Annotated in this window: 101 protein-coding genes; 59 read left to right on the top strand and 42 right to left on the bottom strand. The window is 74.3% G+C overall.

Annotation, left to right across the window (positions count from 1 at the left end; translation table 11 throughout):
• The coding region (locus K304_RS0116770; RefSeq protein ID WP_027764709.1) for a peptidoglycan recognition protein family protein at positions 1-1,880 on the top strand (1,880 nt) is incomplete at its 5' end.
• On the opposite strand, the gene K304_RS0116765 is transcribed toward K304_RS0116770, so the two are convergent.
• Positions 1,870-2,367, bottom strand: coding sequence for a hypothetical protein (locus K304_RS0116765; protein WP_027764708.1), 498 nt, complete (start codon positions 2,365-2,367; stop codon positions 1,870-1,872). The genes K304_RS0116770 and K304_RS0116765 overlap by 11 nt on opposite strands.
• 165 nt (positions 2,368-2,532) lie before the next feature.
• Here K304_RS0116765 and paaK point away from each other — a divergent pair, with 165 nt between their 5' ends.
• Positions 2,533-3,831: a phenylacetate--CoA ligase PaaK gene (gene paaK / locus K304_RS0116760; RefSeq protein WP_027764707.1), complete on the top strand. Its 1,299-nt coding sequence runs from the start codon at positions 2,533-2,535 to the stop codon at positions 3,829-3,831.
• Between the two features lie 69 nt (positions 3,832-3,900).
• On the opposite strand, the gene K304_RS0116755 is transcribed toward paaK, so the two are convergent.
• Positions 3,901-5,469: a phytoene desaturase family protein gene (locus tag K304_RS0116755; protein ID WP_027764706.1), complete on the bottom strand. Its 1,569-nt coding sequence runs from the start codon at positions 5,467-5,469 to the stop codon at positions 3,901-3,903.
• A gap of 172 nt (positions 5,470-5,641) precedes the next feature.
• On the opposite strand from K304_RS0116755, the gene dhaK reads away from it, so the two are divergent.
• From dhaK to K304_RS0116740, 3 genes are all read left to right on the top strand, one after another.
• Positions 5,642-6,634, top strand: coding sequence for a dihydroxyacetone kinase subunit DhaK (gene dhaK / locus K304_RS0116750; RefSeq protein ID WP_027764705.1), 993 nt, complete (start codon positions 5,642-5,644; stop codon positions 6,632-6,634).
• A 115-nt stretch (positions 6,635-6,749) separates the two neighbouring features.
• Positions 6,750-7,355 carry a dihydroxyacetone kinase subunit DhaL gene (gene dhaL / locus K304_RS0116745; protein WP_051308535.1) on the top strand — a complete coding sequence of 202 codons (606 nt, stop codon included), beginning with the start codon at positions 6,750-6,752 and terminating at the stop codon, positions 7,353-7,355.
• Entirely contained in the window at positions 7,348-7,761 is a 414-nt protein-coding gene (locus K304_RS0116740; protein ID WP_027764703.1) for a PTS sugar transporter subunit IIA domain-containing protein, read from the top strand. Before dhaL ends, K304_RS0116740 begins: the two co-directional genes overlap by 8 nt.
• A 30-nt stretch (positions 7,762-7,791) precedes the next feature.
• Here the strand turns inward: K304_RS0116740 and K304_RS0116735 are convergent, their stop codons facing one another.
• Both K304_RS0116735 and K304_RS0116730 read right to left on the bottom strand, forming a co-directional pair.
• Entirely contained in the window at positions 7,792-8,307 is a 516-nt protein-coding gene (locus K304_RS0116735) for an NUDIX hydrolase (protein ID WP_027764702.1), read from the bottom strand.
• A gap of 98 nt (positions 8,308-8,405) precedes the next feature.
• Positions 8,406-9,209: an aspartate/glutamate racemase family protein gene (locus K304_RS0116730; RefSeq protein ID WP_027764701.1), complete on the bottom strand. Its 804-nt coding sequence runs from the start codon at positions 9,207-9,209 to the stop codon at positions 8,406-8,408.
• Between the two features lie 71 nt (positions 9,210-9,280).
• On the opposite strand from K304_RS0116730, the gene K304_RS0116725 reads away from it, so the two are divergent.
• The 3 genes from K304_RS0116725 to K304_RS0116715 all read left to right on the top strand — a co-directional run bounded on the left by K304_RS0116725 (position 9,281) and on the right by K304_RS0116715 (position 13,610).
• A complete protein-coding gene (locus K304_RS0116725; protein WP_027764700.1) occupies positions 9,281-10,447 on the top strand; it encodes a glycosyltransferase in 1,167 nt (388 codons plus the stop codon).
• A gap of 201 nt (positions 10,448-10,648) precedes the next feature.
• Entirely contained in the window at positions 10,649-11,122 is a 474-nt protein-coding gene (locus tag K304_RS0116720; protein WP_027764699.1) for a DUF6643 family protein, read from the top strand.
• A 109-nt stretch (positions 11,123-11,231) separates the two neighbouring features.
• Positions 11,232-13,610, top strand: coding sequence for a phosphoketolase family protein (locus K304_RS0116715; RefSeq protein WP_027764698.1), 2,379 nt, complete (start codon positions 11,232-11,234; stop codon positions 13,608-13,610).
• Positions 13,611-13,686: 76 nt separating this feature from the next.
• Here K304_RS0116715 and K304_RS0116710 read toward each other — a convergent pair whose 3' ends face one another.
• Positions 13,687-15,090: a family 2B encapsulin nanocompartment shell protein gene (locus K304_RS0116710; protein ID WP_027764697.1), complete on the bottom strand. Its 1,404-nt coding sequence runs from the start codon at positions 15,088-15,090 to the stop codon at positions 13,687-13,689.
• 79 nt (positions 15,091-15,169) lie between these two features.
• Entirely contained in the window at positions 15,170-16,582 is a 1,413-nt protein-coding gene (locus K304_RS0116705) for a family 2B encapsulin nanocompartment shell protein (RefSeq protein WP_027764696.1), read from the bottom strand.
• Between the two features lie 345 nt (positions 16,583-16,927).
• On the opposite strand from K304_RS0116705, the gene K304_RS0116700 reads away from it, so the two are divergent.
• Positions 16,928-17,530: an Rv1733c family protein gene (locus K304_RS0116700; protein WP_027764695.1), complete on the top strand. Its 603-nt coding sequence runs from the start codon at positions 16,928-16,930 to the stop codon at positions 17,528-17,530.
• A gap of 95 nt (positions 17,531-17,625) precedes the next feature.
• Positions 17,626-20,106 (top strand): right-handed parallel beta-helix repeat-containing protein, encoded by a 2,481-nt coding sequence (locus K304_RS0116695; RefSeq protein WP_027764694.1) that lies wholly within the window; start codon positions 17,626-17,628, stop codon positions 20,104-20,106.
• Here K304_RS0116695 and K304_RS29430 read toward each other — a convergent pair.
• A complete protein-coding gene (locus tag K304_RS29430; RefSeq protein ID WP_078529230.1) occupies positions 20,070-22,589 on the bottom strand; it encodes a hypothetical protein in 2,520 nt (839 codons plus the stop codon). The two genes, K304_RS0116695 and K304_RS29430, sit on opposite strands and share 37 nt — an antisense overlap.
• A 174-nt stretch (positions 22,590-22,763) precedes the next feature.
• Here K304_RS29430 and K304_RS0116685 point away from each other — a divergent pair, with 174 nt between their 5' ends.
• Positions 22,764-23,597 carry a DeoR/GlpR family DNA-binding transcription regulator gene (locus K304_RS0116685; protein WP_027764693.1) on the top strand — a complete coding sequence of 278 codons (834 nt, stop codon included), beginning with the start codon at positions 22,764-22,766 and terminating at the stop codon, positions 23,595-23,597.
• 48 nt (positions 23,598-23,645) lie between these two features.
• Here K304_RS0116685 and K304_RS0116680 read toward each other — a convergent pair whose 3' ends face one another.
• Positions 23,646-24,764, bottom strand: coding sequence for a PLP-dependent cysteine synthase family protein (locus tag K304_RS0116680; RefSeq protein WP_027764692.1), 1,119 nt, complete (start codon positions 24,762-24,764; stop codon positions 23,646-23,648).
• Between the two features lie 105 nt (positions 24,765-24,869).
• Here K304_RS0116680 and K304_RS0116675 point away from each other — a divergent pair, with 105 nt between their 5' ends.
• On the top strand, positions 24,870-25,187 hold the full coding sequence (locus K304_RS0116675; protein ID WP_027764691.1) for a hypothetical protein: 318 nt from the start codon (positions 24,870-24,872) through the stop codon (positions 25,185-25,187).
• A gap of 148 nt (positions 25,188-25,335) precedes the next feature.
• Positions 25,336-25,899 (top strand): ATP-binding protein, encoded by a 564-nt coding sequence (locus K304_RS0116670; RefSeq protein ID WP_037790765.1) that lies wholly within the window; start codon positions 25,336-25,338, stop codon positions 25,897-25,899.
• A gap of 33 nt (positions 25,900-25,932) precedes the next feature.
• Here the strand turns inward: K304_RS0116670 and K304_RS0116665 are convergent, their stop codons facing one another.
• From K304_RS0116665 to K304_RS0116650, 4 genes are all read right to left on the bottom strand, one after another.
• On the bottom strand, positions 25,933-26,226 hold the full coding sequence (locus K304_RS0116665) for a membrane protein (protein WP_027764689.1): 294 nt from the start codon (positions 26,224-26,226) through the stop codon (positions 25,933-25,935).
• Positions 26,227-26,428: 202 nt separating this feature from the next.
• Entirely contained in the window at positions 26,429-26,836 is a 408-nt protein-coding gene (locus K304_RS0116660) for a PPOX class F420-dependent oxidoreductase (protein ID WP_027764688.1), read from the bottom strand.
• Positions 26,837-26,845: 9 nt separating this feature from the next.
• A complete protein-coding gene (locus tag K304_RS0116655; protein ID WP_027764687.1) occupies positions 26,846-27,373 on the bottom strand; it encodes a GNAT family N-acetyltransferase in 528 nt (175 codons plus the stop codon).
• Between the two features lie 44 nt (positions 27,374-27,417).
• A complete protein-coding gene (locus K304_RS0116650; RefSeq protein ID WP_027764686.1) occupies positions 27,418-28,656 on the bottom strand; it encodes an ROK family protein in 1,239 nt (412 codons plus the stop codon).
• 71 nt (positions 28,657-28,727) lie between these two features.
• Between K304_RS0116650 and K304_RS29425 the strand changes: the two genes are divergently transcribed.
• The 4 genes from K304_RS29425 (at position 28,728) to K304_RS0116630 (ending at position 31,675) form a co-directional block, all read left to right on the top strand.
• The gene (locus K304_RS29425; RefSeq protein WP_486591697.1) at positions 28,728-29,942 is read left to right on the top strand and encodes an MFS transporter; all 1,215 of its coding nucleotides are present in this window, start codon (positions 28,728-28,730) and stop codon (positions 29,940-29,942) included.
• Positions 29,943-30,028: 86 nt separating this feature from the next.
• Positions 30,029-30,772, top strand: a complete 744-nt coding sequence (locus K304_RS0116640; RefSeq protein WP_027764685.1) for a maleylpyruvate isomerase family mycothiol-dependent enzyme — start codon at positions 30,029-30,031, stop codon at positions 30,770-30,772.
• 55 nt (positions 30,773-30,827) lie between these two features.
• The gene (locus K304_RS0116635; protein ID WP_027764684.1) at positions 30,828-31,295 is read left to right on the top strand and encodes a DUF4442 domain-containing protein; all 468 of its coding nucleotides are present in this window, start codon (positions 30,828-30,830) and stop codon (positions 31,293-31,295) included.
• Positions 31,296-31,357: 62 nt separating this feature from the next.
• Complete coding sequence (locus K304_RS0116630) at positions 31,358-31,675, top strand: DUF6332 family protein (RefSeq protein ID WP_027764683.1); 318 nt, start codon at positions 31,358-31,360, stop codon at positions 31,673-31,675.
• Here K304_RS0116630 and K304_RS0116625 read toward each other — a convergent pair.
• The 3 genes from K304_RS0116625 to K304_RS0116615 all read right to left on the bottom strand — a co-directional run bounded on the left by K304_RS0116625 (position 31,636) and on the right by K304_RS0116615 (position 34,938).
• Positions 31,636-32,301 (bottom strand): response regulator transcription factor, encoded by a 666-nt coding sequence (locus K304_RS0116625; RefSeq protein ID WP_027764682.1) that lies wholly within the window; start codon positions 32,299-32,301, stop codon positions 31,636-31,638. The two genes, K304_RS0116630 and K304_RS0116625, sit on opposite strands and share 40 nt — an antisense overlap.
• On the bottom strand, positions 32,298-33,548 hold the full coding sequence (locus tag K304_RS29420) for a sensor histidine kinase (protein WP_051308534.1): 1,251 nt from the start codon (positions 33,546-33,548) through the stop codon (positions 32,298-32,300). Before K304_RS29420 ends, K304_RS0116625 begins: the two co-directional genes overlap by 4 nt.
• Positions 33,549-33,660: 112 nt before the next feature.
• Entirely contained in the window at positions 33,661-34,938 is a 1,278-nt protein-coding gene (locus K304_RS0116615) for a geranylgeranyl reductase family protein (RefSeq protein WP_027764681.1), read from the bottom strand.
• A gap of 163 nt (positions 34,939-35,101) precedes the next feature.
• Between K304_RS0116615 and K304_RS0116610 the strand changes: the two genes are divergently transcribed.
• Positions 35,102-36,466, top strand: coding sequence for a dipeptidase (locus K304_RS0116610; protein ID WP_027764680.1), 1,365 nt, complete (start codon positions 35,102-35,104; stop codon positions 36,464-36,466).
• 80 nt (positions 36,467-36,546) lie between these two features.
• Here the strand turns inward: K304_RS0116610 and K304_RS0116605 are convergent, their stop codons facing one another.
• From K304_RS0116605 to K304_RS0116595, 3 genes are all read right to left on the bottom strand, one after another.
• Positions 36,547-37,269 carry a class F sortase gene (locus K304_RS0116605; RefSeq protein ID WP_078529228.1) on the bottom strand — a complete coding sequence of 241 codons (723 nt, stop codon included), beginning with the start codon at positions 37,267-37,269 and terminating at the stop codon, positions 36,547-36,549.
• Between the two features lie 176 nt (positions 37,270-37,445).
• The gene (locus K304_RS0116600) at positions 37,446-38,468 is read right to left on the bottom strand and encodes an NUDIX domain-containing protein (RefSeq protein WP_027764678.1); all 1,023 of its coding nucleotides are present in this window, start codon (positions 38,466-38,468) and stop codon (positions 37,446-37,448) included.
• A gap of 145 nt (positions 38,469-38,613) precedes the next feature.
• Positions 38,614-39,555, bottom strand: a complete 942-nt coding sequence (locus K304_RS0116595; RefSeq protein WP_027764677.1) for an ROK family protein — start codon at positions 39,553-39,555, stop codon at positions 38,614-38,616.
• Between the two features lie 233 nt (positions 39,556-39,788).
• Here K304_RS0116595 and K304_RS0116590 point away from each other — a divergent pair, with 233 nt between their 5' ends.
• Entirely contained in the window at positions 39,789-40,778 is a 990-nt protein-coding gene (locus tag K304_RS0116590; protein WP_051308533.1) for a LacI family DNA-binding transcriptional regulator, read from the top strand.
• A gap of 51 nt (positions 40,779-40,829) precedes the next feature.
• Here the strand turns inward: K304_RS0116590 and K304_RS0116585 are convergent, their stop codons facing one another.
• From K304_RS0116585 to K304_RS0116570, 4 genes are all read right to left on the bottom strand, one after another.
• Entirely contained in the window at positions 40,830-42,119 is a 1,290-nt protein-coding gene (locus K304_RS0116585) for a DUF6986 family protein (protein WP_027764675.1), read from the bottom strand.
• 210 nt (positions 42,120-42,329) lie between these two features.
• Positions 42,330-43,292 (bottom strand): electron transfer flavoprotein subunit alpha/FixB family protein, encoded by a 963-nt coding sequence (locus K304_RS0116580; RefSeq protein WP_027764674.1) that lies wholly within the window; start codon positions 43,290-43,292, stop codon positions 42,330-42,332.
• Positions 43,293-43,358: 66 nt separating this feature from the next.
• Complete coding sequence (locus tag K304_RS0116575) at positions 43,359-44,144, bottom strand: electron transfer flavoprotein subunit beta/FixA family protein (protein ID WP_078529224.1); 786 nt, start codon at positions 44,142-44,144, stop codon at positions 43,359-43,361.
• A gap of 256 nt (positions 44,145-44,400) precedes the next feature.
• The gene (locus tag K304_RS0116570) at positions 44,401-44,718 is read right to left on the bottom strand and encodes a thioredoxin family protein (RefSeq protein ID WP_027764672.1); all 318 of its coding nucleotides are present in this window, start codon (positions 44,716-44,718) and stop codon (positions 44,401-44,403) included.
• Between the two features lie 178 nt (positions 44,719-44,896).
• Here K304_RS0116570 and K304_RS0116565 point away from each other — a divergent pair, with 178 nt between their 5' ends.
• Positions 44,897-45,616 carry a lysophospholipid acyltransferase family protein gene (locus K304_RS0116565; protein WP_027764671.1) on the top strand — a complete coding sequence of 240 codons (720 nt, stop codon included), beginning with the start codon at positions 44,897-44,899 and terminating at the stop codon, positions 45,614-45,616.
• A 33-nt stretch (positions 45,617-45,649) separates the two neighbouring features.
• Here the strand turns inward: K304_RS0116565 and mycP are convergent, their stop codons facing one another.
• From mycP to K304_RS0116535, 6 genes are all read right to left on the bottom strand, one after another.
• Positions 45,650-46,987 (bottom strand): type VII secretion-associated serine protease mycosin, encoded by a 1,338-nt coding sequence (gene mycP / locus K304_RS0116560; protein WP_027764670.1) that lies wholly within the window; start codon positions 46,985-46,987, stop codon positions 45,650-45,652.
• 60 nt (positions 46,988-47,047) lie between these two features.
• Complete coding sequence (locus tag K304_RS0116555; RefSeq protein ID WP_027764669.1) at positions 47,048-48,439, bottom strand: hypothetical protein; 1,392 nt, start codon at positions 48,437-48,439, stop codon at positions 47,048-47,050.
• A 40-nt stretch (positions 48,440-48,479) separates the two neighbouring features.
• Positions 48,480-48,800, bottom strand: a complete 321-nt coding sequence (locus tag K304_RS0116550; RefSeq protein WP_027764668.1) for a hypothetical protein — start codon at positions 48,798-48,800, stop codon at positions 48,480-48,482.
• Between the two features lie 153 nt (positions 48,801-48,953).
• Positions 48,954-50,039, bottom strand: a complete 1,086-nt coding sequence (locus K304_RS0116545) for a threonine aldolase family protein (RefSeq protein WP_027764667.1) — start codon at positions 50,037-50,039, stop codon at positions 48,954-48,956.
• Positions 50,036-50,815: an SDR family NAD(P)-dependent oxidoreductase gene (locus tag K304_RS0116540; protein ID WP_027764666.1), complete on the bottom strand. Its 780-nt coding sequence runs from the start codon at positions 50,813-50,815 to the stop codon at positions 50,036-50,038. Before K304_RS0116540 ends, K304_RS0116545 begins: the two co-directional genes overlap by 4 nt.
• Positions 50,816-50,889: 74 nt before the next feature.
• Positions 50,890-52,284, bottom strand: coding sequence for a DUF6421 family protein (locus tag K304_RS0116535; RefSeq protein WP_027764665.1), 1,395 nt, complete (start codon positions 52,282-52,284; stop codon positions 50,890-50,892).
• 231 nt (positions 52,285-52,515) lie between these two features.
• On the opposite strand from K304_RS0116535, the gene K304_RS29415 reads away from it, so the two are divergent.
• Positions 52,516-53,229 carry a glycerophosphodiester phosphodiesterase family protein gene (locus K304_RS29415; protein WP_051308526.1) on the top strand — a complete coding sequence of 238 codons (714 nt, stop codon included), beginning with the start codon at positions 52,516-52,518 and terminating at the stop codon, positions 53,227-53,229.
• Positions 53,230-53,299: 70 nt separating this feature from the next.
• Here the strand turns inward: K304_RS29415 and K304_RS0116525 are convergent, their stop codons facing one another.
• Entirely contained in the window at positions 53,300-53,845 is a 546-nt protein-coding gene (locus K304_RS0116525) for a GNAT family N-acetyltransferase (protein WP_027764664.1), read from the bottom strand.
• A 39-nt stretch (positions 53,846-53,884) separates the two neighbouring features.
• Here K304_RS0116525 and K304_RS0116520 point away from each other — a divergent pair, with 39 nt between their 5' ends.
• From K304_RS0116520 to K304_RS0116475, 10 genes are all read left to right on the top strand, one after another.
• Complete coding sequence (locus K304_RS0116520) at positions 53,885-54,277, top strand: VOC family protein (RefSeq protein ID WP_027764663.1); 393 nt, start codon at positions 53,885-53,887, stop codon at positions 54,275-54,277.
• Positions 54,278-54,447: 170 nt separating this feature from the next.
• Positions 54,448-55,050 (top strand): DUF5134 domain-containing protein, encoded by a 603-nt coding sequence (locus K304_RS0116515; RefSeq protein ID WP_027764662.1) that lies wholly within the window; start codon positions 54,448-54,450, stop codon positions 55,048-55,050.
• A gap of 135 nt (positions 55,051-55,185) precedes the next feature.
• Positions 55,186-56,124, top strand: coding sequence for a M56 family metallopeptidase (locus K304_RS0116510; RefSeq protein ID WP_027764661.1), 939 nt, complete (start codon positions 55,186-55,188; stop codon positions 56,122-56,124).
• A gap of 128 nt (positions 56,125-56,252) precedes the next feature.
• Positions 56,253-56,957 carry a phosphatase PAP2 family protein gene (locus K304_RS29410; protein WP_051308525.1) on the top strand — a complete coding sequence of 235 codons (705 nt, stop codon included), beginning with the start codon at positions 56,253-56,255 and terminating at the stop codon, positions 56,955-56,957.
• Positions 56,954-57,655, top strand: coding sequence for an HAD family hydrolase (locus tag K304_RS0116500; protein WP_027764660.1), 702 nt, complete (start codon positions 56,954-56,956; stop codon positions 57,653-57,655). Before K304_RS29410 ends, K304_RS0116500 begins: the two co-directional genes overlap by 4 nt.
• Before the next feature lie 172 nt (positions 57,656-57,827).
• Entirely contained in the window at positions 57,828-58,496 is a 669-nt protein-coding gene (locus K304_RS0116495) for a TetR/AcrR family transcriptional regulator (protein ID WP_027764659.1), read from the top strand.
• A 177-nt stretch (positions 58,497-58,673) separates the two neighbouring features.
• Positions 58,674-59,783, top strand: a complete 1,110-nt coding sequence (locus K304_RS0116490) for a sialidase family protein (protein ID WP_027764658.1) — start codon at positions 58,674-58,676, stop codon at positions 59,781-59,783.
• 67 nt (positions 59,784-59,850) lie between these two features.
• Entirely contained in the window at positions 59,851-60,528 is a 678-nt protein-coding gene (locus tag K304_RS0116485) for a uracil-DNA glycosylase (RefSeq protein WP_027764657.1), read from the top strand.
• Positions 60,525-61,586 (top strand): BadF/BadG/BcrA/BcrD ATPase family protein, encoded by a 1,062-nt coding sequence (locus tag K304_RS0116480; RefSeq protein ID WP_027764656.1) that lies wholly within the window; start codon positions 60,525-60,527, stop codon positions 61,584-61,586. The genes K304_RS0116485 and K304_RS0116480 overlap by 4 nt, the downstream gene beginning before the upstream one ends.
• 108 nt (positions 61,587-61,694) lie before the next feature.
• Complete coding sequence (locus tag K304_RS0116475) at positions 61,695-62,651, top strand: hypothetical protein (RefSeq protein WP_199779625.1); 957 nt, start codon at positions 61,695-61,697, stop codon at positions 62,649-62,651.
• 520 nt (positions 62,652-63,171) lie between these two features.
• On the opposite strand, the gene K304_RS0116470 is transcribed toward K304_RS0116475, so the two are convergent.
• The 4 genes from K304_RS0116470 to K304_RS0116455 form a co-directional block, all read right to left on the bottom strand.
• Positions 63,172-64,251: a lactonase family protein gene (locus tag K304_RS0116470; protein WP_051308524.1), complete on the bottom strand. Its 1,080-nt coding sequence runs from the start codon at positions 64,249-64,251 to the stop codon at positions 63,172-63,174.
• A 118-nt stretch (positions 64,252-64,369) separates the two neighbouring features.
• A complete protein-coding gene (locus K304_RS0116465; RefSeq protein WP_051308531.1) occupies positions 64,370-65,857 on the bottom strand; it encodes an FUSC family protein in 1,488 nt (495 codons plus the stop codon).
• A gap of 322 nt (positions 65,858-66,179) precedes the next feature.
• The gene (locus tag K304_RS29405) at positions 66,180-67,781 is read right to left on the bottom strand and encodes a phosphatase PAP2 family protein (RefSeq protein WP_078529222.1); all 1,602 of its coding nucleotides are present in this window, start codon (positions 67,779-67,781) and stop codon (positions 66,180-66,182) included.
• A 156-nt stretch (positions 67,782-67,937) separates the two neighbouring features.
• Complete coding sequence (locus K304_RS0116455; protein WP_027764652.1) at positions 67,938-68,423, bottom strand: DUF2269 family protein; 486 nt, start codon at positions 68,421-68,423, stop codon at positions 67,938-67,940.
• Between the two features lie 94 nt (positions 68,424-68,517).
• Between K304_RS0116455 and K304_RS0116450 the strand changes: the two genes are divergently transcribed.
• On the top strand, positions 68,518-68,859 hold the full coding sequence (locus tag K304_RS0116450) for a helix-turn-helix transcriptional regulator (RefSeq protein ID WP_027764651.1): 342 nt from the start codon (positions 68,518-68,520) through the stop codon (positions 68,857-68,859).
• Positions 68,856-69,539, top strand: a complete 684-nt coding sequence (locus K304_RS0116445; RefSeq protein ID WP_027764650.1) for a permease prefix domain 1-containing protein — start codon at positions 68,856-68,858, stop codon at positions 69,537-69,539. Before K304_RS0116450 ends, K304_RS0116445 begins: the two co-directional genes overlap by 4 nt.
• Before the next feature lie 39 nt (positions 69,540-69,578).
• On the opposite strand, the gene K304_RS0116440 is transcribed toward K304_RS0116445, so the two are convergent.
• Positions 69,579-70,004 carry a secondary thiamine-phosphate synthase enzyme YjbQ gene (locus K304_RS0116440; RefSeq protein ID WP_027764649.1) on the bottom strand — a complete coding sequence of 142 codons (426 nt, stop codon included), beginning with the start codon at positions 70,002-70,004 and terminating at the stop codon, positions 69,579-69,581.
• A 468-nt stretch (positions 70,005-70,472) separates the two neighbouring features.
• Between K304_RS0116440 and K304_RS0116430 the strand changes: the two genes are divergently transcribed.
• The 3 genes from K304_RS0116430 to K304_RS0116420 all read left to right on the top strand — a co-directional run bounded on the left by K304_RS0116430 (position 70,473) and on the right by K304_RS0116420 (position 73,342).
• A complete protein-coding gene (locus K304_RS0116430; protein ID WP_027764648.1) occupies positions 70,473-71,759 on the top strand; it encodes a DUF1343 domain-containing protein in 1,287 nt (428 codons plus the stop codon).
• A gap of 121 nt (positions 71,760-71,880) precedes the next feature.
• Positions 71,881-72,171, top strand: coding sequence for a YiaA/YiaB family inner membrane protein (locus tag K304_RS0116425; protein ID WP_027764647.1), 291 nt, complete (start codon positions 71,881-71,883; stop codon positions 72,169-72,171).
• Between the two features lie 139 nt (positions 72,172-72,310).
• Positions 72,311-73,342, top strand: coding sequence for a questin oxidase family protein (locus tag K304_RS0116420; protein WP_027764646.1), 1,032 nt, complete (start codon positions 72,311-72,313; stop codon positions 73,340-73,342).
• Positions 73,343-73,381: 39 nt separating this feature from the next.
• On the opposite strand, the gene K304_RS0116415 is transcribed toward K304_RS0116420, so the two are convergent.
• Entirely contained in the window at positions 73,382-73,900 is a 519-nt protein-coding gene (locus K304_RS0116415) for an O-acetyl-ADP-ribose deacetylase (protein WP_027764645.1), read from the bottom strand.
• Positions 73,901-73,993: 93 nt separating this feature from the next.
• On the opposite strand from K304_RS0116415, the gene K304_RS0116410 reads away from it, so the two are divergent.
• On the top strand, positions 73,994-75,070 hold the full coding sequence (locus K304_RS0116410) for a DUF2332 domain-containing protein (protein ID WP_027764644.1): 1,077 nt from the start codon (positions 73,994-73,996) through the stop codon (positions 75,068-75,070).
• A gap of 43 nt (positions 75,071-75,113) precedes the next feature.
• Entirely contained in the window at positions 75,114-75,485 is a 372-nt protein-coding gene (locus K304_RS0116405) for a VOC family protein (protein ID WP_027764643.1), read from the top strand.
• A 48-nt stretch (positions 75,486-75,533) separates the two neighbouring features.
• Here K304_RS0116405 and K304_RS29400 read toward each other — a convergent pair whose 3' ends face one another.
• Complete coding sequence (locus tag K304_RS29400) at positions 75,534-77,423, bottom strand: ABC transporter ATP-binding protein (RefSeq protein WP_078529220.1); 1,890 nt, start codon at positions 77,421-77,423, stop codon at positions 75,534-75,536.
• Between the two features lie 154 nt (positions 77,424-77,577).
• The gene (locus tag K304_RS0116395) at positions 77,578-78,411 is read right to left on the bottom strand and encodes a L,D-transpeptidase family protein (protein WP_486591696.1); all 834 of its coding nucleotides are present in this window, start codon (positions 78,409-78,411) and stop codon (positions 77,578-77,580) included.
• Positions 78,412-78,552: 141 nt separating this feature from the next.
• Between K304_RS0116395 and K304_RS29395 the strand changes: the two genes are divergently transcribed.
• Both K304_RS29395 and K304_RS0116385 read left to right on the top strand, forming a co-directional pair.
• Positions 78,553-80,436 (top strand): ABC transporter ATP-binding protein, encoded by a 1,884-nt coding sequence (locus K304_RS29395; protein ID WP_051308523.1) that lies wholly within the window; start codon positions 78,553-78,555, stop codon positions 80,434-80,436.
• Positions 80,433-82,214 carry an ABC transporter ATP-binding protein gene (locus tag K304_RS0116385; protein ID WP_027764641.1) on the top strand — a complete coding sequence of 594 codons (1,782 nt, stop codon included), beginning with the start codon at positions 80,433-80,435 and terminating at the stop codon, positions 82,212-82,214. Before K304_RS29395 ends, K304_RS0116385 begins: the two co-directional genes overlap by 4 nt.
• Positions 82,215-82,288: 74 nt before the next feature.
• Here K304_RS0116385 and K304_RS0116380 read toward each other — a convergent pair whose 3' ends face one another.
• Positions 82,289-83,080: a metal-dependent hydrolase gene (locus tag K304_RS0116380; protein WP_027764640.1), complete on the bottom strand. Its 792-nt coding sequence runs from the start codon at positions 83,078-83,080 to the stop codon at positions 82,289-82,291.
• Positions 83,081-83,230: 150 nt separating this feature from the next.
• Between K304_RS0116380 and K304_RS0116375 the strand changes: the two genes are divergently transcribed.
• The gene (locus K304_RS0116375) at positions 83,231-85,759 is read left to right on the top strand and encodes a DEAD/DEAH box helicase (protein WP_027764639.1); all 2,529 of its coding nucleotides are present in this window, start codon (positions 83,231-83,233) and stop codon (positions 85,757-85,759) included.
• A 78-nt stretch (positions 85,760-85,837) separates the two neighbouring features.
• Here K304_RS0116375 and K304_RS0116370 read toward each other — a convergent pair whose 3' ends face one another.
• Complete coding sequence (locus K304_RS0116370) at positions 85,838-86,230, bottom strand: roadblock/LC7 domain-containing protein (RefSeq protein ID WP_027764638.1); 393 nt, start codon at positions 86,228-86,230, stop codon at positions 85,838-85,840.
• Between the two features lie 112 nt (positions 86,231-86,342).
• Between K304_RS0116370 and K304_RS0116365 the strand changes: the two genes are divergently transcribed.
• Both K304_RS0116365 and K304_RS0116360 read left to right on the top strand, forming a co-directional pair.
• Entirely contained in the window at positions 86,343-86,984 is a 642-nt protein-coding gene (locus K304_RS0116365) for a methyltransferase domain-containing protein (RefSeq protein WP_051308522.1), read from the top strand.
• A gap of 153 nt (positions 86,985-87,137) precedes the next feature.
• On the top strand, positions 87,138-87,980 hold the full coding sequence (locus K304_RS0116360) for a hypothetical protein (RefSeq protein WP_486591695.1): 843 nt from the start codon (positions 87,138-87,140) through the stop codon (positions 87,978-87,980).
• 69 nt (positions 87,981-88,049) lie between these two features.
• Here the strand turns inward: K304_RS0116360 and K304_RS0116355 are convergent, their stop codons facing one another.
• Positions 88,050-88,232 (bottom strand): hypothetical protein, encoded by a 183-nt coding sequence (locus tag K304_RS0116355; RefSeq protein WP_027764635.1) that lies wholly within the window; start codon positions 88,230-88,232, stop codon positions 88,050-88,052.
• Between the two features lie 325 nt (positions 88,233-88,557).
• Positions 88,558-89,352 carry an SGNH/GDSL hydrolase family protein gene (locus tag K304_RS0116350; protein WP_027764634.1) on the bottom strand — a complete coding sequence of 265 codons (795 nt, stop codon included), beginning with the start codon at positions 89,350-89,352 and terminating at the stop codon, positions 88,558-88,560.
• Between the two features lie 163 nt (positions 89,353-89,515).
• Between K304_RS0116350 and K304_RS0116345 the strand changes: the two genes are divergently transcribed.
• The 5 genes from K304_RS0116345 to K304_RS0116325 all read left to right on the top strand — a co-directional run bounded on the left by K304_RS0116345 (position 89,516) and on the right by K304_RS0116325 (position 95,797).
• Complete coding sequence (locus K304_RS0116345; protein ID WP_027764633.1) at positions 89,516-92,413, top strand: glycoside hydrolase family 2 TIM barrel-domain containing protein; 2,898 nt, start codon at positions 89,516-89,518, stop codon at positions 92,411-92,413.
• 276 nt (positions 92,414-92,689) lie between these two features.
• On the top strand, positions 92,690-93,157 hold the full coding sequence (locus K304_RS0116340) for an ATP-binding protein (RefSeq protein WP_078529218.1): 468 nt from the start codon (positions 92,690-92,692) through the stop codon (positions 93,155-93,157).
• A 221-nt stretch (positions 93,158-93,378) separates the two neighbouring features.
• Entirely contained in the window at positions 93,379-94,200 is an 822-nt protein-coding gene (locus K304_RS0116335) for a basic amino acid ABC transporter substrate-binding protein (RefSeq protein ID WP_486591694.1), read from the top strand.
• A complete protein-coding gene (locus K304_RS0116330) occupies positions 94,197-94,988 on the top strand; it encodes an ABC transporter permease subunit (protein ID WP_037790730.1) in 792 nt (263 codons plus the stop codon). Before K304_RS0116335 ends, K304_RS0116330 begins: the two co-directional genes overlap by 4 nt.
• A 5-nt stretch (positions 94,989-94,993) precedes the next feature.
• The gene (locus K304_RS0116325; RefSeq protein WP_027764629.1) at positions 94,994-95,797 is read left to right on the top strand and encodes an amino acid ABC transporter ATP-binding protein; all 804 of its coding nucleotides are present in this window, start codon (positions 94,994-94,996) and stop codon (positions 95,795-95,797) included.
• A 116-nt stretch (positions 95,798-95,913) separates the two neighbouring features.
• Here the strand turns inward: K304_RS0116325 and xylA are convergent, their stop codons facing one another.
• Entirely contained in the window at positions 95,914-97,089 is a 1,176-nt protein-coding gene (gene xylA, locus K304_RS0116320; protein WP_027764628.1) for a xylose isomerase, read from the bottom strand.
• Positions 97,090-97,211: 122 nt separating this feature from the next.
• On the opposite strand from xylA, the gene xylB reads away from it, so the two are divergent.
• The 11 genes from xylB to cysD all read left to right on the top strand — a co-directional run.
• Entirely contained in the window at positions 97,212-98,657 is a 1,446-nt protein-coding gene (gene xylB / locus K304_RS0116315; RefSeq protein ID WP_027764627.1) for a xylulokinase, read from the top strand.
• A 33-nt stretch (positions 98,658-98,690) separates the two neighbouring features.
• Positions 98,691-99,887: an ROK family transcriptional regulator gene (locus K304_RS0116310; RefSeq protein WP_027764626.1), complete on the top strand. Its 1,197-nt coding sequence runs from the start codon at positions 98,691-98,693 to the stop codon at positions 99,885-99,887.
• 153 nt (positions 99,888-100,040) lie between these two features.
• Entirely contained in the window at positions 100,041-101,516 is a 1,476-nt protein-coding gene (locus K304_RS0116305) for an acyl-CoA synthetase (protein ID WP_027764625.1), read from the top strand.
• Positions 101,509-102,876 carry a carboxyl transferase domain-containing protein gene (locus tag K304_RS0116300; RefSeq protein WP_027764624.1) on the top strand — a complete coding sequence of 456 codons (1,368 nt, stop codon included), beginning with the start codon at positions 101,509-101,511 and terminating at the stop codon, positions 102,874-102,876. The genes K304_RS0116305 and K304_RS0116300 overlap by 8 nt, the downstream gene beginning before the upstream one ends.
• Positions 102,877-103,105: 229 nt before the next feature.
• A complete protein-coding gene (locus K304_RS0116295) occupies positions 103,106-104,374 on the top strand; it encodes an extracellular solute-binding protein (RefSeq protein ID WP_037790728.1) in 1,269 nt (422 codons plus the stop codon).
• A gap of 41 nt (positions 104,375-104,415) precedes the next feature.
• Positions 104,416-105,846 carry a lipase maturation factor family protein gene (locus K304_RS0116290; protein ID WP_027764622.1) on the top strand — a complete coding sequence of 477 codons (1,431 nt, stop codon included), beginning with the start codon at positions 104,416-104,418 and terminating at the stop codon, positions 105,844-105,846.
• 163 nt (positions 105,847-106,009) lie between these two features.
• Positions 106,010-106,921 carry a sulfotransferase family protein gene (locus K304_RS0116285; RefSeq protein WP_027764621.1) on the top strand — a complete coding sequence of 304 codons (912 nt, stop codon included), beginning with the start codon at positions 106,010-106,012 and terminating at the stop codon, positions 106,919-106,921.
• Positions 106,918-107,394, top strand: coding sequence for a hypothetical protein (locus tag K304_RS33660; RefSeq protein WP_199779624.1), 477 nt, complete (start codon positions 106,918-106,920; stop codon positions 107,392-107,394). Before K304_RS0116285 ends, K304_RS33660 begins: the two co-directional genes overlap by 4 nt.
• Positions 107,391-108,572 carry a glycosyltransferase family 4 protein gene (locus K304_RS0116275; RefSeq protein WP_027764620.1) on the top strand — a complete coding sequence of 394 codons (1,182 nt, stop codon included), beginning with the start codon at positions 107,391-107,393 and terminating at the stop codon, positions 108,570-108,572. Before K304_RS33660 ends, K304_RS0116275 begins: the two co-directional genes overlap by 4 nt.
• A 46-nt stretch (positions 108,573-108,618) precedes the next feature.
• Positions 108,619-109,173, top strand: a complete 555-nt coding sequence (gene cysC / locus K304_RS0116270) for an adenylyl-sulfate kinase (RefSeq protein WP_027764619.1) — start codon at positions 108,619-108,621, stop codon at positions 109,171-109,173.
• The coding region (cysD, locus tag K304_RS0116265; RefSeq protein WP_037790726.1) for a sulfate adenylyltransferase subunit CysD at positions 109,170-110,093 on the top strand (924 nt) is incomplete at its 3' end. The genes cysC and cysD, both read left to right, overlap by 4 nt.

Here is a 110,093-nt window from a genome sequence, read left to right as displayed (position 1 = left end):
GCTCCCTCCAGGGGGCGTTCCAGCGGGCGGCGGAGCGGTACGAGGTGCCGCGGAGTGTGCTGCTGGGGGTGTCGTACCTGCAGTCGCGGTGGGACGGGCATGCGGGTGCGGCGAGTGTGTCGGGCGGGTACGGGCCGATGCATCTGACGGATCTGCGGACGGCGTTGGCGGAGTCCGGGGAGCATCATCACGGGGGTGCGGAGGATCCGCGGGGTGACGCGGCGCGTCCGCTGGACGTGGCGGCGCTGTCCCGGACCGCTCGGGCGGGTGAGGGCCGGGAGGCCGGGCGGGTGCCGGAGCGGCTGCGGACGCTGCCGGAGGCGGCGGAGCTGACGGGTATCGCGGCGGAGCGGCTGCGGGAGGATCCGGCGGCGAACATCGCGGGTGGTGCGGCGCTGCTGGCGCAGGCGCAGCGGGAGCTGGGACTCCCGGCGAGCGAGGACCCCGCGGACTGGTTCGGCGCGGTCGCCGCCTACTCCGGCGCGGACGACGCGACCACGGCCGCCGCGTTCGCCGAGGAGGTGTTCTCCGTGCTGCGCCGAGGGGCGCGGAGGGTCACCGACGCGGGGCAGCCGGTGGAGCTCGAGCCCTCCCCGGCCCTGCGCCCGGGTCGCGGACGGGCGTCCGGGCCCGGCGTGCGCGCGGGTATCCCGGACGGCCCGGTGGAATGCCCGGCGAAGCTGTCCTGCACTTGGCAGCCGGCGGCCTACGAACGATGGGAGAAGAAGGACGGCTCCACGGACTACGGCAACCACGACCGCGCACGGCGCCCGGCCGTCGGCGCCATCGACTACCTCGTGGTGCACGACGTCGAGGGGTACTTCAACGGCGCCACCAGTCTGATCGAGAACCCCGACTACGTCTCCTGGCACTACACCCTGCGGTCCTCCGACGGGCACGTGGCGCAGCACCTCAGGACCCGGGACGTCGGCTGGCACGCGGGCAACTGGTACGTCAACGCCAGGTCGGTGGGCCTGGAGCACGAGGGCTTCCTGACGAAGCCGGACGCCTGGTACACCGAGGCGATGTACCGCTCCTCCGCCCGCCTGGTGCGGTACCTGGCGAAGAAGTACGACATCCCGCTGGACCGTCAGCACGTCCTCGGCCACGACAACGTGCCGGGCACCACCCCGTCCGCCGTCCCCGGCATGCACACCGACCCCGGCCCGTACTGGGACTGGGCGCACTACTTCCGCCTGCTCGGCGCCCCGTTCGGCCCCGGAGGCTCTTGGCGCGGCGCGCAGATGGTGACGATCCTGCCCGACTACGACGCGCACCGGCCGGTCTACACCCGCTGCGACGACTCCGGCGACCCGTGCGCCCCGCACGGCTCCGCCGCCGTTCGCCTGCACACCGCCCCCGACCCGGACGCCCCGCTGGTGAAGGACATCGGCCTGCGCCCGGACGGCGACCCGTCGACCACCGGCGTCAACGACACCGGCGCCCGGGCCACCACGGGCCAGCAGTACGCCCTCGCCGGCCGCGACGGCGACTGGACCGCGATCTGGTACCTCGGCCAGAAAGCCTGGTTCCACAACCCCGCCGACCGGCCGACGGCGGTCCCGGCCCGCGGCAGGGTCGTCACCCCGAAGGACGGTGAGGACCCGATCCCGGTCTACGGCCGCGCCTATCCGGAGGCGGGCGCCTACCCGGAGGACGTGCCCGTGCAGGACATCGAGCGGCTGCCGTACGAACTGCAGGCCGGACAGCGGTACGTGGCCGGCCTGCGGACCCGCGGCAGCTTCCTGTGGGCGCAGAGCTACGACCCGTCGGGCGGAAAGGCGGTGCTGGTGCGCGGGGAGCGGCGCTACGTGCAGATCCAGTTCGGGCACCGGGTCGCGTTCGTCGACGCCCGGGACGTGCGCGTGACTACGGTCTGAAGATCTCCGGCGGCAGCGGCTTGAGCAGCGCGTACAGGTCGCTGGTGATGGGCCGGTCCCAGGAGGCGATGGTGACCAGCACGCCGTCGCTGCGGTCGAACTGCACGCAGGAGATGCGCTCCTCGGTGCACTTCACGCGCCGGACGATCAGCAGGTTGTCCTCGTGCATCACCGGATCGTCCTCGACGGCGGTGACCTCGACCTGCTCCTCGTTCTCCAGGGCGGCGAGCAACTGGGCCACCTCCAGCGGGACCTGCCCCTCCCCCAGGTCGCGGAACGGCGATCCCTCGGGGAGGTTGCCGATGATCATCGCGGGGCCCCGGCCGCCGAAGAGGTCGTAGCGCAGGAAGACGCCCTGGCAGGTACCGTCCGGCGCGGGCAGCAGTCCGGCGCCCAGGTTTCCGGGCCAGTCGGACGGGTCCATGGCCAGGACGTCGAAGTCGGGCCCGGCGGGGACGGGAGCGCTGCGGCGGCGGAGGAAGGACATGCCCGCCATGGTACGTCGCGGCCACCGGGGGCCACGGTGCGGTCGGGCGGGCGCCGGACCGGCCGGAGGCGGGCTCCGGAGTCCGCCTCCGGCAACCCCTTGACGGACCTCGGCGCCTCCTGGTTGTTTGAACGGGATCAAGCTACCGAATGATCGGTTGGGGCGATGCACATGCAGGTCACCGAGGCCGTCGACGCCGCGCGCAGGCTGTCCGGGGAGGAGCTGCGCGCGCTGCAGCTGGAGCGGCTGCGCGCCACGCTCCACCACGCGTACGAGAACGTGGACCACTACCGCCGGGCCTTCGACGCGGCGGGAGTGCGGCCCGAGGACTGCCGGGGCCTGGAGGACCTGGCACGCTTCCCGTTCACCGTGAAGGACGACCTGCGCGAGCAGTACCCGTTCGGGATGTTCGCGGTGCCGCGGGAACGGCTGCGCCGTGTGCACGCCTCCAGTGGCACCACGGGTCAGCCGACGGTCGTCGGCTACACCGAGCGCGACATCGAGGTCTGGTCGGACCTGGTGGCCCGGAGCATCCACGCCGCGGGCGGCCGGCCCGGGCACCTCGTCCATGTCGCCTACGGCTACGGCCTGTTCACGGGCGGGCTCGGCGCGCACTACGGCGCGGAGCGGCTCGGCTGCACGGTCGTGCCCGCCTCGGGCGGGATGACGGCCCGGCAGGTGCGGCTGATCCAGGACTTCCGTCCGGAGATCATCATGGTCACCCCGTCCTACATGCTCACCCTGCTGGACGAGTTCGAGCGGCAGGGCGTCGACCCGCGGGCCTCCTCGCTGCGGACCGGGATCTTCGGTGCCGAGCCGTGGACGGAGGAGATGCGCCGGGAGATCGAGGAACGCGCCGGCATCGACGCCGTGGACATCTACGGCCTGTCGGAGGTCATGGGCCCGGGCGTCTCGCAGGAGTGCGTGGAGACCAAGGACGGCCTGCACGTGTGGGAGGACCACTTCCTGCCGGAGATCGTCGACCCGGTCACCGGGGAGCCGGTGCCGGAGGGCGGGACGGGCGAACTCGTCTTCACCTCGCTCACCAAGGAGGCGATGCCGGTGATCCGCTACCGGACCCGGGATCTGACCCGGCTGCTTCCGGGGACGGCGTGGCCGGCGTTCCGGCGCATGGAGAAGGTCACCGGACGGTGCGACGACATGATCATCCTGCGCGGGGTGAACCTCTTTCCCGCGCAGATCGAGGAGATCGTGCTGCGTACACCCGGTGTGGCGCCGCATTTCCAGCTGCGGCTGACCCGCGAGGGCCGGATGGACCGGCTGACGGTGCGGGCCGAGGCGCGGCCGGCCGCGACACCGCAGCAGCGCACCGAGGCGGTGGAGACGATCGCGCGCGAGGTGAAGGACGGCATCGGCGTCTCGGTGGGGGTGGAGATCACCGAACCGGAGGCGCTGGAACGCTCGGTCGGCAAGATCAGGCGCATCGTCGACGAGCGGGAGTGACGCCTGTGTCCCGGGAGCCCGGGGCTCCCGGGACACCACCCGCCGCGCGGGGGCGCCCGCGTCGGAAGCTCAGCCGGACTTCCGGCCCTCCGCCTCGAGGACGGCCATCGCCGCGTTGTGCCCCGGCACCCCGCTGACGCCACCGCCGCGCACCGCGCCCGATCCGCACAGCAGGACGCCCGCGTGCCCGGTCTCCACGCCCCACCGCCCGGCGTCGGGGTCCCGGTAGGGGAAGGCCAGGTCGCCGTGGAAGATGTGGCCGCCGGGCAGCCGCAGTTCACGTTCGAGGTCGACCGGCGTCTTGGCCTCGATGCAGGGCCGCCCCTCGGCGTCCACGGCCAGGCAGTCGGCCAGCGGCTCGTCCAGGTGGGCGTCGAGCTGGGCGATCGTGGCCTTCAGCACCTCCGCGCGCCGGGCGTCGTTGTCGCCGGTGAACAGCTCCCCGGGCATGAGCAGCCCGAACAGGGTGAGCGTCTGGTATCCCTGCTCGACCAGCTCCGGGCCCAGGATCGAGGGGTCGGTGAGCGAGTGGCAGTAGATCTCGGACGGGGGCGCCGACGGCACCCGGCCGTCCGCGGCCTGCCGGTGCGCGTCGGCGAGCGCCTGGTACCCCTCGGCGATGTGGAAGGTGCCGGCGAACGCCTCCCGCGGGTCCACGGCGGTGTCCCGCAGCCGGGGCAGCCGGCGCAGCAGCATGTTGACCTTGAGCTGCGACCCGGAGGCGCGCTCGGCGGGCTCCTCGCCCAGCATCGCGGCCAGGGCCTCGGGGGACGCGCCCACCAGCACGTGCCGGGCGGCCACCATGCCCTCGGTGCCGCCGGTGCTGTAGTGGACCTCGGCGCCCGCGCCGTCCGGCGCGATGCGGTGCACGTGGTGCCCGGTGAGCAGTTCGGCGCCGGCCGAGCGGGCGGCGTCGGCGAGTGCACCGGTGACCGCGCCCATGCCGCCGACGGGAACGTCCCAGTCGCCGGTGCCGCCGCCGATGACGTGGTAGAGGAAGCACCGGTTCTGGGCCAGCGACGGGTCGTGGGCGTGCGAGAACGTGCCGATCAGGGCGTCGGTGAGTACCACGCCGCGCACCAGGTCGTCGCGGAAGCGCCGCTCGATCTCCTCGCCCAGCGGACGTGCGAACAGCGCCTCCCAGGCCGCGTCGTCGGCCACGGCCGCACGCAGTTCCTCCCGGGTGGGCAGCGGACCGGTGAGGGTGGGGAAGACCCGCTCGGCGACGCGGGCGGTCATGGCGTAGAAGTCCTGCCACTCCTCGAACTCCCGGTCCGAGCCCGTCAGGCGGGCGAAGGAGTCACGGGTGCGGGCCTCGTCGTCCGTGACCAGCAGGCCGCCGGCCGCACCGCCGATGACGGAGGGCGTGTAGGAGGACACGGCGCGTTTGCGCAGCGGCAGGCGCAGCCCGAGATCGTCGGCGATCTGCCGGGGCAGCAGGCTGACCAGGTAGGAGTAGGCGGACAGACGGGCGTCGACGCCGGCGAACGGGGTGGTGGAGACGGCGGCGCCGCCGGTGTGGTCGGAGCGTTCCAGCAGGGCCACGGAGAGACCGGCGCGGGCGAGATACGCGGCGGAGACCAGGCCGTTGTGGCCGCCGCCGACGATCACGGCGTCGTAGGAGGGCTTGTCTGGCATGCCCCCCTGTCTACACGGCCCTCCCCCGCTCCGACCAGGGGCGGGGCTCCGGAGGAGCGGCGACGAGTGCGGGGAGGCGGTCTAGGGATTCCCCGAGTGTCGCGCCGTTCCCCACCCGGTGCGAGCCTGGTTGAGTGAGGTGTTCGGTGTCGGTGCCAGCCGGGAGGACTCCATGCGACAGCTGATCAATGTGCCGGAGACGGTGGTCGAGGAAGCGCTGCGCGGTGTGGCCGCCGCGCATCCGGACCTCACCGTGGACGTCGAGAACCGGATCGTGCTCCGCGGGGACGCGCCGGTGGCCGGGAAGGTCGGGCTGATCTCCGGCGGCGGCTCCGGCCACGAGCCGCTCCACGGCGGGTTCGTCGGGTTCGGGATGCTCGACGCGGCGTGTCCGGGCGAGGTCTTCACCTCGCCGGTGCCGGACCAGATGGTGCGCGCCGCGGCAGCCGTGGACAGCGGGGCGGGCGTGCTGTTCATCGTGAAGAACTACACCGGCGACGTGCTGAACTTCCAGATGGCCGCGGAGATGGCCGAGGACGAGGGCGTGCAGGTCGCCAGCGTGCTGGTGGCGGACGACGTGGCGGTGGAGGACAGCACGCACACGGCGGGCCGGCGCGGCACCGGAGCCACGCTGTTCGTGGAGAAGATCGCCGGGGCGGCGGCCCAGGCCGGGGAGCCGCTGGAGCGGGTGGAGGCCCTGGCCCGCCGGGTTTCGGAGTCCTCCCGCAGCTTCGGGGTGGCGCTCAGCGCGTGCAGCACGCCCGCCAAGGGCGGCCCCACCTTCGACCTGCCGGCCGGCGAGCTGGAACTGGGCATCGGCATCCACGGCGAACCGGGCCGGGAGCGCCGGGCCATGATGACCTCGGGCGAGATCGCCGACTTCGCGGTGCAGACGGTGCTGGACGACCTGCGGCCGGAGGGGCCGGTGCTCGCACTGGTCAGCGGCCTGGGCGCGACGCCGCTGCTGGAGCTGTACGGCTTCGCGGGCGAGGTGCACCGGGTGCTCGCGGAGCGCCGCGTGCCGGTGGCCCGCACGCTGGTCGGCAACTACGTGACCTCGCTCGACATGGCAGGTGCGTCGGTCACCCTGTGCCGGGCGGACGAGGAGATGCTGCGGCTGTGGGACGCTCCCGTGGCCACCCCCGGGCTGCGCTGGGGCGCCTAGGACCCGCCGTGCACCCCCGTTCCGCCCGCCGTGTTTCCGTCGCCCGACGTGTCAGGAGACTCCCTTGCCCGACTCCCCCGGTTCCGTACTCGACACCACGCGCGCACTGCGCTGGATGAACGCCGCCGCGGACGCGGTGGACCGTGAGGCGGACCGTCTCACCGAACTCGACTCGCCGATCGGCGACGCCGATCACGGCACCAACCTGCGGCGCGGCTTCACGGCCGTACGGCAGGGCCTGCGCGACGACCAGCCTTCCGGGCCCGGACCGGTGCTGCTGCTCTCCGGACGGCTCCTGGTCTCCAAGGTCGGCGGCGCCTCCGGCCCGCTGTACGGCACCCTGCTGCGCCGCGCGGGCAAGGCGCTCGGCGACGAGTCCGCGGCGGACGGCCGCCAGGTCGCGGCCGCGCTGCGCATCGGCGTGGAGGCCGTGGCGCAACTGGGTGGCGCCGCCCAGGGCGACAAGACGATGCTGGACGCGCTCTTCCCGGCGCTGACCGCGCTGGAGGAGGCGCTGGAGTCCGGGGAGGACCTCGCCGACGCGCTGGCCGCCGCCGGGCGGGCGGCTGCGGAGGGCGCCACGGCGACCGTGCCGCTGCGGGCCCGCAGGGGCCGGGCCAGCTACCTGGGTGAGCGGAGCGTGGGCCACGAGGACCCCGGCGCCGCGTCCTCGGTGCTGCTGGTGACGGCGCTGGCGGAGGCGGTGGGCGCCGGTGAGTGAGCAGGAGGAGCCGCGGGTCGGCCTGGTGCTCGTCTCGCACAGCTCGCAGGTGGCGGCCGCGGTCGCGCAGATGGCGTCCGGGCTGGTGGGCACCGGCGGGTCGGTGCCGGTCGCGGCGGCGGGCGGTGCGCCGGACGGCGGGCTGGGCACCGACGCCGACGCCATCCGGGAGGCGGCGCTGTCCGTGGACGAGGGCGCCGGGGTGCTGCTGCTCGCCGACCTGGGCAGCGCGGTGCTGACCGTGCGGGCGCTGCTGGCGGAGGACGAGCTGCCGAAGGACAGCGAGCTGCTGGACGCCCCGTTCGTGGAGGGCGCCGTGGCCGCGGTGGTCTCCGCGTCGGCCGGGGCGGACCGTGCGGCGGTCGCGGCGGCGGCACGGGACGCGTACGAGTACCGGAAGGTCTGAGGCCCGCCCGTCGCCCGGTGGCGCGGCCGTTCAGCCGGGCGGCGGCCCCTCGGGTGCGGGGGCGCCGCCCGCGGGCGCGTCGTAGGCGAACCAGGCGGGGCCCTCCTGTGCTGCCCGCTTGATCCGTTGCACCGCGAACTCCTCCAGGGACGGCAGGTCGTCCTGCGCGAACCAGCCCACTTCCAGCGACTCGTCGTCGTTCACCCGCGCCTCGCCGCCCACGGCGCGGCAGCGGAAGGAGATGTCCATGAACTGGCAGCGGTCGCCGTTCGGGTAGCGGATGGGCTCCAGGCCCTGGACGGAGATGATGCGCTCGGGAACGCATGCGACGGCGGTCTCCTCGCGCACCTCGCGCACGATGGTGTCGGCGGGCTGCTCCCCCGGTTCGGCGATGCCTCCGATGATGGCCCAGCGGCCGGTGTCGGCGCGCCGGGCGAGCAGCACCCGCTCCTCGTCGTCGAACACCACCGCGCTGACGCCGGGCAGGAAGAGCAGTTGCTGACCGGCGGTGGCACGGATCGCGCGGATGAATTCGGGTGTCGCCATGCGCCCGACTCTAGGACGTGACGCGCGGCCGGCGGCGTCCTCCCCCGCGGGGCTCGTTCGTGTGAGGGACCTCGCCCGGGTCAGGCGGGCGGGCCGGGTCAGGCGGGCGGGCGGCGGCCCGCCGGGGCGGGGAGCGCGTCGGCGAGCAGACGGCCCTCGGCGTAGGTGCGGGCCGCCCGCGGCAGCTCTCCGGGCCGGCCGCTGAGCAGGACGGTGAGTCCGCCGGTCGCCGGGGCCTGCGGGGCGGGCGCGGTGTCGAGGCGGCGCAGCGCCTGGGCGGCGACGGCGTCGGCGGAGCCGTACAGCTCCGGGAGGGGGCCGCCGTGCGCGGCGGCGGTGCGGATGCGCGCTCCGACCAGTTCGTAGTGGGTGCAGCCGAGGACCACCGCGCGGGCTCCGGCCGGGGTCAGCCGCCCGGCGGCGGCGACGGCCGCGTCGATCCGGTCCTCGTCGCCGGACTGGACGGCGTCGGCCAGGCCGTGGCAGGGGACCTCGGTGATCCGGGCGCCGTTGCCGAAGTCGCCGATCAGCCGCCGCTGGTAGGCGCTCCCGGTGGTGGCCGGGGTGGCCCAGACCGCGACCGGGCCGCCGGAGGCGGCGGCGGGCTTGACGGCCGGCACGGTGCCGACGACCGGTACCAGCGGCTCGAGTTCGGCGCGCAGGGCGGGCAGGGCGTGCACGGAGGCGGTGTTGCAGGCGACGATCAGCGCGTCGGGGCGGTGGGCTGCGGCGGCCCGCGCGCAGGCCAGAGCCCGGGCGGCGATGTCGCCGGCGGTGCGCGGTCCCCACGGCAGTCCGTCGGGGTCGCTGGAGAGCACCAGGTCGGCGTCGGGACGGAGGCGGCGTACCGCGGCCGCGGCGGGCAGCAGTCCGATTCCGGAGTCCACGAGCGCGATCTTCACGGCGGAAACTCTAACCGATCGCCACGCCGCGCTCCCGGTGCGTGCGGGTGCCCTGCGGCAGACTGCCGCAGGTGAACGCGCTGACGTGGACCTCGTGGCTGTCGCTGGCGGCATGGCTGTGGCTGCTTCTCGCGCACGGCGGTTTCTGGCGCACCGATGTGCGGCTGCCGCCCCCGGACCCGGCGGGCGATGGGGCCCGGGCGGGTGCGGACGGGGAGCCGTGGCCGCCGGTGGCGATCGTGGTGCCGGCGCGCGACGAGGCGGCCGTGCTGCCGCTCACGCTGCCCTCGCTGCTCGCGCAGCGGTACCGGGGCCCGGCCGAGGTGGTCCTGGTCGACGACGGCAGCAGCGACCGGACCGGCGACCTCGCCCGCACGCTGGCCGCGTCGGTGCCCGGGGCGCTGCCGCTGACCGTGTGTTCCCCGGGACCGCCGCCGCCGGGCTGGACCGGCAAACTGTGGGCGGTCCGGCACGGCGTCGCGGTGGCCCGCTCGCGGGGCGCGGCGACGTACCTGCTGCTGACCGACGCCGACATCGCGCACCCGCCGGATTCGCTGCACGCCCTGGTGCGCGCCGCGCGCGACGGCGGTCTGGACCTCGTCTCGCTGATGGCCCGGCTGCGGGTGGCCACCGGCTGGGAGCGCCTGGTGGTACCGGCGTTCGTGTACTTCTTCGCGCAGCTCTACCCGTTCTCCCGGGTCAACCGGCCGGGTGGCCGTACGGCGGCCGCGGCGGGCGGCTGCATGCTGCTGCGCGCGGACGCCGCCGACCGGGCGGGCCTCCCCGGGAGCGTTCGCGGCGCGCTGATCGACGACGTCGCCGTGGGCCGTGCGGTGAAGCGCGGCGGCGGACGGGTGTGGCTGGGCCTGGCGGAGGAGGTGGCGAGCGTGCGGCCGTACGAAGGACTGGCTCCGCTGTGGGCGATGGTGGCGCGCAGCGCGTACGCCCAGTTGCGGCACAGCCGGTCGCTGCTGGCCCTGACGGTGGCGGGCCTGCTGCTGGTGTATGTGGCGCCGCCGGCGACGGCGCTCGCCGGGCATGCGGCCGGCTGGGCGGCCTGGGCGCTGATGACGCTCAGCTATCTGCCCACCGTGCGGTACCACCGGGTGCCGTGGTGGGTGGTGTTGACGCTGCCCGCGGTGGCGGTGCTGTACCTGCTGATGACGGTGGACTCGGCGGTGCGGCATCACCGTGGCGCGGGTGCCGCGTGGAAGGGCCGGACGTACGCCGGCACGTGACGCCCGACGGACTCCGGCCCGTCCCGGCCCTTCCCGGCCTGATGTTGGCCGGATCGTGCCCTTTACACGAACACAAGGCACCGGTGCGACCGTTTCTTCCCTCTTTCGCTCGAATTGGTGACGTCCGGTCACGTGTGACGCGCAAAATGACCCGCTTATCGGACTCCCCAACCAGCACATCGTGGGCTTAACTTATGGACTATGACCTCCCCCCGCAGCACCTACGGCGGCGGTTACTACGCTGCTCCTGCATTCCCCGACACCCCTATCTACGACATGCTCGTGGCCGAGCGGGGTACCCCGCAGATCGCCCCGATCCGGGTGCCCGCCGCGTACGACACCGGGAGTCACCTGCCCGCGCTGCCGTCCGCGCTCCCCGCGCTCCCGTCCGGACAGGGGCACCCCTACGGGCAGCAGCAGGGCTATCCCGCCCAGCAGCCCGCGCCGCTCCACCAGGCCCCGTCCCCGTACATCCCGCAGCAGCAGAGCCAGCCGCGCGGTTACGGCTACCCGGGTCCGCAGGGCGGCCACCAGGGTCAGCAGGGCTACCCGGGCGCCGGCCAGCAGCCGCAGCACCAGATGCGTCCCGTGGCCCCGCGCCCCGCCGCGCCGCGGCAGATGCCGGGCGGCTACGACGACCCGTACGGACGTCCGTACCAGGGCCGGGGGTACTGACCTCCGGACTCCGCACCGCGGGGCCGGGGAACGACGCGGCGGCGACCCATCAGGGGGAGGGCGCCGCCCGCGACGTGTCATCCCGGCGGCGGCCTGGTACCCCTCCGGCATGCAGACCTCCCCACGGCTCACGCACGAGGAGGCGGAGCGGCTGGACGCGCACTGGCGCGCGCTGGTCTACCTCGCCGCCTGCCAGCTCTACCTGCGCGACAACCCGCTCCTGGGCCAGCCGCTGCGCCCGGAGCACATCAAGCCGCGGCTCCTCGGCCACTGGGGCACGTGCCCCGGTCTCGGCCTGGTCTACACCCACCTGAACCGGCTGATCCGGAACCGGCGCCTGGAGGCGCTCTGCGTGTGGGGCCCCGGACACGGTGCGCCCGCCGTGCTCGCGGGGAGCTGGCTGGAGGGCACCTACGGCGAGCTGTTCCCGGACGTGCCGCGCGACGCCGACGGCATGACGCGGCTCTTCCGCGCCTTCTCCACGCCCGGCGGCGTGCCCAGCCACACCGCTCCCGGAGTGCCCGGATCCATCCAGGAGGGCGGCGAGCTGGGGTACTCCCTGGCCCACGCCTACGGCGCCGCGATGGACAACCCCGGCCTGCTGGTCTGCTGCGTGGTCGGGGACGGCGAGGCGGAGACGGGCCCGCTGGCGACCTCCTGGCACGCCGACAAGTTCCTCGACCCCGTCCACGACGGCGCGGTGCTGCCCGTACTGCACCTCAACGGCTACAAGATCGCCAACCCCACGGTGCTGGCCCGTATCCCCGAGGAAGAACTCGACGCCCTGATGCGGGGCTACGGGTACGACCCGGTGCACGTGACGGCGGCGCCGGACAGCGACCGGCTCGAGGTGCACGCGGCGATGGCCGCCGCGTTCGACGGCGCCGCGGACCGGATCGGTGCCCTGCAGCGCGCCGCCCGCGCGGAGACCGGAGCCGACCGGCCGCGCTGGCCGATGATCGTCCTGCGCACCCCCAAGGGCTGGACCGGCCCGGCGTCGGTCGACGGGGTCCCGGTGGAGGACACCTGGCGAGCGCACCAGATCCCCATCGCCGGAGTGCGGGAGGACCGTGAGCGGCTGCGGCAGCTGGAGGGCTGGCTGCGCAGCTACGGCCCCGAGGAGCTGTTCGACGACAACGGCCGGCCGCTGCCGCACGTGCTGGACTGCGTACCGGCCGGCGGCCTCCGGCTGGGCGCGCTGCCGCAGGCCAACGGCGGCCGCCTGCTGCGCGATCTGCCGCTGCCGGCGCTCGAACCGCACGCGGTGGACCCCGAACGGCCGGGCGCGAGCACGCACGAGCCGACCCGGGTGCTGGGCGGCTGGCTCGGCGAGCTGATGTCGGCGACCCACGAGCGGCGCGACTTCCGCATGTTCGGGCCGGACGAGACGGCGTCCAACCACCTCGACGACGTCTACGGCGCGACCCCGAAGGGCTGGCAGGCGCGCACCCGGCCCACCGACGAGCACCTGGGCCCGCACGGCAGGGTCCTGGAGGCGCTCTCCGAGCACCTGTGCCAGGGCTGGCTGGAGGGCTACGTGCTGACCGGCCGGCACGGCCTGTTCGCCTCCTACGAGGCGTTCGCGCACATCGTGGACAGTATGGCGAGCCAGCACATCAAGTGGGTGCACAGTGCGCGGGAGGTGCCCTGGCGGCTGCCCGTCTCCGCGCTCAACTACCTGCTGACCTCGCACGCCTGGCGGCAGGACCACAACGGCTTCTCTCACCAGGACCCCGGCTTCGTCGACCACGTGCTCAACAAGAGCCCGGAGGTCGTCCGCGTCTACCTGCCGCCGGACGCCAACACCCTGCTGTGCGTGGCCGACCACGTGCTGCGCACCCGCGACACGGTCAACGTGGTCGTCGCCGGGAAGCAGGAGTGCTTCGACTGGCTCGGACTGGAGGAGGCCCGGGCGCACTGCGACCGCGGGGTGGGCATCTGGGAGTGGGCCGGCACCGAGACCTACGGCGAGGAACCGGACGTGGTGCTCGCGTGCGCCGGGGACGTGCCGACCCAGGAGGTCATGGCCGCCGCCTCGCTGCTGCGGGCCCACGTGCCCGAACTCGCCGTGCGGGTGGTGAACGTCGTGGACCTGGCACGGCTCCTGCCGCACGAGGAGCACCCGCACGGGATGCGGGACGCCGACTTCGACGGCGTCTTCACCCGGGACCGGCCGGTCGTCTTCGCGTACCACGGCTACCCGTGGCTGATCCACCGGCTCGCCTACCGCCGTGCCGTCCATCCGCACCTGCACGTCCGCGGGTACAAGGAGTCCGGCTCGACGACCACGCCGTTCGACATGGTGGTCCGCAACGACCTGGACCGGTACCGGCTGGTGATGGACGTGCTGGACCGCGTGCCGGGCCTGGCGGTGCGGGCGGCCGGCGTGCGGCAGGCGATGGCGGACGTACGGTCCCGCCACCACGCCTGGATCCTCGAACACGGGACGGACCTGCCGGAGGTCGCGGGCTGGCGGTGGGAGGAGTGAGCCGGGCGCGCCACGCGGGCGCGCCCGGACCGAGTCCGCCGGGAGCCGGCCGCCGGACCTGCACCTCCTGCAGCCGTCAGACCTGCACGTCCTCCAGCACGCCCAGGGCGTCCGGCACGAGCACGGCGGCCGAGTAGTAGGCGCTGACCAGGTAGGAGACGACGGCCCTGTCGTCGACGCCCATGAACCGCACGTTCAGGCCCGGCTGGTACTCGTCGGGGATGCCGGTCTGGTGCAGCCCGACGACGCCCTGGTTCTGCTGCCCGGTCCGCATGGCCAGCACCGAGGTGGTGCCGTCCGTGACGGGGATCTTGTTGCACGGCAGCAGCGGCACGCCGCGCCAGGTGCGCACCCGGGTGCCGTGCAGCTCCGTCTCCGGCGGGCAGAGGCCGCGGCCGCTCATCTCCCGGCCGATCGCCGCGATCGCCTTGGGGTGGGCGAGCAGGCACTCGGTCTTGCGGCGCCGGGAGAGCAACTCGTCCAGATCGTCGGGGGTGGGCGGCCCGGAGCGGGTCGGGATGCGCTGGGAGAGGTCGGCGTTGTGCAGCAGCCCGAACTCCCGGTTGTTGACCATCTCGTGCTCCTGCCGCTCACGCAGCGCCTCGACGGTCAGCCGCAGCTGCTCCTCCAGCTGGTTCATCGGGTCGTTGTAGAGGTCGGCGACACGGCTGTGCACCCGCAGCACGGTCTGCGCGACGCTCAGCTCGTACTCCCGCGGCCCGATCTCGTAGTCGGCGAACACCCCGGGGAGGACGGTTTCGCCGGAGTGGCCGGAGGTCAGCGCGATGTCGGCCTCGCCGCGCCGGTTCTGGTGGGGGATGGCACGTGAGAGGAACGCGTGCAGGTGGTCGCGGAGCGCGGGGGACCGGTCGGCGACCTCCTGGAAGGCGGAGCGCGGCAGGGAGAGCACGATGCAGCGGGTGCCGGCGCGCAGTCCGTACTCCCACTCCCCCGGCTCGGGGGTCAGCGCCTGGTCTCCGGCGTGGTCGCCGTCGGTGAGCGTGCCCAGCGCGGCCTCGTCGCCGTACTTGCCCCGGCCGATCCGGTGGATCTTGCCGTGCGCGACGAGGAGCAGCGCGTCGACGGGCCCGCCGGCGTCGGTGACGGTGTCCCCGGCGGAGAACTCGTGCTGTTCGCAGCGGTCGGCGAGCTGCCGCAGGGCGTCCTCGTCGGTCAGCCCGCGCAGCAGCGGGATCTCCCGCAGTTCGGAGGGGATGACGGACACCGCCGCTCCGGTGTTGGTGAACTGCACCCGGCCGTCCCCGAGGGTGTGCGTCAGGCGCCGGTTCACGCGGAACGTGCCGCCGCTGGTCTCCACCCACGGCAGGACTTTCAGCAGCCAGCGCGAGGAGACGCCCTGCATCTGCGGGGGCGTCTTGGTGGTGGTCGCGAGATTCCGGGCTGCCGCGGTCGACAGACTCGTGGGTACGGATTCCGCGGAGGTGGTGTGGTCGGTCTCGGTTTCCGGATGGGTCGTCAAGGACGTCTGCCTCTCTGCGCTTCGGGGGATGCGTGCGGTCGCGGGTTCCGGACCGGTGCGGCGGATTCCGGGGGAAGGATCAGTGGCCGATTTCGACGTCCTCGAGAATTCCCAGCGCGTCGGGCACGAGAACGGCCGCGGAATAGTAGGCGCTCACCAGATAGGACATGACGGCCTTGTCGTCGATCCCCATGAACCGCACGGACAGGCCGGGCCGGTATTCGTCGGGGATGCCCGTCTGGTGCAGCCCGACGACGCCGCGCTGCTCGCCGGTCCGCAGGGCCATGACGGAGGTGGAGCCCTCGCGGGACACCGGGATCTTGTTGCAGGGCAGGAGGGGCACGCCTCGCCAGGCGGGCACCGCGTGGCCCTCGAAGTCGACGTTGGCGGGCTGGATGCCGCGCCTGCTGCACTCGCGACCGAACGCGGCGATGGCCTTGGGGTGGGCGAGGAGGACGCTGGGCTCCTTCCAGACGGTGGCGAGCAGCTCGTCCAGGTCGTCAGGGGTGGGGGGACCGGAGCGGGTGTGCAGCCGGTTCCGGGTGTCGGCGTTGTGCAGCAGTCCGAACTCCCGGTTGTTGACCATCTCGTGCTCCTGCCGCTCACGCAGGGCCTCGACGGTCAGTCGCAGCTGCTCCTCCAGCTGGTTCATCGGCTGGTTGTAGAGGTCGGCCACCCGGGTGTGCACCCGCAGCACGGTCTGCGCCGCGCTCAGTTCGTACTCGCGGGGCGAGGTCTCGTAGTCCACGAAGGTGCCGGGCAGGGCCGGTTCGCCGCTGTGGCCCGCGGTGAGCGCGATCTCGGACTCGCCGTCCGCGGTGCGCTGGGCGGGCAGGGCGGCCCGCGCAGCCTCGAAGTGGGCGCGCAGGCTGTCGGAGCGGCCGTAGACGTCCTCGAAGTCGGCGCGGGAGAGGGTGAGTACGGTGCCGCCGGTCAGTGCGCGCAGCGAGAACTCCCAGTGCCCCGGCTCGTCGAGGAGGTCGGCGTCCCCCGCGTAGTCCCCGCCGGCCAGGACGCCCAGGTCGGCGTCCTCGTCGTACTTGCCGGGCCGGACCTTGCGCAGTTTGCCGTGCGCGACGAGCACCAGCCGGTCCGCGGGGGCACCGGCCTCGACGAGGGTCTCGCCCGCCGAGAAGTCACGCTGTTCGCAGCGGTCCGCCAGGGCCTCGAGTACGGGACGGTCCGCGTATCCGCGCAGCAGCGGGAGTTCGGTGAGTTCGGCGGGGATCACGCGGATGTCGGAACCGGTGGAGACGAATTCCACCCGGCCGTCCCCGAGGGTGTGCACGAGCCGCCGGTTCACCCGGAACGTGCCACCGGACACCTGTACCCACGGAAGGACCCGCAGCAGCCACCGGGAGGAGATCCCCTGCATCTGCGGGACCGTCTTGGTGGTGGTGGCCAGATTCCGCGCGGCTGCGGTTCCGAGGCTCGAGGGGTGCTGGTCTTCGACGTAGTCGCTATCGGAATGCGATTCCATCGAAGTCGTCATGGAGGACCACCAATCTCCTTCTGGCTGCGGGAATTTCCCGCACCGCGCGACGAAGTTAGCCAGGCGCTCTCGATGTCCGCAATCGCTCGAAAGATAAGCAGCCGGGAGGAATGTCTCCCGCGTGCCGCGGGTAACGGGGCGTTTCGGGGCGCCGTTCTCGACGCATCGTCACCACGACACCCCCGTCCTTCACGGTGAGCGACGGCTACGGCCTGCGCGGGGCGTCGTCCGGGTGAGCGCACGGAGTCCGGGCGCGCGACGGTCACGGGCGCCTTCCGCACCACTTCCCCGCAGGCGGGAGCACCGGAGTAGAGTCCGCTGGGGGAACAGAAGGGGGCACGGGACGTGCGGAGCATCGCGGGGCTGTGGACATGGCGCCGCAGTCCGCTGTGCCGCCGCTCCGATCTCGCGGAGGCGTGGCTCGCGTTGTGCGGACTGGCGCTGCTGCTCTTCGGCGTTCCGCTGGCCGGCGTCGCCGGCGGCACGGCCGCGTACGGCGAACTCGCCGCGCTGGTGCGGCAGGAGCAGGCGCAGCGGCACGCGGTGTGGGCCACGGCGAAGCAGCCGGTGGACCGTCCGCCCACGGCTCCCGGCGAAGCGGACGACGACGAGGGACCGCAGCGCCACCCGGTGCTGGCCTTCTGGAAGGGCCCGGAGGGCGTCACCCGCACCGGGACGGTGCACGCCGCGAGACCCATGGACCCGGGAGAGCGGTTCCGCGTCTGGACGGACGCCGAAGGCAGCCTGACGAGCCCTCCGCTGGCATACGGCACGGCCGCCGCCTACGCGGTGGCGACGGGCCTGGTCGCCGGAGCGCTGACAGGCGTGGCCGTGGAGGCGGGCCGCCGCGCGGCGATGTCACGGCTGCTGCGGCGCAGGTATGCCGCGTGGGAGGACGAGTGGGCGCGGATCGGCCCGGACTGGGGCCGTGCGGGCAGCAACAGCTGACCGGTCATCGGGTGGCGTGGGCGCACGCTACGGTGGAGCCCCGCATCCCCCGCACGTCATGGCAACCCCCGCACGAAGTGAGGACGCAGCAGTCCATGGGACAGGCCTCGGTCCAGGTCACACACACCGGCACCTCCCGCTGGCGGCGCCGCACCGGAGAGTACGGTTCGCTCGCCGCGGCGCTGGAGGCGGCCGCCGACGGGGACGTACTCACCGTCGCCCCGGGAACCTACCGGGAGAACCTGGTCCTGGACCGGGCCGTGACGCTGCGCGGCCCCGAGCGGGCGGGCGGCGGCTCGGTGCGGATCGCTCCGCCGGACGGCGTCGCGCTCACCGTCCGGTCCTCGGCGACCGTCCGTGACCTGCAGATCGAGGGTCAGGACGCCTCCGCCCCCGCGCTGCTGATCGAGGACTGCGCGCCCGAGCTCACCGGCATCCGCATCATGACGCGTTCCGCCGCAGGACTGGAGGTGCGCGGCCGAGCCCGCCCCACCGTGCGGCGCTGCACCGTGGACAACCCGGCCGGGCTGGGCGTCAGCGTCAGTGGCGGGGCCGGCGGCGTGTACGAGGAGTGCGAGGTGGTGGCCGCCGGGCAGGCCGGCGTCTCGGTGGGCGACGGGGCGCACCCGCGGCTGGAGCGGTGCCGCATCCACCACGCCTCGGGCGCCGGGCTCTCCCTCCACGGCGACGGCAGCGCCGCCGAGGCCGTGGGCTGCGAGGTGTACGAGATCAAGGGTGCGGGAGTACAGGTCACGGCCCGTGCGACCGCGCACCTCACCGACTGCCGGGTGCACCGCACCACGGCCGACGGCGTCACCCTCGACACCGACGCGGTGCTCACCCTGGCGGACTGCGAGATCCACGACATCCCGGAGAACGCGGTCGACCTGCGATCCCGTTCGGTGCTCACCCTGACCCGCTCAACGGTCCGCCGGTTCGGTCGCAACGGCCTGTCGGTGTGGGACCCGGGCACCCGTGCCGACGCCAACGGCTGCGAGATACACGAGAGCACCGGCGACTACCCGGCGGTGTGGGTGAGCGACGGCGCCTCCGCCGTGCTGGACTCCTGCCGGGTGCACGGCGTCCCGGACGCGCTGTTCGTCCTCGACCGCGGTTCGCAGGTGGACGTGCTGGACTGCGACCTGACGCAGGTGCGCGGCACCGCGGTCTCGGTGAGCGACGGGGCCACGGTGCGGCTGGACGACTGCCGCATCCGGGAGGCCGCCACCGGCGCGTGGTTCCGCGACCACGGCAGCGGCGGCACCCTGGCCAACTGCACCATCGACGCCACCGCGACCGGCATGATCGTCACGAAGGGCGCGGACCCGGTCGTCGAACGCTGCACGGTGACCTCCCCGGAGGAGGCCGGTGTGTACGTGTCGGCCGAGGGCCGCGGAACGTTCCACGGCTGCCGGGTCACCGGATCGCGCGGCTACGGCTTCCACGTCATCGACGGCTGCCGCAGCACGCTGCGCCGCTGCCGTACCGAGCGCTGCGCACGCGGCGGGTACGAGTTCGCGGAGGAGGGCGCGGTGGTGGAGGACTGCACCAGCGACGAGAGCGCCGCACCCGCCGCGGTCCCCACTGTGGCCCCCGCGCCCCCGGCGGCCACGGCGTCCGCCCCTCCCGCCACCGCGGGCCTGCTGACCGCCACCGAGGCGGTCCCGCCGCCCCGCGGCGGCGCGAAGGCGACCGGCGCCGCGAAGGCGACCGCTGCCGCCGCGGCGTCCGCGCCCGAAGCTCCGGCCGCGGAGGCGGCCCGTCCGGCGGCGGAGGTGCTGGGCGAACTCGACGGCCTGGTGGGCCTGGACAGCGTCAAGCGTGAGGTGCGGACGCTGACCAGCATGATCGAGGTGGGCCGCCGCCGGGAGCAGGCGGGGCTCAAGGCGGCGTCCGCGCGGCGCCACCTGGTCTTCACCGGCTCCCCCGGCACCGGCAAGACCACCGTGGCGCGCCTGTACGGCGAGATCCTGCACGCGCTGGGCGTGCTGGACCGCGGTCACCTGGTCGAGGTGTCGCGGGTGGACCTGGTGGGCGAGCACATCGGCTCGACAGCGATCCGCACCCAGGAGGCGTTCGACCGGGCGCGCGGCGGCGTGCTGTTCATCGACGAGGCGTACGCGCTGTCGCCGGAGGACTCCGGACGCGACTTCGGGCGCGAGGCCATCGACACGCTGGTGAAGCTGATGGAGGACCACCGGGACGAGGTGGTGGTGATCGCCGCCGGGTACACGACCGAGATGGAGCGGTTCCTCGCCGTCAACCCGGGCGTCGCGTCCCGCTTCTCGCGCACCATCACCTTCGGCGACTACGCGCCGGAGGAGTTGCTGCACATCGTCGAGCAGCAGGCCGCCGAGCACGAGTACCACCTGGCGAAGGGCACCGGCGACGCGCTGCTGGACCACTTCGCGGCGCTGCCCAAGGGGCCCTCGTTCGGCAACGGCCGCACCGCGCGGCAGACGTTCGAGGCCATGGTGGAACGGCACGCGGGCCGGGTGGCGCAGGTGGACGAGCCGGACACCGACGACCTGACTCTGCTCTACCCGGAGGACCTGCCGGGCCCCTCCGCGTCCTGACCGGGCCGGGCGTCCCGAAGGTCGTGAACGCCCTCGCGCTCCGGGCCGGCCGGTGCGTGCTGGGCCGGCAGCGCGGGGGCGGGAAACGGCGCGGCTGCCTCCGCGGGTGCCTCCGCCTCCCCCGGTGCCTCCGGGCAGAGGCGGGCCAGGAGCGCGGCGCGTTCCACCGCGAAGGCCGGGTCGGCCTGGTATTCACCGTGGCCCAGGATCGGCGCCGGGAGCGGAGAGGCGGCCGTACGGCCGTAGGCGAGCGGGTCGGCCAGCGGCCCGCGGTCCACCGCGGTCCCGTCGCCGTCCGGGAGGCGCAGCGGCCCGCCGATGGGGTCGGTGGCGCGCCACAGGTTGCGCCAGCAGTCCAGTTCGCGGTGCAGGGCGCGGAGCGGGCCCGGCCCGAAATAGGCGGGGAACCAGCGGCCGTAGAGCCGGGCGAGCGGTGAGCCGTAGGTGAGCAGGGCGACCTGCCGCCGGGTGGCGGGGTCGAGCTGCCACACCGCCGCGGCGGCCAGCACGCTGCCCTGCGAGTGTCCGGAGAGCACCAGGCGGCCGCCGCCGTAGCGGCGGGTCCAGGTCGCCATGCGCCACACCAGGTCGGGAACGGCGCGCTCGGCGTAGCACGGCGGCGCGAACGGGTGGGCGGCGCGCGGCCAGAAGGTGCCGACGTCCCAGAGGATGCCCACGGTGCGGCGGGTCGAGGTGTCCCGGTAGGCGCGGCGCCCGAGGGTCAGCAGCAGGAGGAAGCCGAAGCCCATCAGCCAGGAGCCCAGCGCCTGCACGGTGTCGGCGGCTCCGTCCAGCACCGCCGGTGCGCCGTCCGCCGCCTCCCCCGGCACCAGGCCGGTGAGCAGCGCGCCGGCCACGGCTGCGGCGCCCAGCAGCAGGGTGGCGAAGGCGGTGACGCCCACGACGCGCGGCGCGGAGTCGGTGAGCCGGGCGGCGGCGACCGTCCGGCCGATGCTGCCGGAGCGTGCCGCGTCGGGTTCGGCGCCCGGGTAGGCCAGGTGGGCGCGCGCGGCGAGGCGGGAGCCGGTCCGCCAGACCCGTACGGCGTGCACGCACAGCAGGGCGAGGAGCAGGACGAGGAGCAGCGGTGTCACCGCGGCCTGCCAGGTCAGCACGGTCGGTGGGCCGGGGATGGGGCCCTCCCCGGTGCCGGGGGTGGCGCCGCCGTCGAGCCAGTCGGCGACGCGCTGGGCGACCCCGCCGGACATGACGCCCCCCAGCGCGCACCCCAGCATGGCGGTGGCGGCCGCGCCCAGGCCGCGCAGCGCGGTGCGGGGCACCCGGGTGGTGCGGTGCAGCAGCACGCCGAGCACGGCGACTCCGGCGACCAGCAGACCCTGCGCGAGGGCCAGTACGGCGAACGTGCCGTCGCCGGGCAGCCGCCCCGCGCTCTGCCAGCCGGGCCGCGACCAGGCGGCGTAGAGCACGGACAGGGCGAGGAGCACGGCGGCCGCCGCGGGCAGACGGTGCACCAGCGGGCCGTCCCGCCGTACGTCCGGGCAGCCCTCGCCGCGGCCGCGTGCGCACACGACGGCCAGGACTGTGGCCGCGGCCGCGGCCAGCAGCAACCCGAGCACCGTTCCCGCCACGGCCGCGGCGCCGCCGGACCGGAGATCGTGCCCGGCGGCCGCGACGGTGAGCGCGGCGGCGACGGTGAGGAGCCCGGCGGCGGTGTGGGCGGCGCGCAGCCGGGCGACCAGGCGCCTGCCGTACCAGAAGCCGGGCAGACACAGGTCCGGCCGCTCGGTGCCGTCCGGGGCGGGTGCGGGAGGGACCGCGCCGTCCGGCCCCGGCTGCCCGTCGGAGCCGTGCCAGGGCGGCTGGGACTCGTACGCGCTCCAGGTGCGGCGGGAGAGCCACCACAGGAGCACGGTCAGCGCGGTGGGCAGGGACGCGGCGAGGGCGAGCCGCCGGCCGGGCTGGGACCACCAGCCGCCGCTGCCGCCGGCGCCGGGCGCGAGGAAGCCGAGCCAGGACCGTTCGGCCGCGCACGCCGGCGAACCGGCGCACTGCCACGCCACGAGGCCCAGGGCGACCTCGCAGGCGGCGGCGACCAGCAGCACGGTGAGGGAGAGCGCCAGCAGCCGCAGCAGCGCGCCGTGGGCGCGGACGAGGCGCGGGCGCCCGGCGGCGGACGGGCGCATCCAGTGCGCGAGGTTGACGATCATGAAGGGCAGCAGGAGCAGCCACAGGGCGCGGGCGCTGTTGCCGGAGGTGAGGTGGGACCAGCAGTACGCCTCGGGCACCACGGCCGGCGTGCGCCCGGAGTGGGGGCGGTCCTCGGCACCGACGTCCTCCGTGCGGCGGTGGACGGCGGCGGTGCCGTCGCCGGTGACCCGCTCGGTGCGGGGGTCGCCGAGCATCTCCTGCGGGGTGGTGCCGCCGACGCCGTGCACGAGCAACTCCAGTGCGGGCCCCGGGGCTTCGGCTCCGCCCCCGGGCGTGGCGGGCTGCGGGGCGCGGGACGTGGGCTCGGTCGGCATGTCGCTCCCCCGGGGCTGATGTGCGTCGGCACTCAGGATGCTGCCCGCCGGGGGCGCGGCGCAGGCCTTCCCCGGAAGGTCCCGGAAATCGTGCCGGGACGTGGTGCGCGGGCCGTGGGAGGATGAGGCGTTACGGCGGCCAGGTGCAGGTGCGGTGAAGAACGGAGGGGCGCGGTGGCCGACAACCACAACCTCCTTGCGGAGCAGCGGCGCTCGCTGATCCTGGACGAGGTGCGCAGACGGGGCGGGGTCCGGGTGGGGGAGCTGACCCGGCGGCTGCGGGTCTCGGACATGACGGTGCGCCGGGACCTGGACGTCCTGGCCCGCCGCGGAGCGCTGGAGAAGGTGCACGGCGGCGCGGTGCCGGTGGCGGAGGCGAGCGCGCACGAGCCGGGTTTCGAGGTGAAGTCGTCGCTGGAGGCGGGCGCGAAGGAGGAGATCGCGCGCGCGGCGGCGCGGCTGGCGGGCCCGGGCAGCGCGGTCGCCCTGTCGGGCGGGACGACGACCTACCAGCTCGCCCGGCAACTGCTGGACGTGCCGGACCTGACGGTGGTGACCAACTCGGTGCGGGTGGCGGACGTCTTCCACTCCGCGGGGCCGGCGCCCGGCGACCCGCACGCCGCACACGGGGCGACGGTGGTGCTCACCGGCGGGGTGCGGACCCCGTCGGACTCGCTGGTCGGGCCGGTGGCGGACGCGGCGATCCGGTCACTCCACTTCGACGTGCTGTTCCTCGGCGTGCACGGCATCGCGCCGCACGCCGGGCTGTCGACGCCCAATCTCGCGGAGGCGGAGACGAACCGCCGGTTCGTGGGGTCGGCGCGCCGCGTGGTGGTGGTCGCGGATCACACCAAGTGGGGGACGGTGGGGCTCAGTTCGTTCGCACGGCTGTCGGTCGTCGACACCCTGGTGACGGACGGCGGGCTGTCGGACGCGACGCGCGCGGAGATGGCGGAGCACCTTCCGGGACTGCTCGTGGCCGGCGAGGAGGCGGACCGGAGCGCCTGACGGGCACACGTGGCACCGGCGGGAGGCCGGGGCCCGCCCGCCTGCCGCTCACCCCGGCGCCCACCCCGCCCGCTCGCTCCAGCGCCCGGTGGCGAGCAGGGCGTCGAGCGTCGCGGCGTACGGGGCGATGTCCATGTCCTGCTCGGCGAGCCAGGCATCGGAGTAGTACTTGTCGAGGTAGCGGTCGCCGGGGTCGCAGAGCAGGGTGACCACGGAGCCGGTGCGCCCGGCCGCGCGCATCTCGGCGACGATCTTGAACGCGCTCCACAGCCCGGTGCCGGTGGAGCCGCCCGCCCTGCGCCCGATGGCGCGTTCCAGCAGTCGTACCGCTGCGACCGTCGCGGCGTCCGGCACCTTCATCATCCGGTCGACGGCACCGGGCACGAAGCTGGGCTCCATCCGGGGCCGGCCGATCCCCTCGATGCGGGAGGCGCGGTGGCTCACCACCCCGGGGTCGTCGTTGACCCAGCCGTCGAAGAAGCAGGAGTTCTCCGGGTCGGCGACGCAGATGCGGGTGTCGTACTGCTGGTAGCGCACGTAGCGGGCGAGGGTGGCCGAGGTGCCGCCGGTGCCGGCCGTCGCGACGATCCAGGCGGGTTCGGGGTACCGCTCGAGGCGCAGCTGCTGGTAGATCGACTCGGCGATGTTGTTGTTCCCGCGCCAGTCGGTGGCCCGTTCGGCGTAGGTGAACTGGTCCATGTAGTGGCCGCCGGTCTCCGCCGCGAGGGCGGCGGAGACCTCGTACACCGTGCGCGGGTCGTCCACGAGGTGGCACCGGCCGCCGTGGAACTCGATGAGCCGGGTCTTCTCGGTGCTGGTGGTACGCGGCATCACGGCGATGAACGGCACGCCGATCAGCCCGGCGAAGTAGGCCTCCGAGACGGCGGTGGATCCGCTGGACGCCTCGACGACGGGCCGGCCGGGCCGGATCCAGCCGTTGCACAGGGCGTGCAGGAAGAGGGACCGGGCCAGGCGGTGCTTGAGGCTGCCGGTGGGATGCGTCGACTCGTCCTTGAGGTACAGGTCGATGCCCCACTCCTGGGGCAGCGGGAAGCTCAGCAGGTGGGTGTCGGCGCTGCGCGCGCCCTCGGCGCGGACCTTGCGGACGGCGTCGGCGAGCCAGGTGCGATGGGCGGGGTCGCTGCGGTCCACGTCTGCGGTGCTCATCGGGCGAGCATAAGCGGGCCTGCGGGGGCCACCGCCGGGGGCCCGGAGGGATGCGGAGTGCGGTGGCGGGGTAGCAGTGCGATGAGCGACGAGGGGTGGTGCGGCATGGGTGAGGCCGACTACGTGGCGACCGGCGTGCGGATCGGGCGCCTGCTGCGCTCGCTGACCCGGGCGGGACGGGTGCTGGTGCGCAACGGCCGGCTGGAGCTGCTGACCAGCTACGGCCGGGAGATCGACAGCGCACCGCTGGAGCGGGTGCGGATCAGCGGCGGCGGCTGGTACGGCGGGCGGCGCGCGCTGGCCACCGTGGACGGGACGCGCTACCTGCTGCGGCTGGGGCTGGGGCACCGCGACCGGCTGCTGCACGCGGTGCGGACCGCGCGGGCCAAGGACGCCGCGGAGCGGGGCGTCCTCGGCGGCTGACGCCCCGGACGGATGTCCCGATTTGCGGGCGGACGGGCACGGACGCACCCTGAAGGGCGTGGCGTACGGCCGGATGCGGCGTACGCCTCAGTGATCCCCTCCGGCGTTTTCCATCGGGCCCTCCTCCTTCCTGGGAGTCGCAGTGGTGATGAGTCGAGACAGCAGGCCGAGCAGGCACTGCGCGGTCGAGTTCCAGGCGCTGCCCTCGCGGATCGGCCAGGTCCGCAGGATCGTTTCTGCACAACTGCGCTACTGGCATCTCGATCCGCTGATCGACCGGGTGGCCCTCGGCCTGACCGAGCTGCTGGCGAACGTCCACCAGCACGCCGGGCCGGACAAGCACTGCACGGTCGAGATGGTCTTCCTGTGGGACCGGCTCACGGTCTCGGTGCGCGACCACGACCCGCAGCTGCCGAGCCTGCGCGTGTCGGACACCTCGGCCACCCACGGCAGGGGGCTGGCTCTGGTGGCGGCGCTGAGTGACAGCTGGGGCATCCGCGAGCAGCACGACGGCTCGGGCAAGGTCGTCTGGTTCACCCTCCCCGCACCGTTCACGGCACCCGCCGAGCCGGCGTTCGAGACGGCCGCCGCCGAGGCCCGCCCGGAGGCGGCGGGCAGTCGGGCGGCGGCGGTGCCGGCGGCCGTACCCGCGGCGGACGGCGCGGGGCCCGCACCCCTCGGGGAGCGGCGGCCCCGCGCCCAGCACGCCTGAGCGGGCGCGCGCAGCGGTCGGCCCGCCCTCGGCTCAGGCCGGTCCGCCCTTGCTCTCGTTGAGGACGGACAGCCGCAGCCAGTACTCGTCCTCGTCGATCTCGCCCGCGGCGAAACGGCGTGCCAGCAGCCCGGTCGCGCCGTCCTTCGCCTCCCCGGTGCCCCGCCCCTGCCAGGGCGGTCCGCCGTGCCAGGGGCCGCGTCCGCGACGCGGGAGGACACGGCGCAGCAGCAGGACGGCCCCGGCGATCACGGCCGCCCAGAGCAGGGGGAGGAGCAGGATCCAGGGTCCGGGGCCGCCGTCGCCCCAGTGCGCCAGAGTGTTCATACCGATCGGCTCCTTCGGTCGCGGTGTGTGCGTCGCTTCCGAGAGTGGCATCGGCACGCCTGCGGCGTCGTCGTACGGCGGGCGGCCGTCCGGCTGCACCCGGCGGAGTAGCCGGCCCGCGCGGTGACGCCCCGGACGTACGGGCGGCGCCGCGTGAACCGCCGGCCGGGAGCCGGTTCGGGAACCCGGTTCGGGAGCCGCCTCAGGAGCCGGACGGGGGCGTCTCCACGAGGCGCACGGCGATGCCCGTGTGCGGGCGTTTGCCGAAGCGGAGCAGCGCGCCCCCGGAGTCGACGAGCCGGAACTTCCAGCCGTACTTGCCGGCCATCGCCCGCCGGACCCGGCGCAGCCCGGCGGCGTCCTCCAGCAGCCGCGCGGTGCCCGGCACGGCCGCCGCGCCGTCGTCGATCCGGCCGCGCACGTCGCACGGGGTGACGGTGACGTGCGTGTCGTTGCGCAGCCGCTTCACCTTGCCGCTGTCGCTGCGGGTCCACACCAGCAGTTCGTCGCCGTCGCGCACGGCCCAGACCGGGGTGGGCACCGGGGTGCCGCTGCGGCGGTGGGTCGCGAGGCTCACGTACTCGTGGTCGCCGAGGAGTCGAGAAGACATGCGGCGAGCCTACTTCCCCTGCCGCGGCGCGGTTTCGAGGTCCCGGCGCATGCAGAGCCTCGGCCAGCGGTCGAGCCCGGCGGCCGCCTCCCGGGCGCGCAGGCGGCGCAGCCCCGGCGTCTCCTCGTGCGGGGCGAGCGGGCGGAAGCCGCAGCGCCGGTAGTAGGGCGCGTTCCAGGGGACGTCGGCGAAGGTGGTGAGGGTGAGCGCGGGCAGGCCGTCGGCCACCGCACGGACCGCCGCACGCTCGAGCAGGGCACGGCCGATGCGCTGCCGCGCGTGGTCGGGACGGACGGAGACCTGCTCGATGTGCAGGCAGCCGTCGACGACCTCGAGCAGGGCGTAGGCCACGGGCGGGCCGTCCTCCCGGTCACGGGCCACCAGGAGGCCGCCGGAGAGCAGGAACGGGCGCAGGTCCTCCGGGGCGGGCGGGGTGTCGTCGGCGACGGCGTCCATGCCGAGGGCGCGGAACGCCTCGCCCGCGGCCGCCTCGAGGCCGGGCAGCGCCGGCAGATCCCGCTCGGCCCCGGGCCCGATGTGCCACGGCGGCCCGTTCCCGGCCGGGCCGGTGGCGGGGCCGGTCACGCCGTGGCTCCCAGCGTGCCCAGCGGGTCGTCCAGGACGGGCTGCCAGGCCAGTTCGGCGGCGCCGACGAGACTGTTGTGGTCCAGCGAGCAGGCCAGCACCGGTACGCCTCCGCTGCGGCCCCACAGGCTGCGGTCGGCGACCACGGACCGCAGCAGGTCGCCGTCGGTCTCCACCAGCACGCGGTGCAGGCCGCCGAGGACGATGCGATCGGGGTTGAGGATGTTGACCAGCCCGGCGAGGCCGAGTCCGAGGCGTCCGATCAGCGTCTCCACCGCCGACCGCACGGCGGGGTCGCGGGCGTACTCGGCGTGGATGAGGGTGCGTGCCTGCTCCAGCAGCGACACCTCGGGTCCGGGGGCGCGCCCTGCGGCCTCCAGGAGGGCGAGCGGGTCGGTCTCCACGTCCAGGCAGCCCCGGCTTCCGCAGTGGCAGGGCCGGCCCTCCGGGTCGACGGTCAGGTGGCCGACCTCCAGGGCGAGCCCCGAACTACCGCTGTGCAGGCGGCCGTCGAGGACCAGTGCGCCGCCGACGCCGCGGTGGCCGGTACCGACGACGAGCAGGTGCTGGGCGCCGCGCCCCGCGCCGTGCCGGTGCTCGGCGAGGGCGGCGAGGTTGACGTCGTTCGCGGCGTGGCCCGCGGCGGGGGTGCCGGGCCGCGGGCCGTCGACGCCGGCTTCGGCGAGGCAGCGGGTGAAGAGGTCGCGGACGGGGGCGCCGGGCTTCCAGGACAGGTGCAGCGGGTTCAGGGCCGTGCCCTCGGGCTCGGCGACCGCGGAAGGCACGGCGAGGCCGGCTCCGACGCACCGGCGCCCGGTCTCGCGCAGCAGCGCGGCTCCGGCTTCGACGACCTCGCCGAGAACCTGGGCGGGGTCGGCGTCCACGGTCATGCAGCCGGGGGCGGTGGCCACGATGCGGCCGCCGAGCCCGACGAGTGCGGCGCGGAAGCCGTCGGCGTGCACCTGCGCGGCCAGCACGACCGGGCCGTCCGGGTCGACGGCGAGGCGGTGCGAGGGACGGCCCTGGGAGCCGACGGCGGCTCCGGGACTGGAGTCCACGGTGATCAGTCCGAGCGCCTCGAGTTCGGCCGCGACGGCGCCGGCGGTCGCCCGGGTCACGCCGAGTTCGGCGGTCAGCACCGCCCGCGTGGGCGCCCGGCCGGTGTGCACGAGTGCGAGCGCCGGACCGAGGGCGCCCCGGCCCCTGTCCAGCCTTGTTGTACGCGTCTGGGTCACCCCTCTATTCTGGCTTTGTGCCGCACATAAACAAACTCCGGTCCGGTCGTGTCGGCGAGGAGGGGGACCGCATGCGCGCGGACGCCCCCGTCACCGCCCCGGGACCGGCCCGCCTCCGCACCGCCCTGACCGCCTTCTTCGCCCTCGACGGCTTCCTCTTCGCCGGGTGGGTCGTCCGCATCCCGGCCGTCAAGGCGCAGACCGGCGCCTCGGCCGGCGAACTCGGCCTGGCGCTGCTGGGCGTGTCGGCCGGGGCGGTGGCCACCATGATGCTCACCGGGCGGCTGTGCGGACGGTTCGGCAACCACCGCGTCACCGTCACGTCCGCGGCGCTCGTCTCGCTGGGCATCGCACTCCCCCCGCTCACCCACTCCGCCCTGGCGCTGGGCCTGGTGCTGCTGGTCTTCGGCAGCGCGTACGGCGCGATCAACGTAGCGATGAACAGCGCGGCCGTCGACCTGGTGGCCGCCCTGCGACGACCCGTGATGCCCGGATTCCACGCGGCGTTCAGCCTCGGCGGGATGCTCGGTGCCGGCCTGGGCGGGCTGGTGGCCGGCTCGCTGTCGGCGACCAGCCATCTCCTGCTGCTCGCCGTGATCGGGCTGGCGGTGACGGCTGTGGCCGGACGCGCCCTGCTCTCCCGGCCCGCCCCTCCCCCGGCGGCCGGGCGCAGCGGCCCGCCGTCGACGGGCGCGGGACGGAACGGCCCGGAAGGTTCGGGCGGTTCGGGCGCCTCGGACGGTCCCGGCGGTTCGCACCGCGGCGTCGTCGCCGTCCTGGGCCTGATCGCCCTGTGCACGGCGTACGGCGAGGGCGCGCTCGCCGACTGGAGCGCCCTGCATCTGACCCAGTCCCTCGGCGCCGGCCCGGGCCTCGCGGCCGCCGGATACGCGGTGTTCGCGCTGGCGATGACCGTGGCCGGCTCAGCGGTACGGCCCTGCTCCAGCGCCTGGGGCAGGTGCGGGCGCTGGTGGCCGGCGGGGCCACGGCGGCGGCGGGCATGCTGCTGGGCGCGCTGGCGCCGAACGTGTGGCTGGCCCTCGCCGGGTTCGTGGTCACCGGCCTGGGACTGGCCAACATCTTCCCGGTCGCGATCGGCCGGGCCGGCGCCCTGGCCGGGCCGCGCGGAGTGGCCGCCGCCTCCACGCTGGGATACGGAGGCATGCTGGTCGGCCCGGTCGCCATCGGCTTCGTCGCCGAATGGACGTCCCTCACGGCGGCGCTCACCACGGTGGCTGCGCTCGCCGCCGTCGCCGCCGCGGTGGCCTGCGCCGCGCGCCGGGTGATCTGAGCCGGCGCGCACCGGGGCCGACGGGTACCGAACCGCCGTGCCGTGCGCGTCGCCGGCGGACCGGACGGGCAGAATCGGGGCATGGAGACCGCCGCGTACATCGACACGCTCGAGAGCGAGGGCGCCGCCCTGCTCGCCGCCGCCGAGCGCGCCGGCCCGGACGCCGAGGTGCCGTCGTGCCCCGGCTGGCGGGTGCGCGACCTGGTGCTGCACACCGGCAACGTGCACCGCTGGGCGGGCGGTTACGTCACCGAGGCACGTGCCGAACCGCGCCCGATCGGCGAGGAGAGCGTCACGGACGCCGAACTGGCCGCGTGGTTCCGGGACGGGCACCGGCGGCTCACCGGCTGCCTGCGGGAAGCCCGCGAGGACCTGGAGTGCTGGTCGTTCCTCGACGGCTCCCCCTCCGCCCGGGCGTTCTGGGCGCGCCGGCAGGCACACGAGACCTGCGTCCACCGGGTGGACGCCGAACTGGCCGCGGGGGCCGAACTCGGCCCGTTGACGGCGGAGTTCGCCGCAGACGGCATCGACGAGCTACTGACCGGCTTCCACACCCGGCCCCGCAGCCGGGTGCGCAGCGAGCGGCCTGTGACGCTCGCGGTCCGCGCGTCCGACCTGCCGGGGGGCGCGTGGACCGTACGGATGTCCCAGCTGCCGCCCGCGGTGGAGCGCGGCGCGGACGGGGAGACCGACTGCCGGCTGAGCGGGCCCGCGGCCACGCTCTACCTCGCCCTGTGGAACCGGCTGCCGTACGGCGACGGGGTGCGCATCGAGGGGGACGCCTCCGTGGCAACGCTGTGGCAGCAGACCTCGGCGATCGGCTGACCGGGCGGACACCCCGGCGAGCTACCGGTCAGTAACTTCGTGGTAGCGTCGGAGCATGCAGAAGATCCTGTCCAGCCCGCGCGGTCTGCGCCGGGCGCTGACCTGGTGGCCGCCGTACCGCGGTGCGGGCATCAGGGTGCTGGAGATCGCCGACGACTGGAGCACCGCCCTGGTGCGGCTCCGGCTGGGCAGGCTCAACCGCAACTACTTCGGCACCCACTTCGGCGGGTCGCTGTACTCGATGAGCGACCCGTTCTTCGCGCTGCTCGCCGTGCACCGGCTGGGCCGGGACTACATTGTGTGGGACAAGGCCGCCGAGATCGAGTACGTCTCCCCCGGCCGCGGCGACGTCTTCGCGCGCTTCACCGTCACCGAGGACCGGCTGGAGGAGATCCGCAAAGAGACCGCGGACGGCGACAAGGCCCTGCCCTGGTTCGAGGCCGAGATCACGGCCGGTGACGGAACGGTGGTGGCGCGGGTGCGCAAGCAGCTGTACGTGCGGCGCAAGCAGTCCCGTTCCTGACCGGACCCCTCCGGTGGAGCGGGGACATGCCGGGGCACGGCGCCGGGTGGCACAATGCCCCCATGGAGGCGGAGCAGCAGGCAGGAGGGGCCCGGCGGGCGGACGGTCGCGGGCCGCGTCCGCAGGCCGAACGTGAGGCCGCGGCGGTGGAGATCGTCTTCGCGCTGCTCAGCGGAGGTCTGCTGGCCGGGCTGGTGTTCCTGGCGGTGGCGTCACCGACGCTGTTCGACGGCGCCTCCGACGGCTGGCTGCGGACGGCGCAGTGGCTGGGTTCGTGGGTCTTCATCCTCCGCGTGGTGTGGGTGCTGGTGAAGTGGCACGAGCGCCGGGAGGCGGCCGCTCAGCCGAGCCAGCCCGGCCGGACCAGCCCCGACTCGTAGGCCAGCACCACCAGTTGGGCCCGGTCCCGGGCGCCCAGCTTCACCATGGCCCGGCTGACGTGGGTCTTCGCCGTGAGCGGTGAGACGACCAGGCGCCGGGCGATCTCCTCGTTGGACAGCCCCAGCCCGACCAGGGTCATGACCTCGCGCTCCCGCTCGGTCAGCCCGGCGAGCGCGGTGGCGGCGTCCGGCTCCTTGGACCGGGCGGCGAACTCGGCGATCAGCCGGCGGGTGACCCCGGGCGAGAGCAGGGCGTCTCCCTGCACCCCGGCGTGCACGGCGCGGACGAGTTCGTCCGGTTCGGTGTCCTTGACCAGGAAGCCGGAGGCGCCGGCGCGGATCGCCTCGAAGACGTACTCGTCGAGTTCGAAGGTGGTGAGCATGACGACCTTCACCGCACCCAGCGCCGGGTCCTCGGTGATGCGGCGGGTGGCGGCGAGGCCGTCGAGCACGGGCATGCGGATGTCCATCAGCACCAGATCGGGGGCGAGTTCCCGCACCCGGGCCAGCGCCTCCTGGCCGTCGGCAGCCTCCCCCGCGACCTCCAGGCCGGGCTGCGCGTCGAGCAGGGCGCGGAAGCCCGCCCGCACCAGCGACTGGTCGTCGGCGAGCAGGACGCGGATCACGGTGTCTCCTCTCGTGGCCCGGTGCGGTGCGCCGCCGAACCCGTGGGCAGTAGGGCCCGCACCCGGAAGCCGCCGTCCGGGCGCGGACCGGCCTCGATGCGGCCGCCGAGCACGGCCGCCCGCTCCCGCATACCGGCCAGGCCGTTGCCTCCCGAGGTGCCGCCGTCCGGCCCGTCCGCTCCGCACGGCGGACCGTCGTCGTCGACGGTGATCTCCAGCGTCCCCGGCCGGTGGACGAGTCGCACCCGGGCGGTGCGCGCAGCGGAATGCCGCACGACGTTGGTCAGCGCCTCCTGGACGATCCGGAAGGCCGCCAGATCCGCGCCGGGCGGCAGCGGCGCCGCCTCGCCCACCGTTTCGGTGGTGACCCGCAGTCCGGCTCCCGCCGCCTGCTCGGCCAGTTCGGGCAGGCGTTCCAGCCCGGGGGCCGGCGCACGCGGTGCGGCGCCCGGGGTACGCAGGGTGTCCAGCACCTGGCGCACCTCGCCCAGCGCCTCCTTGCTGGCGGACTTGATGGTGGTGAGCGCGCTGCGGGCCTGTTCGGGATCGGAGTCCAGGAGGGCGAGACCCACTCCGGCCTGCACGTTGATCACCGAGATGCTGTGGGCGAGGACGTCGTGCAGTTCGCGGGCGATCCGCAGCCGTTCCTCGTCGGCACGGCGCTGCTCGGCGCGTGCGCGCTCCTCCCGCTCCCGCGCCCACTGCTCCCGGCGCACCCGCGCCAGTTCGGCGACCGGCACGACCACGGCGAGCCAGGCGCCGATCACGAGCGCCTGGAGCAGCGGGGTGCCGGAGTCGCCCTCGGGCGGCAGCCACGGGTGGAGCCAGAGCCCGACGGCGAGGTGTCCGGCCCACAGCGCGCCGAGGGCCGTCCACGCGGCGAGGCGGTGCCCGGAGACCACGGCGGAGAACGCGGCGACGACGACGCTGAGGAACACCGGGCCGTACGGATAGCCGGCCGCGAGGTAGACCAGGCAGACGACCGCCACCGCGCACACCGTGAAACGCGGCAGGCGGAGGCGGAGCAGCAGCAGCGCGGGCCCGGCGAGCAGCAGCAGCCGGGCGAGGAGGTCCAGCGGCTCCCGCCCGGTCTGGCCCTCGGCCGCGAAGTGCGCACCGGCCATCGTGAAGACGGCCAGGAACAGGGCGGAACGCCACGGGATGCGGGCGTCGGGACGGGCCGGCTCCGGCGGACGCCGCCAGGGCGGGCCACCGCGGGGGCGGTGCCGCAGGAGGGCTCGGTGCATGTCCGCCACGCTAGCGCCGGCCGCCCCCGCCCGGCGTCCGCCGCTCGCGGTGCCCTCGGCTACTCCCCCGGGAGTACGCGGGACCCGGCGCGGGGCCGTCCGGTGGTGCCGGTCAGCCCTTGGAGTCCACGGTTCCAGCGGGTTCCGCGGGTCCGGCGGGTTCCGGGGCCGGGTCGGGGCGGTCCATGGCGTCCAGCGCACGGCGTGCGACCGGATGAGTGCGGACGATCTCGGTCAGCGAGGTCGCGCCGCGGGTGATGCGGGCGAACGCCGTCCAGGCGGGCCGGAAGCCGGTGAGCGCGGCGTGCAGCAGACCGGGGCGACGGGCGAAGACCGTGAACATCCGGCGGCCGATGCTCATCTCGACGCCGAGACCGGCCTTCACCGCGAACGTGTAGTTGAGCGCCTGCCGCCGGGTGTCCACGGCGTCGTGCGCCTCCGCGATGCGCACCGCCCACTCGCCCGCCAGGCGGCCGGACCGGAGAGCGAAGGAGATGCCTTCGCGCGTCCAGGGTTCCAGCAGGCCGGCGGCGTCGCCGCACACCAGCACCCGGCCGCGGGACAGCGGCGAGTCGTCGGTGCGGCAGCGCGTCAGGTGACCGGAGGAGATGCTGGGTTCGAAACCGGCCAGGCCGAGGCGGCCGATGAAGTCGTCCAGGTACCGCTTGGTGGCGGCGCCCTCGCCGCGCGCGGAGATGACGCCGACGGTGAGGGTGTCGCCCTTGGGGAACACCCAGCCGTAACTGCCCGGCAGCGGGCCCCAGTCGATGAGGACCCGGCCCGCCCAGTCCTCGGCGACGCTGTCCGGCACCGGGATCTCCGCCTCCAGGCCCAGGTCGACCTGGTCGAGCTTCACACCGACGTGCGCGCCTATCCGGCCCGCGCTGCCGTCCGCGCCGACCACGGCCCGGGCGAGTACGGGCTCCTCCTCCCCCGCGAGCACCACGGCGACCGTCCGCCGGTCCGGGACGAGCGGTCCGTGCTGCTCGACGCGGGAGACGGACACCCCGGTGCGCAGCACGGCGCCGGCGTCCACCGCCGACTCCACCAGCGCGTGGTCGAACTCGGGGCGGTTGAGGAGGCCGAACAGCATCCGGCGGGAACGGCGGGTGCGGGTGAGGCGGCCGTTCAGGGAGAAGGTGACGGCGTGCACCCGGTCGCGCAGGGGCAGTTCGAAACCGGGCGGCAGCGCGTCGCGGGAGAGACCCACGATGCCGCCGCCGCAGGTCTTGTAGCGCGGCAGTTCGGCCTTCTCCAGCAGCAGGACCCGGCGTCCGGCGACGGCGGCGGCGTACGCGGCGGAGGCACCCGCGGGACCCGCACCGATCACGACGACGTCCCACACGGTCCGCTCCGTCTCGCTGTCCCCGGCTCCGTTCTCGCTGCTCACGCTGCTCAGGCTCCCGTTCTCTTCACGTCTGCGCGGTGTCGCGACCGCATCCTACGGCGCCCGGCCCGCCGGCCGGGCTGTGGGAGGATCGGCCGCGACCGCCGCCCACGTGTGCCTCCTCCGCACACCCGTGCCCAACGTCGCCCCCGCAAGGAGCGTTCCCATGCCGCAGAGCCCCCTCGCCGCCACCGTCGCGTCGCTGATGCCGCGCGCCAGGGAGGAGCTCGCCGAGCTGGTGGCCTTCCCGTCGGTCGCCGATCCCGAGCAGTTCCCGCGCAGCGGGTGCGAGGCGGCGGCCGTCTGGGTGGCGGACGCGCTCCGCGCCGAGGGCTTCGAGGACGTGGCGCTGCTGGACACCCCCGACGGCACGCAGTCGGTGTACGGGCACCTGCCCGGCCCGGAGGGCGCGCCGACCGTGCTGCTCTACGCGCACTACGACGTGCAGCCGCCGCTGGACCCGGACGGCTGGGACTCCCCGCCGTTCGAACTCACCGAACGGGAGGACGGCCGCTGGTACGGGCGGGGCGCCGCCGACTGCAAGGGCGGCCTGATCATGCACCTGACGGCGCTGCGGGCGCTGAAGGAGGACGGCGGCGTCCCGGTGGGCGTCAAGGTCGTCGTGGAGGGCTCGGAGGAGCAGGGCACCGGAGGGCTGGAGCGCTACGCCGAGGCGCACCCGGAGCTGCTGGCCGCGGACACGGTCGTGATCGGCGACACCGGCAACTTCCGGGCAGGGCTGCCGACCGTCACCGCCTCGCTGCGCGGCATGGCGATGGTGCGGGTGCAGGTCGACACCCTCGCGGGCAACCTGCACTCCGGCCAGTTCGGCGGCGCCGCGCCGGACGCGCTGGCGGCGCTGATCCGGCTGCTGGACTCGCTGCGCGGCGAGGACGGCTCGACCACGGTCGACGGGATGGACGCGTCGGCCGCCTGGGACGGCCTCGCGTACCCCGAGGAGGACTTCCGGCGCGACGCCCGGGTGCTCGACGGCGTCGGGCTGATCGGCTCCGGCACCGTCGCGGACCGGCTCTGGGCACGCCCGGCGGTGACCGTGCTGGGCATCGACTGCCCGCCGGTGGTCGGCGCCACGGGGTCGGTGCAGGCATCCGCGCGGGCGCTGGTGAGCCTGCGCGTACCGCCGGGCACGGACGCCGCGAAGGCGGCCGAACTGCTGGTCTCCCACCTGGAAGCGCACGTGCCGTGGAGCGCGCGGGTGTCGGTGGAGCAGGTCGGCCGGGGGCAGCCGTTCGCGGCCGACACCTCCAGCCCGGCGTACACGGCGATGGCCGCGGCGATGCGGGAGGCGTACGACGGCGTCGAGATGGCGACGGCCGGCCAGGGCGGGTCGATCCCGCTGTGCAGCACCCTCGCCTCGCTCTACCCGGAGGCCGAGATCCTGCTGATCGGGCTGAGCGAGCCGGAGGCGCAGATCCACGCCGTGAACGAGAGCGTGTGCCCGCGGGAGCTCCGCTCGCTGGCGCTGGCGGAGGCGCTGTTCCTGCAGCGGTACGCCGCCGCCCGCGGCTGACCGGCCCGGCGTGAGGCCCGGCCGCCGCGATGCGGAGGCAGGCGGAGGCGGGCGGCGGCAGGGATGCGGATGACGCGACGTCAGCGGACGCCGGTCAGGCGGGCGTAGGCGACGACGTTGCCCTGGTAGCCGGTCTCCTCGGCGTAGCCGCCGCCGCAGGTGATGACGCGCAGCTCGGCGCGACCGGTGTCGCGGTAGACCCGGTCGCCGGGGAACGCCTCCTTCCGGTGCAGCTCGACCGCGTACACGGTGAACACGGCGGTGCGGCCGTCCTCCCGCGCCACGCGGACCTCGGATCCGCGCTGCACGGCGCCGAGCCGGAAGAAGACGGCGGGTCCGGACGCGTTGTCGACGTGGCCGACGACGACGGCGGTGCCGCGTTCGCCGGGTGTGGCGGCGCCCTCGTACCAGCCGGCGAGGTTCTCCGCCTGCGGCGGCGGCACCTCCAGCAGGCCCTTCGGCCCGAGGCCCACGGGGGTCACGGGGGCGTCCACGCCGGCGGCGGGGATGACCACCCGCCGGGGAGGCGAGGCGGCGATCGGGGCGCGCGCCGGCAGGAGCCGGCGGGCACCGTCCCCGGTCCGGTGGTCCGTGGACGGCTCACCGGGAGGGGTGGCCGCGGACCGGGCCGCCGCGGGGTCCGGCTGCGGCGGCCGGGGCGGCGCGTCGGTTCCGGTGCGGATCAGCGTCAGGCCGATCACCAGGGCGAACGCGGCGGCCCCGACCGCGGACCGTCCGCCGCGGGGCAGCAGGTCCTGCGCGTGCCGCAGCAGTTCGCGGAACGGGGAGCGGTCGTCGTCCATGCGCGCGGTGCACCGTCCTGGCTCGGGGCGGCCGTCACCGTCACGCTAGGGCGGGCGCCCGCCGCCCGCGAGCGGTGCGCGTCCGTACCGCGTACGCGGGAGGCGCCCCCGGGGACCCCGGGGATTCCCGGGGACCCCGAAAGACGGTGCCCGCCCTGCGCGGCGGCTCGACGCGCTCAGACGCCGACGGGCACGCCGCCCTCCAGGTTGAGCGTGGTGCCGCGCTCCCGGGCGCGCAGAGCCCAGGTCAGGCGGCGGTGCCGGACAGGCGGCAGCAGTCCGGCCGCTTCGGACTCGGTCGCGAAGCGCCAGCCGCGCAGCTCGGCGGCGGGGAGCAGCACCTCGGCGGCGCGGGGCGCGGGGAGCAGTCCGCCGTCGAAGAGCAGCCGGAGGCCGCCGAAGCCTGGCGGCTTGGGCTGCTCCCAGTCGACGAGCAGCAGCCGCGGTACGGCGGCGAGTTCGATGCCGAGTTCCTCCGCGACCTCCCGCATGCCGGCCCGGGCGGGTGGTTCGCCGTGCTCGACGATCCCGCCGGGGAACTCCCAGCCGGGCTTGTAGGTGGGGTCGACGAGCAGGACCCGGTCGTCCTCGTCGAAGAGCAGCACCCCGGCGGCGAGCGTCTCGGCCGACGGCTCCGGCGTCTGCACGATGCCCGGCGAGCCGGCCCCGGCGCCGACGGCCTCTGCGACCAGCGCGGCGACGTCCGCGGGCGTCCGGCCTGCGGTGTCCACGGTGTGCGCGTCCGCCGTCAGCCAGGGCAGGGCCGCCTCGTACGCGGCCCACTGACCCGGCCACCGTGTGGACGACGCGCCGGTCTGTTCCGCCTCCGGTGCGCGGCTCGCGGCACGGGCCCGCAGCGTCGTCCCGTCGCAGTGCAGCAGCACGTGGCAGACCGGTATGCGGCGGGCGGCGAGCGCCCCGAATATCTCGTCGCGGTGGTCCTGCCGCAGCAGCGACACCGGGGTGACCAGCGGGCCGGGCACCTCGGTGAGGAGCGCGGCGGCGCCGTCCGCCAGGAGGCGGCGCCAGGAACGGAGTTCACGCACGTCGTCGGCCGCCCGGTCCGGGGGCAGCATGCTGCGCAGGCCCGGGCCGAGCAGTTCGGGGTCGTAGAGCGTGCTCCCGGGAAGCAGGTCGAGCAGTTCGTGCGCCGTGGTGGTCTTGCCCGCGCCGGACGCGCCGTTCAACCAGACGATCACAGATCCCCCTCTTCCTCGCCCCCCGTTCTCGACCTCCCTACGGTGCCCGCTCCACCCCGTGCGGGAAACGCACCGGCGCACCTCCGGCGCCCGGCCCGGGAGCCCGCACGCCCCCGTACCGGTCGGCCTGACGGGCCCCGGCGGCTCAGCCGTCCTGGCGCAGCAGGGTGCGGGCTGCCGCGGCGGCGCCGATCAGGCCGGCGTCGGTGCCGGTGGCCGCGGGCACGACGCTCAGCCCTCGCACGAAGGACAGCGTGGCGAAATCCTCCAGCGCCGCCCGCAGCGGCGCGAACAGCACCTCTCCGGCCCCGGCGACTCCGCCGCCGATCACCGCGACCTCGATCTCGACCAGCGCCGCGGTCGCGGAGATCGCGGCCGCCAGCGCGCGGGCCGCGCGGGTGTAGGCGGCGGTGGCGACGGGGTCGCCCTCCCGGGCGGCGGCGGCCACGCCGGCGGCGCCCGCGTCCTGACCGGGCCGGGGCCGCCATCCCCCCGCGCGGGCGTGCCGGGCGATCGCGGTGCCGCTGGCCAGGCCCTCCACGCAGCCGCGGGCGCCGCACGGACAGGACTCGCCGTCGAGCGCGACGCTGATGTGGCCGATGTGACCGGCGTTGCCGGTGGGGCCCGGGTGGAGGCGGCCGTCGAGGACCAGGCCGCCGCCCACCCCGGTCGACACCACCATGCACAGCGCGGAGCGGTGGCCGCGGGCGGCGCCCACCAGGTGCTCGGCCGCGGTCATCGCCACGCCGTCGCCGACGAGGGTGACCGGCAGCGGCCCGGTGGACCGCCGCACGCCGTCGACCAGCGGGTGGTCCCGCCAGCCGGGGATGTTGACCGGGCTGACGGTGCCGTTGCGGGCGTCGACCGGCCCGGCGCTGCCGATGCCCACGGCGTCCACCCGGGGCCACAGGGGGCTCGCGGCGAGGTGGTCGAGGACCTCGCTCACCGCCGCCATCACCCGCTCGCCGCTCTCCTGTGCGGGGGTGGGGCGCAGCACGCGGGCGAACAGCGCGCCGTCGCCGTCCACGAGAGCGCCGGCGATCTTGGTGCCGCCGATGTCCAGGGCGGCGACGAGGTCGTGGGGCATGGCGGTGCGGGTCTCCGGAGGTGAGCGGGCGGACGGGTCGGCGCTCCAGTATGACAACGTTGTCCAGTTCCGTGCACGGCCCGGAGTATGCTGCTCCCGCATCTGCGCGCCCGTGTCGTCGGCGCGTGACGACGACACGACGAGGACGGGATGCCGTGGCCGAGCCGACCCCGCCGCACTCCCGTCCGGGCTTCCCCCGTCCGGCCGCCGTCCGCCCCGCCGGGCGGCCGACGATGAAGGACGTGGCCGCACACGCCCGGGTCGGCCTGAAGACGGTCTCGCGGGTGGTCAACGGCGAGGACGGCGTGGCACCGGACACCCGGCTGCGGGTATGCGCGTCCATCGACGCACTCGGCTTCCGCCGCAACGACGGCGCGCGCCTGCTGCGCCAGGGCCGCACGGCGAGCATCGGGATGGTGCTGGAAGACCTCGCCGACCCGTTCTACGCGCCGCTCGTCCGGGCCGTGGAGGAGGCCGCCCGCGCCCACGGGGCTCTGCTGATCAACGGCTCCAGTGCCGAGGACCCGGAACGCGAACGGGAGCTGGTGCTGGCCCTGTGCGCGCGGCGGGTGGACGGCCTGGTGGTGGTGCCGGCGGGCGACGACCACCGCTATCTGCGGCCCGAGATGGACGCCGGCGTGGCCACCGTCTTCGTGGACCGCTCCCCCGGCCTGCTGGACGCCGACGTGGTGCTCAGCGACAACGCCGGCGGCGCGCGCGAGGGCACCGCCCACCTCATCGCGCACGGGCACCGGCGCATCGGTTTCCTGGGCGACCGGCCGGACATCCAGACGGCGGCCGAGCGGCTGCGCGGCTACCGCGCCGCCATGGCGGACGCCGGCCTGCCGGTCGACCCGGCGTGGGTCTCCCTGGGACCCACGGAACCCGCCCGGGTACGCGCGGAGGCGGAGCGCATCCTGGCCGGTCACGCGCCGGTGACCGCGTTCCTCGCCGGCAACAACCGGGTGACGGTGTCGCTGGTCCGGGTCCTGACGGGACGGCCGCGCCCGACGGCGCTGGTGGGCTTCGACGACTTCGAGCTCGCCGACCTGCTGTCGCCGCCGGTGACGGTGGTCGCCCAGGACCCCGCGCTGCTCGGCGGCACCGCGGCCGGGATGCTGTTCCGGCGGCTGGCCGGAGCCGCGGGCGCGCCGGAGCGGGTGACGCTGCCCACTCGTCTGCTGGCCCGCGGCTCGGGTGAACTCCCGCCCGCGCAGGGGTAGTACGCGGCCCCCTTCCGTCCGTCGTCCGGCGGCCGGAGAGGGAGCCGGAGGTCAGCGGGCCGCGGGCCGTCCGGCGAGGGCGTCGAGGTCGGCGCGGGTCATCCCGGTCAGCTTGGCGACCTCCGCCGAGTCGAGCGCTCCACAGTCCAGGCCGCGCAGCAGGTGGCCGCTGAGCGCGCGTGCCGTCGCGGGCTCGTCCATCACGTCCCCGGCGGTGCGCGCGGCGTAGGCGGCGAGGCGGGCCGCGGCCTGCTCCATGCCCTCGCGGTAGAAGGCGTACACGGCGGCGTACCGGGTCGGCAGGTGGCCGGGGTGCATGTCCCAGCCCTGGTAGTAGGCGCGGGCCAGGGAGCGGCGGACGAGGTCGTGGTGGAGCCGCCAGGCGTCGTGCACGCGGGCGGTGGTGCCGACCGGGAGGACGTTGGTGGAGCCGTCGCTGAGGCGCACGCCGGTGCCGGCGGCGGCGACCTGCATGACGGCCTTGGCGTGGTCGGCCACCGGGTGGTCCAGCGCCTGGTGGGCGGCGCCGACGCCGCAGGCGGCGCTGTAGTCGAAGGTGCCGTAGTGGAGCGAGGTGCAGCGTCCGGCGGCCGCGTCGATCATGCGGGCGACCGTGGCGGTGCCGTCGGGCCCGAGGACGGACTGGGTGGTCTCGATCTGGATCTCGAAGCTCAGGCGTCCGGACGGCAGGGCGTGGGCGCGCTCGAACTCCTCCAGCAGCCGCACCATGGCGGAGACCTGCTCGGGATAGGTGACCTTGGGCAGGGTGAGCACCAGTTGCCCGGGGAGGCCGCCGGCTTCGGCGAGGCCGGTGAGGAAGACGTCGAGGGTGCGGATGCCGCGGTCGCGGACGGCCGCCTCCAGGCACTTCATCCTGATGCCGACGTGCACGGGCGCGGTGCCGGGCGCCGCGTCGCGGCAGATCGCGGCGACGGTGCGGGCCGCCCGGGCGGCGGCGGCGTCCTCCTCGTCGTCGGGCCGGGGGCCGTAGCCGTCCTCGAAGTCGATGCGCAGGTCTTCGACGGGCTGGTGGGCGAGCTTGGCGCGCACCCGCCGGTGGACCGGTTCGGCGAGTGCGTCGGGGAGCCCGAGCACGGCGGCGAACGCCTGGGCGTCCGGGGCGTGTGCGTCGAGGAGTTCGAGGGCCTGGTCGCCCCAGGAGTGCGGAGTGCCCTCGTCGACTGCGTCCCCGGGGACGTAGACGGTGTGGACGGGCTGGCGGGTCCCCGGGTCACCGGGGTAGCGGCGCGCCAGTTCGGCGTCGACTCCGGCAAGCGCCGTGGCCGCGTCCCGGGTGATCGATGCTGCGAACGTGGTCGCCACCGGCTGGTCCTGCGCCATCTGTGCCGCCGCCCTTCTCTCCCGGGAGACCGGAAGCACGCCGTTTCTCAACAAAACGTTGAAGTTCTGCTGGGACGCTAACCGCCCGCACCCGCCCGGTCAAGCGCCGTCCGCGGCGGTGACACGCGACCGGGCCCCGCACGCCCGGCCGTGGAGGCGGGGCGTGCGGGGCCCGGTGCGGCGACGGCCGGAGACCCGGCCGGAGCGGCGTCAGCCCTTGCGGGTCTTCACCTGCTCGGTGAGCTGCGGCAGCACCTGGAACAGGTCGCCGACGACGCCGTAGTCGACCAGCTCGAAGATCGGCGCCTCGGAGTCCTTGTTGATCGCGACGATGGTCTTCGAGGTCTGCATGCCGGCGCGGTGCTGGATGGCCCCGGAGATGCCGGCCGCCACGTACAGCTGCGGCGACACGGACTTGCCCGTCTGGCCGACCTGGTTGGAATGCGGGTACCAGCCCGCGTCCACGGCGGCACGGGAGGCGCCGACCGCGGCACCGAGGGAGTCCGCGAGCTCCTCGATGACGTGGAAGTTCTCCGCGCCGTTGACGCCACGTCCGCCGGAGACCACGATCGCGGCCTCGGTCAGCTCCGGACGCCCGGTCGCCTCGCGCGCGTTCCGCGAGGTCACGCGGGTGCCCTGGGCCAGTTCGCCGAACGAGACGTCCAGCTGCTCGACCGTACCGGCCGCCGAGGCGGCCTCCGGCGCGGCGGAGTTGGGCTTGACGGTGACGACCGGGGTGCCGCGGGTGATGCGGGACTTGGTGGTGTAGCCGGCGGCGAAGACCGACTGGGTCGCCACCGGACCCTCGTCGCCGGCCTCCAGGTCGACGGCGTCGGTGATCAGGCCGGAGCCGATGCGGACGGCCAGGCGGGCGGCGATCTCCTTGCCGTCGGCGGAGGAGGGCACCAGCACCGCGGCCGGCGAGACGGCGTCGTAGGCGGCCTGGAGGGCGTCGACCTTCGGGACGACCAGGTAGTCGGCGAACTCGGGGGCGTCGGCGGCGAGCACCTTCACCGCGCCGTACTCGCCGAGGGTCTTCGCGGCGTCTTCGGCGCCGGGGCCCAGGTGCACGGCGACCGGGTCGCCGATACGGCGGGCGAGGGTCAGCAGTTCGAGCGTCGGCTTGCGGACGGCACCGTCCACGTGGTCGACGTAGACAAGGACTTCAGCCATGGTTTCGTTTCTCCTGCGGAAAGTCGTGACGGGGCGTGCGGGCGGGGGCGGAGAGGGCCGGAGCCGTCAGATGAACTTCTTCCCCGCAAGGAACTCGGCGAGCTGCTTGCCGCCCTCGCCCTCGTCCTCGACCACGGTGCCGGCGGTGCGCGGCGGGCGCTCGGTGGCGTCGGTGACCTTGGTCCAGGCACCCTCGAGGCCGACGTCGTCCGCGTCGATGTCCAGGTCGTCCAGGTCCAGGGACTCCACGGGCTTCTTCTTCGCCGCCATGATGCCCTTGAAGGACGGGTAACGCGCCTCGCCGGACAGGTCCGTCACCGAGACCACGGCCGGCAGGGACGCCTCGAGGTGCTCGGTGGCGGCGTCGCCGTCGCGCCGACCGGTGACCTTGCCGTCGGAGACCGCGACCTCCGACAGCAGCGTCACCTGCGGCACGCCCAGCCGCTCGGCGAGCATCGCGGGCAGCACGCCCATCGTGCCGTCGGTGGAGGCCATGCCGCAGATCACCAGGTCGTAGCCGGTCTTCTCCACCGCCTTGGCGAGGACGAGCGAGGTGCCCAGCGCATCCGTGCCGTGCAGGTCGTCGTCCTCGACGTGGACGGCCTTGTCGGCGCCCATCGACAGCGCCTTGCGCAGCGCGTCGTTGGCGTCCTCCGGACCGACGGTCAGCACGGTGACCTCGGCGTCGTCGGCGTCCTCGGAGATCTGGAGGGCCTGCTCGACGGCGTACTCGTCGAGCTCCGACAGCAGGCCGTCGACCGATTCGCGGTCGGTCGTCAGGTCCTCGTTGAAGTGCCGGTCGCCGGTGGCGTCGGGCACGTACTTCACACAGACAACGATCCTCAGGCTCACGCCGGCTCTCCTACTGCATCGTCTCTACGCGCTCGTCGTGTACGCGTTCCGGCCGGTCGGGCCGGTCTGCACGACAGCTTAGTACGCGTTAACGGGCGTTGTTACTCGTCAGTACATCCGTCACGTACCCCGCTGGCAAGGATGTCGAACTGTGACCTTCCCAACGTGGGCCGGGAAGGGGCCAGCGGGCCACACGGCCACTCAATCACGCGCCGCGCCACGACGCTCACCGCACCGCCCGGACGCGCTCCCGCCGTCACGGCAGCGCCCTTCCCAGGGCGCCGATGACGTCCGCCTTGCGCGGCTGTCCCGTCGCCCGGCGCACGACGCGGCCGCGGGCGTCGAGCACCAGCACGGTCGGCGTCCCGGTGATCTCCAGCCTCCGAACCAGCTCCAGCCTGTCCTCCGCGTCGATCTCGACGTGTGCCACGCCGTCCACCATGGCCGACACCTCGCCGAGGATGCGGCGGGTGGCCCGGCAGGGCTGGCAGAAGGCGGTGGAGAACTGCACGAGCGTCGCCCGTGCGCCCAGCCGGTCCACGCCGAGCGTGGCGGCCGTCAGTGCGTCGGTCATGACTCCCAGGATGCACCGGCGGCGGGTGACGAGTCTCTCGCCCCCCGCCGGGACGGGCCTGTGGTCTCCGGTGCGGCGATCGGGCACGATGCGCGGAGGCCGGAAGTTACGTCCCCGTAGGTACTCCGGATTTCATACACCGTCGCGGATGCCACGCCGCGACGAGAAGGGCCCCCGCATGCCAGAGCTCGTCTACCCGCCCGTCATCGGCATAGCCAGAAGCTTCTTCAAGGCGGTCGATCTGCGCTTCGACATAGGCGGCACCGAACACGTGCCCCGGAGCGGCGGCGCGGTGCTGGTCAGCAACCACATCGGGTACCTGGACTTCGTGTTCACGGGCCTGGCCGCCCTTCCCGCGAAGCGGCTCGTGCGCTTCATGGCCAAGGAGTCCGTCTTCCGGCACAAGGTCTCCGGCCCGCTGATGCGCGCGATGAAGCACATCCCGGTGGACCGCGCGCAGGGCGAGCACGCCTACGGGCACGCGCTGCGAGCGCTGCGCGACGGGGAGATCATCGGCGTCTTCCCGGAGGCAACCATCTCCCAGTCCTTCACCCTGAAGAACTTCAAGTCCGGTGCGGCCCGGCTGGCCCAGGAAGCCGGCGTGCCGCTGCTCCCCATGGCGCTGTGGGGGACGCAGCGGCTGTGGACCAAGGGCCACAAGCGGGACTTCGGCCGCAACCACTTCCCGATCAGCATCCGGGTCGGCGAGCCCCTGGCGGCCAAGCCCGGCGAGGTCGCCTCGGCGCTGACCGAGCGCCTGCGCGGGCGGGTCGGCGAACTCCTGGAGGCGGCGCAGCGGGCGTACCCGGGCACGCCGCGCAACGCGGAGGACACCTGGTGGCTCCCCGCACACCTCGGCGGCACCGCACCGCCGCCGCCCCAGCCGCACGGCGCGTAGCGCCTGCGGCGGGCCGGGCCGCCGGAGCCCCGGCTACCGGGGCGGCGGCTGCGGCGGCGGTGCCGGGTGGCCCTGGGGCGGCGGCGTGCCGTACGAGGTGTGCTGCGGCGGCGGCTGCTGCCCGTAGGGCTGCTGCTGGTACCCCTGCTGCGGGTACGGGTGTCCCGGCCCCGGCGGGCCCGGGAACCCGCCCGGGCCCCCCGGCCTCCCGGGCCGGTTCCGCTTGCGGCGCCGCACCACCAGCCAGACGACGAGGGCGATCACCAGCAGACCGACGACCCCGATGACCGACCACGCGATGATCGCCTTCCGGTCGGCCTGCTTCTGCATCTCCGCCGACTCGGCGAGCCGTTCCTTCTGCTCCTGGGCTTCCTTGGTCGCCTCCGGAATCCGGAGCGGCCCGTACTCCGAGCCTTTCGGGATGTCCTCGGTGAGCGCCGCGAGCGGCCTGATCACGCCGTACCCGTACTGCGGGTGGGGCACCTGTGTCCCCTCGACCGATGCCGGCAACTCGGCGGTCTCGGTCAGCCGGTTCACGATCTGCCCGGCCGTCAGGTCGGGGAACTCCGCCTGAAGCAGAGCGGCCGCCGCCGACACGTACGCCGTGGAATTGGACGTTCCGTCACCAATCCCGTAAGCGTTGGGGTCGTTGGGCCCTGATGCGGTCACCACTTCCGTTGCAGGAGCGCTCAGCAGCGTATGCTCGCCCCGGTTGGACCCCTTCCAGAAGCTGCCGGTCTTATCGGTTCCGCTGACGGCCACGACGCCTGCGTAGGCGGCGGGATAACCCACATTGCCGCCGTCGTTCCCGGTCCCCGCCACCACTACGACGCCGTTTCGTAGCGCATAAGCGATAGCCTCGGACTCCTCCTGAGGAGCCAGAGAACGATCTTGCTTCTGAGAGATGTTGATTACCGAAGCGCCCTCATCGACGGCGTATCTGATTGACGCAGCGTAGCCGTCGTCCCGAAAGCCCTTGTCACGGATGGGAAGGATCTTCGCTTCGGGAGCGAGCCCCACCACTCCATCGCCGCTGCCGGGGCCATGCCCGTGCGCCGCGATGATGGAAGCGATGGAAGTGCCGTGGGTCTCGCCATCCTCGTGCGCCGGTTCGCCCCCGTCGATGAAGTCCTTCCCACCCAGCACATTGCCCTTGAGGTCAGGATGGTTGGCGTTGATCCCATTGTCGATCACGGCGACGATCTGGCCAGCGCCCCGGGTTTCCTCCCAGAGTTCCGGGGCCCGAAGTGTCTCAAGCGCCCACTGCGCGTCTCTGATCTCGTCGGCAGCCGCGAGCGGAGCCGGGCTCATCGCCAACCCCCCGGCCAGCGTCAAGACACTCACGGCGCGCAATTTTCGCCTGATGCCCATCTCTAAGGTTTCCTCTTTCCAGCTGAATTGCGGGACCGAACGTAGTCTGCCGTCGCGTTGTCAGTCGACGGTGGGCGGGGCGACGTTCCTTCGCCTTGGCATCCACGTCTCCTCATCCTCGACGAGGTATTCGGGGCGCTGCCCCTCACTCTCCCTCTCGTCCCTCCGCCTGGCGTTACCTGCCGTGCCACCGCGCATGGCACCCATGTCGTTCCGGCCACGCTGACCAGCCTGAGTACCGCCTCGGCTGGAGTGGAGACCTTGGCCACCCTGGCGTTCGGAGGCACTCGCCCCCTTGGGCGTGTCCAGCTTGCCACCGCGTTCCCGCGCCAAGGGACCGCGACCCCGCGCAGCTCCGGCTTGAGAACCCGGGGCCGAACCGGCTCCGGCGCCACCTCGGCCAGCCTGCGCACCTCCCCCCGTGCCGGTAGCGCCGCCCGTAGGAATGCCACGGTTACCCGAGGCGCGACCGACGAGCCCCGGACCTCCCGGAACACCGCCTGCAGACCCCACCGTGGGACCCGGATTAGCAACACCCCGGCCTGCGCTCACCGGTGTGCCGCCGCCGTTCTGCGGAGCCGTCGTGGTGCCGCCGGCAACACTGTCGAGTCTCGTTCCGGCAGCCGGCAGTCCCTGAGAGGTGTTCGGCGCACTGGTCTTGGGCGTACCGACGTTCGCGGCCGGAGTAGCGGTCCTGCCTTCGCGGCCAGGTACAGCCGACGGCCCGCTTCCACCGGGCGAGACGATGACCGGAACCGGAGCGACGCCTCCAGGGTCACCCGGGTAGTCCCCCTCGTCTCGAACCTCCGGCTTCCGCTTGTCCCATGAACCCATGGTCCTCGCCTGGGAGGAGTACGTCAGCGCCAGCGTCTCCATGAGGGCGGCGGTCTTGAGCTGCTCCTCGCGGCCTGCCGAGAGGTCGTCGTGGTGGTTGTCCAGGGCGCGCTGGGCGCCCTCGTTGCCCTGGATCTCGCCGCGCCACTTGGTGTCGTCGCGGGTGAGGCCGTCACCGATCGCGTTGAGCGCGCTGTCGACGTCGCCGGGCACCTCGATCGCGTCGACCTTCGGCTTGACGTCGTTCAGCCGTTCGCCTGCATTGCGCATGGCGATCGAGGTGTGGCTGGCGTACTTGGCGCAGTCGGCGATCTGCCGGCTGATCTTCTGGGCCTTCTTGGCGAACTCGTCCGCGGACTCGCCCTCCCAGTGCTCCAGGATGTGCTTGACGGCCTTGTCGAAGCCGCCTTTGACGCTGTCTCCGCCGCCCACCAGGTGGTCGTGGAGGTGCTTCCACGCGTCGGCGACGCCGAGCACCGTTCCCGGTTTGGCGTCGGCCAGCATCGCCTTCATCGAGTCGATGGTCTCGCCCGTCGCGAACGGAGTCTTCACCTCGCCGGTGAAGCACATGTTCGCCTGCTCGTACTCGAAGCCGAACTGTCCGCCCTGGTCGCTCATCTGCGCCCTCGCCCCCGATCGTTCTCCGCTGCCGGGCCGCTCAGGCCTGGCCGTTGTCCATGCCGTGCTTGGCGTCGTACTCGGCGTTCTGGTAGTTGCCGTGCGCCTTCTTGGTGTTGGTGCCGAAGTCGGCGATGACGTCGTTGATGACGCGCACGATCTCCTCGATGTGCGTCTTCATCTCGCCGTGTGCGCCCGTGAGGTCGCGTGCCTCCTGGAAGCCGCCGCCGCCCAGGGCGCCGTCGGGCAGGAAGGTGTTGTACTTGCTCTTCGTCACCGACTCGCCCATGGCTGAGGTGACCCGGCCGAGCTTGCGCACGGTCTCCTCGAGCTCGCTGAGGTCGACCCGCATCTCACCCATGTTCGTGCTCCCCCCTGAGTCGTCTGCACGCGCCCAGCCCCTACGGGCTGTCCATGATCGGTCACGGACAAGGATGCCATGGGCGTCCGACACGGGACGAAGCGCGTCAGCCCCCGGCGCCCCTTGGGGTGCCGGGGGCTGACGGTGCGCCGGTCAGCGCGAGGCGGCCATCTCCTCGCGGAGCGCGTCCACGAAGGAGTCGACGTCGTCCGGGGTGGTGTCGAACGAGCACATCCACCGCACGTCGCCGGCCGTCTCGTCCCAGAAGTAGAAGCGGAAGCGCTTCTGGAGCCGCTCGCTGACGTCGTGCGGGAGCCGGGCGAAGACCGCGTTGGCCTCGACGGCGTAGAGGATCTCCACGCCGGGGACGGCCCGTACGCCGGCGGCCAGGCGCTGGGCCATGGTGTTGGCGTGGCGGGCGTTGCGCAGCCAGAGGTCCTTGGCGAGCAGCGCCTCCAGCTGGACGGAGACGAAGCGCATTTTGGACGCGAGCTGCATGGACAGCTTGCGCAGGTGTTTCATCGCCCGCACGGCGTCCGGGTTCAGTACGACGACGGCCTCGCCGAAGAGCATGCCGTTCTTGGTGCCGCCGAAGGAGAGCACGTCCACGCCCGCGGCGTAGGTGAAGGCGCGCATGGGGACGTCGAGGGCGGCGGCGGCATTGGCGATGCGGGCGCCGTCCAGGTGCACCTTCATGCCGCGTTCGTGTGCGTGGTCGCAGACGGCGCGTATCTCGTCCGGCGTGTACAGCGTGCCGAGCTCGGTGTTCTGGGCGAGGGAGACGACCTGCGGCATGGCGCGGTGCTCGTCGTCCCAGCCGAACGCCTCGCGGTCGATCAGCTCGGGGGTGAGCTTGCCGTCCTCGGTCGGCACGGTGAGCAGCTTGAGCCCGCCGACGCGTTCGGGCGCGCCGCACTCGTCGACGTGGATGTGGGCGGTGTCGGCGCAGATCACCGCACCCCAGCGGTCGGTGAGCGCCTGGAGGGCGACCACGTTGGCGCCGGTGCCGTTGAAGACCGGGAAGGTCTCCGCGTACGGGCCGAAGTGCGAGCGCATCAGCTGCTGGAGGTGCGCGGTGTAGGCGTCGCCGCCATACGCGGTCTGGTGGCCCTCGTTGGCCAGCGCGAGGGCGGCCAGGATCTCCGGGTGCGCGCCGGCGTAGTTGTCGCTGGCGAAGCCGCGCACCGCGGGGTCGTGGTGCCGCTTGGCGTCCGTGGCCGCCCGGGCGGGGGCCGTCACGGCTGGGGTGTGAGCCACAGGCGCTGTCCGTTCACTTCCTCGGTCGGCTGGTTCCAGGTCCCGGCGATGGCGTCGGCCAGGTCGCGGACGTCGGTGAACGTCTTGAACTTGGCGTTCGGCCGTTCCTTGCGCATCTGGTCGTTCACCAGGGCCTTCACGACCAGGATCGCAGCCGCGGCGGGCGGCGGGCTCTCGCCCCCCGTCTTGCGGAAGGCGTCGGCGAGCGCCAGCGTCCACGCCTCGGCGGCCGCCTTGGAGGCGGAGTAGGCGGCGTTGCCCGCCGTGGGGTTGCTCGCTCCGGCGGCGCTGATGAGGAGGAAGCGGCCGTTGCCGCTGCGTTCCAGGGCACCCTGGAAGGCGAGTGAGGTGTGCTGCACGGTGCGGATCAGCAGGTTGTGCAGCACGTCCCAGTCGCCGAGGTCGGTCTCGGCGAACTGCGCGGAGCCGCGCCAGCCGCCGACGAGGTGCACCAGGCCGTCGATGCGGCCGAACTCCTTCTCGGTGCGGGCCACCCACTCGCGGGTGGCGGCCAGGTCGAGCAGGTCGACGGTGTCGCCGGTGACGGTGGCGCCGCCGTGCGCGAACCTCGCCGCGTCGACGGCCTGCGCCAGCCGCTCCGCGTCGGCGTCGGCGGCCACCACCGTGGCGCCCGCCTCGGCGAGCCGCAGCAGGGCCGCCTGGCCCGCGGGGCCGGCCGCGCCGGCGACGGCGACGACCGCGCCGTCCAGGCCGCCGTCACCGCCGGTGGTCCCGCCGTCGGTCCTGGTACTGGTCATGCTGGTCGCCTCTCTGCGCTGTGCCCTCGCGGGCCCGACTCCGGCCTGCCGCCCGTGATCCGTCGTCCCACCGCTCACGCGGCGAGGGCGGCGGACTCGGCGGTGATGCCCTTGGTCGATGCGATCACACCGCGGAGCTTCTTGCGAAGGGCCTCGTAGAACATGCTCAGCGGGAACTCGTCGGGAAGCACGTCGTCGACGAGCTTGCGCGGGGGGAGGCCGAGGTCCAGCGCGTCCGGGCCCTTGGCCCAGGTCGAGCCGGGATGCGGGGCGAGGTAGGTGGAGACCAGCTCGTAGGCCTTGAACCAGTGCACCAGCTTGGGGCGGTCGATGCCCTCGCGGTAGAGGGTCTCGATCTCCTCGCGGAGGGCGACGGTCACCTCGCGGGCGCGGTCCCAGTCGACGGTGAGCTTGTTGTCCGTCCAGCGCAGCGCGTCGTGCTTGTGGAGGTAGGCGAAGAGGAGCTGGCCGCCCAGGCCGTCGTAGTTGCGGTTGCGCTCGCCGGTGACGGGGAAGCGGAAGAGGCGGTCGAGCAGCATGGCGTACTGCACGTCGCGGCCCTGCGGGACGCCGTCGGCCTCGAGCTTGACGCCCTCGCCGAAGGCGGTCAGGTCGCAGCGCAGCTCCTCCAGGCCGTACATCCAGAACGGCTGGCGCTGCTTGATCATGAACGGGTCGAACGGCAGGTCGCCGTGGCTGTGCGTGCGGTCGTGGACCATGTCCCACAGCACGAACGCCTGCTGGGCGCGCTGCTGGTCGGTGAGGAGGCCCTTGGCGTCCTCGGGCAGCTCCAGGCTGGTCACCTCGCAGGCGGCGTCGATCACGCGGCGGAAGCGGGCGGCCTCGCGGTCGCAGAAGATGCCGCCCCAGGTGAAGCGGTCCGGGGCCTCGCGCACGGCGATGGTCTCCGGGAAGAGCACCGCGGAATTGGTGTCGTAGCCAGCCGTGAAGTCCTCGAACGCGATGCCGCAGAACAGCGGGTTGTCGTACCGGGTGCGCTCCAGCTCGGCCAGCCAGTCGGGCCACACCATGCGCAGGACGACGGCCTCGAGGTTGCGGTCGGGGTTGCCGTTCTGGGTGTACATCGGGAAGAGGACCAGGTGCTGGAGGCCGTCGGCGCGCTGCCGGGCGGGCTGGAAGGCGAGCAGCGAGTCCAGGAAGTCGGGCACGCCGAAGCCGTCCGCGGCCCACCGGCGCAGGTCGGTGACCAGGGCCTCCAGGTAGGCGGCGTCGTGCGGCACCAGCGGTGCGAGCTCCTGGACGGCGGTCACGACGCGCTCCAGCCCGGCTTCGACCTCGGCGCGGGCCGGGGCGTCCTCGGCCGCGAAGTCGATCGAGCCGTCCTTGGACTGGGCGGGCCGCAGCGTTTCGACGGCCTGCTTGAGCACGGGCCAGGCGGGGTGGTCCACCACCCGGTCCGTGGACACGGCGGGGCCGTCCACGCTGCTGGGCGAAAGAATTTCCGTCATGACCGGACCTCCACGGGAGAAAATCGCGTACGACCACGGTATCGGGAGAACGTCACCCCCTCAAGTGGCGATCACGGAAATTCTTCTGCTCGACCCCCCTCATACCGCTGTTCTTCCTGTCGGTGTCGTCCGTTCGTGTGGACACGGTGGAGGCCCCGAACTTCCCTCCACGGCCGCTAGTCTGAGGCGGCACACCGCCGTCGGCCACCGCAGGAAAGCGAGAGCGCTCACGTGTCCATGCTCACAGTCGGCCACCGCGGCCTGATGGGCGTCGAGCCCGAGAACACCCTGCGGTCCTTCCGCCGCGCCGACCGCGAGGGGGTGGACGTGATCGAACTCGACCTCCACCTGAGCAGCGACGGCGCGCTCGTGGTGATGCACGACGCGGAGGTGGACCGGACCACCGACGGCACCGGCCCGGTCTCCGGCTTCACGCGGGCCGAGCTGCGCGAGCTGGACGCCGGCGGGGGCGAGCGCGTCCCGGTGTTCGAGGAGGTCGTGGCGGCCGTGAAGGCGCCGCTCCAGGCGGAGATCAAGGACGCCGCCGCCGCCCGGGTGCTGGCGGAGGCCATCGAGAAGCACGACCTGCACGAGCGGGTCACCGTGATCTCGTTCCACGACGAGGCGCTGCGGGAGACGCGCACCCTGCTGCCCGGCATGCCGCTGGTGCTGGTCGCCGGGCGCTCCTCGCCGACGGCTCCCGAGCGCGCCCGCGAGCTGGGCGCGGTGATGGTCTCCCTGGAGCTGTGCCACATCGAGGCGGAGACCGTGAAGGCGGCGCACGAGTCCGGCATCGAGGTGATCAGCTGGACGGTGAACACCCCGGAGGACCTGGAGCGCGCCCGCGGACTGGAGCTGGACGGCGTGGTGACCGACAGGCCGGAGATCCTCGTCGCGGTCCGGGGGACGCCCCGGGACGCCGCGGAGGACCGCGGACGGTCCTGAGGCGGCGGCCCGGAGGGCAGAGCGGCGGCCGCGCCGCGCCCCCGAGGAGCCCGGAGCGGTCCGGTTCCGCTCAGGCGAGGGTCTTGACCAGCAGCTCGAAGGCCAGGTCCGCCCGCTGCGGGAGGCCGAAGCGCTCGTCGCCGTAGGGGAAGGGGCTGAGTTCGCCGGTCCGGGCGTAGCCGCGGCGCTCGTACCAGGCGATCAGGTCCTCGCGCTGGACGATCACCGTCATGTGCATCTCCCTGGCTCCCCACTCCTCGCGGGCGGCGCGCTCGGCCTCCGCCAGCACCCGCCTGCCCAGGCCACCGCCCTGGAGACCGGGGCGCACGGCGAACATCCCGAAGTAGGCCAGGCCGGAGCGGTTCTCCAGCTGGCAGCAGGCCACGGTCTCCCCGTCCTCCTCGGCCAGGAGCATGCGGCTGTCCGGGGACGCGACGACGGCCCGGACGCCCTCGGGGTCGGTGCGCTGCCCGCCCAGCAGGTCCGCCTCGGTGGTCCACCCCGCCCGGCTGCTCTCACCCCGGTAGGCGGACTCGATCAGGGCGACCAGCGCCGGCACGTCGGCCTCCTCGGCGGCACGGAAGGCGAGCGCGGTGCGGGTGTCGGCGTTGTCCATGCCCCGGAGCGTAACCGCAGCGCGTTATCGTCCGGCCCCATGGTCCATGTACTGAGCAGCCGCATCCTGCTCCGGCCCACCGACCCCGAACGCTCCCGCGCCTTCTACGGCGGGACGCTGGGCCTGGCGGTGGCCCGCGAGTTCGGCACCGGACCGGAGCGCGGCACCGTCTACTTCCTGGGCGGCGGGTTCCTGGAGATCTCCGGCCGCGCCGAGGAACCGTCCTCGCCCGGCCTGCGGCTGTGGCTCCAGGTCGCCGACGTCGCCGCGGCCCACGCGGAGCTGGGTGCCGCGGGCGCCGAGGTGCTGCGTCCGCCCCTGCGGGAGCCGTGGGGGCTTGAGGAGATGTGGATCGCCGCCCCGGACGGCGTGCGCATCTGCGTGGTGGAGGTGCCGGCCGACCACCCGATGCGCTACCGCCCGGGCCTCTGAGGTCCGGGCGATCCGGGCGATCCGGGCCGGTCGCCGCGCCGGACTGCGGTGGGGGACGCCTCGGGGCGCACGCCGGGGTGCGCACGCCCCTCCGGATGCCTCCGTGCGCCGCCTTGCGGCCACCGGTGTGAGGGAAGCCTCCGTGCGACGGCGAGCGCGGAGGGGGCGTCATGCACGGGCCTGCCGTGGTGAGTTGGCTGCTGGTCGTGATGTGCGGGGCCACGGGGGTGTACTGCCTGCGCACGGCCGCACGTGCCGCCGGTGCGCCACCCGGCGGGGCACGTGTCGAGGGGGTGATGGGCCTGGCCATGGCGGCCATGGCGCTGCCCGTCCGGCCTGCCGGGGCGCTCTCGGAGGCCGCCTTCGCGGTGTTCTTCGGCGCGCTGGCGGCCGCGGCGCTGTGGTCGGCCCGTCCGGTACGGGCCGGTCGTGCCGGCGGCCGGCACCGCTGGCACGGCCTGCACCACGCGCTGGAGGCGCTGGCGATGGCGTACATGGCGGTGGTGATGGCGGCCGCAGGCGGCGGGCAGCACGCCGGGCACGGCGCGGGACCGGGCGGCGTACCCGTGCTGACCGGCGCCCTGCTCGCCTACTTCGCGGGCTTCGCGCTGTACACCGGCGCCCGGCTGGCCCCCGCTGCGGCGGTCCCGGTCACGGCGCCCGCAGGGAGCGGAGCGGGCGCCCTCGGGCGCCTTCCTCCCGCCGCGGGGATGGCCCCCGCGTGCCGGCTCACGCTGGCGCTGAGCTCCTTCACCATGCTGCTCACGGTGTGACCGCGCGGCCCGCCGCCGCGTGAGACGGTCCGCCGCCTCGTGACCGTGCCGCTCGCGCCCGCGCGGCGTGAGGCATGCGTCACTCCTGCGGCGGGCGGCCGTACGGAGCGGGGCGAACGGTCATAGGCTGTGACCATGTTGGTGCCGCTCGCGCTGCTGGTCCTGGGGGCGCTGGCCGCTGCTGCGGCTCCCCGCGTCCTCACGCGTTCCTCCTGGCCGGACCGGGAACCGGTGCTGGCCCTGTGGGCCTGGCAGTGCGTGGTGGCGGGCGTTCTGCTCTCCTGCCTCCTCGCCATGGCGCTCTCCGCGGCTGCCGCCTGGCAGGCGGTGCGCGACCACGTGTTCGCGCCCGCGCCGCACGGCGTCCAGGAGGCGTACGGACTCGGCGCCTACGACGGGTGGGCGGGCGCCGTCGCCCTCCTGCTGGCCTGCGGCGGCGCGTGGACGGCGGCGATGCTGCTGCGGGAGATCCGCGACGCGCGGCTGCGGCTGAAGCGGCGCCGCGGCGAACTGCGGGTCCGCGCACCCCGGCTGCCCGGCGAGGAGACGCGCGCCGGCGGACCGCTGGTGGTGCTGGAGAGCGACCGCGCGGACGCCTGGTGGCTGCCCGGGGCCGTTCCGCAACTGGTCATCACGACCGCAGCTCTGCGCCGCCTGAAGGGACGGCAGCTGGACGCCGTTCTGGAGCACGAACAGGGCCACGCACGCGCCCGCCACGACTGGCTGCTGAACTGCTCCTCCGCCCTCGCCGTCGGCTTCCCCCGGGTGCCGGTCTTCGCCGCGTTCCGCGACCAGGTGCACCGCCTGGTCGAGCTGGCGGCCGACGACGTCGCCTCCCGCCGTCACGGCCGCCTCACCACGGCCCTCGCCCTGGTCGAACTCAACGAGGACCGCGGCGTGTTCGGCCCCTGCCCGGCCGAGGGCGCCCTGGTCCCCGCCCGGGTCCACCGGCTGCTCGCCCCGGCCCCGCGCCTGACGGTGACCCGCAGACTGCGGACCGTCGCAGTCGCCTCGCTGGTGCCGCTGATCCCGCTCGCGGTGGCCTTCGTCCCCGGACTCAGCGCCCTGGGCTGACCTCCCGGCCGCTCGCCGGCGGGACGTCCGGACGCCGGTCCCTCGCCGGCTCCCCCGCAGGCCGACGGCCCGCGGCCCGTCGGGCGCGCCCTGTTGGCCGGGGCGGCCGGCTGGGTGAGGATCGCCCCATGTCCGCTGCGTCACGTCTTCCGTCCTCCCCTCCCCCCACCGGAGCGCCGTCGCCGCGGCAGGCGGCGCCGTGGGTGTGGGCCTCGGTGTGCGGCGGCCTGGGTGTCGCGCTGATCCTGCTGGTCGTCGCCGGGTGGCCGCCGCTGATCGACCTGGACGAGGGCGTCTCCCGCACGCTGCACGACGCCGCGCTCGCCCACCCCGGCTGGACCGGCACCGCGCGGGTGCTCACGGACTGGGTGTGGGACACGGTCACCATGCGGATGCTGGTCGCGGTGGTGTGCGTGGTGCTCTGGTGGCGCGGCGAGCGCGCCCTGGCCTTCCTCCTCGCCGTCACCATGCTGCTCGGCGTCCTCGTGCAGCAGGGCCTCAAGGCCCTCGTCGGGCGCGAACGGCCGCAGTGGGAGAACCCCGTGGACGCGGCCCACTTCGCCGCGATGCCCTCCGGACACGCCATGACGGCGGCCCTCGCCTGCGGCCTGCTCACCTGGGTGGCCTGGACCCGTCTGCACCGGCCCGCCCTGTACTGGACCGTGACGGCGGTGGCGGCGGTCTCCGTGGCGGGCGTGTCCCTCACCCGCGTCTTCCTGGGGGTGCACTGGCTGACCGACGTGCTGTCCGGCGTCGCGCTGGGCCTGGCCATGGCGGCGCTGGCGGCCGGGAGTTGGCAGGCGCTGCGGACCGCGGGGAAGATCGCCGCATGACGGTTCGCGGTGTGCTGTTCGACTTCTCCGGAACCCTGCTGCGCGTCGAGCCCGCGGCCAGGTGGCTGGCCGCCGTACTGGCCGGGTCGGGCCTGGAGCTGCCCGCGGCGGAGGCCGCGGGGTACGCGGCGCGGCTCGAACGGGCGGGCGCCCTGCCGGGCGGCGCGCCACCGCGGGCCGTACCGCCCCACCTGGACCGGCTGTGGTCGGAGCGCGACCGCAGCGCGGAGCAGCACCGGGCGGCGTACACCGGGCTGGCCCGGCAGGTGCCGCTGCCCAGGGAGGACCTGTACGACGCCCTGTACGACCGGCACATGACGCCGGAGGCCTGGGAGCCCTACCCGGACGCCTTCGAGGTCCTGGGCGCGCTCCGCGACCGCGGGGTCCCGGTGGCGGTGGTGAGCAACATCGGCTGGGACCTGCGTCCGGTGTTCCGCGGCCACGCGCTGGACGGCTTCGTCCAGGAGTACGTGCTCTCGTTCGAGCACGGCGTGCAGAAGCCCGACCCTCGGCTCTTCCGTACCGGGTGCGCGGCGCTGAGACTGGAACCGGAGGAGGTGCTCATGGTGGGCGACGACCGGCGCGCCGACGGGGGTGCGACGGCCGTGGGATGCGCCTACCACCCCGTGGACCATCTGCCGGTCGAGCAGCGACCGCACGGTCTGCGGCCGCTGCTCGACCTGCTGGGGCCGGCCTGAGGGGGTCGGCGGCCCCGTCCCCCGCCAGGGGACGAGAGCCGATACCGGGACGATCCCCCGCGTCGCCCCGGTATCGGCGGTCGTACCGGGCCGTCGGCTGCCCCGCAGGGGGCCGGTCCCGGAGTACGGCTGAGTATATTGGCTCTGAGCCAGTCAACGCAGGAGTTACAGGATGTCCCCTCGGAGCGCATCGGTCAATGAAGAGTTGCGCCGACGCTCCCGGGAGCGGCTGTTGCAGGCGACCGTGGAGCTGGTGGGCGAACGCGGGTACGAGGCCACGACGCTCGGCGACATCGCCGACCGGGCCGGTTCCGCACGGGGGCTGATCTCCTACTACTTCCCCGGCAAGCGGCAGCTGTTCCAGTCGGCGGTGCACCGGCTGATGCACCTGACGCTCTCTGAAGCCCTGGACAGGCCGCCCGCGCCGCAGGGCCCGGACGCCGGCCGCGAGGTGCTGGCCCGCGCGATCGACGCGGTCCTCGGACTCGCCCGCGACCGGCCGGTGCTGATGCGGGCGCACATGGCCGGGATCCTCCAGCAGGAGGGCTTCGTCAAGTGCGACGAGCAGCGCCGTCTCGCCGCGCTGCTCCGCACGGCGATGGTGCGCTACGGGTCCGAGGACCCGGACGCCGACTACCCGATGCTGCGCGCCCTCCTGATGGGGGCGGTGGTGGCGGTCCTGCTGCCCGGCGCCCCGATGCCCCTGGCGCGGCTGCGCGCCGAGCTCTTCGACCGGTACGGGCTGGACTGGGGACTCGGCGTACCGCCCGCCGAGACCGCTCCCGCGACCGCCGCCGGACCTCCCCCTCCGCCGCCGGCCACGCTGCCGGCGCAGGGCTGACCCGCGGGCAGCCGGGGACGGCGGCGTGTGCGAGCGGGCCGTTGTCAGTGCGCTGGGGCAGACTTCTTCCCGTACGCGCCCGGCGTGCCTTCGTCCGGGACGGGCACGGCGCGGCGCGGGCCCGACCGTCCCCGCGCACCGGGCGCGGGGCGACATCCCACGAGGCGGTGGCCAGGCATGACGGAAGTACTGCTCGCGGTAGGTACCCGCAAGGGCCTGTTCCTGGCCCGCCGGGACGCCGGACGACGCGCCCGGGACGGCTGGGAGTTCGACGGCCCGCACTTCAACGCGCAGGCGGTCTACTCGGTCGCGATCGACACCCGCCGCGGCGGCGCGCCCCGGCTGCTGGTGGGCGGGGACAGCTCGCACTGGGGCCCGTCCGTCTTCCGCTCCGACGACCTCGGGGCCTCCTGGCAGGAGCCCGAGCGGCCCGCCGTCCGCTTCCCGGAGGACACCGGCACGTCGCTGGAGCGGGTCTGGCAGCTCCAGCCCGGCGGTCTCGACGAGCCGGAGGTGGTCTACGCGGGCACCGAGCCGGGCGCGCTGTTCCGCTCCGAGGACGGCGGCCGCAGCTTCGCACTGGTCCGCGCGCTGTGGGACCACCCCACCCGGAAGGACTGGGTGCCGGGCGGTGGCGGGCTCGGCCTGCACACCGTCCTCGTCGACCCGCGCGACTCCCGCCGCGTCACGGTCGCCGTCTCCACCGGAGGCGCCTACCGCACCGCGGACGGCGGGCAGAGCTGGGAGCCGTGCAACCGGGGCGTGCAGGCGACGTTCCTGCCCGAGTCGCAGCGCTTCCCGGAGTACGGCCAGTGCGTCCACAAGGTCGCCCGCGACGCGGAGCACCCGGACCGGCTCTACCTCCAGAACCACTGGGGCGTCTACCGCAGCGAGGACGGCGGCGGCACCTGGACGTCGATCGGCGACTCGCTGCCCTCCGACTTCGGCTTCCCCGTCGTGGCGCATCCGCGCCGCGGGGGCACGGCGTACGTCTTCCCGCTCAACGCCGACTCCGACCGGGTGCCCGCCGACCGGCACTGCCGCGTGCACCGCACCCGGGACGCGGGCGCGACCTGGGAGGCGCCGGAGGCCGGTCTTCCGGAGCAGGCGCACTACGGGCCGGTGCTGCGCGACGCGATGTGCACCGACGACGCCGACCCGGCGGGCGTCTACTTCGGCAACCGCAACGGCGAGGTGTACGGCAGCGCGGACGAGGGTGACAGCTGGCGCCGCCTCGCCCGCCATCTGCCGGACGTGCTCTGCGTCCGGGCCGCGGTGATCGGCTGACGGCTCAACCCCTGCCGGAGTCAGGGGAGTCGGGAGGTGGTGCGGCGAGTCGGTAGAGTGACCGCTCGTGGCTGCACGACCGTTGAACGAGATCGTCGAACAAGGCTGGGCCAAGGCGCTGGAGCCGGTGACCGAGCGGGTCGCCGCCATGGGCGACTTCCTGCGGGCGGAGATCGCCGCGGGGAGAACCTACCTCCCGTCCGGGGCGAACGTGCTGCGCGCCTTCCAGCAGCCGTTCGACGAGGTGCGCGTCCTCGTCGTCGGCCAGGACCCGTACCCCACGCCCGGGCACGCGGTGGGCCTCAGCTTCTCCGTCGCGCCCGAGGTGCGTCCGCTGCCGGGCAGCCTGGAGAACATCTTCCGCGAGATGAGCGACGACCTCGGAGTGCCGCGCCCGTCGAACGGTGACCTGACTCCCTGGACCCGGCAGGGCGTACTGCTCCTCAACAGGGCGCTCACCACGGCCCCGCGCCGGCCCGCCGCGCACCGCGGCAAGGGCTGGGAGGAGGTCACCGAGCAGGCCATCCGCGCCCTGGCGGAACGCGGCACTCCGCTGGTGGCGGTGCTCTGGGGGCGGGACGCGCGCAACCTGCGGCCGCTACTGAAGGGCGTGCCCGCGGTGGAGTCCGCGCACCCCTCGCCCATGTCCGCCGATCGCGGCTTCTTCGGCTCCCGCCCCTTCAGCCGCGTCAACGACCTGCTGGCGCAGCAGGGCGCGCAGCCGGTCGACTGGCGCCTGCCGTGACGGAGAGCGGCGCCGGCTGGGTGCTGGGCGTCGACTCCGGCGGCTCGGGGCTGCGCGTCGCCCTGGCGCCCGCCGCCGGGGTCACCTCTGTCGCCGGCGGGTTCGCGGACGCCGTGCGCGAGGAGTGCCGCGAGCCGGTGCGTACCGGTCCCGAGGGCATCGACGCGCGGCACCTCGCCGCGCAGGTGGTGCCGGCGGCCCGGGCCCTCCTCGACCGCGTGGGCGGGCGGGACGGCGGCCTGACCGCGGTGTGCGTCGGCGCGGCCGGCATGGCCACCCTGGGTACGGGACTGCGCGCCCTGCTGCCGGAGGAGTTCGCCCGCACTCTCGGCGCGCGGAGCCTGCTCCTCGCCGCCGACGCCGTCACCGCGTACGCGGGCGCGCTGGGTGTCGCACCCGGCGCGGTCGTCGCGGCCGGCACCGGGATGATCGCCCTCGGCACCGACCTGCACACCTGGCGGCGGGCCGACGGCTGGGGGCACCTGCTGGGCGACTGCGGCGGCGGCGCCTGGATCGGGCGCGCGGGCCTGGACGCCGCGCTGCGCGCCCACGACGGCCGGGAGGGCGGCTCCCCGGTGCTGCTGCGGCGCGCGGAGGAGACGTTCGGCCCCGCCGCCGGACTGCCCGGCCTGCTCTACCCCCGCACCGACCGGCCCGCGCTGCTCGCCTCCTTCGCCCCGCAGGTCGCGGCCGCCGCCGACCCGGCCGGAGGGGACGGGGACGCGACGGCCCGCGCCGTGCTGGCGGACGCGGCACGGGAGATCGCCCGGTCCGCCGCCGCGGTGTGCCCCGCACCGGACGGCCCGTCGCCCTCCGCCCCGGGCGTGGAGGCACCACGGGTGACCCTGACCGGCGGGCTGTTCCGGATGGGCGAGGTGCTGCTGGAGCCGCTGCGCCGGGAGCTGGCCGTCCGGCTGCCGCACGCCCGCACGGTCCCGGCCGCCGGCGACCCGCTGGACGGAGCCCTGCTGCTCGCCGGGCGGCGCGCGGCGGGCGCCCCGGGCCTGCCGGAGGACGAGCGGCTGCTCACCGTGCACACGCCGCCCAGCGGGGCTTGACGGGATCGCACAGTCGTGCCCGCGCGACGCGCGGTGCGAATGGGACATTCGTCACCGTTCACCCCCGCTCGAACAGTAGGGTCCTTCAAGGCATTAACATGCGGGCGCATGAGCTCCCCCACAGGGCCGGACAACGGCCTGCCCGTACGAATGCCGCGTCCCCGCCAGTCCGGTCGGCACCGCCGGCCGGAGCCCGTGGTCGCCCCGGAGAATGCGCCGGCGCTGGTGCTGGCCGTGCCCGGGGAGCCGACCTCTGCGACGCGTGGCCTCGCCGAGGAGATCGTGAGCATCGCCCGCTCCGAGCTGCCCGGCCTGGACGCGCGGATCGGATACGTGGAGGGCGGCGGCGAGGAGTTCCCCGGCCTGACCGAGGTGCTGGCCCGTGCCGCGGGCGACCGCGCGGCCGCGCCGTCGCCCACCCTGGCGCACGAGGCCGGCGCGGAGGGCCCCGCAGGCACCGCACCGGGTGACGCGCAGGTCTCCGACGCGCTCCCGGCCGTCGTGGTGCCGCTGCTGGCGGGTCCGGACGCCGCCCACATGCGGCAGATACGGCAGGCGGTGCTGAACAGCGGTTCCGGCGCGGAGCTCACCGACGTGCTCGGCCCGCACCCGCTGCTGGCCGAGGCCGTGCACGTGAAGCTCTCCGAGGCGGGGCTCGCCCGCGCGGACCGTGCCCGGTTGTTCACGGTGGCCACGGCGGCGGACGGCATCATCATCGCCAGCCTCGGCGGCGAGGAGGCCGTCCAGGCCGCGGGCATCACCGGCATGCTGCTGGCGGCCCGCCTGGCGGTTCCGGTGCTGGCCGCCGGGCTGGACGAGGAGGGCGCGATCGCGCGTGCCGCGCAGCAGCTGCGCGACTCGGGCTCCCAGCACCTCGCCGTCGCGCCGTGCCTGATCGGCCCGGAGATCCCGGCCGGGCTGCTCCAGGCCGCCACGGACGAGGCCGGCTGCGCCGCCGCGGAGCCGCTGGGGCCCTACCCCGCGCTGGGCAAGCTGGTCGCCTCGACGTACGGCGCGAAGCTCGGGCTTCCGCAGCAGCCGGCACCGGGCATGCCCGTCCGCTGACCGGCCTCCGGCCGGCCCCCGCCGACGACCTCACCCGCGCCCCCGGGCAGGGCGGTGCCACCACCACCCGGCCCGGGGGCGCGGCGCATCGCCCCGGGGTACGCGGCACCTCGCTGCCCACCACCCGCCAGGAGGAGACTCAGCTGAGCGGCACCCCACGGCGGCGACGGGTCCGCCCCGGTGGTGTGCGGCGACTCCGCCGACGAAGGGAAGCTCCGTTCCGGGGCCGGACGGAGGCGGTGCGGACCTCCCGGAGCCGTCCGGGGCCCTGGCTCTTCCCGGGCTCTCCCAGCCGCCCGTTCCTCGATGGGGGCCGCCTCAGCGTGCTGTGGTGCGCGGCCGGGCCCGCGCGGACCGCACACCCGCGGCGGCGCGTTCCTCCCGGCCCTCGGACCGGGCGCCCCGAAGGGCCGCCAGGGCGGGATGCCGACGCGCCCGCCGGGGTGCCCGGACCTCAGCCGGCCGGGCGGGCGCCCACCGGCGCGACCTCGCCGATTCTGCGGCGGCAGGCCGTCGCGGGTCAGGGGGCGAAGGCGATGCAGGAGGCGGCGGGGACGGCGAGGGAGCCGGCGGGGCGGGGCATGCCCGTCGCGGCGTCGATGTCGAACCAGGTGACGTCTCCGGAGCGTTCGTTGGCGGCGTAGAGCCACTGCCCGGAGGGGTGGAGGGCGAGGTCGCGGGGCCAGTGGCCGCCGCACGGCATCGTCACGACCAGTTCCGCCTCCTCGCCGTTCTCGTCCAGGGTGAGGACGGCGATGCTGTCGGCACCGCGCACCGCGACCCAGGCGAGGCGGCCGTCGCCGCGGAGGACGACCTCGGAGGGGTAGGTCTCTCCCCCGGTCTCGTCGGGCACCACCCGGGTCTCGCCGAGCGGCTCCAGGCGCCCCTTCTCCGCGTCCCAGGAGCACACCGTGAGCGTGGGCCGCAGTTCGCCGACGACGTAGGCCCGGGTGCCGTCCGGGCCGAACGTCAGGTGCCGGGGGCCGGTGCCCGGCCGCAGGGCGACCTGGTGGAGGGGGCGCAGGTCGTCGTCCTCCAGCGCGGAGACCCAGACCGAGTCGGTGCCGAGGTCCACGGCGAGCAGGTGGCGGCCCGACGGGTCCACGACGACCTCGTGGGCGTGCGGGCCCTGCTGCCGGTCGGCGACCGGGCCGCTTCCCTCGTGGCGGTGGACCTTCGCCGGTCCGAGGGGCGTACCGTCCGCCGCCGTCCCGAGGACGCTGACGCTGCCGGAGCCGTAGTTGGCGGTGCACAGCAGCCGTCCGGCACGGGTGAGGTGCGTGGGGCCGGCGCCGTCCACCGGCACGGGGGCTCCCAGCGGGGAGGGGCGGTCGGGGTCGGCCAGCGAGAGGGCGGTCACGGCGCCGTCCTCCTGCTCGCACACGCTGTGCAGCACCCCGTCGCCGACCACCAGGTAGGAGGGGTCGGGGACCGCGTCGCCGGTGTGGTGCAGCGCCCGCAGGGAGCCGTCGTCGGGGTCGACGCGGGCGGTGGTGATGCCGCGTCCGCCCTCGGAGGTGAACGACCCCAGGTACGCCCGTCCCGCGGGGGCGTACCCGTCGCCGTGCCGCTGCGTGCCGCTGCTCCGGTCGGTGCTCACGGATCCGCCTTCCGCCCTGGGGCTGCCGGGTCTGCCGTCCGGGAGCGACCGTAGCAGCCGATCATGGCCCGGGACCGGGGTCGCGGGACACAGCGCGCCGTGTCGCCCGGGGAGCGCGTCAGGCGGCGGTGGTGAGCGGTGCGCGGGGCGGAGCGTGCACGGGGACGGCTAGCTCGACCAGCGCCGTCTCCAGGCCGTGCAGGTGGCCGAGCGCGCGGTCGGCTCCGGGGTGGCGGCACGGGGTGTCCTGGCCGGTGACCGTCTCGTCGGCGTTGGTGCACGCGTCCCGGGCAGGACCGGTGAGCCGGTGCACGGCCTCCTCGACGCGGCGGCAGGCGTCGGCGAGGCGCGCGTCGTGCGAGGCGTCGGGGTCGGCGGCCACCCGTGCGAGTCCGCGGGCCTGACGGGCGCAGTCGTCGAGGAGGGCGAGGACCTCCCGGGCGCGGGCGCGGCGTGCCCGCAGCGGGCTGAGCGGGTGCACCAGGGGCGCCAGCGAGGTGCGCACCCGGCCGAGGAGCATTTCGAGCTCCGCGATGCGCCGCGCCGGGTCGGCGCTCTCGTCGCCGGCGAGCCGCAGCGCCGACTCGCGTGCGCAGGCGTGGACGCAGCGGACGGCGCGCCGGATCCAGCCGTGGGTGGCGGCGTGGGTGGTGACGGGCAGCACGAACGCGACGGCGAGGCCGGCGCCGAGCGCGCCGACGGCGGTCTCGATCAGGCGGAGCTGGAGCAGCCCGGGGTGGAGCGCACCCAGCATGCCGTACAGCAGGCCGACCAGGACGGTCACGAAGAACATCATCCAGCTGTAGGACACCGCGGCGGTGTAGAAGATCCCGAAGACGCAGACCGACAGCAGCAGGCCGGTGGCCACCGGTCCGCCGTCGACGGGCACCGCGACCCAGAGGCCCGCCACGATGCCGACGAGGGTGCCGAGCACCCGGCGGAAGCCGCGGACCAGGGTCTCACCGCGGGACGCGGTGTTGACGAAGATCCACCACGCGGCGCCGACGGCCCAGTACCAGCGCTCCTGGGAGAGCAGTTGCCCGGCGGCGAGAGCGAACGCACAGGCGGCGGCGGTCTGCACGGCGAGGCGGGTGGTCGGGCGGGCGAGTCCGCGCCCGCCGGGCGGCGCGGGCGCGGGGGGCGGCGGGGTGCGGCGCTCGTAGCACCAGAGGCCGAAGCGGACCGCGCAGACCACGAGTACCGCCAGCAGCAGGGCGGCGTGCAGCCCCGGGGCTCCGGACAGGCCGGTGGTGAGGAACTGGGCGGCGAAGAACATCATGAACCCGAAGACGCCCAGTGCGTGCCCGCGCGTGCCCCAGCGGCGGGCGTAGGCACCGGCGAACGCGACGGCGAGGAAGGCGGCGTCGCGAAGGAGGGGTGCGTCCCGGAGGGCGAGTGCGAGGGTGAGGACGGGGACGCCGACGGCCGGCAGCAGCGCGACGGTCACGGCCTGACGGCGCACGGTCGGGTCGGTCACGGTGAAGAGCGCGAGGAGCGCGGCCAGGCCCGCGATGACGCAGGCCTCCAGGGAGAGACCGGCTGCCGCCGGGGCGGCGACGGCCGCGCCGATGCCGAGCACGGCGCGGGAGGCGGCACGGAGCCGCATGCGGCCGGGGTCGGGGGCCACAAGGTGGCGGTAGGGCCGGGCGGCACGTCGTCGGGCGCCCCGCGGGGAACGGTCGCCGGCCTGCTCCGCCACGGTCACGTCGTCCTTCGCCACGCCCGTCCGTGCCCTCCCTCCGGGCCCAGCTCTGACCCGCTTGTCTGCATATGGATACGACAAGAGGAAAGCATCCTCTGCCTCGGTCAACCAAATTGCGGACGGGGTCGGTGACGGACTTCACGCCGAGGCGCGGCGCGGGGACGGCTGTTCGCGGCGGCGGCGCACCCGGACGGGCCTGCCACCGCCGCACCGTGCGCTCAGGCGGTCAGTAGGTGCCGTGGTCCAGCGGGCGGTAGACGGTGAGCGCCTCGTGCTGCTTGTCGATCAGCAGTTCGCGCGGCGCCGGGGCGACCTCGCCGTCGAAGGCGAGGTGCGTGCCGTCCGGTATGTCACTGATCCGCAGCCGGCGGAGGCGGGCGGTGCTGTGCACCGGGGAACGGCCGACGACGCTGGTGAGCGCGGCGGCGAGCAGGCGGCTGCGGGACCAGCGTCCGCCGGGCACCACCCGCACGTCCAGCAGGCCGTCCGCGAGGTCGTGGCGCCGCACGGGAGCGACGCCCAGCCCGCGGTAGGTGCAGTTGCCGACGAACAGCTGCCACATGGGCCGCTGCCTGCCGCCGAGTCCCGCCTCGACGGGGCCGGCGGTGTGCAGCACCCGCATCGCGGCGAGGACGCCGGCGGGCCAGGCGCCGATGCGGGGCGCCCAGCGTTCCCGCATGCGGACCAGTTCCGGGTAGGAGCCGAGGCTGAAGGTGTTGAGGAAGTAGCCGGGGTGGCCGTCCGAGCGCCCCGGGCCGGGCGTGAAACGGGCGAGGTCGACCGCGACCGCGTCGCCCGCGACCACCGCGCGGCACGCGTCCTCCGCGGTCTCGATGCCGAGGTCGTAGGCGAAGTGGTTGCGCGTGCCACCGGGCAGGACGGCCAGCGGCAGACCGTGGCGCAGCGCGGCTTGCGCGGCGCAGTTGATGGTGCCGTCGCCGCCCAGGACGCCGAGTGCGCCGCCGGTCTCCGCCGCCCGTGCGGCCCCTTCGTCGAAGGCCGCGGCGACGTCGTCCGACCGCGGGTCGCAGAGCACGATCTCGGCGTCCGGCAGCAGGGCGCGGACGACGGCCAGCCCGGCGGGCTCCTCGGCGGGAGCGTCGTCCGGCCCGTCGGCGGGCTCGGCGGTGCGCTGCCCGGAGGAGGCGTTGGCGACCAGGACGAGGCCCTTGCCGCCGCGCAGGGCGGGCGCGTCGGACAACGGGCGTGCGGGGGTGGGCAGTTGGGAGCGGGTGGGCGCGAGTCCGCGGACCGCGAAGGCGGCTCCGACTCCGATCGCGGCACCGGCCAGGACGTCGCTGGGGTAGTGCACGCCGGTGTAGACGCGGGAGAACGCGACGGCGGCGGCGAGCGGCGCGACGGCGGCTCCCCATCGCGGGTTCTCCAGTGCCAGTCCGGTGGTGAACGCGGCCGCCGAGGCGGAGTGGCCGGAGGGGAAGGAGGTGGTGACGGGCTGGGTGTGCAGCTGCCGGACCACCGGCACGTTGTCGAGGATCGGCCGTGCCCGGCGTACCGCGCGCTTGCCCAGGGTGTTCACCGTGGCGGAGGCGACGGCGAGCGAGGCGACACCGCGCAGGGCGGTCCGCCGGGCGGCGGGGTGGCGGGTGGCGGCGATGCCGGCGGCTACGGCGAACCACAGGCCGCCGTGGTTGGCGGCCTTGCTCAGCCTGGGCAGCACCCGGTCGCCGCCGGGCCAGTGCCGGGCCGCGACCTTGTGGAACAGTCCGTGGTCCCAGGCGCTGACACGGTGCGCGTGCAGCACCCAGCGCGCGGCCTCGGCCGCGGCGCCGGCGTCACGGAAGCGGGCCGGGAAGGCCGCTCGAGTCATCTCGTCCCTCGCAGACCGTCGTCGGCGCGGCCGGGCCGGCCGCGCCTGTGCGCGCCGAATCTACCGCCGCCTGCCCGCCGGGGGGCCGAGCACCCCCGAAATGCACGCTGCTCGCCCGCGCGTCGGCCCGTGGGATGCCGCGGGCGGGACGGGGGCTCAGGCTCCGGTGGTGGAGCCCGGCCGGACGATCATGAGCACGACGACGATGGCCCACAGCAGGTTGAACACGCCGGTGAGCATGCCGAGTCGGGCCGCCTGCGACCGGGAGGCGCGGGCGTACTCCTCGTGTTCCGAGGGAGCCTGCGCGCCGTCCGGCAGCGGCTCCAGCATCTCCCGCTGGCCGGGCAGGATGGTGGCGATGAGCAGCGCGGCGGCCAGGGCCGTCAGGACGAGCGAGGCGACCAGCCACGGATCGCCGAGGACTCCGAGCTGGGCGCCGGTGGCGATGCCGAACACCGGGACGGCGACGCCGACCACGGTGTAGGCGCGGCAGATCCGGTGCAGCAGGGCGGCGGACGCCGCCGCCGGGCCGCCGGACGCGGCCTCTCGGGCGTAGCGCGGGAAGAGTGAGGCGGCCACGGCGATCGGCCCGAGCACCAGGATCGCCGCGAGTACATGGACGGACAGCAGCAGTTTCGTCATCGCACGACTCTCCGAGGCGTAGACAGACAGGCACAGATAAGTAGACAGCCAATAGGTAGCACACCGACCTATGCAGTGTGTAGGCTGCCCACCCATGAAGACGGACGCGGTGCGCGGACACCTGGACGGAATGCTGCTGGCCGTGCTCGAACCCGGGCCGCTGCACGGCTACGCGATCATCACCGCCGTGCAGCGCCGCAGCGGGGGCGCGCTCGACCTGCGGACGGGCACCGTCTATCCGGCGCTCAACCGGCTGGAGCGGCTCGGCCTGCTGACCAGCAGCTGGGAGGCGACGGGCGAGCGCAGGCGGCGACGGTACGAGCTGACCGACGCCGGACGCGCCGGTCTGGCGGGCGAACGGCAGGCCTGGCGGGAGTTCACCGAGGCGATCGGCTCCGTCCTGGCCCCCGGCGGGTCGCCGCGGAGTGCGACATGACGACCCAGGAGGCTCGGCAGACCGACCGCGTGGAAGCGTTCGTGACGGAGCTCGCGGACGGCCTGCACGGGCCGGTCCGCGCGAAGAGGCGTCTGCTCGCCGAGATCCGTGACGGCCTGGCGGAGACGGTCGACGCGCACACGGAAGCCGGCGACACGGACCCGGCGGCGGGCTTCGGGCGGGCGGTGCGGGAGTTCGGCAGCCCGCGGGAGCTGCGGCCGGCCTGCCAGCGGGAACTGACGGTGGCCCAGGCGCGCCACACCGCGCGCGCCCTGGCGTCGACCGCCCCGCTGCTGCCGGTCTGCTGGTACGCGGCGGGCGGAACGCAGGCCGGAGCCGGGCAGGGCCTCAGCCTCTCCGACGGCTTCCGTCTCGTGGCGCTCCGGCTCGCCGAGGTCGCCGGCGTCGCGGCGCTGTGCGCGGTGGCCGTTCTGGCGCTCACCGGCTTCCTCGCGCGGCGGCTGCCCGTCCCCGAGCGGCTGCCGCAGGTCGTGGGCTGGACGGGGACGGCGGCGAGCGGGGCCATGGCCGCTGCCGCGCTGCTGCTGACCGCCTCCCTCGTCCTCGCGGCGAGCTGGACGGCGCCGCTCGCCGCCGCGCTCGCCGCCGTGACGCACGCCGTGGTGGCGCCCTCGGCCCGCGCCTGCCGCCGCTGCGCGCGGCTGACACCGGCCACCTGACCGGCCCCGCCAGGCGCAACGGCAGGACCGGGGGCGGGTTCACCCCAGGAAACTCAGCCTGACCTTCCGGTCCGGGTTGTCGCGGTTGGTGTCCACCAGACAGACGGACTGCCAGGTGCCCAGGGCGAGTTGACCGTCGATGACGGGCAGGGTGGCGTGCGGGGCCACCAGCGCCGGGAGGACGTGGTCGCGGCCGTGGCCCAGGCTGCCGTGCCGGTGCCGCCACCGGTCGTCGGCGGGCAGCAGGTCGCGCAGCACGGTGAGCAGGTCCGTGTCACTGCCGGCACCGGTCTCCAGGACGGCGACGCCCGCCGTGGCGTGCGGGACGAAGACGTTGAGCAGGCCGTCCCGGCCGCTCGCCGCCCGCTCGAGAAACGCCTCGCATTCCAGGGTCAGGTCCGTGACGGACTCGCCCGAGCCGGTGGTGATCTCGAGGACATGGGTGCGGAAGGCGTCGTCGCTCATACCGCCATCCTCCCCCTCCGCCCGGACCCGCGGGCAAGTCGACATCCGTACAGATGCGCGACGGCCCACACGTCCGCGTGAGGATGGGGCGAACGGGGCGCGCGGGACGGGCGTGACGTCGGATGCTGACGGTGCGCGAGCGACGGGCTGCAGACCGTGCGCGCGCCTCCCCCGAGGTTCCCGAGGGAGTCGTCCCGGGGGAGATGTCCCATCGACCGCAGTACCGAGGAGAACGCACCACCATGAACGTGATCACCAGCCTGCTCGCCGGCATCGTCCACTTCCTGGGCCGGCTCGTCTGAAGCACGTCCCCGACCGGCGCCGTCCCTCCCCGTCCCAGGGAGGGGCGGTGCCCCGGTGGGGGCCTGCCGCGTCGCACCGGCGCGCCCCGGCGGCGTCAGAGTTGTAGACCACTGGCGTACTGCGTGGACCCTTGTCCCGGTTGACCGGCATGGATAGCTTCCGGCCATGCCTACCCGCCGTTCCCTCCTCGCCGGTGGCACAGCCGCCGCACTCACCGCACCCCTGACCGCCTCCGCGGCGTCCCCGGCCGCCGCGGCAGGCCACCACCGGCACCGCCGGCTCACCACCGGCGCGGACCGCGCCGCCGCCCAGCGGTGGTCCATGCTCCGGGGCCGCAAGGTCGGCGTGATCAGCAACCCCACCGGGGTGCTGGGCGACGCCGGACACATCGTCGACTCCATGGCCGCCCGCGACGAGCTGAACATCGTCGGCGTCTTCGGCCCCGAGCACGGCTTCCGGGGCAGCGCACAGGCCGGCGAGTCGGAGGACACCTTCATCGACCCGCGCACCGGCCTGACGGTGTACGACGCCTACGGCGCCGACACCGCGAAGATGCGCGAGCTGTTCACCACCTCCGGCGCCGACACGATCGTCTTCGACATCCAGGACGTCGGCGTCCGCTTCTACACCTACATCTGGACCATGTACAAGGCGATGGCGGCGGCCCGCGACATCGGCGCGCGCTTCGTCGTCCTGGACCGGCCCAACCCGATCGGGCGCTGGGCCGACGGCCCGCTGATGACGGCGGACTACACCTCCGGCGTCGGCCTGAAGGAGATCATCCAGCAGCACGGCATGACCGTCGGCGAGCTGGCCCGCTACTTCAACGGCGAACTGCTGCCCCAGGAGGGCGACGGAGGCCGGGTCGAGCTGGAGGTCGTGGAGTGCCGCGGCTGGGACCCGTACTCCACGCAGTCGGACAGCCCCCTGCCGTTCGTGCCACCGTCGCCCAACATGCCGACCGAGGACACCGCGGTCGTCTACGCGGGCACCGGTTACTTCGAGGGCACGAACATCTCCGAGGGCCGCGGCACCACACGGCCGTTCGAGCTGGTGGGCGCGCCGTACCTGGACTACCACTGGAGCGACCGGCTCAACGCCCTGGACCTGCCCGGCGTACGGTTCCGCGAGGCGTACTTCAAGCCCACCTTCAGCAAGCACGCCGGGGAGAACTGCGCGGGCGTGCAGGTCTTCGTGACCGATCCGAAGCGGTTCCGGCCGGTCCCGACGGCGGTCGCCATGCTGATCGAGGCGCACCGCTACCCCGAGTTCGCCTGGCGCGAGGACTCCTGGGACCCGGAGCGTCCGTTCTGGATCGACAAGCTCTCCGGCTCGCCGCGGCTGCGCGAGATGATCGACGCGGGCGCGGACCTGGAAGAGTGCGCGGACGCCTGGCGCGGCGAGGTCCGGGACTTCGAACGCACCCGCCGCCGGTACCTGCTCTACCGCTGAGCCGCCCGGCGCGGCCGGTCCCGCCTCCTCGCGGGACCGACGCAGGTGACCGGGCCGCCGCACGGCCGGGATGAGTAGCCGTACTCATGCGCCCGGCCGGGCGGCGGCGCACGATCGGACCATGACGACACCCGTTCAGCGGCCCATGACCGCCGCGTTCTTCGTGCAGGCCGCGCTCTCCTTCGCCCTGGCGCTGGTCAGCGTCGCAGTCGGCATCGCCTGGCTGCCGGTGGACTCCTGGCAGCGCGGATTCCTGGCGCTGGGGCTGGTGTTCCTGGTGAGTTCGACCTTCACGCTCGCCAAGTGCGTGCGCGACAGACAGGAGTCGCAGGAGGTCACCCACCGGGTCGACCAGGCCCGCATCGACAAGATCCTCTCCGAACACGACCCGTTCGACCTCAAGCAGCCCTGAGCGCCCCTCGGGCCCTGGTGGGCCCGCAGTCGTAGGACGAACGCCCGGAGGGGCACGCAACGGACGTAGGACCGGCGGGCCGGAACGTTCCGTCCGGCGGCCGTGTCGCCGCCGCACGCCTCACCCCTAGCGTCGCCGTATGGGGAACGACAGCGGAGTACTGGACGAGGCGCTGGACCGGCTGCACGCCACGGGCCCGGAGTTCGAGGGCTGGCTGACCAACCACGCGCCGATGGCCGTGGAGGCCCTGGCCCGGCACGGCCGGGAGGACGCGGTGCACACCTGGCTGGACCGCTACCGCGGCCGGCTGGACGAGGCGCCGCGGCCGTACGAGCGGGTCACCGCCGCGGGGTGGCGGGAGGCGCTCGGCGACCACCGGCGGCTCGCGGACTGGACGGACTTCTTCCTGCGGGAGACCGCCGAGCAGCCGTGGCGCGAGGTCCTCGGCCTGTGGTGGCCGAGGCTGCTGCCCGGCATCAGCGGCGCCGCCACCCACCCGGTGATCCGGGTGGGCCACGCCGTGCGCACCCTCCTGCACGACGGGGAGACCGCGCCGCGCCGCGAAGAACTCGCCCATGCGCTGGGCTACTGGGCGGCGCGGCACGCCGTGCTGCCGGAGGATCTGCGTCCGGTCCAGGCGCCGGACGGCGCACCGGCCGCGCTGGAAGCCGTACGGCCGGTGCGTCAGGAGGGGGGCGTCCGGGACCGCCTGGCGCGGCTCGGCGAGCTGCCCGCCTGGCCCGGCGGGGCCGGGCGGGGTGCCACACGGCCGGGGCCCGAGGCGGCACGGGAGCGGCTGGTCGAGCTGGTGCGCGCCGCCACCCACCGGTACGGCACCCGTGCGCACGGGTCACCGGTGATGCTGGTGCACGCGGCCACCGCGCCCAACGCGGTGCTGCGCACCCTCCCGGCGCTGGCTCCGCAGCTGTGGGAGCCGAGCCTGCGGGCGGCGTGGGCGGCGGCCGCGGCCGTCACCGCGGCCTACACCCCGGACGTACCCCTCCGGGCGCGGGAGGTGGGCGGCCTGGGGCCCGAGGAGGTGTTCGCCCGGGCCGCCGAGCACGGCGACGAGCATGCCGTGAAGTTCGCCGACACCGCACTGGACGTGGGCGACGCACCGGCACTGGCGGCGGCGCTGCGGGCCGTGGAGATGATCGACCCGCTGGGCTGACCGGGCCGGCGTCCCGCATCCCCGGTGCGGCCGGCGGAGTCAGAGCAGGCCGTGGAAGGCCTGTTCGGCGGGGGCGTCGAGGACGACGAAGCGGATCTCCTCGAACGCGTCCGGTGCGGCGGCGACGGTCTCCCGGACCGCGGCCACCGCGATGCTGGCGGCGTCGTCGGCCGGCCAGCGGTAGACGCCGGTCGAGACGGCGGGGAAGGCGACCGTGCGGGCCCCGAGTTCGCGGGCGACACGCAGCGACTCGCGGTAGCAGGACGCCAGCTGGTCGGAGCGGTCCTCGCTGCGGCTGTGCACCGGCCCGACGGTGTGGACGACCCAGCGGGCGGGGAGGCGGCCCGCGGTGGTGGCCACGGCCCGCCCGGTGGGCAGCCCGCCGCCGTACTGGGAGGCGCGGAGCTCCCGGCACTCGGCGAGGATCTCCGGCCCGCCCGCGCGGTGGATCGCGCCGTCCACTCCCCCGCCGCCCAGCAGGGACGAGTGGGCGGCGTTGACCACCGCGTCCACCTGCTGCTCGGTGAGGTCGCCCCGTACCAGCCTCAGTGCCGTCATGTGTTCATGGTGCCACCGCGGTGCGGCACTTGACCGCCGCGCGGCCCCGGGGAGCCGTTGCGCGGGCCGCGCCGCACGGGTGAGCATCGGATCATGACGTCCTCCCACCTCGTCCGCATGATCGAGTTCCAGGCCGCGGCCTGCCGCGAGCTCGGCTCGCCGCTCTACGCGGCGGTGCTGCGACGGGTCGCCGGGGACGTGCGGGACGGCGGAGTGTGCGCCGAGGCGCTGGCCGGGCACGAGGAGGCGCCGGGTCCGGACGCGGTCGCCCTGCGACTGCTCGGGGGTGTGCACGCGCTGGCGCTCACCGGCCGCGTCCCGGCGCTCGCGGCCCACTACCCGAGCGCGGGCGGCACCTTCGATCCGGCGCGGGAGGCGGAGCTGTGGGCGGCGTTCCGCGCCGCGGTGGCCGGGCACCTGCCGCACGTGCGGGACTGGATGGAGCGGCCGCCGCAGACCAACGAGGTGGGCCGGTCCAACGTGCTGCTGGCCGGTGCCCTGCACGCCGCAGCCCGGCGGACGATGCCGGTGCGCCTGCTCGAGGTCGGTTCGAGCGCCGGTCTCAACCTGCTCGCGGACGGCTTCCGGCTGACCGCGCCGGGCCTCGCGTGGGGCCCCGAGGGCTCGCCCGTCGAGCTGCGGGACGGCTGGGACCGGCCGGTCCCGGAATGGCTGACGGAGGCGGCCGCCCGGACGCCCGAGCTGCGCGTGGTCGAGCGGCGGGGCTGCGACCGGGACCCGGTCGATCCGCTGTCCCCCGCCGGCGCGCTGGTGCTGCGCGCGTACCTGTGGCCGGACCAGACGGCGCGCAGGGCGCGGCTGGAGGGAGCGCTGCGCCGGGCGGCCGAGGTGCCGGCCCCGGTGGCGCGGCAGGACGCGGACGCGTTCCTGGCCGGCGTTCGGCTGCGGCCGGGCACGCTGACCGTCGTGTGGCATTCGGTGATGCGGCAGTACGTTCCCGGGGAGGCGTGGGAGCGGGTGGAGCGGGAACTGGACCGGCTGGCCGCGGCGAGCGGGCAGGACGCCGGCTTCGCGCACGTGGCCTTCGAGCCCCGCCGTGTGGGTGACGACCACCGCTTCCTGCTCTCGGTGCGGGTGGACGGCGGGGCGGAGGAGCTGCTGGCCGAGGCCCAGCCGCACGGGCTGCCCGCGCGGGCGTTCACCGGCTGAGTGGCGGAATGCGGGGTTTCGCGGCGATCGGTACCCTGCGTGCATGCCCGCTCGCTTCAAGGCCGTGACCCTGGACGCCCTGGATCACCAGGCGCTCGCCGACTGGTGGTGCCGTGCGCTGGGCTACCTGCGGCGGGAGTCCCCGGCGGGCCGGGAGAGCCGTCCGGACGAGTGGCCGGTGCCGTTGTACGACCCGACCGGCCACGGGCCGGTGCTGTGGATCAACCCGGTGCCCGAGCCCAAGACGGTGAAGAACCGGTTGCACCTCGACGTCTACGGCAACACCGACGAGATGGTGACCCTGGGAGCGAAGCTGCTGCGGCGCCGCGGCGGCGGCCGGGAGTGGGACGTCCTGACCGACCCCGAGGGCAACGAGTTCTGCGTGTTCCCGCCCAAGCGGCGGCCCACCGGCTGACGGCTCCCCCGAGGCGCGTCTGCCGGCGGCACGTCACCCGACCGCACGTCACGCGACCGGGCTGCCCGTCCGGGTTCCGGCGTCCTCCCCCGGCCCGTCCGCGGGCTGCTCCGCCGCTCCGTCCTCCGGCGGGCCCTCCGGGTCTGCGGACTCCCGCCGGACCAGGGCGGCGTAACGGCCTCCCCGGGCCAGCAGTTCGGCGTGCGTGCCGCGTTCGGCGATGCGGCCGCCGTCCAGGACGACGATCTGGTCGGCGCGGCGGACGGTGGACAGCCGGTGCGCGATGGTGACCGTGGTGCGGCCCGCGGAGAGCGCGTCGATCGCCGCCTGCACCGCGCGTTCGGTCCGGGTGTCCAGCGCGCTGGTGGCCTCGTCGAGAACCAGCACGGGCGGGTCGCGCAGGATCGTACGGGCCAGGGCGAGGCGCTGTTTCTCACCGCCGGAGAAGCGGTGGCCGCGTTCGCCGACGACGGTGTCGTAGCCGTCCGGCAGGGCCGCGATGTGCTCGTGGATCTGCGCGGCCCGCGCCGCAGCGGCCAGTTCGTCGTCGGTCGCGCCGGGGCGCGCGAAGCGCAGGTTCTCGGCGACGGAGGTGTGGAAGAGGTAGGTCTCCTGGGACACGACGCCGACCGCCCGGGCCAGGGTGTCGAAGTCCAGGTCGCGGACGTCGACGCCGTCGAGCGTGACGCGGCCCGCCGTGACGTCGTACAGGCGGGGCAGCAGGTATCCCAGCGTGGTCTTGCCGGAGCCGGTGGCGCCGACCAGCGCGAGGCTCGACCCGGCGGGCACGGTGAGGTCGAGGGCGTGCAGGGTGGGCGGCCCGCCGGGGGTGTAGGCGAACGAGACGTCCTCCAGCCGGATCTCGCCGCGCGGTGAGGGCAGTCGCACCGGCCGCTCGGGCTCGGTGATGTCCACCGTGAGGTCGAGGTACTCGAAGATGCGGTGGAAGAGCGCGAGCGAGGTCTGCATGTCCACGCCGGTGGAGAGCAGCGAGACGGCGGGGCGCAGCAGGCCCTGCTGCAGGGTGACGAAGGCGACCAGGGTGCCGAGGGTGAGTGTGGGGCCGCCGAGGTGGAGGAGCAGGCCGGCGGTCCAGTAGAGCAGGGCGGGGAGGGCGGCCATGACGATGCCGATGGTGGCCATCCGCCAGCGCCCGGCCATGCTGGAGCGGATCTCCAGGCGGGCGAGGTGCTCGGACTCGTCGGCGAAGCCGTCGGTGAGGGAGTCGGCGCGGCCCATGGTGCGTCCCAGCAGGATGCCGCTGACCGACAGGGATTCGGTGACCAGTGCGGACATCGCCGCCATCTGCTTCTGCCGGCGCGCGGTGTGCTCCTTGCGCTCACGGCCCACCCGGCGGCTGATCCAGACGAAGAACGGCAGCAGGAGCAGCGAGGCGGCGGTGAGCCGCCAGTCGAGGGCGAGCATGGCGCAGACGGTCGCCACCACGCTGGTGAGGTTGGAGACCAGCGAGGTGGCGGTGGAGGTCACCGTGGCCTGCATGCCGCCGATGTCGTTGGCGATGCGGGACTGCACTTCGCCGGTGCGGGTGCGGGTGAAGAACGCCAGCGGCATCCGCTGGAGCTTGGCGTAGACGCCGGTGCGCAGGTCGTGCATGACGCGCTGGCCGACGGTGGTGGACAGGAGCGTCTGCAGGACGCCGAAGACGCTGGTGGTGACGGCGATGAGGATCATGCCCAGCGCGAGCAGGGTGAGGAGGCCGGTGCGCCGCTCGGGAATCGCGGTGTCGAGGATTTCGCGGAGCAGGAAGGGCGAGGCGACCGAGACCAGCGAGGAGGCGCCGACGAGCAGGCCGACGACCGCGAGTCGCCCTCGGTAGGGGCGGAACAGCCGCAGGATGCGGCGGATCTGGGCGGGCTGCTCGCGCGCGGTCTTCAGGTCCTCGGGCGACGGGTTCCACAGCGGTGCTTCGCGGGGCAACGGGCTCCTCTTCTGGTCGGCTGCCGGTCCGGGGCGGTCGCCGGGCCGGGTTCGCGGCGCCGGGGTCTCGCCGCGACCGTCTCACGGGTCCGGGGTGGTCACCGGCCGAGGATACGGCCGTCCCGCAGACGGCCGCCGGGAGCGGGTACGCGGGTCAGTCGCGGAGCGTCGCGCGGTCGCCCATCACGATGACCGGGCGGCGGTCCGGGTCCAGGGTGCGCAGCAGGTGTTCCATCGCCCGCCGGGGCACGCTGACGCAGCCGGAGGTGCCGCTGCCGTGGTCCAGGTGGAGCCAGATGAAGCCGCCCTTCTCCTGGCCGCGAGGACGGGTCGGGTCCAGCGGGCTGGTGCCGGGGACGCGGTTGTAGTCGATGGCGACGACGTGGTCGAAGTCGTGTTCGGTCCGGTCCGCCCAGTGCGCGGGGGGCGTGAACGCGGCGGAGTGCAGGTAGGGCAGTGCGGTGCCGGCCGGTGCGGCGTCGACGCCGCCCGCGTCGGTGAGAGTGAAGACGCCGACCGGGGTCCGCTTGTCGCCCTCGTGGTGGTCGGTGGTCCAGCCCCGTTTGCCGTTGTGGCCCTGCCAGCGCTTCTCCAGCGTCCAGGCGCCGGTGCCGCCGCGGCCGTCCCGCTCGCCCCCGCCGTCCCCCTCGCCCCCTCGGGCCCACAGCTCCACCCGGGAGCGGGCCGAGTCGCGGCCCTCGCCGTGGACCACGACGGCCTGCCCGGCGGCCCCGGGTATCCGGGCGCGGTAGCGAGCGCCGACGCCCGGCAGGTGCCGCACACCGGAGGTCGCGGCCGCCTCGGGGGCCGCCTCCCCGCCCCCGTCCTGCGTGCGGGAGCCGCGGTCGCCGCCCGGGGTGTCCTGGCCCGTGCCGCAGCCCGCGAGCAGCAGCGCCAGGGCGGTCGTGCAGGCCGCGGCGGCCGTGCGCACGGTGCGGCCGTGGCAGGCCCGCACTGTGCTCCTGCTGCTTCCGGGGCGTGTCCGCATGCGCCCCATCGTCGCATCACCGTGCGCCCGTCCGCGCGGGAAAACCCGTTGCGCGGACCCCCTCTCCTTGGCGAGCCTTGCATGTCTCCCTCTTCTTCCTCCCGCACCGCTTCCCTGTCCGTACGAGCGCCTTGGGACGTCATGCAGATCCGCGACCTACCGTTCACCGATCCCGGCGTTCCCGACGTGCGGTCCGGGCTGCGGCTGCTGTTGTGGCTGGGCGACCGGCAGCGCGCCGGGCAGGCGAAGTCGCTGGGATGGGGGCTGCTGCACCTGGGGTGCATCGCACTGTTCCCGGTGGTGGTCGGGCTCGCGGTGCAGGCCGTCGTTGACGGCTCGGGAGCCGACCTGGCGAAGGCCGGCGGCCTGATGGCCGTACTGGGCACCGGGGTGACGGTGGGCGACACGATGCTGCACCGCACGGCCGTCACCAACTGGATCACGGCTGCGGCGCGCGTGCAGCAGCTCCTGGCCCGCCGCACGGCCGAGCTCGGCGCGGCCCTGACCCGCCGGGTGGCGGCGGGCGAGGTGGTCGCGGTGTCGACGGGCGACATCGAGAAGATCGGCTGGTGCGTGGAGTCCGCGTCCCGGTTCAGTGCGGCGCTCCTCACCGCGGTCGGCGTGTGCGTGGGCCTGGTGGTGTACGAGCCGCAGCTCGGCGTGCTGGTGGCCGGCGGGGTGTGCGCGCTGGCGGCGGCGGTGCTGCCGTTGCTGCCGCGGGCCACCCGGCGCGCGGACCTGCAGCGTGAGAAGGCGGGCCGCGCCACGGAGCTGGCCGCCGACACCGTCGCGGGACTGCGGGTCCTGCGCGGCATCGGCGGCGAGGAGCTGTTCCTGAGCCGGTACCGGTCGGCCTCGCAGGAGGTGCGGCGGGCGGCGGTGCGCACGGCACGGATGTGGGCGGTGATCGAGGCGGTGCAGGTGGCACTGCCGGGGCTGCTGCTCATCGCGGTGGTGTGGCACGGCGCCGGGATGGTCGCGGACGGCCGCCTCGCCGTGGGCGAACTGGTCGCGGTCTACGGCGCGGTGACGTTCCTGCTGTTCCCGCTGCGGCTGTTCCAGGAGTTCGCCATGGCCTACTCCTTCTCCCGCCCGTCGGCGCGCCGCGCCGCCCGCGTGCTGGGACTGCGCCGCACGGCGGACGGGGGCCTTGGGGCTCCGGCGGAAAGCGGGCGGGCCGGTGACCCGGCGGGCGACCTGTACGACCCGGCGAGCGGACTCGTCGCCGAGGAAGGGAAGTTCACCGCCGTGGTCTGCGGCGACCCGGACACAGCGGGCGCGCTCGCCGAACGGCTCGGAGGCCACGCACACGGCGAGGCCGCGGGCGGCGCGGACGGGGCCGAGGAGCGGTCGGTGCTGCTGGGCGGCGTCCCGCTGGACGGGCTGCCGCTGGAGGCGGCCCGCCGCGTGGTGCTGGTGCAGGACAAGGACCCCGTGCTGCTCTCCGGGACGCTGGCGGAGCTGCTGGACGTGCCCGCCTCCGGTGCGGTGACCCCCGCCGAGGCCCTGGACGCGGCGCAGTGCGGGGACGTGCTGACCGCGCTGGCCCAGAGTTCCGCGGACGTGTCCGATCCGCTGGACGCGCGGATCACCGAACGTGGCCGCTCCCTGTCCGGCGGCCAGCGGCAGCGGCTGGCGCTGGCCCGCTCGCTGGTCACCGACCCGGAGGTGCTGGTGCTGGACGAGCCGACCAGCGCCGTCGACTCGCACACCGAGGCGCGCGTCGCCGACGCCGTCCGCCGGTTGCGCCGCGGCCGCACCACGGTGGTGCTGGCCACCAGCCCCCTGCTGCTGGACCGCGCGGACCGTGTGCTGCTGGTGCAGGGGGACCGGGTCGCGGCCGACGGCACGCACCGGGACCTCCTGCGCACCGCACCGGCCTACCGGGCCGTCGTCACGCGCGATACCGACGACGAGCGCGCCGCCGGCACCCGCCTCGCCCCGGACCACGGAACGGCGGAGGGGGCCGAGGAGACCGCCGAGGACCTGACCGACGAACTCGCTGAAGGGACCACTCGTTCATGATCGGCGTCGCTCCTCCCGCCTACGACCCGGCCGCGCCCGAGTCGGTCACCACGCTGCCCGTGGGCGCTCCGGCGACGGTGCGGGCGTACGTGCGCGAGCTGATGCGGCGGCACCGGCGCGCGTTCACCACGCTGGTCGTGGTCAACGCCGTCGCGGTCACGGCCTCGATGGTGGGTCCCTACCTGCTGGGCGGCGTGGTCGAGGACCTGTCGTCCGGCTCCGGGGACCTGCATCTGGGGCGCACGGTCGCGCTGTTCGCCGTCGCCCTCGTCGTGCAGGCGTGCTTCGTACGGCTGGTGCGGCTGCGCGGCGCGATGCTCGGCGAGACGATGCTGGCGGACCTGCGCGAGGACTTCCTGGTGCGGTCGGTGGCGCTGCCGCCGGGCGTGCTGGAGCGCGCCGGCACCGGCGACCTGCTGTCCCGCATCACCACGGACATCGACCGGCTCTCCAACGCCATGCGGGAGGCCGTGCCGCAGCTCTCGGTGGGCGTGGTGTGGGCCGGGCTGCTGCTCGGCGCGCTGACTCTGACGGCGCCGCCGCTGGCGGTGGCGGTGCTGGTCGCCGCGCCGCTGCTCACGGTCGGGTGCCGCTGGTACTACCGCCGCGCCGGAGCGGGCTACCGCTCCGAGTCCGCCGGGTACGCGGCGGTCGCCGCCGCGCTGGCGGAGACCGTGGACGCGGGCCGGACCGTCGAGGCGCACCGGCTCGGCCGGCGCCGGGTCGCCCTCTCCGAGCGGCGCATCGCCGAGTGGACCGCCTGGGAGCGGTACACGCTGTGGCTGCGCACGGTGCTCTTCCCCGTGGTCAACGCCACGCACGTGGTGGTGCTCGGGGCGACGCTGATGTTCGGCGGATGGTTCGTCCTCCAGGGCTGGCTGACCGTCGGCCAGCTCACCACGGGTGCGCTCTTCGCCCAGATGCTGGTGGAGCCCGTCGGGCTGATCCTGCGCTGGTACGACGAGCTGCAGGTCGCGCAGGTGTCGCTGGCTCGTCTGGTGGGCGTGCGCGAGATCGAGACGGAGGCCGGCGAGGACCACGTGCGGCCGGAGGGACGGGACGTGACCGCGGACCGCGTCCGGTTCGGCTACCACGCGGGCGCCGACGTGCTGCACGGCGTGTCCCTCGACGTGCCCGAGGGCACGCGGATGGCGCTGGTCGGTCCGTCCGGGGCGGGCAAGTCGACGCTGGGCAGGCTGCTCGCGGGCATCTACGCCGCCCGTGCCGGAGAAGTCACGCTCGGCGGCGCGGAGTTGTCGCGCATGCCGGCCGAACGGGTGCGCGCGCACGTCGCGCTGGTCAACCAGGAGCACCACGTCTTCGTCGGCTCCCTGCGGGACAACCTGCTGCTGGCCCGCACCGGCGCGTCCGACGCCGAACTGTGGGCCGCGCTGGGCGCGGTGGGCGCGGACGGCTGGGCGCGCGCCATGCCGGACGGCCTGGACAGCGAGGTCGGCTCCGGCGGCCGCGCGGTCACGCCCGCGCAGGCCCAGCAGATCGCGCTGGCCCGCCTGGTGCTGGCCGACCCGCACACGCTGGTCCTCGACGAGGCGACGTCGCTGCTCGACCCGCGCGCGGCACGGCACCTGGAACGTTCGCTGGCCCGGGTCCTGGACGGGCGGACGGTGGTCGCGATCGCGCACCGCCTGCACACGGCGCACGACGCGGACGTCATCGCCGTGGTGGAGGACGGGCGCATCAGCGAACTCGGCAGCCACGACACGCTGGTCGCGGCCGACGGCCCCTACGCGGCGCTCTGGCGCAGCTGGCACGGCTGACGGGCTCCCCCGGCGCCGGGCCTCCGGGCCCGGCCCCGGGGTGGCGGAGTGACTCGAGTGCCGGAGTGCCTGAGCTAGAAGAGGTCGAGGGCGTAGACGCCGCCCGCACCGCCGACGATCATGAACAGCGGCATCAGCACGCTGACCTCGACCCACGCCCCTGCGCGGAACCGCATGAACCGCGGCGTCCCCAGCGGATACCACCGCTTGCCCTTTATCGGTATGGGCCACAGGATCGGGCATCCGGAGATCGTCAGCGCGTCCCCGATGCTGTGCACCAGTGCCCCCAGCACGATGGGCACGCCGAGCCACACGTAGCGCAGCTCCGGGTCGCCGACGAGCCACTCCGCGCCGTTGCCGGGCTTGATCAGGATGTTGGTGAGGATCCATGCCCCGGCGGCGCCCAGCAGCCACACCAGCACGTCGCTGGAGACGCGGGCCGCCCGCCACAGCAGGCCCTCGACGGCCAGCACGACGTGGACGAAGAGGATGGCCAGCACGGCCCACCGGCCGCCGTACACCGCCGCGGCGGAGAAGCCGGCTCCGATGAGCACCGCCCACGGCCAGGTGTGGGTGAGGGTGCGGTGGCCGCCGGTGCGGGGGCGTTCCCCCTTGCCGCGGGTGGCGTTGTAGACCTTCTCCGAGAGCTTGCCGATGATGGTGCACAGGCCGCGGCCCAGCGGGCCGAAGGCCCGCGAGATGGTCGCCGACGGCTGGTCGAGGTCGGGGGCGAGCGCCGCGCCGGCGCATATGAGGGCCCCCACCACCAGGACCGGCCAGGGCATGGGCCGGTCGAACCAGGCCGCCGCCGCGCCCGCCCCGAGCCATGCCGCCGCTCCGGAGAGCGAGTGCGCCGGTCCCATCATGCTGATCCCCACCCCGGGTTCGTGTCGCGTGTGTGTCGCGTGCGCGCAGCCGTGACGGCGGCCACAGGGCCGCCGTCAGGCGACACAGCGTAGCGGTCGATGATCAAGCGCGCCGCACCGGTTCCCGTCCCGGGTCCGGCGGCAGGCAAGATGGGGGGCGTGACAGCCACCCTTATCGATCAGTTGCCGACCGAAGCCGACCCCGACGCCCTGTTCGCGAACTTCTCGCAGTGGGCGGAGGAGCGCGGCATCAGCCTCTATCCCGCGCAGGAGGAGGCCCTGATCGAAGTGGTGTCCGGGTCCAACGTGATCCTCTCCACCCCCACCGGTTCGGGGAAGTCGCTGGTCGCGGCGGGGGCGCACTTCGCGGCGCTGGCCCGCAACGAGGTGACCTTCTACACCGCGCCGATCAAGGCGCTGGTGTCGGAGAAGTTCTTCGACCTGTGCAAGATCTTCGGTACCGAGAACGTCGGCATGCTGACCGGTGACGCGTCGGTCAACGCGGACGCACCGGTGATCTGCTGCACCGCAGAGGTCCTGGCGTCGATCGCGCTGCGCGACGGGCGGGACGCGGACATCGGCCAGGTCGTGATGGACGAGTTCCACTTCTACGCCGAGCCGGACCGCGGCTGGGCGTGGCAGATCCCCCTGCTGGAGCTGCCGCAGGCGCAGTTCGTGCTGATGTCGGCGACGCTGGGCGACGTCTCCCGCTTCGAGGAGGACCTGAACCGCCGCACCGGACGGGACACGGCCGTGGTGCGGTCGGCGACACGGCCGGTGCCGTTGAGCTACGAGTACCGCGTCACGGGCATGACGGAGACGCTGACGGAGCTGCTGGAGACGAAACAGGCGCCGGTCTACATCGTGCACTTCACCCAGGCGCAGGCGGTGGAGCGGGCGCAGGCGCTGATGAGCATCAACATGTGCACCCGCGCGGAGAAGGACGAGATCGCCGCGCTGATCGGCAACTTCCGCTTCACCACCCGCTTCGGCCGGAACCTCTCCCGCTACGTCCGCCACGGGATCGGCGTGCACCACGCCGGGATGCTGCCCAAGTACCGGCGGCTGGTGGAGCGGCTGGCCCAGGCGGGTCTGCTGAAGGTCATCTGCGGCACGGACACCCTGGGCGTGGGGGTCAACGTGCCGATCCGCACGGTGCTGTTCACGGCGCTGAGCAAGTACGACGGCACACGGGTGCGCACACTGCGGGCGCGGGAGTTCCACCAGATCGCCGGCCGCGCCGGCCGCGCCGGCTTCGACACCTCCGGGTTGGTGGTGGCGCAGGCCCCGGAGCACGTCATCGAGAACGAGAAGGCGCTCGCCAAGGCGGGCGACGACCCGAAGAAGCGCCGGAAGGTGGTCCGGAAGAAGGCCCCCGAGGGGTTCGTCAACTGGAGCGAGCAGACCTACGAGAAGCTGATCGCCTCCGACCCGGAGCCGCTGACCTCCCGGTTCCGCGTCACGCACGCCATGCTGCTGGCGGTGATCGCCCGGCCCGGCGACGCGTTCTCCGCGATGCGGGAGCTGCTGGAGGACAACCACGAGGACCGCCGCGCCCAGCTGCGGCACATCCGGCGAGCCATCGCGATCTACCGTTCGCTGCTGGACGGCGGCGTGGTGGAGCAGCTGGACGAGCCGGACGCGGAGGGCCGCCGCATCCGGCTGACCGTCGACCTTCAGCAGGACTTCGCCCTCAACCAGCCGCTGTCCACCTTCGCGCTGGCCGCGTTCGAGCTGCTGGACCCGGAGTCGCCGTCCTACGCGCTGGACATGGTGTCGGTGGTGGAGTCGACGCTGGACGACCCGCGGCAGATCCTCGCCGCCCAGACCAACAAGGCCAAGGGCGAGGCCGTCGCGCAGATGAAGGCGGACGGCGTCGAGTACGAGGACCGGATGGAGCGGCTGATGGACGTCACCCATCCGCAGCCGCTGGCCGAACTCCTCTTCCACGCCTACGGCCTGTACCGGCGCTCGCATCCCTGGGTCGGCGACCACCCGCTGTCGCCGAAGTCGGTGATCCGCGACATGTACGAGCGGGCGATGACCTTCAGCGAGTTCGTCTCGCACTACGAGCTGGCCCGCACCGAGGGCATCGTGCTGCGGTACCTGGCGAGCGCGTACAAGGCGCTGGAGCACACGGTGCCGGACGACCTGAAGTCCGAGGCCTTCGAGGACATCGTGGCGTGGCTGGGCGAGATGGTCCGGCAGGTCGACTCCAGCCTGCTGGACGAGTGGGAGGCGCTGGCCAATCCGGAGGTGGAGACCGCGGAGGACGCGCAGGACCGGGCGGACCAGGTCAGGCCGGTGACGGCGAACGCCCGCGCGTTCCGTGTGCTGGTGCGCAACGCGATGTTCCGGCGGGTGGAGTTGGCGGCGCTGGACAAGGTCGCCGAACTCGGCGAGCTGGACGCCGAGTCGGGCTGGGACGCGGACGCCTGGGGCGCGGCGATGGACGCCTACTGGGACGAGTACGACGAGCTGGGCACCGGTCCGGACGCGCGCGGCCCGAAACTCCTGCAGATCGAGGAGGTCCCCCAGGACGCGCTGTGGCGGGTGCGGCAGACGTTCGCCGACCCGTCGGGCGACCACGACTGGGGCGTCTCCGCCGAGATCGACCTGACCGCGTCCGACGCGGAGGGCCGCGCGGTCGTGAAGGTCACCTCCGTCGGGCAGCTGTGAAGACCGGACGGGGGCGGGTCGCCGGCATGGGGGCGGCCCGCCCGGGCGGCACGCGCGCCGGGCGGTGAGCGGCGCGGATCAGACGCTGTTGCGGGCGTCGACGCCCAGGTGCTCGCCGACCCGGTTGACCATGAGCGTCATCTCGTAGGCGATCTGCCCGATGTCGGCCTCGGCGCCCGCCAGCACGCACAGGCAGCTGCCGTCGCCGGCGGCGGTGACGAGCAGCATGCCCTCGTCGAACTCGATCATGGTCTGCCGGACCTGGCCGACGCCGAAGTGGACGCCCGAGCCCTTGGCGAGGCTGTGCAGACCGGAGGCGACGGCCGCCAGGTGCTCGGCGTCGGCGCGCTCCAGGTCCCTGCTGTTGGCCGTCACCAGCCCGTCGTTGGAGAGCACCAAGGCGTGCCGGACGAGCGATATCCGCTGACAGAGGTCGTCCAGCAACCAGTCGAGTCCGGTGTTCAGGGCCATCCCCGGGTCCCCCTTCGCAAGGTGTTCGCGTGCCACCCTTACCCACGACGCCACAGAGAGCAACCTCCCGGGCCGGATGCGGACGGGGTCGGAACCGAACGGAGACCAGCCGATGACGGACCACGGAGGCGACGATTCCCGCCCCGGCCGGGGGCGGTCGGGGAACGATCCGGCGGCCGTGCGGGAGTTCTTCGCGGCCCGGGCGGCCGGGTGGGACGCGAGGTTCCCCGACGACGGCCCGGCGTTCCGTGCCGCCGTCGCCGCGCTCCGGCTGCGTCCGGGCGGGGTGGCGCTGGACGTGGGCAGCGGGACGGGACGGGCGCTGGAGCCGCTGCGGGCGGCGGTGGGCCCGTCCGGCGCCGTGCTCGGGTTCGACCTGACGCCCGAGATGGCGGTGCGGGCCCTGCGGGCAGGGCGCGGACGGGCGGGGCTGCCGGCGGTCGCCGACGCGGCGCGCCTGCCGGTGCGGGACGCCGCCGCGGACGCGGTGCTCGCGGCCGGGCTGCTCACCCACCTGCCGGACCCCGCGGCCGGGCTCCGCGAGTTCGCCCGCGTGGTGCGGCCCGGCGGGCGGCTGGCGGTCTTCCATCCGGTGGGGCGGGCGGTGCTGGCCGCCCGGAAGGGGCACGTGCTGCGGGCCGGCGACCTCCGGGCCGAGAAGAACCTCCGCCCGCTGCTGGCGGCCTGCGGCTGGCTGCTGGAGTCGCTGGAGGACGGCGACGTCCGCTACCTGGCCGTGGCGTTGCGAGCCTGACCGGCGCGGCCGCAGCGGCACGCCCGCGGAGGCGCCGCACGGCCGCGGGCGGAGGTGCCGTACGCCACCCGGCGGCTCTCTGTCCTGCCGGACCGCGGCGGGTTAGGGTGCCCGCACGATCGAGACCCGCACGATCGGGAGAGGGGTCGCATCGTGACCGCCGAAGAGGACGACGCGCTCTACGTGCTGACCGCCGTGCTGCTCACGCCCGCGCAGTTCCCCAGCGTGCTCGGCGACGACTACCCGGAGGCGTGCTCCGTGCTCGGACTGGAGCCCTTCGCGGAGGGCTACGGCCTGGTACTGGGCCAGGACGGCGCCGGCGCCCGGTGGACGGTGGCGACCGAGGACGTCACCCTGGTCGCCTGCGCGGTCGCCGCCTGGGACTGCGGCATGGAGTACGACCTCTCCCCCGACGAGCGCTCGGTGACCGCGGTGCTCCCCGGCTGGCCCCTCGCGGTGGCGGTCGCCGCGCCCGGCGTCCCCGCGCCGCACGACCCGCCGCCGGAGCCGGGCACCGAGGGCCGGTGGAAGGTCTTGGCTCCCCCGGACACCCGGGAGTGGGGGCCCGCGCAGCGGCGCATGGGGGCGGACGAGATCGCCCTCCAGTGGGCGGCGTGGCGCGAGCGGATCGACGACGCCGCGGTCTTCTCCGACGCAGACGCCGAAGCCGGTGCCGGTGCCGCTCCCCCGGCCGGGGAGGAGGCCGACGGGCCTCCCGGTCCGGCGGCGAGCCCGGTGCAGCGGGTGATGCGCGAGATGCGGGCCTATCTGGACGACCCGCCACCGCCCGGCCGCGTACGGTCGGCGTTCGCCTCCGGCGACGCCCGCACGCTGCGCTGCGACGGGCCGGGCTGGAGCATGGTCGCCCGCACCGACGACATCGCGTTCCTGCTGCTCGACGACGAGCCCGGCGAGGTGGTGCCGGTCGGCCGCGGGCCGGGGCTGCCCACACTGCTCAGCGCCCTGGACGGCATCGCGGTACGTCCGGCCGCCTGACGCCTCCCGGGCGCGTACGGGAGCGCAGGGCGACGGTCGGGACCGGCCGCCGCGCCCGCGCGGGGTGTTCTACCTGCCGATCTCCTTGCGGCTGACGCGGCGCAGCCTGCGCCGCTGCGACGGGTCGAGCGCCAGGTAGGCGGCGACCGGGACGCCGACCATCACCAGCAGCGCGATCCAGAACGACGTCAGCCACCACAGGAGCAGGCCCACCGCCACGCCCCCGACGGCGATCTTGCCTCGGTTGGTCATCTGAAGTGCCTCCTCTGCGGGAGCGGCTGCCGCCGCTGTTCATACTGGAGAACGCAGGCCCGGTCCCCCGGGTTCCGTGCGGCGGTGTCCCGCCGGATTCCAGGTTCTCACCTCGCGCGGGATGCCGTACCCGCGCGGGCCGCGGCGCCGTCCGTTCCGGGCCCGGCCCGGCGGTCCGGCGCCGCGGCCCCGGCTCTCGCACGCGCTCGCCGGGCCACACGTTCCGTCCCCGCGGACAGACGCCCGGGGCGCACTCCCTCCGTGCCGGAGGGGGCGCGCCCCGGGAAGGGCGTCCATGCGGAGGACACCCGGTGATGCGGATCCGTCAGGCCAGGCTCTCCATGACGGGGTAGTAGGCGCCGGACTGGCCCTGGGCGGTCGGGTGGTAGGACTCCCACACCGGCCAGGTGGTGCTGTGCAGCCAGCGGTCGCCCGAGCAGATCTCGTGGCCCTCGAAGGCGGGCCGCATGTCGCCGTAGGCGAAGCCGTGGTCGGCGGCGCGCTTGGAGGTCACGGAGTGCAGGTCGTCCGCGGCGGAGTTGATGGCCGCGCGGGACGTCTCGCTGATGCCGAACGAGCAGGTGCCGTTGACCTTGTAGATGTGCGGGTAGCCGAGCACGACCACCCGGGCGTTCGGGGCCCGGTCGCTGATCGCGTTGTAGACCGAGTCCAGCCGCCCGGGGAGCGTGCCCGCGATGTAGGCGCGGGCGTCGGCGATGGCGTCGAGGCAGGCGCCTTCGCCCAGGACGACACAGGTCGTCATGGCGTCGGCGAAGCCGGCGTCGTTGCCGCCGATGCTGATGCTCACCAGGTCGGTGCCGGAGTTGACGGGGCCGAGCTGGCCGGCCAGCACGTCCGACGTGGTCGCTCCGGAGCAGGCCGTGAAGGCGAACGACGCGGGCGCGTTGTTGGCCTTCCACAGCTCCGGGTAGGCGTTGGCGCTGCGCCGGCAGTCGCCGCCGCTGTACGCGCCGGCGCCGACGCCGGAGGAGTAGGAGTCGCCGAGCGCCACATAGTCGAGCGCCGCCGTGTCGGCGGCGTGGGCGCTGGTGGAGAGGGTGGTCAGTCCGAGGACGGCGACCGCGGTGGTGACCGCGGCCTTCCATCTGCGCAGCTTCATGGGGCCTCTCATGGTGGGGGTGGCATGGAGGGAGCTTCTGCCGTACTCAGTAGTAGCAGCGGGTCCCGGATTCGAGAAGTGTCCATGCCAAAAAAGCCGAACGGTGTCTCGGGGACAACGAACTGGGGAACCCCCCGGTGACGGCCGTTCAGAAGGAGGCGGATTGTCGGGCATTCCGTATTTCGAGGACGTGACCCCGGCGCACGGAACGCTGCCGCCGCGCGCCTGGTGGAGGACGCCGGACGCCGCGTCGCTCGACCTCGGCGGCACCTGGGCGTTCCGGCTCCACGACCGCGCGCCGCGGGACGCGCCGTTCACGACGGACGACTTCGACCCCCGCGCGGCACCCGGATGGACGACGCTGCGGGTGCCCGGCCACTGGGTGCTGCAGGGCCACGGCGCCCCCGCGTACACCAACACCCGTTACCCCGTTCCGGTGGACCCGCCGCGGGTGCCGGACGAGAACCCGACCGGGGACCACCGGCGGGAGTTCGACCTCCCCGCCACCTGGCCGGACCACGGGTCGGCCGTCCTGCGCTTCGACGGCGTGGAGTCCTGCGCCCGGGTCTGGCTCAACGGCACCGACCTGGGGTCCTTCCAGGGGAGCCGGCTGCCGCACGAATTCGACGTCGGGAAGCTGCTGCGCCGCCGCGGGAACGTGCTCGCCGTGCGCGTGCACCAGTGGTCGGCGGGCACCTACCTGGAGGACCAGGACATGTGGTGGCTTCCGGGGATCTTCCGCGAGGTCACCCTGCTGCATCGCCCGCCCGGTGCGGTGTCCGACTTCTTCGTGCACGCCGGGTACGACCACCGCGACGGGACCGGCACGCTGCGGGTGGACGCGGCGCCCGGCGGACGGGTGTCGGTGCCGGAACTGGGCGTCGAGACGGCCACCGGCGAGACCGTGCGGGTGCCGGTGGAGCCGTGGACGGCCGAGACGCCGCGCCTCTACGACGCGACGCTGCGCACACCGGGCGAGACCGTCCCGCTGCGCCTCGGCTTCCGGACCGTGGTGGTGGAGGACGGGCTGCTGCGGGTGAACGGGCGGCGGGTGCTCTTCCGCGGCGTGAACCGGCACGAGTTCCACCCCGTCACCGGGCGGACGCTGGACGTCGCGACGATGCGACGCGACGTGGAGCTGATGAAACGACACCACCTCAACGCCGTCCGCACCAGCCACTACCCGCCGCACCCCGCCTTCCTCGACCTGTGCGACGAGCTGGGCCTGTGGGTGATCGACGAGTGCGACCTGGAGACGCACGGCTTCCGCCATGTCGGATGGCGGAACAATCCGGTGGACGACCCGCGGTGGACGCCCGCCCTGCTGGACCGGGCGCGGCGCATGGTGGAGCGGGACAAGAACCACCCGAGCGTGGTGATGTGGTCGCTGGGCAACGAGTGCGGCAGCGGCGCCGGGCTGTCCGCGATGGCCCGCTGGATGCGCGAGCGCGATCCGGGCCGGCCGCTGCACTACGAGGGCGACCCTGCCTACCCCGACTCCGACGTGCACAGCCGGATGTACGCGGCGCACGAGGAGGTCGACGAGATCGGCGGCGCGGAGGAACCCGGCGCGAAACCGTTCCTGCTCTGCGAGTACGCACACGCGATGGGCAACGGCCCCGGCGGCCTGACCGAGTACCAGCGCCTGTTCGAGACCCACCCGCGCTGCCAGGGCGGCTTCGTCTGGGAGTGGATCGACCACGGGCTGCTGCGCCGCACCGCCGACGGGCGGGAGTACTTCGCGTACGGCGGGGACTTCGGGGAGGAGATGCACGACGGCAACTTCGTGTGCGACGGCCTGGTCTTCCCCGACCGCACCCCCTCGCCGGGTCTCACCGAGTACGCGAAGGTGATCGAACCGGTGCGCGTGACCGGGCGCGGCGGAGCGGACCGTGAGCTGACCGTCGCCAACCTGTACGACTTCGCGGACCTCTCGCACCTGGCCTTCGACTGGACGTACGCGGTGGAGGGGGTCGAGGTCGCCGCCGGCCCGCTGGACGTGCCGCCCCTGCGGGCCGGCGCGGCGGGCCGCGTCCGGCTCCCCCCGCCGCCGGACCACGCGCTGGGCGGCGAGGCGTGGTGGACCGTCACCGCCCGCCTGGCGGCGGACACCGCATGGGCACCGCGCGGGCACCGGGTGGCGTGGGCCCAGGTGCCCGGCCCACCCGCACCTCCGGCCCCGGAACCCGGGCCCGTCCCGGCGCGGGCACCCCGCCGGGACGGCACGTCCGTGCGCCTGGGCCCGGCCGTCTTCGACGCCCGCACCGGGGCGCTGACCGCCCTGGGCGGACTGCCGTTCACCGGCCCGCCCCGCCTGGACGTGTGGCGCGCCCCCACCGACAACGACGAGGGCGGGGCCCGGCAGCCCGGTGGCAGGACGGCGGCACAGTGGCGGCAGCTCGGGCTGCATCGCGTGCACCACCGCACCGACGCCGTGCACCTGGGGGACGACGGCCTCACCGTCCGCACCCGCGTCGCCGCGGCGGGCACCGGCCTCGGCCTGCGCACGGCCTACCGCTGGGCCGCGGACGGCGCGAGCGTCCGCCTGACGGTGACGGTCGACCCGGAGGGCGACTGGCCGTGCCCGCTGCCGCGGCTGGGCGTACGGTTCGGGCTGCCCGCCCGCTTCGGGCACGCGGAGTGGTTCGGCGGCGGACCGGGCGAGGGCTACCCGGACGCGTGCGCCGCCGCCCTGCTGGGCCGCTGGCGGGCGGCGGTCGACGCCCTGCAGACCCCGTACGTGCGGCCGCAGGAGAACGGCGCGCGGCCCGGCGTGCGCTGGGCGGAGCTGCGGGAGCGCCCGGACGGCGGAGCCGGGGTCCGGATCACCGGGGCGCCGGAGGGGTTCTGGTTCAGCGCCCGGCGGTGGACGAGCGAACAGCTGGACGCCGCGGCGCACACCACCGACCTGACACCGGGCGACACCGTGTGGGTGCACCTGGACCACGCCCAGCACGGGCTCGGCTCCGCCTCCTGCGGGCCGGGCGTGCTGCCGGCGCACCGTCTCGATCCCGCGCCGGCCGTTTTCTCGCTGCGCTTCACCGCGCAATTCGTTGAATAAGAAAAGACCTGCACGTCTTCTCCACACGGACTTCAGGCTTTCCCTCAGAGGAACTGTGGGATGCCTCACAGCACAGAACGCCTGGAACGCGGCGGGAGTACGCCCGCATTTACCCACAATGGGGTTTTCCGGGAATCCGCGCACCCCACCCTGAAAAGCGGCTGGGACCAGGCATTTTCACTGCCGGAGAAGGGAGAGTGACGGAACGCCCCGGACAGTTCTGCCATTTGCAGCCTGTTCCTTGCCATACGCCACTCGCGCCCCCATAGTGGACCGGTGGCTTCCCCCCATGAGGCACCTTCCCTGGCGCACCGCGGCGGCAATACCGTCACGCGGCCGCTGAGGGACGCCTTTCACCTTCCCGCCCGGGAAACCTCGGTTTCCGAGGCGCGGCGGCTGGTGCAGCGGCGCCTGCGCGCCTGGGGCGTGGCGGAGGAGTCCTGCGACGACGCCGAGCTGCTCGTCTCCGAACTCTTCACCAACGCCGTACGGCACACCGACAGCGACAAGGTCGGCTGCGAGCTGTGGATGATCGGCGTACGGCTGCGCCTGGAGGTCACCGACGAGGGCGGCGCCCGCCGCCGGCTGCTCCCCACCCCCCGCACCCCGGACGCCGACGGCGAGGGCGGCAGGGGCCTGCTGCTGGTGAGCGTGCTCGCCGACGAATGGGGCATACGGCCCGACGAACGCGACCGGGGCAACTCCGTGTGGGCGGAACTCCCCTGCGTGCGCACCCCCGCCTGATCCCGTCCTCAGCACCGCGCCCCCGCGTAGCGGCGGCATCACCACGGGGCGCCGAACTGCGGTGTTATCCGGTCGCAACCTCACGCGAGGGCTCCAAGGGCCCGCTGCGATGGCAGGATGCGCGGCAACCTTGCCGATCTTCCCGGGCCCGCGTCACCCACGACGCCGTCGACGTCCCGGTACGGCAGGGTCGCCCAGGAACCCACCCTGACGGAGGCACCGTGTCCGCCCACCCGACGTCCCGCCGGTCGCTGTCCCTGCTGGCCGCAGCCGCGACCTTCGGTCTGCTCGCCGCCACCACGGCGTGCACCAGTACCAAGACCAGCGCCGGCGACGGGACCGAGATATCGCTCGTCAAGGCCGGCAAGCTGACCACCTGCACCCACCTGCCGTACTCGCCCTTCCAGTTCAAGAAGGGCAACCAGATCGTCGGCTTCGACGTCGACCTGGTCGACGCCGTCGCGAAGGAGCTGGACGTCGAGCAGGAGATCGTCGACACCCCCTTCGAGGGCATCCAGTCCGGTCAGGCCCTCAACGCGAGCAAGTGCGACGTCGCCGCCGCGGGCATGACCATCACCGACACCCGCGAGGAGAACCTGGACTTCTCCGACCCGTACTTCGAGGCCACCCAGGCGCTGCTGGTCAAGAAGCAGAACGACTACGCCTCGATGGCGGACCTCAAGGGCAAGAAGCTCGGCGTCCAGCAGGCGACCACCGGCGCCAAGTACGGCCAGGACAACGGCGACGGCGTCGAGATCGTCGAGTTCGAGGACATCGCCCTGCTGCTGACCGCCGTCAAGACCGGCCAGGTCGACGCCGCCATCCACGACAACGGCGCGCTCTTCGACTATGTGAAGAAGAACCCGAAGACCAAGGTCACCACGGAGTTCGACACCGGCGAGCAGTACGGGATCGGCGTGCAGACCGGCGACGACGCGCTGCGCAAGCAGGTCAACGACGTCATCGCGAAGATCAAGTCGGACGGGACCTACGACAAGATCTACAAGAAGTGGTTCGGCAAGGCTCCGGAGTCCGGCCAGTGACGGGACGGCTGACCCGCCGCCAGCGCACCACCGCCATCCGCACCACCCAGTACGCCGTGCTGGTGGTCGTGGTGATCGTGATCGCGCTGGTGGCGGACTGGAACACGATCCACCAGGCCTTCTTCGATCTCGAAGTGGCCCGGAAGCAGTTCCCGGAGATCATCACCACCGCGCTGGTCAACACCCTTCTCTACACCGCGCTGGGCTTCGGGTTCGGTCTGGTGCTGGGTCTGGTGCTGGCGCTGATGCGGCTGTCGCAGGTGCCGCCCTACCGGTGGCTGGCGATCGGGTACATCGAGTTCTTCCGCGGCGTGCCGGCCCTGCTGGTGTTCATCGCGCTGGGCTTCGGCGTCCCGCTGGCCTTCGAGGTGTCCATCAACCAGTACGTCACGGTGATGCTGGCGCTGGGCCTGGTCGGCGCCGCCTACATGGCGGAGACCATCCGCGCGGGTATCCAGGCGGTGCCCAAGGGCCAGGCGGAGGCGGCACGTTCGCTGGGCATGTCGCAGGGCAGGGCGATGATCTCGATCATCATCCCGCAGGCCTTCCGCATCATCCTGCCGCCGCTGGCCAACGAGCTGATCCTGCTCACCAAGGACTCCTCCCTGGTGTACCTGCTCGGGCTCTCCCTGTCGGGTTACGAGCTGACGAAGTTCGGCCGGGACGCGCTCAACCAGAACCGCAGCATGACCCCGATCCTGCTGGCCGGCCTGCTGTACCTCGTCATCACCCTCCCGCTCGGCCACCTGGTGCGCCGGCTGGAGGCCCGTACCGCGAAGGCCAGGTGAGCGGCATGAAGGACGCCGTGACGAAGACGGAGCACGCCTCCCCCGCCGGCGGGGACACCGCCATCCACATCGCGGACCTGCACAAGTCGTTCGGCGACCTGGAGGTGCTGACCGGCATCGACCTGGACGTGCGCCGGGGCGAGGTGGTGTGCGTGATCGGGCCGTCGGGCTCGGGCAAGTCCACCCTGCTGCGGTGCGTGAACCTGCTGGAGGAGCCCACCTCCGGCACGATCACCGTGGCCGGCACCGAGGTGACCGACGAGAACGTGGACATCGACCGGGTCCGGCGCGGCATCGGCATGGTGTTCCAGTCCTTCAACCTCTTCCCGCACCTGACGGTGATCGAGAACCTCACCATCGCCCAGCGCCGGGTGCTGGGACGGGAGAAGGACGAGGCGCGGAAGGTCGCCCGCCGCAACCTGGAGCGCGTGGGCATGACCGAGAAGGAGTCCGCCTACCCCGCGAAGCTCTCCGGCGGTCAGCAGCAGCGGGTGGCCATCGCCCGGGCGCTGTCGATGGACCCGCAGCTGATGCTGTTCGACGAGCCGACCTCGGCGCTCGACCCGGAGCTCGTCGGCGACGTGCTCTCGGTGATGCGGCGCCTCGCCGCGGAAGGCATGACCATGCTGGTGGTCACGCACGAGATGAGCTTCGCCCGTGAGGTGGCCGACCGGGTCGTCTTCATGGACGGCGGGGTCATCGTCGAGGAGGGCCCGCCGGAGCAGGTCGTGGTCGACCCGCAGCACGCGCGGACCCGCGAGTTCCTCTCCCGGGTGCTCGATCCGGCGGCGGCCGACCTGCCGGACTAGGCCGACCCGCCGGACAGGCCCTCCTGCAAGGGCCGTCCGCCGGACGACGGGACGCCGCGCACCGGCGAGAACCGGTGTGCGGCGTCCCGTCGTCGGCGTGGAGGGGACCGGTGGTCTCAGCCCCCGCGCACGCCCAGCAGGTGGTCCATCGCCAGCTGGTCCAGGTGCTCGAAGGCCATGCCGCGCTCGGCGGCCGCGTCCGGGTCGAAGTCCTCGAACGCCGCGCGGTCGGCCAGCAGGCCGGCCGCCGTCTCGCCCGGTTCCAGGGTGGGGCGGGCCAGTTCGTCCAGCCGCGAGGCGCGGAGCGCCTCGGCGACCTCCCGGTCGGCGCGGAAGGCGGCGGCCCGCTCGCGCAGCACCAGGTAGTTCCGCATGCAGCCGGCCGCCGACGCCCACACGCCCTGGAAGTCCTCGGTGCGCGGCGGCTTGAAGTCGAAGTGCCGCGGGCCGTCGTAGCCGGCGCTCTCCAGCAGGTCGACCAGCCAGAAGGCCGCGCGCAGGTCGCCGGCTCCGAAGCGCAGGTCCTGGTCGTACTTGATGCCGGACTGGCCGTTGAGGTCGATGTGGAACAGCTTGCCCGCCCACAGCGCCTGCGCGACGCCGTGCGGGAAGTTCAGCCCGGCCATCTGCTCGTGGCCGACCTCCGGATTGACGCCGAACAGCTCGGGCCGCTCCAGCCGTTCGACGAAGGCGAGGGCATGACCGACGGTGGGCAGCAGGATGTCCCCGCGCGGCTCGTTGGGCTTGGGCTCGAGGGCGAACCGCAGGTCGTAGCCCTGACCGGTGACGTACTCGCCGAGGAGGTCGAAGGCCTCCTTCAGCCGGTCCAGGGCGCAGCGGACGTCCTTGGCGGCGCCGGACTCGGCGCCCTCCCGGCCGCCCCAGGCGACATAGGTGCGCGCGCCGAGTTCGGCGGCGAGGTCGATGTTGCGCATCACCTTGCGCAGGGCGTAGCGGCGTACGTCGCGGTCGTTGGCGGTGAAGGCGCCGTCCTTGAACACCGGGTGCGCGAAGAGGTTGGTGGTCGCCATCGGCACCGTCATGCCGGTCTCGTCCAGCGCGGCGCGGAAGCGCCGCACGTGCCGCTCGCGCTCGGGCTGCGGGGAGCCGAACGGGATGAGGTCGTCGTCGTGGAAGGTGACGCCCCAGGCGCCCAGCTCGGCGAGACGGCGTACGGACTCGGCAGGGTCGAGCGCGGGCCGGGTGGCGTCGCCGAACGGGTCGCGGCCCTGCCAGCCCACCGTCCACAGACCGAAGCTGAACCTGTCCTCAGGGGTCGGCCGGTAGCTCATCGTGCTCCACTCTCCTGTTCGGGGTTCCGCCGGTTCCGGGGGCTTCGGGACTCTATTCGTCATGCCCGTTGACAAACTAGTATGCGGGCAGGACCCCCGCGTGAGGAAGAGGTGAGGGAGCAGTGGCCGCACCCGAAGGGCCGTTCGTCGTCGGCGTGGACAGCTCCACCCAGGCCACCAAGGCGCTCGTCGTCGACGTGGCGACCGGCCGGGTCGTCGCCCGGGGGCAGGCCCCGCACACCGTGGACGCGACGTCCGGCCGGGAGTCCGACCCGGAGCAGTGGTGGACGGCCCTCGCCTCCGCGCTGGAGCAGTGCGGCCCGGCCGTGCGGCGGGCCTCGGCGGTGTCCGTGGCCGGCCAGCAGCACGGCCTGGTGACGCTCGGCCGGGACGGCAGGCCCGTCCGTCCGGCGCTGCTGTGGAACGACGTGCGGTCCGCGCCCCAGCGGGACCGGCTGCTGGCGGAGCTGGGCGGTCCGGAGGGCTGGGCCCGCCGGACCGGAAGCGTGCCCGCGCCGTCCTTCACCGTCACCAAGTGGGCCTGGCTCGCCGAGCACGAGCCGGAGGCCGCGGCGGCCACCACCGCCGTACGGCTGCCGCACGACTACCTCACCGAGCGGCTGACCGGCACCGGCACCACCGACCGCGGCGACGCCTCCGGCACCGGCTGGTGGGCGTCCGACACCGGCACCTACCACGCGGAGACCCTCGACCACGTCGGCCTCTCCCCCGACGCGCTGCCCCGCGTGGTCGGCCACGGCGAGGTGGCCGGCACCGTCCGCGACGGGCTGCCGCTGCCCTCCGGCGCCCTGGTGGCGTCCGGCACCGGCGACAACATGGCGGCGGCACTCGGGCTGGGTCTGCGTCCCGGGCAGCCGGTGCTCAGCCTGGGCACCTCCGGCACCGTCTACGCCGTCTCCGGCACCCGGCCGGCCGACCCCACGGGCACGGTCGCCGGGTTCGCCGACGCCGGCACCCGCTGGCTGCCGCTGGCCTGCACGCTGAACTGCACCCTCGCCGTGGACCGGGTCGCCGCCCTCCTGGGCCGCGAGCGCGAGGACGTCGAGGCGGGCGGCGGGGCGACGCTGCTGCCCTTCCTGGACGGCGAACGCACCCCCGACCTGCCGTACGCGTCCGGTCTGCTGCACGGCCTGCGGCACGACACCACCGGCGGGCACATCCTCCAGGCCGCCTACGACGGCGCGGTCTTCACCCTGCTCGACGCGCTGGAGAAGGTGCTGGGCGGCGAAGCCGCGGCGGACGGCGGAGCCGACGCCCCGTTGCTGCTGATCGGCGGCGGCGCCAAGGGCACCGCCTGGCGGGAGACCGTGCGCCGCCTGTCCGGGCGGCCGGTCCAGGTGCCCCGGGCGCAGGAACTGGTGGCCCTCGGGGCGGCCGCGCAGGCCGCCGGGCTTCTGATGGGTGAGGACCCGGCCGCCGTCGCCCGCCGCTGGGCGACCGCCGACGGCCCGGCCTACCCCGCGGTGCAGCGCGACGAGGAGACCCTCGACCGGCTGACGGCGACGCTCGGGAGCGCGGGCGCGCTGATGGGCCGGCCCGGCTCCTGACCACCAGCCGGCCGCAGCGCGCAGGAGGACCAGATGCCCGCTTCCGCCCCCAACTCGCAACAGGAGATGCGGCGCCGCAACCTCTCCCGGGTCCTGCGCACCGTGGCCGAACAGGCCCCCGTGTCCCGGGCGGGCATCGCCGCCCGCGTCGGGCTCACCCGGGCCGCGGTCTCCACGCTGGTCGACGAACTGCTGCGCGGCGGGCTGCTGACGGAGCTGGGGCCGGGCCGCACCGGCGGGGTCGGGCGTCCGGGCCACGCGCTCGACGTCGGCGCCCGCGGACCGTGCGGGATCGGCGCGGACGTCGGCGTGGACCGGCTGGCGGTGGTCGCCCTCGACCTGCGCGGCCGGGTCCGCGCCCGCGCCGAGGCGGAGGGCGACCACCGCGATTCCGACCCCGACGAGGTGCTGGCGCGCCTGGCCGCGCTGGTCGAGGAGACGGCCGCCGGGGCGGCCGGGCACGGACTGGCGCCGGCGGGGCTCGCCGTGGCGGTACCGGGACTGGTCGGCCGCGACTCCACCCGGGTGGTCCGCACGCCCAACCTGGGCTGGCCGGCCACCGACCTGCGCCCCCGACTGCCCCGGACGCTGCCGCTCACCGTGGACAACGAGGCCAACTTCGGCGCGCTCGCCGAGCTCTGGCACGGCGGCGCGGAGGCCCCCGCCGACTTCGTGCACGTCTCCGCCCGCATCGGCATCGGCGGCGCGGTCGTGCTGGGCGGCGAACTGCTGCGCGGGGCGCGCGGGTTCGCGGGCGAACTGGGCCACGTGCCGGTGGTACCGGAAGGCAGGCCGTGCGGCTGCGGGGGCCGTGGCTGCCTGGAGCAGTACGCCGGGGAGGAGGCCCTGCTGGGGGCGGCCGGACTGCCCGCCGGGCACGCCTCCCCGCGCAGCCGTACGGCCGTCCTCGCCGAACGGGCCGCGCAGGGCGACGCGGCCGCGCTGCGGGCGCTGCGGGACGCCGGGCGGGCGCTCGGCGTCGCCCTGGCCGGCACGGTCAACCTGCTGGACCCGGAGGCCGTGGTGCTCGGCGGGGAACTCGCCGGGCTCGGACGCTTCCTGCTCCCCGCGCTCACCGGAGAGCTCGCCTCCCGGCAGACCGCGCCCGCCCCCGTGCCGCGGCTGCTCACCTCCGCCGTCGGCACCGACGGGCCGGTGCTCGGCGCGGCCCGCTCGGTGGTGCGCGCCGTGCTGGACGACCCGATGGCGTACGCCCCCGCGCGGGCGTGACCGGGAGCTTCCCTGCACTTGCGCTCGGCGGGCGGCGTACCGGCCCCGGGCGTCGGCCGCCGTGCGATGCTGAGGGCGCAGACGTCCCTCACCTGCGAGACCACGCCCTGCCGACGCGCGGCATGCGCACCCGCGACCTGTGAAGGAGTACCGGTGTCGTCCCTCTTCCCAGCACTGCGCGAGAGCCCGGACCGGACCGCCCTGCGGTTCGGCGCGGACGTCCTGACGTACGGCGCGCTGGACGCCGCGTCCGGGGCGCTGGCGGAGAAGATCGCCGGGGCCGGCCGGGTCGCCGTCTGGGCGACACCTTCCCCGCACACGGCGGTCGCCGTGGTCGCCGCGCTGCGGGCCGGCGTACCCGCGGTGCCGCTGAACCCGCGGACCGGCACCCGGGAACTGGCGCACATCCTCGGTGACAGCGCCCCGGCGCTGGTCCTCGCCGCGCCCGGCGACGTGCTCCCCGAGGGCCCCGACACGCTGCCCCGCGTGGACGTGTCCCTGACGACCGGGGCGGCGCCGGGGGACGCCGCGCCCTCGCCGGAGGAGGAGCCGGGGCCGGAGACGGCCGCGCTGGTCGTCTACACCTCCGGCACCACCGGACCGCCGAAGGGCGCGGTGATCCCGCGCCGCGCCGTCGCGCACACCCTGGACGCGCTGGCCGGCGCGTGGGGGTGGACGGCGGACGACGTACTGGTGCACGCCCTGCCGCTGTTCCACGTGCACGGCCTGGTGCTGGGCGTCCTCGGCCCGCTGCGGCGCGGCGGCGCCGTGCACCACCTGGGCCGCTTCGACGTGACGGCGGTGGCCCGCGAACTGGCCGGTCCCGGCACGATGCTGTTCGGCGTGCCCACCATGTACCACCGGCTCGCCGAGGCCGTGGCCGACGACCGGGAGCTGGCCGGCGCCCTGTCCGGGGCCCGGCTGCTGGTCTCCGGGTCCGCGCCGCTGCCGCTGCGCGACCACCAGCGGATCGCCGGGGCGACCGGCCGTCACGTCGTCGAGCGCTACGGGATGACGGAGACGCTGATGAACACCAGCGTGCGCCTGGCGGACGACGGACGGTCCCTGAGCCCCGCCCGGCCGGGCACGGTCGGACGGGCGCTGGACGGCGTGGAGCTGCGGCTGGTGGACGAGGCCGGTGCGCCGCTGGAGGCGCGGGACGGCGAGACCGTGGGCGAGGTGCAGGTACGGGGTCTCTCGTTGTTCACCGGGTATCTGGGCCGCCCGGAGGCCACCGCGGCGGCGTTCACCGCGGACGGCTGGTTCCGCACCGGGGACATGGCGACCACCGATGCGGCGGGGGCGGTGACCCTCGTCGGCCGCAAGTCGACCGATCTGGTGAAGAGCGGCGGTTACAAGATCGGTGCGGGCGAGATCGAGAACGCGCTGCTGGAGCACCCCGGCGTGGCGGAGGCCGCCGTGACCGGCGAACCCGATCCGGACCTGGGCGAGCGCGTCGTCGCGTGGGTCGTGCCCCGGGACGCCGCCTCGCCGCCCGGCGAACGCGAACTGGCCGAGCACGTCTCCGCACTCCTCGCCCCGCACAAGCGGCCACGGCGCGTGCGCTACCTGGACGCCCTGCCCCGCAACGACATGGGCAAGATCCTCAAGCGCGCGCTCGATGCCTGACCGGCCGCAGGTCCCGGCGGGCGTCCCGGCCCGCGAGCTGCTGGCGGGCCTGGCCGACGATTTCGCCGAGGCCCCGCCCGAGTCCTGGGCGGCACCCGGAACGGCGGACGACGACGGCCCGCTGGGCTGGCCCGGGTACGGCGCGGCCCGGGGGAAGGCGCGGGCACGCACCGGGGAGGCGGAGTCGGTGGTGCTCGGCACCGGACGGGTCGACGGCACCGAAGCGGTCCTGCTGGCCTTCGAGTTCGGCTTCCTCGGGGGTTCGCTCGGAGAGCGCACGGGTGCCCGCATCGAGGCGGCGCACGTCCTGGCCCGGGAGCGCCGGCTGCCGCTGGTGTCGCTGGTCGCCACCGGCGGCAGCCGAATGCAGGAAGGCATGCGGGCCCTCTCCCAGCTCCAGCGCGTGGCACGGCAGTGCGCGCTCACCCGTGCCGCGGGCGTGCCGCAGCTGGCGGTGGCCCGGCATCCGACGACCGGCGGCGGCTGGGCCGCCGTGGCGTCCGGCGCCGATGTGGTGCTGGCCGTCGAGGGCGCGCAGGTGGCCTTCGCCGGCTCCCGCGTGCGGCCGGAAGGTGCGGACCCGGCGGCGTACACGGCCGAGGGGCAGTACGCGGCCGGGCACGTCGACCGGCTGGTGCCCGCCGGGGAACTGCGCAGCGCCCTCGGCCGCTGGCTGGCACTGCTCGCCGGACCGCCCGGGGACCGGCTGGAGCCGCCGCCGGCGCTGCGGTCGGCCGCCCCGCCGGCAACCGGCTGGGAGGCGGTGGAACGCGCTCGCTCCGCCGGACGGCCGCGCGCGGGCGCCTACCTGGAGGCGTGCTTCACGCGGCGCGAGGAGATCGGCGGCGACCGCTGCGGCGGCCGGGACGACCAGGGCGTCGCCTGCGGCCTCGGCCGCCTGCCGGACGGCACCACGGCGGCGTACGCGGCGCAGCTGGGCACCGCGACCCGCCCTGCCGGATACCGCACGGCGGCGCGTCTGGTCCGGCTCGCGGACCGGCTGGGCCTGCCGGTCCTCACGCTGGTCGACACGCCCGGTGCGGCGGGCGACGGCGAGGCGGAACGGGCGGGGACCGGCCCGGCGGTGGCCGAGTGCTTCGCGGCCGTGGCCGAGGCCCGGGTGCCGGTGACCACCCTGGTCGTCGGCGAGGGCGGCTCGGGCGGTGCTCTCGCGCTGGCCGCACCCGGCCACACGTGGCTGGTGCCGGAGGCGTACTTCTCCGTCATCGCGCCGGAGTCGGCCGCAGCCGTCCTCAAGCGGGACGGCGGGCGGGTGCGCGAGACCGCCGATCAGCTGCGCCTGCGCCCTCAGGACGTCGTCGCCCTCGGCGCCGCCCGCGGGATCGCCGACCCCGCCTGAGCACGCACGACCCCCCGCCTGGGCCCGCCCGCTTCCGCCGGGCGGGCCCAGGCGTCGCGGGGAGGTCCGGCCCGGTGCGGCGCGGGTTGCGCGGGTTGCGCGGGGAGGTCGTCCCGGCATCCCCCTTGACCCCGGCATTGGTCTATGCCAAAGCTGTGCGTCAGCCCCCCACAGTCCGCGCCGCCACCCGCCGTCCGGCGGCACCCGTGCGACCTTCCCTGGGGGAGCCATGCCCATTTCGTTCCGGAGGAGAGGCGCCGTCCGTGCCCTCGCGCTCGCCCTGAGCGGCGCCCTGCTCGCCGCCTGCGGCCTCATCGGCGAGAGCGACGACGGCCGGACGCTGACGGTGTGGCTGATGGAGGGCAGCCTCACCGACGGCCTCACCCGCGACCTGGTCCGCGACCACGAGGCGCAGCACCCGGGCGTCGAGGTGGAGGTGGTCGTGCAGCAATGGCCCGGAATCGACCGGAAGGTGACCGCCGCGCTGCGGTCCGGCGACGGCCCCGACGTCATCGAGGTCGGGAACACGCAGGTCGCGCAGTACGTGCAGACGGGGAAGGTGCAGAACCTGACCGTCCGGATGATGGACCTGGGCAGCGACGAGTGGCTGCCCGCCCTCGGGGCGTCCGGCCAGGTGGACGGCTTCCAGTACGGCGTCCCGTTCTACGCCGCCAACCGGGTCGTGGTCTACCGCAAGGACCTGTTCGAGGCGGCCGGGATCGACTCCCCGCCGCGCACCCGGGACGCGTGGCTGACCGCGACGGCCGCGCTGGACGCCCCGCCCGGCCAGCAGGGCATCTACCTGCCGGGCCGGAACTGGTACGTGCTGGCCGGCTTCGTGTGGGACGAGGGCGGCCGGCTGGCCGACGAGCGCAGCGGCCGGTGGAGCGGCGCCCTGGACACCCCGCAGGCACTGCGGGCCATGGACTTCTACCGCGAACTCCAGTCCCACGGGGAGGCGCCGCCCGCTTCCGACGAGGCGAACCCGGACCAGGAGCAGGTGTTCGCGGAGGGCCGCGTGGCCCAGCTGATCACCGTGCCCGGCGGCGCGCGCCTGATCACCGACGCCAACCCGGACCTGAAGGGCAAGCTGGGCTTCTTCCCCGTCCCGGGCGAGAAGCCGGGCGAGCCGTGTGCGGTGTTCACCGGCGGCTCGGTGCTGATCATGCCGGACGGCGAGGGGCTCGACGAGGAGGCGTACGCCTTCGTCAAGCTGCTGTCCGGCGACCGGTGGCAGCGGCGCATCGCCGGGGAGATGAGCTACGTGCCGAACAAGGCGAGGCTCGCCGGCGCACTGGACGGCGACCCGGGTGCGGAGGCCATGGCGCGCGCGGCCGAGCACGGGCACACCGTCCCCGCCTCCCCGTCCTGGGGCACGCTGGAGGCGGACAACCCGATCACCCGCTACATGACCGCCGTGCTGCGCGGCGAGGCGAAGCGCCCTGCGGCGCAGCGGGCGTCCGCGACCATCAGCCGGGTGCTCAACGGCACCGGCTGAGACGCGGTGAGCCCGGCGCCTCCCGGTGGTACCCGTCGCCCATGGAGTGGTTCACCGCACCAGAGCTCTGGCTCGCCCGGGAGATGGCGCAGCGCGGCCTGGCGCTGCTCTACGTCGTCGCCTTCCTCACCTCGGCGCTCCAGTTCCGTCCGCTGATCGGCGAGAAGGGCATGCTGCCCGCGGACCGGTTCGTCCGCGCGGTGCCGTTCCGCAGCGCTCCCGGACTGTTCCAGTGGCACTTCTCCGACCGCTTCTTCGCCGCCGTCGCCTGGTCGGGCGCGGCGCTGGCCGCCGCTCTGGCGGCGGGCGCCGGGGACGCCGTGCCGCTCGGGGCCGCGATGGCGGCGTGGGCGGTGCTGTGGGCGCTGTACCTGTCGATCGTGAACGTGGGGCAGACCTGGTACGGCTTCGGCTGGGAGTCGCTGCTGCTGGAGGCGGGATTCCTGGCCGTCTTCCTGGGCAACGACTCCGTCGGACCGCCCGTGCTGGTGCTGTGGCTGCTGCGCTGGCTGCTGTTCCGGGTGGAGTTCGGGGCGGGCCTGATCAAGTGGCGGGGCGACCGCTGCTGGCGTGAGCTGACCTGCCTGGACCACCACCACGAGACCCAGCCCATGCCCGGGCCGTTCAGCTGGCACTTCCACCGCCTGCCGCGCCGCATGCACCGGGTGGAGGTGGCCGCCAACCACGTCACGCAGCTGCTGGTGCCGTTCGCGCTGCTGCTCCCGCAGCCGGTCGCCGGGGCGGCCGCCGCGCTGATGATCGTCACCCAGCTGTGGCTGCTGCTGTCCGGGAACTTCGCCTGGCTGAACTGGCTGACCGTCGTGATCGCGTGCGGGGCGCTGGACACCTCGCTGGTGACCGGTCCTCGCGCCTACGGCTCCACGCCGCTGTGGTTCGCCGCCCTGGTGTGCGCGCTGACCGTGCTGGTGGCCGTGCTCAGCTACCGCCCGGTCCGCAACCTGCTGTCCCCGCGGCAGCGCATGAACCGCTCGTTCGACCCCCTGCATCTGGTCAACACCTACGGAGCGTTCGGCAGCGTGACGCGGGTGCGCCACGAGATCGTCCTCGAGGGGACGGACGCCGAGCACCCGGACGAGGACACCGTGTGGCGGGAGTACGACTTCCGCGGGAAGCCCGGCGACCCGCGCCGGCGGCCGCGGCAGTTCGCTCCGTACCACCTGCGGCTGGACTGGATGATGTGGTTCGCCGCGCTCTCCCCCGCATACACCCGTGGCTGGTTCGACGCGTTCGTGCTGCGGCTGCTGCGGTCGGATCCGGACACCCTGCGGCTGCTCCGCCGCAACCCGTTCCCGGACGGCGCGCCGGCGCACGTGCGGGCGCTGCTCTACCGCTACCGGTTCACCACCAGGTCCGAGCGCCGGGAGACCGGCATGTGGTGGCACCGCACCCTGGTCCGCGAGTACCTCTCGCCCGTACGGGCACCCGCCACGACACGTCATCCGTTCCGGTGATTCGTGGCCGGATCTGCGCGGTGCCGGTCGGGCCTCCTCGACCCCTCGGCCAGCGGCTGGAGCACCCCCGCGGAGCCGGGCGTGAACGATCCGCGCCGAATCCGGGGTTTAACCCGGAGGCCGCAGCTTGACCACGAATTTGCAACATGCCTAGCCTGCCGCAATGAGCCTTCGAAGGACACTGAACACATCCCTGCGCAAAGCCACCGGCTTCGAGATCCGGCGCGCGTCCATGCCGGAGACCGCCAAGCTGAAGCCGAAGGCAGCCGAGAAGGCTCCGCGGCCCAAGCCGATCGGGTTCCGCGAGACGAAGAACCCGGAGGTCGACCGCCTGCTCCGGAAGCCGGTCTTCATCATGTCGCCGGTGCGCTCCGGCTCCACCCTGCTGCGTGTGCTCGTCGGCGGCCACTCCAAGCTGCACGCCCCCCACGAGCTCCACATCCGCCGGCTGAGCGTCGGATACGGCACGTCCATCTCCAAGAAGGCCATGGACGCGCTGGACCTGGACACCGCCGACCTGGAGCACCTGCTGTGGGACCGGGTCATGCACCGCGAACTGGTCAAGCACGGCGGCGAGTTCATCGTCGAGAAGACGCCGAGCAACGCCTTCGCCTGGAAGCGCATCGCCGCCTGCTGGCCGGACGCCCGCTACATCTTCCTGCTCCGCCACCCGGCCTCCATCGCCCGTTCCTGGCACGAGTCGGACCCGGAGAAGCGTTCGGAGGAGGAGGCCACCGCCGACGCCCTGCGCTACATGAAGGCCGTCGAGCGGGCCCGGGGCGGCCTCACCGGCCACCTGGTCCGCTACGAGGACCTCACCGCCGAACCGGAGCAGACCCTCAAGGGCATCTGCTCCTTCCTCGACCTGGAGTTCGAGCCGCAGATGCTCGAGTACGGCCAGCGCGAGAAGAGCGACATGAAGCGCGGTCTGGGCGACTGGCGGGAGAAGATCCTCAGCGGCAGCGTGCAGCCGGGCCGGGAGCTGCCCTCCCTCGACGACGTCCCCGAGCTGCTCCGCCCGATGTGCGAGGCCTGGGGCTACACCAAGGATGCGGAGGGCGCGCACTCCGCATGAAACCCCACGCCGAAATCGACGAGGTGTGGCCGCGCGACGGCCGCATCAGACTGGTGGGCTCGGTCCACGGGCGGGAGCCCGGAGGCGACGGATGGCAGCTCGTGCTGGCGCTGCGCGGGCATGAGAAGTACCGGCTGTGCTACGACGCGCGGCTGGACGGCACCGCGTTCGACGCCTCGGTGCCGGTCGACGACCTCGCCCTGGACGGACTGCACAAGGCCGTCTGGGACCTCCACCTCTCGCCCGCGGGCGACGACGAGGAGACGCTGACGGTCGGCAGGCACCTGGACGACATCGCGGACAAGAGGAAGATCTTCGTCTTCCCCGGCCAGTCCGCCCACGACGAGGACGGAACGGTGGTCCGCCCCGTCTACAGCAACGCCGACGACCTGACCGTCGAGTGCGTCCCCGGCGACCTGCCGCTGAGCCCGGACGAGCTGCCCTTCGAGCGGACGGAGTGGATGGGCCGATGAAGATCCGCTACCTGCTGCTGCACGCCTACGGCACCGGCGGCACGATCCGTACCGTGATGAACCAGGCCAACACCCTGGTCGCCGCGGGTCACGACATCGAGATCGTCAGCGTCATAAGGCACCGCGACGAGATCCAGTTCCCGCTGGACGACCGGGTCGCCGTCACCTCCCTGATCGACGGTCGCGAGGCCAGGGCCGGCGCCCAGGGCTGGAAGGAGGGCCTGAAGAACCCGGAGGACGTCGCGCTCGCCCGCACCGCCCCGGAGCTCGTCCCGGCCGGCGAGTTCGGTGTGCGGTACTTCAACCGGTACGTCGAGGTCGTGGTCGGCGCCTACCTCGAAGGGCTCACCGACGGCATCCTGGTCACCACCCGGCCGGCGCTCAACATCCTCGCCGCGCACCACGCGCCCCGTCACCTGGTTCGGGTCGCGCAGGAGCACATGAACCTGTCGGTGCACCGCAAGGACGTCGTCGCCGCGATCCAGGAGTACTACCCCCGCTTCGACGCCGTCGCCGTGCTGACCCACCGGGACCTGGAGGACTACGGGAAGATCCTTCCCGACACCCACCTGGTGCGGATCCCCAACGCCGTCCACTCGATGGACCAGCAGCCGTCCGACTGGTCCCGCAAGATCGCGGTCGCGGCCGGCCGGCTCGCCCCCCAGAAGGGCTTCGACATGCTGATCCCGGCATGGGCGAAGGTGGCCGAGCGGCACCCCGACTGGCAGCTGCGCATCTTCGGCCACGGCGAGAAGCGGGCCCAGCTGCGCGCGCTCATCGAGAAGCACCACCTGTACAACCAGGTGCTGCTCATGGGCCAGACCAAGGCGCTGGACGACGAGTTGACCAAGTCCTCGATGTACGTGCTGAGTTCGCGCTTCGAAGGGCTTCCGATGGTGATGATCGAGGCCATGACGCACGCCCTGCCGGTGGTGAGCTTCGACTGCCCGACGGGCCCGGCCGACGTGCTCACCGACGGCCAGGAGGGCATGCTCGTACCGGCGGAGGACACCGATGCCCTCGCCGACGCGCTGATCCGCCTGATGGACGACAAGGCACTGCGCGAGAAGATGGGCACGGCAGCGCTGGAGACGGCGCAGAACTACGCCCCCGCGGCGGTGCACCCGCAGTGGGAGACGCTGTTCACCGAACTCCTCACCGCCTCCGGGCGGGACTGACACCGCCTCCGGGCGGGACTGACCGAGAGCCAAGGACGGGTAACCGATGAACGCAGCCGGCGACGACCGGCGGGGGGCCACCGTGTGGCTCACCGGCCTGCCCAGTGCGGGGAAGACCACGATCGCCCGCGCGCTGGCGGACCGCCTGGCCCGCGACGGCCGCAGGGTGGAGGTGCTGGACGGTGACGAGATCCGGACCTTCCTCACCGCCGGGCTGGGCTTCTCCCGCGAGGACCGCGACACCAACGTGCAGCGGATCGGCTACGTGGCCGAGCTCCTCGCGTCCAACGGGGTGATCGCGGTCGTCCCGGTGATCGCCCCGTACGCGGACAGCCGGGAGGCCGTCCGCAAGCGTCACCAGGCGGCGGAAACCACCTACCTGGAGGTGCACGTCTCCACCCCGGTCGAGGAGTGCTCCGAGCGGGACGTGAAGGGTCTCTACGCACGTCAGGCCGCCGGTGAGATCTCCGGTCTCACCGGCGTCGACGACCCGTACGAGGCACCTCAGGCGCCCGATCTACGGCTGGACACCCGTGGCCGCGGCGTCGAGGAGTCGGCCGGCGCGGTGCACGCCCTGCTGACCGAGAGGGGCCTGGCATGAGCGCGGCCGGCCCGGGCCAGGAGGGCTCGTACGGCGCGGAACTGCCCGACGAGCCGTACGTGCTGTCGCATCTGGACGCGTTGGAGTCGGAGGCGGTGCACATCTTCCGGGAGGTGGCCGGGGAGTTCGAACGCCCCGTGATCCTCTTCTCCGGAGGCAAGGACTCCATCGTCATGCTGCACCTGGCGATCAAGGCCTTCGCCCCCGCCCCGGTGCCCTTCTCCCTCCTCCACGTCGACACCGGCCACAACTTCCCCGAAGTCCTCGCCCACCGCGACGCCACCGTCGAACGCCACAACCTCCGCCTCCACGTCGCCCACGTCCAGGACTTCATCGACGACGGCACCCTCCGCGAACGCCCCGACGGCACCCGCAACCCCCTCCAGACCGTCCCCCTCCTCGACGCCATCGACAAGAACCGCTTCGACGCCGTCTTCGGCGGCGGCCGCCGCGACGAGGAGAAGGCCCGCGCCAAGGAACGCGTCTTCTCCCTCCGCGACGAATTCGGCGGCTGGGACCCCCGCCGCCAGCGCCCCGAACTGTGGCAGCTCTACAACGGCCGCCACTCCCCCGGCGAACACGTCCGCGTCTTCCCCCTGTCCAACTGGACCGAACTCGACGTCTGGCAGTACATCGGCCACGAGAAGATCGAACTCCCCGCCATCTACTACGCCCACCGCCGCGAGGTCTTCTCCCGCAACGGCATGTGGCTCTCCGCCGGCGACTGGGGCGGACCCACCGACACCGAGAAGACCACCCTGCAGACCCGCACCGTGCGCTACCGCACCGTCGGCGACATGTCCTGCACCGGCGCCGTCGACTCCGACGCCGACACCAACGACGCGATCATCACCGAGATCGCCGCCTCCCGCCTCACCGAACGCGGCGCCACCCGCGCCGACGACAAGATGTCCGAAGCC

It is taken from the genome of Streptomyces sp. CNS606 (assembly GCF_000426325.1).
This window is presented reverse-complemented; position numbering and strand designations above follow the sequence as displayed.

What these genes read in the sequence shown, in the direction of transcription:
- K304_RS0116765 (WP_027764708.1), bottom strand. Translation starts at nt 2,367, where the DNA reads ATGTCCTTCCTCCGCCGCCGCAGCGCTCCCGTCCCCGCCGGGCCCGAC.
- paaK (WP_027764707.1), top strand. Translation starts at nt 2,533, where the DNA reads ATGCACATGCAGGTCACCGAGGCCGTCGACGCCGCGCGCAGGCTGTCC.
- K304_RS0116755 (WP_027764706.1), bottom strand. Translation starts at nt 5,469, where the DNA reads ATGCCAGACAAGCCCTCCTACGACGCCGTGATCGTCGGCGGCGGCCAC.
- dhaK (WP_027764705.1), top strand. Translation starts at nt 5,642, where the DNA reads ATGCGACAGCTGATCAATGTGCCGGAGACGGTGGTCGAGGAAGCGCTG.
- dhaL (WP_051308535.1), top strand. Translation starts at nt 6,750, where the DNA reads ATGAACGCCGCCGCGGACGCGGTGGACCGTGAGGCGGACCGTCTCACC.
- K304_RS0116735 (WP_027764702.1), bottom strand. Translation starts at nt 8,307, where the DNA reads ATGGCGACACCCGAATTCATCCGCGCGATCCGTGCCACCGCCGGTCAG.
- K304_RS0116720 (WP_027764699.1), top strand. Translation starts at nt 10,649, where the DNA reads ATGACCTCCCCCCGCAGCACCTACGGCGGCGGTTACTACGCTGCTCCT.
- K304_RS0116715 (WP_027764698.1), top strand. Translation starts at nt 11,232, where the DNA reads ATGCAGACCTCCCCACGGCTCACGCACGAGGAGGCGGAGCGGCTGGAC.
- K304_RS0116705 (WP_027764696.1), bottom strand. Translation starts at nt 16,582, where the DNA reads ATGACGACTTCGATGGAATCGCATTCCGATAGCGACTACGTCGAAGAC.
- K304_RS0116695 (WP_027764694.1), top strand. Translation starts at nt 17,626, where the DNA reads ATGGGACAGGCCTCGGTCCAGGTCACACACACCGGCACCTCCCGCTGG.
- K304_RS29430 (WP_078529230.1), bottom strand. Translation starts at nt 22,589, where the DNA reads ATGCCGACCGAGCCCACGTCCCGCGCCCCGCAGCCCGCCACGCCCGGG.
- K304_RS0116680 (WP_027764692.1), bottom strand. Translation starts at nt 24,764, where the DNA reads ATGAGCACCGCAGACGTGGACCGCAGCGACCCCGCCCATCGCACCTGG.
- K304_RS0116675 (WP_027764691.1), top strand. Translation starts at nt 24,870, where the DNA reads ATGGGTGAGGCCGACTACGTGGCGACCGGCGTGCGGATCGGGCGCCTG.
- K304_RS0116670 (WP_037790765.1), top strand. Translation starts at nt 25,336, where the DNA reads ATGAGTCGAGACAGCAGGCCGAGCAGGCACTGCGCGGTCGAGTTCCAG.
- K304_RS0116665 (WP_027764689.1), bottom strand. Translation starts at nt 26,226, where the DNA reads ATGAACACTCTGGCGCACTGGGGCGACGGCGGCCCCGGACCCTGGATC.
- K304_RS0116660 (WP_027764688.1), bottom strand. Translation starts at nt 26,836, where the DNA reads ATGTCTTCTCGACTCCTCGGCGACCACGAGTACGTGAGCCTCGCGACC.
- K304_RS29425 (WP_486591697.1), top strand. Translation starts at nt 28,728, where the DNA reads ATGCGCGCGGACGCCCCCGTCACCGCCCCGGGACCGGCCCGCCTCCGC.
- K304_RS0116640 (WP_027764685.1), top strand. Translation starts at nt 30,029, where the DNA reads ATGGAGACCGCCGCGTACATCGACACGCTCGAGAGCGAGGGCGCCGCC.
- K304_RS0116635 (WP_027764684.1), top strand. Translation starts at nt 30,828, where the DNA reads ATGCAGAAGATCCTGTCCAGCCCGCGCGGTCTGCGCCGGGCGCTGACC.
- K304_RS0116630 (WP_027764683.1), top strand. Translation starts at nt 31,358, where the DNA reads ATGGAGGCGGAGCAGCAGGCAGGAGGGGCCCGGCGGGCGGACGGTCGC.
- K304_RS29420 (WP_051308534.1), bottom strand. Translation starts at nt 33,548, where the DNA reads ATGCACCGAGCCCTCCTGCGGCACCGCCCCCGCGGTGGCCCGCCCTGG.
- K304_RS0116610 (WP_027764680.1), top strand. Translation starts at nt 35,102, where the DNA reads ATGCCGCAGAGCCCCCTCGCCGCCACCGTCGCGTCGCTGATGCCGCGC.
- K304_RS0116605 (WP_078529228.1), bottom strand. Translation starts at nt 37,269, where the DNA reads ATGGACGACGACCGCTCCCCGTTCCGCGAACTGCTGCGGCACGCGCAG.
- K304_RS0116595 (WP_027764677.1), bottom strand. Translation starts at nt 39,555, where the DNA reads ATGCCCCACGACCTCGTCGCCGCCCTGGACATCGGCGGCACCAAGATC.
- K304_RS0116590 (WP_051308533.1), top strand. Translation starts at nt 39,789, where the DNA reads ATGAAGGACGTGGCCGCACACGCCCGGGTCGGCCTGAAGACGGTCTCG.
- K304_RS0116585 (WP_027764675.1), bottom strand. Translation starts at nt 42,119, where the DNA reads ATGGCGCAGGACCAGCCGGTGGCGACCACGTTCGCAGCATCGATCACC.
- K304_RS0116580 (WP_027764674.1), bottom strand. Translation starts at nt 43,292, where the DNA reads ATGGCTGAAGTCCTTGTCTACGTCGACCACGTGGACGGTGCCGTCCGC.
- K304_RS0116570 (WP_027764672.1), bottom strand. Translation starts at nt 44,718, where the DNA reads ATGACCGACGCACTGACGGCCGCCACGCTCGGCGTGGACCGGCTGGGC.
- K304_RS0116565 (WP_027764671.1), top strand. Translation starts at nt 44,897, where the DNA reads ATGCCAGAGCTCGTCTACCCGCCCGTCATCGGCATAGCCAGAAGCTTC.
- mycP (WP_027764670.1), bottom strand. Translation starts at nt 46,987, where the DNA reads ATGGGCATCAGGCGAAAATTGCGCGCCGTGAGTGTCTTGACGCTGGCC.
- K304_RS0116555 (WP_027764669.1), bottom strand. Translation starts at nt 48,439, where the DNA reads ATGAGCGACCAGGGCGGACAGTTCGGCTTCGAGTACGAGCAGGCGAAC.
- K304_RS0116550 (WP_027764668.1), bottom strand. Translation starts at nt 48,800, where the DNA reads ATGGGTGAGATGCGGGTCGACCTCAGCGAGCTCGAGGAGACCGTGCGC.
- K304_RS0116540 (WP_027764666.1), bottom strand. Translation starts at nt 50,815, where the DNA reads ATGACCAGTACCAGGACCGACGGCGGGACCACCGGCGGTGACGGCGGC.
- K304_RS0116535 (WP_027764665.1), bottom strand. Translation starts at nt 52,284, where the DNA reads ATGACGGAAATTCTTTCGCCCAGCAGCGTGGACGGCCCCGCCGTGTCC.
- K304_RS0116525 (WP_027764664.1), bottom strand. Translation starts at nt 53,845, where the DNA reads ATGGACAACGCCGACACCCGCACCGCGCTCGCCTTCCGTGCCGCCGAG.
- K304_RS0116520 (WP_027764663.1), top strand. Translation starts at nt 53,885, where the DNA reads ATGGTCCATGTACTGAGCAGCCGCATCCTGCTCCGGCCCACCGACCCC.
- K304_RS0116515 (WP_027764662.1), top strand. Translation starts at nt 54,448, where the DNA reads ATGCACGGGCCTGCCGTGGTGAGTTGGCTGCTGGTCGTGATGTGCGGG.
- K304_RS0116510 (WP_027764661.1), top strand. Translation starts at nt 55,186, where the DNA reads ATGTTGGTGCCGCTCGCGCTGCTGGTCCTGGGGGCGCTGGCCGCTGCT.
- K304_RS29410 (WP_051308525.1), top strand. Translation starts at nt 56,253, where the DNA reads ATGTCCGCTGCGTCACGTCTTCCGTCCTCCCCTCCCCCCACCGGAGCG.
- K304_RS0116500 (WP_027764660.1), top strand. Translation starts at nt 56,954, where the DNA reads ATGACGGTTCGCGGTGTGCTGTTCGACTTCTCCGGAACCCTGCTGCGC.
- K304_RS0116495 (WP_027764659.1), top strand. Translation starts at nt 57,828, where the DNA reads ATGTCCCCTCGGAGCGCATCGGTCAATGAAGAGTTGCGCCGACGCTCC.
- K304_RS0116490 (WP_027764658.1), top strand. Translation starts at nt 58,674, where the DNA reads ATGACGGAAGTACTGCTCGCGGTAGGTACCCGCAAGGGCCTGTTCCTG.
- K304_RS0116475 (WP_199779625.1), top strand. Translation starts at nt 61,695, where the DNA reads ATGAGCTCCCCCACAGGGCCGGACAACGGCCTGCCCGTACGAATGCCG.
- K304_RS0116465 (WP_051308531.1), bottom strand. Translation starts at nt 65,857, where the DNA reads ATGCGGCTCCGTGCCGCCTCCCGCGCCGTGCTCGGCATCGGCGCGGCC.
- K304_RS29405 (WP_078529222.1), bottom strand. Translation starts at nt 67,781, where the DNA reads ATGACTCGAGCGGCCTTCCCGGCCCGCTTCCGTGACGCCGGCGCCGCG.
- K304_RS0116455 (WP_027764652.1), bottom strand. Translation starts at nt 68,423, where the DNA reads ATGACGAAACTGCTGCTGTCCGTCCATGTACTCGCGGCGATCCTGGTG.
- K304_RS0116450 (WP_027764651.1), top strand. Translation starts at nt 68,518, where the DNA reads ATGAAGACGGACGCGGTGCGCGGACACCTGGACGGAATGCTGCTGGCC.
- K304_RS0116445 (WP_027764650.1), top strand. Translation starts at nt 68,856, where the DNA reads ATGACGACCCAGGAGGCTCGGCAGACCGACCGCGTGGAAGCGTTCGTG.
- K304_RS0116440 (WP_027764649.1), bottom strand. Translation starts at nt 70,004, where the DNA reads ATGAGCGACGACGCCTTCCGCACCCATGTCCTCGAGATCACCACCGGC.
- K304_RS0116430 (WP_027764648.1), top strand. Translation starts at nt 70,473, where the DNA reads ATGCCTACCCGCCGTTCCCTCCTCGCCGGTGGCACAGCCGCCGCACTC.
- K304_RS0116425 (WP_027764647.1), top strand. Translation starts at nt 71,881, where the DNA reads ATGACGACACCCGTTCAGCGGCCCATGACCGCCGCGTTCTTCGTGCAG.
- K304_RS0116420 (WP_027764646.1), top strand. Translation starts at nt 72,311, where the DNA reads ATGGGGAACGACAGCGGAGTACTGGACGAGGCGCTGGACCGGCTGCAC.
- K304_RS0116415 (WP_027764645.1), bottom strand. Translation starts at nt 73,900, where the DNA reads ATGACGGCACTGAGGCTGGTACGGGGCGACCTCACCGAGCAGCAGGTG.
- K304_RS0116410 (WP_027764644.1), top strand. Translation starts at nt 73,994, where the DNA reads ATGACGTCCTCCCACCTCGTCCGCATGATCGAGTTCCAGGCCGCGGCC.
- K304_RS0116405 (WP_027764643.1), top strand. Translation starts at nt 75,114, where the DNA reads ATGCCCGCTCGCTTCAAGGCCGTGACCCTGGACGCCCTGGATCACCAG.
- K304_RS0116395 (WP_486591696.1), bottom strand. Translation starts at nt 78,411, where the DNA reads ATGCGGACACGCCCCGGAAGCAGCAGGAGCACAGTGCGGGCCTGCCAC.
- K304_RS29395 (WP_051308523.1), top strand. Translation starts at nt 78,553, where the DNA reads ATGCAGATCCGCGACCTACCGTTCACCGATCCCGGCGTTCCCGACGTG.
- K304_RS0116385 (WP_027764641.1), top strand. Translation starts at nt 80,433, where the DNA reads ATGATCGGCGTCGCTCCTCCCGCCTACGACCCGGCCGCGCCCGAGTCG.
- K304_RS0116380 (WP_027764640.1), bottom strand. Translation starts at nt 83,080, where the DNA reads ATGATGGGACCGGCGCACTCGCTCTCCGGAGCGGCGGCATGGCTCGGG.
- K304_RS0116375 (WP_027764639.1), top strand. Translation starts at nt 83,231, where the DNA reads ATGGGGGGCGTGACAGCCACCCTTATCGATCAGTTGCCGACCGAAGCC.
- K304_RS0116370 (WP_027764638.1), bottom strand. Translation starts at nt 86,230, where the DNA reads ATGGCCCTGAACACCGGACTCGACTGGTTGCTGGACGACCTCTGTCAG.
- K304_RS0116365 (WP_051308522.1), top strand. Translation starts at nt 86,343, where the DNA reads ATGACGGACCACGGAGGCGACGATTCCCGCCCCGGCCGGGGGCGGTCG.
- K304_RS0116355 (WP_027764635.1), bottom strand. Translation starts at nt 88,232, where the DNA reads ATGACCAACCGAGGCAAGATCGCCGTCGGGGGCGTGGCGGTGGGCCTG.
- K304_RS0116350 (WP_027764634.1), bottom strand. Translation starts at nt 89,352, where the DNA reads ATGAAGCTGCGCAGATGGAAGGCCGCGGTCACCACCGCGGTCGCCGTC.
- K304_RS0116325 (WP_027764629.1), top strand. Translation starts at nt 94,994, where the DNA reads ATGAAGGACGCCGTGACGAAGACGGAGCACGCCTCCCCCGCCGGCGGG.
- xylA (WP_027764628.1), bottom strand. Translation starts at nt 97,089, where the DNA reads ATGAGCTACCGGCCGACCCCTGAGGACAGGTTCAGCTTCGGTCTGTGG.
- K304_RS0116310 (WP_027764626.1), top strand. Translation starts at nt 98,691, where the DNA reads ATGCCCGCTTCCGCCCCCAACTCGCAACAGGAGATGCGGCGCCGCAAC.
- K304_RS0116300 (WP_027764624.1), top strand. Translation starts at nt 101,509, where the DNA reads ATGCCTGACCGGCCGCAGGTCCCGGCGGGCGTCCCGGCCCGCGAGCTG.
- K304_RS0116295 (WP_037790728.1), top strand. Translation starts at nt 103,106, where the DNA reads ATGCCCATTTCGTTCCGGAGGAGAGGCGCCGTCCGTGCCCTCGCGCTC.
- K304_RS0116290 (WP_027764622.1), top strand. Translation starts at nt 104,416, where the DNA reads ATGGAGTGGTTCACCGCACCAGAGCTCTGGCTCGCCCGGGAGATGGCG.
- K304_RS0116285 (WP_027764621.1), top strand. Translation starts at nt 106,010, where the DNA reads ATGAGCCTTCGAAGGACACTGAACACATCCCTGCGCAAAGCCACCGGC.
- K304_RS33660 (WP_199779624.1), top strand. Translation starts at nt 106,918, where the DNA reads ATGAAACCCCACGCCGAAATCGACGAGGTGTGGCCGCGCGACGGCCGC.
- K304_RS0116275 (WP_027764620.1), top strand. Translation starts at nt 107,391, where the DNA reads ATGAAGATCCGCTACCTGCTGCTGCACGCCTACGGCACCGGCGGCACG.
- cysC (WP_027764619.1), top strand. Translation starts at nt 108,619, where the DNA reads ATGAACGCAGCCGGCGACGACCGGCGGGGGGCCACCGTGTGGCTCACC.